Here is a 115,343-nt window from a genome sequence, read left to right on the forward strand (position 1 = left end):
GGCAGAGACTGAAATATCTGTCAGCTCATCGTAATTGTTAATACTAACGGTAGAGGTGGAGTTTAGATATCGCACGGGTACATAAGTTTGTGAGAGGTTGATTCCGCCTTCACTGTCTTGCTGTACATTGATTTTTTGTGTATAGTTTTTGCTTCGGATGACAATATAGGATGAACGAGCTTCACCGGATGTGTTGCCATCGACATATACGTAGATGGATGAGCGGCCGGGAATAATCTCTTGGGTAAGCCAAGTATCTTGTGAAGGAGAATAGATGTGCCAGTCGTTGCTTTTTTCTTTGATCGGGATTTCCAACAGTTGGGATTGTGCACCATTGTTAAAGTTCAGTGAAATATCATCCAACTGGATTTCATCAGCATTACTTAGATCACTCTCTTTTTTGCAGGACATGACTGTCAGGCCACAAAGAAAAAGGATCATTAATTTTAACATGTGTTTTTTCATGATTTATTCTTCTATTATTTTTGTGTATATATTATTTTTAATTTTCTTCTGTATCGTAGACGTCACTGTACGTATCGTATCCCAGATTTTGTTGATCGCGGATAGCCTTGTTAGCTTCCAATTCGTTCAAGGGAATCGGGTAGATGACCTGTGTGCGCGAACCGGATTTTCCGGAACCGAACGCTATCGTTCTCTTGTTGGCATTCTCCAGCAGCTCCGGTCTTTGAAAAGTTTGTCCTCTACGGAAATAATCCCAATACGTATGTCCCTCAAGCATGAGCTCGCGACGTCTTTCCGTCAGGATGAGATTTTTACAGGCTTCTATGTCTGTTGTATTGAAGCCGTTATCTTTTACACGTGCCTGACGGATATAGTTATAATATTTTTCTGCGGAACCGATATCGGCTTGGTCACTATTCAGATAGGCCTCGGCCAGATTTAAATATATTTCTGGGAGTCGGATGACAGGAAGATTGTAGACGAAATGGTAGCTCTCTCCTACATATTTTCTATACCCTTTATAGTTCTTGTTGACGATGCCCAGATCACAAACCAGGTAGCCTCTTACATCTTCCACACCGTTGACACTATTTTGCAAAAAATTGACCGTTGCAGGGAATAATCCATAAGCTGCATATCCCAGATTTTGGGATACTTGGCCGTCATTTGCAGCTCCCGGATTGTTGTGTGTCGGTTTTCTGACCAATGAATTGAGAGAATTGCTGCCTAAGTTATCGGCCAAATTGTAGACTAGTTCCCAAATGTTTTCGGAATTATTGGCTTTATAATAAGTCGTTTTATAGCTGTCATACGGAATCATACTATATGTACCCTGTCCTGCTGTCAAGGCTTCTTCGCCCATAAGTATCACATCATCCCAGCGGTTCATATACAGGTAGAGTCTACTGAGTAGCGCACATACGGCTGTGTAGTTAATGTGCCCTGCAGGGGAGCTTTTTCCGGAAAGCATAGCTTTAGCTTCTAAAAATTCATCTTCGATGTACGTATAAGTCTCTTGGGCTGTTTTTCTACGGATCTCGTACTGTAGAATATTGTTGACCATATCCATGTTTTTGACGATAGGTAGGCCAAGTGCGTATTGTTCGTTATACTCGGTACCGCCGGGTACTGAAAACCGGGGTGGATAGGCAAATAGTCGCATGAGATCAAAGTAGGCCAATGCCCGAAGCGCTCTAGCTTCGCCACTGATGGCTGCTTTTTCATCTGCGCTAAGACCTTGGGTTTTGTCTATGTTTTCCAATAGGGTCGTGGAAGTCCGTATAGCACCATATATCGTCATCCAAAGTCCCGACGCCTGACCGGAGGATGATGTGGATTCAGAATACCGATTCTCACGTTCAAAAGTATTTCCACTCGATACGCGTACAAAGAAATCTAAACCTTTGGCGCCTTCATAGCCGTACATATTGCGGCCATAATAGGTGTCTTTCGAAAAAGAATCATAGATACCATTGAGCAGAGCCTTGATTCCTTCGGGTTTGGTTAAGATATTCTCATCATAATCCGTATACGATTCCTTGTCCAGAAAATCGTTACAAGAAGAGAAGCTGAACGCGAAGCATATGGCTAAAAGTGTGCATAGTTTTTTCATATCTTGATAGCTTCTTAAGTTAAAAATTCATGTTTAGTCCAAAAGTGAATGTGGTCGCCGTAGGATATTTGGCTGCACCTATATTTCCGTCGATTTGAAGGTCAGGATCATATCCTTTTAAATCGGTCCATACCCATAGATTTTCGACCTGTCCGAATAGGGAAACACTGTTGATATGCAGTTTGCGAAATGTGCTCGGCGCAAAGGTGTAACCTAACTTGATGTTTTTGAGCTTGAGGTAATCTCCGTCATAGAGGTACCTTGTGGATGCTCCCGGGGACAATTGCCCATTGATACGGATACGACTGCTGGCATATATGTTATCCGGGGTCCATCGATCGAGCTGGCTTATGTCAAGGTCATAGTCCAAGGATTGTCCGTCTATACCGATTCGGGACGACTTTCTGCCATCCATAACCTGATGTCCCCAGCCGAAGGTGAAGAGGGTAGATAGATCCCAGCCTTGGTAGCTCCAAGAATTACTGATTCCACCCGTTGCGGTAGGTATCCCTTTGCCTACCACGCGTCTTGCAGATGGACTGTCATTGTCGGCGATAAACTTGTTTCCTGCATTTTCATACGCATAGAACAAAAGTTGGCCCGTATGTGAGTTAATACCTGCAAATTCGTTCAGAAACCAAGAGTTGACACTCTCCCCGTTTCGCATGATATGCGTACCGATGATGTCTTGTGCTAATCCATAATATTTGGAATGGAGTGTAGCTATATTGGCTTTAACGTTCCATTTGAATAACTTATCAATGATATTGGCATTCACATCTACTTCGAAGCCTTGATTGAGGATACCTGCCGTTGTATTCATCAGCATGGTATTGTAGCCGGAGACTTTCGATACAGGTACGTCCTGCAACAGATCCGAGGATTTTCGCCTATAATATTCACCTGTGATCTTGATCTTGTCTTTAAACATACCAAGGTCTACCCCCACGTTGAGGATTTTATTTTTCTCCCAACTCAGATCATAGGTGCCACGGAAAGATTGTGACAATGCATGTTCGGCATTATACCGTCCCGTACCATTGAATAGTGTACGCCAGTTGTAATAGCTGGAAGGTAACGTCCCGTTATAACCGTAGCTTCCTTTGAATTTGATGTTGTTAAATACGGGTTTGATGGATTTGACCCAATCCCAAGGTTCGTTTGTGATACGATATGCTCCTGAGACAGACCAAAAATTGCCTGTACGGTGTTCGGGAGAGAAACGGGAGGATTGATCCTGACGGAAAGACGCGCCGATAAAGTACCTATAGCGCCAGGAGTAATCCAATTTGGATACCAGTGATACCATAGTATAATCATAACCACTTCCCGACCAGCTTGATACCTCTGCTCCTGTAGATAGTACAGGCTTTTCGTCGGTCATGAAGTTGACTACAGATATAGAATTCCATTCTTGTCTGAAGTCCACTAATTCCAATGCTGCCAAAGCATTGAAGCGGTGCCTGTTGTTGATCGTGTAATTGAAGTTTAACGTATTTTTATTTGTAATCTTTACCCGTCTGGAGTTGTAGTTGGTTAATTCTCCATTAGCACCGAATCCCGAACCAAATTCCTTGTCGAAATAATCTACGCGTCGTCCGGTGATGTAGTATTGCGCGACATCACTGGTGAAGTTCAACCAGGGTTTAAAATTAACTCTTGCCCAAGCAGATGTAAACAAAGTGAATTGTGGACGTTGGCGTATGTTGTCATAAGCACTGGCGATAGGATTGTGGTTTCCGTTCAGTAGATTGTTCGGAAATCTAAAATTGTACGAGCCATCTTCCAGGTACGCTGGGACCACAGACGGTAGGAGCAGGGCAGCATAATGTGGCATATTATAGCTTGATCCTGATGTCAGCGGTCCGCTTTGCCCCGTACTGCTGATCGTACTGTTCAATCCCCAATTGATCAATTTATTCTTGTCGTCCGAATTGAGGTTGACCCGCATAGAATAGCGCTTCAGATTACTGTTTAGGATGATACCTTCCTGATCGAGATATCCCAGCGATAGGAAGTATTTGAGATTGGTACTTCCCCCGTTCATGGAAAAATCATATTGCTGAAATTTAGCCGGACGTGTGATTTCATCAAACCAATCGGTGTTGGGAAGCTTATCTGCATCGGCACCCCAAAAATCATAATTATAATAGGTGCCATCTGGTTTCTGTAGGGCATAATAGTCATTGAAATCCTGCTGCGCCAGTTTGTGCCATTGGTAATAGTTGCGTCCATCCAGGAAATAACCAAGTTTATTGTCGTACAGCTTGTCGAGGTTTTGCTTAAAATCGCCACCTTGGGCTTGAACCAATCGGTGCATCTGCCCTTCGGTCCATAATTCCTTATACTGCTCTGCCGTTACGAATTCGGGTTTGACAGCAGAAAAAATATGGGATACACCTCCCTGTGCCGAAAAATTAAAGCGCATACGGTCGGCAGCGCCCCCTTGTTTCGTGGTGATGACAATCACACCATTGGCTCCTTGTGATCCGTACAAGGAAGCTGAAGCGGCGTCTTTGAGAATCGTAATGCTGGCGATGTCTGCTGGATTGATCGTAGCCATAGGGCTGGAGACCGCTCCACTATGCCCCGTCGTGTTTTCCTGATCGAACACAATACCATCAATGACATACAGGGGTTGGCTGGATGAGTTCATCGAACCAAATCCCCGTAAGCGTACCTCGGCGATATCACCGGGTTGGCCCGAAGAGGAGATGGATAGTCCCGGCGTGAGTCCACCCAAAGCGTTTTCAAAAGAACCTACAGGCCTATTGGCGATGTCGTTGGAGCTGATAACGTTGGCCGAACCTGTGTATTCTTCCTTATTGATGTTACCATATCCGGTTACAACGACCTCATCGATCTTGTTTTCTAAGGGGACAAGTGTCACCTGTATATTCCTCCTGTCATTGACCTCGATGGTCTGAGGCTTCATACCTAAAAAGCTGAAACTTAGTTTTAGCCCTTCTTTTGGAGTTACCTGGATAGAATAGGCTCCGTCTTTGTCCGCTAATACCGAATTGTTAGTGCCCTCTTCCCGGATGATGGCTCCGTACAGGGGGACGTTGTCCGGGTTGTACACATAACCCTTTATTTCCACTTGTTGCACAGATAGGTTGAGCGTGGCGGACGAAAATGTGGCCTCGTATTCCCAAATGGGTGCTTCCAATGGCCTAACTCCAGCAAAGGAAATTACTGGAATTAATAAGATGTGGAAGAGCAGGAATTTGTCTTTCATTGATTTTGTCTTAGTTGATTAATTATTTGGTCTTTATTTTTCGAAAAGGATATAATATGCACCCATATTTGTCAAGTCTTTGTTGTTGTAGACGCGTTCGTTATTTTCGATTCTCCAGTTGCGCACTCCCGGCCTTCCATAAATCATTTGCGCACTGCTGTGTCCCGCTTCGGGGACATTTATGATGCTCCAATTGAACGCGTAATTCTTTTTTCGGGCGATGATTTGCGAAGCATTGAAAAACTTCCATGCACGATCGAATCGGTTAATACCTTGGATAAATACAGGATGGGTTTCAGCCAATTTCCTGTCAGGTACGGTGTCATTTGTTCCGATGAGAATGGTCAGTTTGCGCTTGAAAAAGGGAGTCAAGTATTCGTCTGTTGCAAAGGGTGTCTCTTTGATGGAATAAGGCCAACTGGGGGGACTGGCGAGCTCACCTGAAGCCATATACAGACCCTTTTCTTCCGGATAGGTGTAGTTGCCCGGATTGGCTGCTACAGCCTTATCCACTCGAGCTTCAGGTGTAGCCAATAGAAACCGATGTACGAACTGTCCTCCAGCAGAATGACCAAACATATCATAGGTTTGGGCTGTACTTCCGGTACATGCTTTGAAATAGTCGAAAATTGATTCTATGATCTGATAGGTCCAGATTTCCCGAGGCTTTAGAATAAAGTTTTTGGGATCTTCGGAAATACCTCCAAACTGATAATCGTTTTCCTTGTACCCATTGGCATGGGTAAACTGTGGCGCTAAGACGATAAAACCGTATTCTTCGGCTATATTGCGCCACACACCTCGTTGTATCAACCCGCTACGTTCAGCACCGTGCATTGAAAAGAGTACCTTCATTTTCTTTATATTGCCTCGTGTCGGAATATAATAGAACAGTGTAACCGGCTTGTCGCTCAACGGGCCGTATCCCGTATATTCAAATGATCCGGCACCTCTTTTGAAGGGGTTTTCTTTCTTTTGTGCAAGGAGTGTCGAACTTGCCAAAAGACTAAAGACAATGGTGAATAATAAGATTGCTTTTTTTGTCATATGATGTTTTATTTCAGTTTTTACTTAAATAGGAGGTCAAATGCACAGTTTTGCCCCGTGTTAGAAATATCCGAAGGGTTGGAGACCGGCCTTCCGTAGACCATGCGGATTGTAGAGTGCCCCGCGTCCGTCACTTCGGCTTTCTGAAAGTTATATGGCACATTCAAATCCTCGGCGATACGTTTGGTTTCCGTGTAAAAAAAACGACCTCTGGCCAATCGATGTGGACCCTGAGCATTGGAAGGAGCATCCTTGGGTAGACTGGAATCGTTTTCATCCGTATCCAGTTGCCCGAGTTGTATCCAGACTTTTTTGGAAAAGAATTGGGTGATGATGTTTTCGGTATTGAATGGACTATTCTTGACCGCATAGGGCCAGCCATATACCTTGTCATCTGTACCGACGATCCCCTCTATATACGGAAAAGTCCATGAACCTGGATTGGCAGCTACCGCTTTATTTACACGAGCAGTAGGCATGGATAAGAGGAAACGGTGTACAAACTGCCCTCCAGCCGAATGGCCGAAAATGTTATATGTGGTGGCTTTGCTGTCGGTCTCTTTTAGGAAGTAATCAAAAAGAGCTTCTATGGTCTGGTAGGTCCATTTCTCTTTTGGGTTCAATTCTGCAAATGCGTTGGAGGTGAATATGCCACCAAATTGGTAATCATTTTCAAGATAACCGTTGGTATGTGTATATTCCGGTGCGATCACAATAAATTCATTGGCTTCCGCAAAATATTTCCAGGCATTACGTTGGATTGTACCGTCTCTTTCGGCTCCATGCATGGAAAATAGCACGGGCATATCAGCTATATTGCCCTTTGTAGGGATATAATAGTAGACCGTGATGGGCTTACCTGCCAATGGGGCGTATTTAGTATAGACAAAAGAATTGTCTCCGCGCTTGGCAAATACACCGTCTTTGGGTGTTTTTCCGGGAGGGATAATATTATCGGGGATGGGATCTCCACCCGCCGAACAAGCTGCGAACAAAAAAGATGACAGCACGGCCGCGCTCCACAGTACCTTTAGCTTTTCCAATCCGATACGCGCGCTCGCCTTTATTATTTTCTTCATATTCTTATCGTTATTTTTTTAAGATTAAAAATTCATATTCAGCCCCAATGTAAAAGTCGTCGCACTTGGATACTTCGCTGGCATCACGAAGCCATCCAACTGCAAGTCCGGGTCATATCCTTTCAGTGTCGTCCAAACCCATACGTTTTCGGCCTGTCCGTAGAGTGATACATGGTTGATGTGCAACTTGCGGAATGTATTCGGTGCAAAGGTGTATCCCAGCTGTATATTTTTGAGTTTAAGATAATCACCTTTATACAGGTACCTTGTGGATGATCCTGGAGATAGCTGTCCATTTATACGGATTCGGCTGCTGGCATATATATTGTCTGGTGTCCAGCGGTCTAATTGGCTGCTATCGATATTGTAATCTACCGACTGGCCATCTAATCCTATTCGGGATTTTCTGCCATCCAGCACCTGGTGTCCCCAGCCATAAGTCAACAGCGTCATAAGGTTCCATCCACGAAAGCTAAGCGTATTGGTAAACCCGCCCGTAGCCGTCGGTATTCCTTTTCCCATCACATGACGGGATGAAGGATAGTCGTTGTTCGCTATGATTTTGTTGCCGAATTTATCATAGGTGTAAAACAGCAACTGTCCGGTGTGACTATTTATTCCTGCAAATTCGTTTAGAAACCAAGAGCTCACACTTTCCCCGTTGCGCATGATATGCGTACCGATGATGTCTTGTTCAAGACCATAATAGCGCGCACGAAGTGTAGCGACATTTGCCTGAATGTTCCATTTGAATAGTTTATCGACGACCTTAGCATCCAGATCCATTTCAAAACCTTTGTTTACAATCCCAGCCGTAGTATTCATCAGCATCGTGCTATAGCCTGAAACCTTCGATACAGGGACGTCCTGTAACAGGTCGGAGGAGCGCCTCCGATAATACTCTGCACTAACCTTGATTCTATCTTTCAGGATTCCCAAGTCAACTCCCACATTCAGGATCTTGTTCTTTTCCCAGCTCAGGTCGTATGTCGCCCGGAAAGATTGTGACAGTGCATGTTCGGCATTATACCGCCCGGTACCATTGAATAGCGTACGCCAGTTGTAATAGCTGGAAGGTAATGTTCCGTTATAACCGTAGCTTCCCTTGAATTTGATGTTGTTAAATACAGGTTTGATGGATTTGACCCAATCCCAAGATTCGTTTGTGATACGATACGCTCCTGAGACCGACCAAAAATTGCCCGTGCGGTGTTCGGGAGAAAAGCGAGATGACCGATCCTGTCGGAATGATGCACCCAGGAAATATTTGTAACGCCAGGAGTAATCAATCTTTGATACGAGTGAGACCATAGCATAATCATAACCACTTCCCGACCAGTTTGACATTTCTGCTCCTGTAGATAGTACAGGCTTTTCGTCGGTCATAAAATTGACGGCATCTATGGAGTTCCATTCTTGGTTAAAATCCGCTAATTCCAATGCTGCCAAAGCGTTGAAGCGATGCTTGTTATCGAGTGTATAATTAAAATTTAAGGTGTTTCGGTTGGTAATCTTGACTCTTCTGGAGTGGTAATTAGTCAACACCCCATTGGTACCAAACCCCGAACCAAAATCCTTATCAAAGTACTCCATGCGTCGACCTGTGACGTAATATTGCATCAAATCACTTGTAAAATTCAACCAAGGTTTGAACTTGATTCTCGCCCAACCGGAGGTCAGCAAACTGAACTGTGGACGTTGGCGTATGTTGTCGTAAGCGCTGGCAATGGGGTTATGGTTTTCGTTCAACAGATTGTTCGGAAACCTGAAATTGTAGGAGCCATCTTCCAGATAGGCGGGTATGACAGGGGGTAGGAGGAGGGCTGCATAATGTGGCATATTATAGCTCAAACCCGAGGTCAGCGGCCCGCTTTGCGATGTACTGCTGATTGTACTGTTTAACCCCCACGTGATCCATTTCTTTTTGTCGTCCGAATTGAGGTTGACGCGCATAGCATAGCGCTTCAGATTACTGTTTAGGATGATACCTTCCTGGTCGAGGTATCCCAGCGATAAGAAGTATGTGAAGTTGGTGCTGCCACCGTTTATCGATAAGTTATACTGCCGAAACCCTGCTGTCCTTGTAATCTCGTCATACCAATCCGTGTTGGGCAATTTGTCGGCATCGTCACCCCAGAAATCATAATTATAATAAGTTCCATCCGGCTTTTGTAGCGCATAATAATTGTTGAACTCCTGTTGTGCCAGTTTGTGCCATTGGTAGTAGTTGAGACCGTTCAGAAAATATCCAAGTTTATCGCTATACAGGTCGTCAAGGTTCTCCTTGAAGTTGCCGGCCTGTTCCGCTATCAATCGATGCAGCTGTCCTTCAGTCCATAGCTCCTTGTACTGTTCGGCAGTCACAAATTCAGGTTTTACGGCGGAGAAGATATTGGACACACCACTTTGCGCCGATAGCCCAAACCGCATACGGTTAGACGGTATCCCTTGCTTGGTTGTGATCACGATAACCCCATTGGCGCCTTGGGATCCATAAAGCGAAGCAGAAGCGGCATCTTTCAGCACGGTGATATTGGCTATATCTGCCGGGTTGATCATGGCCATGGGGCTGGATGCAGCGTTGCTATGCCCCGAGGTATTGTCCTGGTCAAAGATGATCCCATCAATGACATACAGTGGCTGATTTGAAGAACTCATCGATCCAAAACCGCGTAAGCGTACTTGTGCAATATCTCCCGGTTGCCCGGAGCTGGAAACGATAAGTCCCGGTACTCGCCCAGCGAGTACATGCTCAAAAGAGCTGATCGGTCGGTTGGCCATATCTTCAGAAGTCAATACCTTGACCGAACCGGAATATTCTTCTGTACGCAAATCCCCATATCCCGTTACCACGACCTCTCCAAGGGCCAGTACGCTACTGTTCAATATGACCTCGTCCATACGATCTATGCCCAAAGTCCGCCTATAAGTCACATAACCTATATGCTGGAATGATATGGTATCTCCATATCTTCCTGCCACCGTAAAATATCCGTTAGTGTCTGTCATGGTAGACAACTTATGGTTCACATTCTTTACCGTAACTCCAACCATGGGTATACTCCCCGGATCTGAGATGACCTTCCCACGCACAGTCCATACTTTTTCCTGATTTGAAACATCGCTGATCGCAGGCGATTCTTTGTTAAATATGGTGATGGTACCGGCTATGATGCGATAGTCCAGTCCGTAATGTTGACATAGCTTGTCTAATACTTGAGTGAGTCGCACGTTTTTGACTTGAAAAGACGAAACTTTGATATTCTTTATGAGGTTGTCTTTATATAAAAACAGGGAGTTCGTCTGCTTGGATATTTCGTCCAGCACATGCTCTAATGTGGCTCCACGTACGGATAGGGAAACTCGCTGCCCGAAAGCAGAAGTGTGTATCAGTAGGAAAATTGAAATAAGCACTAAAAAAGATACTTTCATACGTTAAGAGCCCTCGTTTGGGCCTATTTCCGTTCCACAAAGAGTTTGTTTCCCTTGATTTCCATCTTGACGTCCATCACATAGTTCAACATCTCTACGACCTCCTGTAGGGTAGCCGTACGTTTTATACGACCGGTATAACCCGTTTGCATGGATATGCCGGTATCAAATGCAACGGTTATATCATACCACCTTTCGAGCTGACGGGTAATGTATGTGATATTGTCCTCTTTAAAATAAAATTCATCATTTTTCCAGGCGATTTCCCGAGAAATATCGGCTATGCCTGTTTTTAGTTTAGAATCGCTGTTTTCCCCGAATTGTCCTGGCTTGAGCACGATGCTTTCCAGTTGGTTAGAAAAAGATACGCTACCCTCGAGAAGAGTGGTCCGGGTTTGGTTTTCGTAAGCCCTTACATTGAAGTGTGTACCCAATACCCTGACTTGCGCATCTTTTGTGTCCACATAGAATGGCTTGCTTTTGTTTTTTGCGACCTCGAAATAAGCTTCACCTTGTAAGGCAACACGTCTTTCGGACTGTTGGTCAAAATCAGAAAAAGACAGCTTGGAGTGGGCGTTCATCCACACCTTGGTGCCATCGGGGAGTACAAATTGGAATTCACCACCTTTGGGAACAACGAGTTCATATTTGTTGTCCGATTCGTCCGATGAAGAAAAAGATTGGTTCGTAGCAAGTGCGCTGTACAGTTCCTGAATTTTCTTTTCATCCAGTGCACTCACATCTACACGTTTTCCATCCGGTAAGATCAGTTCGGCCTTTGTGCCCCCGGGAGGGATAATGTTTGTTATACCTATATTTTGGATTACGTCCTGCGTATTATCCCCTTGGAAAAAAGGATATCCTATGAGTAACAATAACGCTGCAACAGCACATGCCACGCCTATCCAACGATAGACCGGACGAATAGCACGGATTGGTTTTTTCGAAGCGATATTTTGCGCTTGGAGACGACGAAGAACTTGTTCTCCCTTATTTCGAACCGTTGCTTCTTCCGCTTCACTTAGGGGAATTTGGAGCTTGTCATACCATTGTTCAAGAATATGCTTCTCTTCGTCCGTGGCTAACCCCGCATTATATTTTCGTATGAGGTTGTATAGATCTTCTTTTTTCAAAACTGTAGTCTTGTTCTATTAATCCGACTACGGAGGAAAAAGTACTATAAGAAAAATGAAAAAAAGTTGAAAAGATAAGATTTACCATTAAACAGTACTTTTTTAAGTCTGTTATATGCGGAATGCAGTTGATTTTTTATGGTTTGAGGAGAGAGCGAAAGTTGATCTGATATTTCCTGTATAGAATAGTCTTCTTCTTTTTTTAAAAGATATATCTTACGCATCTGTTCAGGCATACGGTCTATTGTCTGTTGAATAATGTGTTTGGTTTCCTTTTCCACCAGCAGTTCATGCGCAGAAGCAAGAACCTGCTCATGCTGATGGTTGGTCTCAAATATATAACTAAAATAAGGCTTATTCTTTTCGAAGTATTGCAGGATCTTATTTCTTAAAATTCCAAAAAGAAAGGCTTTGCATGACTGCATGTCTCGAATATCTTCCAATTTTTCCCAGAGAATGGTAAAGGTTTCCTGAGAAATATCCGCCGCAATGTCTTCGTCCCCTGTTTTTGCATAAGCCTGTCTGAATATTACATCCCAATATTCCTCGTAAAGCCATGTAAAAGCAGCTTCTCTGTTTTTTTTGATCCTTGTAACGATATCCATATCCATACGCACCCATGTGCTACATCGCGTTAAAGGACGCCCGTAGATTTCAGTCCTAAATTAGAAATTTTTTCACGTTTATTAAAGTTCTTTACGAATCAGGAGTCCGTTAAATCTCTTAATAATAGTACCTTTGTCTGGTATAACTTAACTTCATCTATGTCTACGATACTTATAAAAAATGCCCAGGTTGTCAACGAAGGTACGACACAAGCTTTAGATATTTATATTAAAGACGGCCGCATTGAGAAAATTGCCTCTACTATCGATACAACAGCCGACAGGGAGATCGATGCAGAGGGATTACATCTTTTACCAGGTCTAATCGACGATCAGGTGCATTTCCGCGAACCGGGTCTCACCTATAAAGCAGACATCTATACGGAAAGCCGTGCGGCTGTAGCGGGGGGGACGACGTCCTTTATGGAAATGCCGAATACCGTGCCGAATACACTGACACAAAAGCTGCTGCAAGACAAATATGATATCGCGCAAGATACCTCATTGGCCAACTATTCTTTTTTTATGGGCGCAGCCAATGATAACTTGGATGAGGTATTGAAGACCAACCCACGGGATGTATGCGGCATCAAGGTGTTTATGGGTTCTTCCACCGGCAATATGTTAGTGGATAATGAGACTGCTTTGGAAAATATTTTCCGGAATGCACCTACCTTGATTGCTACCCATTGTGAAGATGAAGCCACCATTAAAGCCAACTTAGCCCGATACCAGGAGCAGTATGGCGAGCATATCACGATCGATATGCATCCCTTGATCCGTTCTGCCGAAGCCTGCTATTTATCGTCCTCTAAAGCCGTGGCTCTGGCAAAGAAAAATAATTCGAGATTACATATCCTGCACATTTCCACCGGTCGGGAAACGGCTTTATTTGACAACACCACACCGTTGGATCAGAAACGTATTACGGCAGAAGCCTGTATACATCACCTGTGGTTTTCCGATGCGGATTACAAGCGGAAAGGAAACTTCATCAAGTGGAACCCTGCCGTAAAGACAGCACAGGATCGGAGCCAGATACTCCAGGCGGTGTTGGACGGTCATATTGATGTGATCGCCACCGACCATGCACCGCATACCCTGGAAGAAAAAGAACGCCCTTACCTTCAAGCCCCTTCGGGTGGTCCTTTGGTGCAGCATGCTTTACAAGCTTTGTTGGATATGGTGCAGGCGGGTAAACTGACATTGGAACAAGTGGTGCAGAAAACAGCACATCATACCGCAATATGTTTTCAGATTGAACAGCGCGGCTTTGTCCGTGAAGGATACTGGGCTGACCTGGTGCTGGTGGATTTGAATAAACCGTATCCCGTTACCCGTGAAAATATCCTTTCGAAATGCGGTTGGTCGCCGTTTGAAGGACATACGTTCTCGTCTACAATCGTTCATACCATCGTATCGGGAAATTTGGCTTATTCGGGGGGTAAAGTGATCGAGGTCGGATCGGGACATCGCTTGTTGTTTAATCGGTAATTTTTATTCTGGCCTGAAAGTTGGAGCTATCCGTGTATATGAAACCATTGTTTATCATCACCGCGGCTCTCGCTATGGCTTGTCAGGGAACCTCTCTCAACAATCAACATACGCAAGACGTGCTTAAGAACAGAAGCGTGGATACGAGCATTTTTAATGCGATGTATCCCTTATTTCAAGAAAAAGCCTTATACCATCGCCGTTTTAAACACGCCGATATCGATTCGTTGGTTGGGCTACATCGGGATAGGTCGATATTGGACATACGTCAGATCGGAGCATCTGTACAGGGGCGTGCTATCTATGAGCTGGAATATGGGCAAGGTGATAAAAAGGTGATGCTATGGTCTCAAATGCATGGTGATGAGCCCACGGCTACCATGGCGTTGTTTGATCTGTTTAACTTTCTGGAAGGGAAGGATGACGATTATCAATCCATCCGTGACCTCTTGCACAAGAAGCTGACCTTGCATTTTATACCGATGCTCAACCCCGACGGTGCCGAGCGCTACACACGTAGAAATGCTCAGGAGATTGATCTTAACCGGGATGCGCGGGCAACCCAAACCGTGGAAGGTGCGTTGTTGCGGAAGAGAGGTACGGAGGTTAAGCCGAATTACGGTTTTAACCTTCATGATCAAAATATTTATTATAATGTTCCCGGTACCAAAAATCCGGTCACTATATCCTTATTAGCACCCGCTTATAATCATGCCCGGGAGATCAATGCTGTTCGGGGCAGTGCTATGCAGATTATCGTCGGCATGAACCGGCTCCTGCAGCAGTACATCCCCAATGCGGTAGCCAAATACGACGATACCCATTCGCCACGTGGCTTTGGTGACAACTTCCAGTCGTGGGATGCCAGTACCGTGCTGATCGAATCGGGCGGACTAAAAGGTGATCTGGAAAAACAGGAGATTCGTCGACTGAATTTCATTATTATACTCAACGCCCTGATCGAAATTGCACAAGACAGCTATGCAGCATACCCCGTCGAAGATTACGAAAACATCCCTTTCAATGCATCGCAGCTGCATGATGTTGTCATCCGGAATTTGGAGCTGACAAGAGACGATGTGACTTATAAAACGGATATTGCCATACGTCGGGGAGAAATTACTGTCGGACGGGATTATCACGTCAGGGGTAGAATCGAAGACATCGGTGATCTCCAGGAGTCGTATGGCTATGAAGAGGTTGATGCAGAAGGGTTGACACTTATCCCTGCAAAGATAGCGGATAAACCGATAACTGATATCCAATCGTTAACGAAGGAATATGTCGTCAAACAATTAAAATCGGGTGTTCTTGCCGTGCCTATCCGAACCGATGGCGTGCATCAGCCGGCCCTATATGCTGCGCCGATTATTCTTTTTACAGGAAATTTTTATCCGACGACTACTATTGACCTGGGTGGTTCCGCCAATTTCTTTATCGGAGACAAACAAGGACATTTAAAGTATGCTGTAGTTAATGGCTATATCGTAGACCTTTCCAAAGGGGAGTGGTCTACGATAAAAAATAAAGTGTATTAAAATAAGCCCATTTGTCCGTCGTTATCGATCTGGACATCTTCCGGATTCGTGATCTCGAATGAAACCGGTGCACTTTCTGCTTCCATTTTCACAACCGGAGCTTCCTCCTGTGTTGTTTCAATTTTTGCCAGATCGATTTCCTCGGTCATCAGCGTGACCTGCTGTACATTATGGAAAGATAACCGGTTACCCTGTGCCTTTATTTTCTTCACGTCGATCAGCTCATTCAGCGGTTGCTCTATGGTCTCCGGAGTCTGTGATTTTCCTTTCAACTGATCTATCTTTACGATCGGAGCAGGATTGTTTGTCAAAGCGACCAATTTTGATCCCGGTTCTTCGTTAATGAGAGAAACACGTCTTCCTAACGGAATATCATCAAAGGTGAAACGCTTCACATAATAGGTTCCTGTTTTTCCATCCTGATGCACGGCAGCATATACATGCTCGGGGCGGTATTTTTCGATACGGATCATCTTTTCATCAAAATGATTGTTCAGATCAAACGTGGAGAGCTCGTAAGAGCCATCCTGTAGCACCGTAAGAATCTTGTCATCGCCGTCAAATTCCCCCAGATATTGTCCTCTTTCATCGGCATTCAACCTTTTCAGCACGTCGTCATACCATATCTTACGGCCAGCTAACGTAGAGACACCGGCACTTTTAAACGTAATCTTTTTTACCGGATATTTGGACACAATATTCCCTAAAGAACCTTTCCCTTTAATGGCAATTTCCGCAAAATCCAGGTCGAACGCCACCTTCCGCAATTTGGTGTGCGGTTTAAGTTGTACGTGCACCGTTTCGGCCTCGCCATTTGGGTTGGCCGTAAAATAAAGCACCTTAGAACCTTTGGTCCCTTTAGATATATCGTATTCTTTGTCGCGGGTCACCGCGGTGACGGCAAAACGTTTGACATATGTGGTACCGCTGCTTCCATCCCGATAAATGGCGTTGTATATTGTACGTTCATCACCTTTCTTAAAAACGGCGACGTATATAATGTCTTTGCCGACAAAAACTTTGTCCTGTACTTTGGTGACACTGTATGCGCCATTTTCACGGAAAACAATGATATCGTCGATGTCCGAACACTCGGTGACGAACTCATCTTTCTTCATGCCCGTACCGATAAACCCTTCGGCACGATTCACATACAGTTTCGCATTTGCTAATGCTACGTGTGCAGCTTCCACCTTATCGAAGACACGAAGTTCTGTTTTTCGTTCCCGACCCTTCGCATATTTCGTCCGCAGGCGCTCAAACCATTCGATCGCATACTCCGTAAGATGCCTCAGGTTTTTCTTCACTTCTTTGATCTCATCTTCCAGCGCTTTCATCTGTTCGTCCGCCTTTTTAACATCAAAGCGCGTGATACTGCTCATGGGCTTGTCGATGAGCTTTTTGTAATCTTCCGCTACGATTTCCCGATAAAACAAGTCGAAGAAAGGTGTGAAGAGTGTATTTAAAACCTCTACAACTGTATCAAAATCACCGGCGTTCTCGTAGTCGGTGTGCTTATACATTCCCTCTTGGATAAATATTTTCAAAAGTGTGCTAAAGAATATTTTTTCCTGCAGCTCCCGGAGGCGTATTTCCAGCTCCTGCTTTAACAGCGCTTTCGTCTGCTTCGTATTTTCGATCAGAATATCATTCACCGATAGAAAATGCGGTTTATCGTTTCTGATGACACAAGTATTCGGTGATATAGACGACTCGCAGGAGGTGAATGCATACAACGCATCAATGGTTACATCGGGTGATATACCCGGAGCCAGATGGATGATAATCTCGACATGTTCGGCCGTATTATCTTCAATTTTTTTAATCTTGATTTTACCTTTATCATTGGCCGAGACGATACTGTCGATCAACGCTCCTGTGGTCGTGCCAAAAGGAATTTCAGTAATGGCTAACGTTTTTTTGTCCCGCTCTTCAATTTTCGCACGCACACGAATCTTACCTCCACGTTGTCCTTCATTGTAATTGGACACATCGGCAAGACCACCTGTCGGGAAGTCGGGATAGATATCCGGCCGTTCACCCCGAAGTACCTGAATAGAGCCATCAATCAATTCCACAAAATTGTGCGGCATAATCTTGGTCGCCAGTCCTACGGCAATACCTTCGGCTCCTTGTGCTAATAGCAATGGGAATTTCACCGGTAAGGTGACAGGCTCCTTATTACGTCCGTCATAACTCTGCTGCCATTCCGTCGTATCCGGATTAAAGACGACCTCATTCGCAAACTTCGATAAGCGTCCTTCGATATAACGTGGGGCCGCCGCCGAATCGCCCGTCACCGGATCGCCCCAGTTTCCCTGGCAGTCGATCAACAGATCTTTTTGTCCCAGCTGCACCATGGCATCGCCGATCGAGGCATCACCATGCGGATGGTATTTCATGGTGTTTCCGATCACATTCGCGGCCTTATTATACCGGCCATCGTCCATTTCTTTCAGCGAGTGCAGGATACGACGCTGTACCGGTTTAAAGCCATCATTGATATGCGGAACAGCACGATCTAATATAACATAAGAAGCATAATCCAAAAACCAGTTTTCATACAGCCCGGACAACGGAATGGTATTGCTCGCCTGTTCGGTGTCCGGTGTTTGATCTACATTATTTTCTTCCGAATTATTTGTTTCGTCAATCATCTAATCGATTTGTTGAAGGGTTTGTGATAAAAGCTAATTTTTCATAGCTTCGGTAAAAATACAAAATCTTTACAATTGTTGTTTTATTTAATAAAAGCATACGATGAAAAAGTGAGATCAACTCAAACTTAGATAAGGTCAAAACGTGTACAATAAGTTTTGTGATTTAACCAACAGCGTAAAAAAGTCAGGATTTGGACAAAAAAATGACGAATGTGCTTTTTTTGTATACGATCATAATGGTACTTTTGTATGTTGAGTAATTAACTCCTTGGGGTAAATCTCCTTTGAAAAGAAAAGAATTATGGCGAAGAAGAATTTTGTTTCCAACTCTACCGAGTCGACAAGGATGTTTAAAAATGATTTTCTGGAATCATTGACGAAAGTACATTTTACGGTGCCGCTCATTTTTTGGATTCCCGTTATCCTATACTTTATCTGGAAAGCCTATGCTGTCGGAGAGATGTCGGCCGGCTCTATTGTTTTGTATTTTTTATGCGGTTTGGTGTTTTGGACGCTTGCAGAATATATATTGCACCGCTGGGTGTTCCATTTCGAGCCTAAAAGCAAGTGGGGACAACGAATCCATTTTATTTTTCACGGCGTACACCATGATTTCCCGAAAGACCGTTTGCGGTTAGTAATGCCCTTGTCCGCGAGTATACCCTTAGCCAGTATTATCTACTTCATTTTTTATATTTTCCTTCCCGAGTTTGTCCTGGCAGCATTTTTTGCTGGCTTTCTCTTAGGTTATCTGATTTACGATGAAAGCCACTATGCGATGCATCACGCCAATTTTAAATCCGGTTGGTTCAAAAAAATAAAAGATCATCATATGCTTCATCATTACTCCGATCCGGAAAAAGGTTTTGGTGTCAGTTCGGCACTCTGGGATGTGATATTCGGTTCAGGCTTTCCACCCAAAAAGAATAAAGAAGGCAGTTAACATGTCTATATCAACATCGTCCGTACAGGACACCATCGTGGCTTTAGCCACCTCCCCAGGGGCAAATGGGGCTATTGCGGTGATACGTTTGTCCGGGCCGCAGGCCATCACGATAACCAATGCGGTATTTCGGGGAAAAGACCTCACCAAACAAGATTCTCATACCTTACATTTCGGCACGATACGGGATGGTGAGCAAATTATTGACGAAGTGCTCATCTCTTTGTTTGTTGCCCCACATTCGTACACCAAAGAAGATGTCGTCGAAATTTCGACCCACAATTCCATGTATATTATTGAGCGTTTGTTAGGTTTGCTGATCAAGAAGGGGGCTCGGGCGGCACGCGCAGGTGAGTTTACCCTGCGGGCTTTCCTCAATGGAGGCCTAGATCTGGCGCAAGCCGAAGCTGTAGCCGATTTGATTGCTTCGGAGAATAAAGCTTCACACGAGGTAGCGATGAATCAAATGCGTGGGGGCATCAGTAATAAGCTGCAGGACATGCGTGAGCAGCTGATTAATTTTGTGTCGCTGCTGGAGCTGGAGCTAGATTTTGGCGAGGAAGATGTCGAATTTGCAGACCGTTCGCAGTTTGAAACGTTGGTTCGGGATCTGAAAACCCATGTTGGCAAGTTGATCCAATCTTTTGCTTATGGCAATGCCATTAAGCAGGGCGTGCCAGTAGCGATTATAGGTAAACCCAATGCGGGCAAGTCAACCTTGCTCAATACCTTGCTCGACGAAGAGCGTGCCATTGTGAGCGATATTGCCGGTACCACCCGGGATACCATAGAAGAAGCGATCAACCTGGACGGGATTACCTTCCGTTTTATCGATACCGCAGGGCTTCGGGATACCGAAGATACGATTGAAGCCATCGGGGTAAATAAGGCGAAAGAGAAGGTAAAACAAGCCAAGGTGCTGCTCTACCTGTATGATGACAGAGACAGCACAGCGGAGGAGGTTGTCACCCAGATAAAAGGTCTGTATTATCCTGGTCTTGTTGTGATTTTAGTACGTAATAAAATTGATCTGGAAGGCGGTTACCATCCGAATGCTATGGACGAGCAGATTAAGGAAGCCCTTTTTAGCGATTATACCAATAGCATCGTGGCTATTTCGGCCAAAGATGGCGAAAGTGTGGAAGGTTTGAAAAAGGTGCTTTTGGATAAAATCCGGGATATGGCTGTAGAAGATCAGCAGATCATTACCAATACCCGGCATGTGGAAGCCTTGCAGCTTTCCCTGGATGCCTTAAATGAGGTGGAGCAAGGTTTGGGCATGCTATTGCCCGGCGATTTATTGGCCCATCATGTGCGCGAAGCCTTACGGCATATTTCAAGCATCACCGGAGATATCGATGTGGATAGAGATATCCTCGGAACGATTTTTGGGAAGTTTTGCATCGGGAAGTAGTTTTTGATAACTTATAAGTCAGATTCAATTTTATCTCACAATTTGAAATGATAGCGGATTTTTCTTATATTGTGAGACAGTTAACTAGCTGAATAACGAACCGGATTACGCCATATTGCAGGAAAAAATCGTCGCGCAAACCAGATTGGTAGCAACAGGTTAAAGGCTATAACATGGTCAACGCCTATGTGCAGAATTGGCAACTGCCAGTGATTGTAAGTGCTGTTTGAGATTGCGAATATTTTGGAGGTGAATACGAAACGGAACAAATTGACTCAGAGTAAGGTGCCTTTCGGCCGTATATTGAAAAATGAAATAAAAAGAAAAAAATGCCCGAAACGAACCGCATAGAATTTAAACGAGAGCTTAATATCAATGTGGATATTGAAAAGGAGGTCATTGCCTTTTTGAATTACCAAGAGGGTGGTGTGATTTATATTGGCATCGACAAAACCGGTCAAGTTGTGGGCGTATCGAATGCGGACAGTGATACCCTCAAAATTAAGGACCGTATAAAAAGCAATATTTCGCCATCGGCTATGGGTTTGTTTGATGTGGTGGTGGATGAGCGCGAGGGCAAGGAGATTGTCAAAATTACCGTGGCCAGTGGCAGTGAAAAGCCATACTTCAAGAAGAAATATGGGATGACCGAGAAAGGTTGCTTCATCCGTATCGGTACAGCAGCGGAGCCAATGCCGCAGGGTATGATTGATAAACTGTTTTCCACCCGCACCCGTAATTCCATTGGGAAAATCCGGTCGAACCGTCAGGATTTGACTTTCGAGCAACTGCGTATTTATTACGAGGAGAAGCGCAAGCCACTCAATAGCCAATTTAGGAAAAGTTTGGAGTTGCTCACCGAAGACGGTGCGCTCAATTATGCGGCTTATCTATTGGCCGATGAAAACGGTGTTTCCATCAAAGTGGCGAAATATCGCAGCACGAATCGGGTAGACCTGATTGAAAACAACGAATACGGTTACTGTTCGATCATAAAAGCAACGAAAAGTGTATTGGATAAAATTGAATTGGAAAATCGAACGACAACGCAAATTACCTCAAAGGAACGGATAGATCGGAGGCTTTGGAATCCGGTGGCCATCCGCGAAGCCGTGATAAATGCCATTGTGCATAATGACTTTACTCGTGAGGTGCCACCCAAGTTCGAAATTTTTGTAGACCGTATCGAAATTACTTCGGCAGGCACGTTGCCGGAGGGCCTCAATGAGGATGATTTTTTTGATGGGGTTTCTATTCCAAGGAATCGTGAGTTGATGCGCGTGTATCGGGATTTGGAGTTGGTGGAGCAGCTTGGTTCGGGTGTGCCACGGATTTTGGAAAGCTATGGAAAAGAATGCTTTCGGTTTATGGGGAATTTTATTCGCATGACATTTCCGGTATCGGAAGAAATTATTCGACAAGGTGGGTTGGTAGATGGGTTGGTAGATGGGTTGGTAGATGGGTTGGTAGAAAGTCAACGGAAAATAGTAGAACTGATTAAGGCTAACCCTAAAATATCCAAAAAGAATATGGCCGAGAATATTGGGATCAGTACGACCGCTATAGACAAACACATACGGAGTTTAAGAGAAAATAACATCATAAAACGTGTAGGAAGTGACAGAACAGGGTATTGGGAACTGCTTAAGTAATTGTACAACCCATGTACAACTTTAAGTGTATAACTTGCTGTATATCAAAGAAAATAAAATCCTGTATCGGCAAGTAGAATTTAAATATTTTTGATTGCATCAAGCGAGTTAGCTTCATGCTATCTTTTCCGCTTATAATGTAATTGTGTTAGACCTGTGTCAAATGCCTTTGCACTTATCAGATCAAGCAGTTGTTCCGGTCTATTGTCTTTGAATAATTTTGTCCCGCTACCCACTAAAATCGGTACAACCGAAATAATTAATTCATCTACCAAGTCGTGTTTTAGAAGCTCATTTATAATTTCTGCTCCACCATCACAATAGATGTCCTTTCCGCTTTCAGATTTTAGCTGTTGGACCAAATCTGCTATGTTACCGGCATAAAAAGTTGTTCTGCTAGCTTTTGGACGTTTGGTTTTTGTTATTACGTAAACGTCGCGTTGTCCATTGTCGTAATGAGAAGAGCCAATTTCTCTAAGCACATAATCATAGGTTTTTCTTCCGACAATTATGGTGTCAATGGTTGCAATAAACGCTGTATAGCCGTAGTCTTCTCCTTCCTTTTCAACGACTTTTAGAAAATTCAGGTCGTCGTTGGGTTTCGCAATGTATCCATCCAAACTTGTCGCTATGAAGAGTGATAATTTTCGCATATCGGTTTGTTCATTAATTTTCTGATTCAAAATTACAATAGATACCATAATAGACTATAACACGGTCTATATGCTCCGACGTAGTGTAACAGTTCAATTTTTGACGTAGCCGTAAGGTTTTTATCATACGCTTCATTTACACTGTATGTTACTCGGACTACCATCATCTTTTCTGAATTTTACGTGTGGATAGATTGTTTTTATATGAAGGATTATAGTATGCGAATATAGACTTATTTCTTTTAAATTAGGTTACGATATTTCAATTGAGCCGAATAACCTTTGTATTCGGCTCATATTTTATTTAAATTTGAGCTGAATAAGATAGTTAATCGGATCAAGATGTATAATTGGCAACATAAAAACTGGCCTTACTTCTCTTATAAACTGGATGATATTCATAGTATTGCAATTTCTTTTGCAGAAGAATTAGGTATCATGAATGGCTTGGTTACAGCTTTAAATGATGATTTAAAGCAGGAAACCTTGATTGAGATTCTTATTTCAGAAGCTATAAAAACTTCCGAAATTGAAGGAGAGTATATGAGTCGTGTCGATGTGATGTCGTCGATCAAACGCAACCTCGGTCTAAGAGACGATACGATCGTTCGCGACAAGCGTGTAGCCGGTATTGCTGAATTAATGACGAATGTACGAGCTTCCTATGATAGAGACTTATCTATACCGATGATCCTCGACTGGCATAATGCCTTAATGCGTTCTTTTTCGAATATCAACGCAGGACAGTGGCGATCGGGACATGAACCGATGCAGATTGTTTCTGGTGCTTATGGAAGGGAAACCGTGCATTATGAAGCGCCTCCCTCTTCGGAAGTACCAATAGAAATGAAACGTTTTGTTGACTGGTATAATGATACGGAGTTGCCCACTAAAGATAAAATCAGTACAGCGTTGGTCAAATCGGCTATCACCCATTTGTATTTTGAGAGTATACACCCGTTTGAAGATGGAAACGGGCGTATCGGAAGGGCATTAGCTGAATATGCTTTGTCCAATACATTGCAGAGCCCTGTATTGCTATCGATATCTAGGGTGATCGAGAAGAATAAGACACAATATTACGATGCCCTTAAGTCAGCACAGCGCGGTCTGGAAATTACCGAATGGATCACCTACTTCACTAACATCATCCTCGAGGCACAGATTGAAGCGAAACAATTGATTGAGTTTACCGTAAAGAAGGTGAAGTATTTTGATCGTTTTAAAGAGCAATTGAATGACAGACAAATGAAGGCTATAAATAGGATGTTCGAGGCTGGTGTTGATGGCTTTAAAGGTGGCATGACCGCTAAAAAGTATACGGCTATCACCAAAGCCTCCAAAGCTACGGCTACACGGGACTTGCAATATTTGCTGGAGATAGGCGCTTTGTCCTTACACGCAGGTGGGCGGTCGACAAGGTATGAGTTGGTTTTGTAGGGGATTTATTTTATTCGCTGTAACAGATATTTACTAAATTTGTTACAATGCAGTGAGGTAATCACACCTGAATAAGATTATAGTCGAGAACTTGTCTAAAATTGAACTGCCAAAATAATGAGTAAAGATTTAATCCTATCGCAACAACATATAGAAAATCGAATTTTTACTATTCGGGAAAAACAAGTCATGTTCGATAGAGATCTGGCAGAAATTGTATCAAGTAGAAGTAAAGAGATTAAATGAGCAAATAAAACGTAACATTGATCGGTTTCCCGAAACATTTCGTTTTCAATTGAATAACCAAGAAAAAGATGAACTGGTCGCAAATTGCGACCGGTTTGAGTCGTTAAAACATTCCTCGGTAAACCCGTATGCTTTTACGGAGCAGGGCGTAGCTATGTTGTCTGCCGTCTTACGAAGTGATGTTGCTGTAAAAGTCAGCATCCAAATTATGAATGATTTTGTAGAATTAAGAAGACTCGTTGGTCAAGAAACAATTCAGCATTTACGTCTTTCAAGTATTGAAAATAAATTGATAGAGCATGATCAAAAATTTAACAAGCTCTTTTTCGCTATTTGCCCGATATTATCAGTTATCTCCAAGATGAGACCGATCTGACCCGGCGTACTATTGTGAAAATCCTGAAAGGAATTGAACCACGGGTACTGCGCTATTTTACCATTAATCCACAGGCTTTTATCGAAAGTTGTATGGATGTGATCAATCTGCAAAAGCGTTTATTCATTGTAGTGGGTGTTGAATATGAGCGGGTAGATGATTATTACGACCAAAAGCGGATTGAAGATGAGGATTTGATTGGTTACTTAAGCAAGAGATTGGTCGAGGCCAGCAAATCGGCTTATAGTTATACGGTATGCGATTCGGATGTGGAGGTCAATCTGGCAAGAGAGTTTGAACAAAGTGAAAATATCTCCTTATACACGAAATTGCCAAGCTGGTTTACTATTCCGACACCATTGGGTACCTACAATCCCGACTGGGCAATCATGTATAAAAAAGGCGACGGTGAGCATTTATATTTTGTTACCGAATCGAAAGGAACAGTTTTCGACGAAGCCTTGCGCCCTATTGAAAGCGGAAAAATAAAATGTGGCAAAGCACATTTTCGGTCGATTGATAGCCGGATGATCGTGGCACTTACGATGGATGATGTATATGAGCAGGTATAGTTTTCCCCTCACCGATAAAACCACCGTAAGAATACCACCAAACCACATACCACCAAAGTGACGCCCAGCCACCAGAACGAGAAGACCCTGACAGGCTTTCGCTCGCTTTCCAATCCGGCTGCCTTGACATCGATTTGCGTGGCTGAAGCCCCGGATTTCATAGACGACTGTGTCGCCTGTTGGTCGATGGTTTGGTCGGAGGTTGTTGCCGTATGCGCCTTCTTTGACCGATAGGAGAGGATAGCCGTAGCTTCGCCCTTAAATCCCTGGGAAGGGTGGTAAGATATAACTCCTTTAGGGAGGATGACGACGGCGGTCGATCCGGCGGACCACTGTAGCTGCTGTTCGTGGAAGGATTGTGTCACCGCTTTTTCGAGATGGGTGACTGCCGTTGAGCTATGTATGGAACTGCTATCCCGTCGGGAGGTATGCCGCATACGATGGGTCTGGCAGGCACACAGGAGGCAAACTAGAAACAAGAGTAAACGGTTCATTTTGTTTTTGATTAATCAACCCTGCCGGTGGCATAAGGCTACCGACAGGGCTTCATGAGCGAAGTTTAAATTTTATTATAATAAATGAATTAATGCCTGTCCGGATCCGATATCCAATCGGCTACGGCATACAGGCTTCCGATGTGTCGCCTTTTCCGAAGCACGCGGTTGTCGGTATTCCCTTCTACCGTAACCAACCACTTGCCGTCCAGCTGGTCTATAAACCCAACATGTGCAATACGCTTCACAGTGGGGTAGTATATGCCGAACACATCGCCCTGTCGGATGGGGTCGGTATTACCACCTTTTGTCCAGACCGTACGACTGGCGGGGAAAAGTGCAGGACTCCAGGGATTCCGTGGTTGGGCATACCCCGCTTTGCCGAAACACCAGCTGACGTAGGCGGCGCACCAGGCATGACCTGCACCGAGGTTACAGTAGCGGAGGTATTCCTCCACACGTGAGCCGTTGTTTCGTCCCGTGGCTTCTTGCACGCCAAGCTCGGCTATATAGACGCTCCGTAGTCGCTGACGTGCGTCGTCATGCTGGGGCGGATCTACAGCAGGGCGATAAGCACCAGCATGAAACCGCAGAAAAACAAGCAGAACAAGCCCAGAAACAAATACAGGTGTTGCCATGGTCTCATCAAATTTAAAGGTTCAACCATAACAGCTTTGGCGTATTGAGCCAATGCTGCTGTTAATAGGCGGGCCAGCAGACTCGCAGCCAAAACCGCCGCTGCGGCAAAAGCTAAGGCACTCAGCAAGCCCGCATCAAAAGGGGCAGCTGTAGCATCTAGCTGGCGAAGTATCGGTCCGCAGAAGATGTAGGCTAGAAGCGTCAATAGCAAAACTGCGGCATCCAGCGTCATACGCCCACCGCTCCAAGAAATAGTGCCGGGTGGGGCGGGTAATGAAATTGATTTTAACATAATTGTAATTTTTAAAAAGTAAACTGTTTTTTAACAACCCTGCCGGCAGTACAAAGACAGCCGACAAGGTTGGGAATTATAGGGACATTGTTACCTTATCCAGAACTACCGGGCAATCTGTGATACAGGTTCACTCCAGTCACTGATACCCTGCGGATTGCGTGCACGTACGCGAGCGTAATAGGTTACTGCGCGGGTCAGATTAGGGATGATGTTGTTGCGTATAGAGCGACCGTGTCGGAAAGAGTCGATATCGCCCCAGGCAATTTCACCGTCTACCATTGTGCCCAGCTGGTATTCGTATTCCGAGGCTTTGTTTACCGAGTCGAAGAGTAGTGCCAACTCTCCACTACGCTCGCCGTCGACGAGACGGACACGGGTAGGTGTGGTCGGTGCGGTCAACTCTCCGGGAAGTCCCTTGAGCCGAAAGCCGGAGCTGAGTAGTTTATGTACCACTCCGTCACAGGTCGTGTTGACATAAAAGGCCAATCGGCGCAGCACATCCACTAATGCCCGTTTGCTGGCGTTCTTGGACTCGGAGTCGTAGGGACTGCCTTTGCGGTTGGTAAACTGCATTTTCTCGTTGTAATCCGCTATGGCGGCTTCGAGCTCTGCCAGTGGCGGATTGGGTTCCGCGAAAAATTCTACGTTCTCACCAATAGCTTGGTACACGGTGCTGGCGAGGTATCCCAGCTCAGCATCGCGGTAGTTTCCATAATTAATTTTAACTTGTCTTTTCATGACTAAAAAATTGAATGTTATTAATTTTAAAAAAATAATTTCCTACTCTTATTCGCAGGTTTTCGGATTTTCCCTGGTCGTTGCAACAGACAGGGACAAACATAGAATAGAAGCTGTGCCGTATCAATTTTTTAGACGAGGATGAACGTACTTGAACTTACTTGTACTTACTTGCACTTCGGAAGCCGTTGCTTCCGAAGTGGAACCAATTGCTTCCGGCACGGAAGCAATCACTTGCGGAGCGGAAGTGATCGTTTGCGAAGCTTAGGCAATTGCTTGTAAATCTTAAGCTGTTGCTTCCGATACGGAAGCCGTTGTTTCCGGTGTGGAACCAATTACTTCCGGCACGGAAGCAATCACTTGCGGAGCGGAAGTGATCGTTTGCGAAGCTTAGGCAATTGCTTGTAAATCTTAAGCTGTCGTTTCCGACACGGAAGCTGTCGTTTGTGAGGCGGAACCAATTGCTTCCGGCAGGGAAGCAATCACTTGTGGTGCGGAAGTGATCGTCTGCGAAGCTTAGGCAATTGCTTGCAAATCTTAAGTTGTCGTTTCCGATACGGAAATCATCGTTTACGGAGTGTAACCGATTGCTTCCCGTTCGCAAGCAATCACTTATCGTCCTCATTTTGGTTATTTTTATTCTTCCGTTCGCTATTTAGTTTACGGAAAATGAGGTGTTTCTCTTTACGTTCCGTCATTAACTTGATTACATCCGACTTCAGGTAGTACGGCCTACGGCCGATATACAGGGCGGCTTTCAGTAACTTGTCATCCACTTCATTGTAGAAGGTTCCCTTGGAGATGCCAAAGTAATCTGTGATCCAGGTGATATCGACATGTTCGGGAACCTCGTTGGGCGGCTGGGTGGCAGACGATAGCTGTCCCTGCTCCAGTGTATCCGTAGCAAGAAAATTTCGGATTTTTTTGATTTCATCGAGTATGAGTGCCAGTACAGCAGGTGTTTCCATAATAAATAATATTGTCAAGTATTCGAAAACAAATATCATCCATTATGGCTTTTTTGGTTAGTCTATTACGGACATTCGGTATGGTTTATTCTGGACATGGTAGCTCGATTTGAGGTAGATCTTCTGCCGAGAAACGATGCGCTTCCGAAGGTAGGTGACCGCATGTTTGGCGGTACGCTTTTGTAAAGGCTGAGGTTTCTCCATAGCCCAACAGATGGGCTACGTCGCCTACTGTCATGCCTCCATTTTCATCGGTAAGGAGCCGGTGTGCGGCGGTCATCCGTATCTGCCGCAGCAGTTGGCCAGCGGTTATTTTTCCGTTTGAAAGCGAGTGGAATGCCCGGTTCAAGGTTTTTAAGGAAACACCAATAGTGGCTGCCACAGCCTTGACACTACGCTGACTGTTGGTGGGAAACAGTCGGTTGCAGTGTGCAATGAATCGAAGGACGATTTCCCGGTACTGCATTTTAGGTTCGGTAGCATGTCGGGCTTTGACCATGAGATTGTCATAGAAGGCCATGATGTGGTCCAGATGATGTGAATACTCCAGTTCAACACCATCCTCGTCATACGCCGATTGGAAGCTGAGGGAAATTATGCGTTCCATTAAGGCGTTGGAAAGACTGTAGCGTGGGAAAATCAGCGCCTCTTGATAAGGTGTTATGCTGGCCGAAACCGTATGGATAAAAGGTAGCGTTCGTTGTAAGCGCGTCATCCATGCTGTACACAAGGCATAAGAGACCAGACGGTGCTTACCCGACTTAAAAGTGACTGAATAGTTGCCCTGGGTGATATAAAATGCCTGGCAATGGTTGTCGGACGGTGCGAAAGGTATACCTGACGCTTCTGCGCGTTCCACGATGAGATTGCCGGTAACTAATAAAAAAAGATATAGGCCGGTTTCGGGGATATGAACGGTGGCACGGGTTGCTACGGGTGTGTTCAGCGTGATCACGGTTTGCGTATACTGTATAACATCTGTTGTCTTGATGGTTACATCAATATCGTTAGCGTCAGTCGTTACAGAACCTTGGTGTGCGGGGTCGGACAAAGCAGGAAAGCGGATTTCTACGGTCGGTTTCATGGTAAATCTTTTAAATAAAATGCCTCCTACACCTTGTATAAAACAGATATAGGAGACACTATAATGGAATGATGTAACACCAGTTACCCCATAGAAGGCCGTGGTGCCCATCTATCATAAGGCGTCATGTCAAAATTCTTGACTTCTTCCATGGTTAATCCGAGAGCTCGTGCTACACCTTCTCCGTATTCCGGATCGGCTTTGTAGCAGTTTCTGATGTGACGGATCTGGATGAACTTCTCGGCGCCGCCGACTTGTGCTGCTGTGTTTTTAAAGAGTACTTCGGCTTTGCCGTCTGCTTTGATAATGCGGAACAAATCGCCCGGTTGGGTGAAATAGTCCTCATCATCATCTCTGAAATTATGGGCATAAGCTGTTCCCTCCAGTTCTAATGGTGGTTCCTTGGCCTCGGGCTGTTCTTGCCATTCGCCGTAGCTGTTTGGGTTATAGTGTTTAGCGTCACCATAATTGCCGTCGACCCGCATCGCACCGTCACGGTGAAACGCGTGATAAGGGCACCGCGGTTTATTGACCGGAATTTGGTAATGGTTGACGCCTAACCGATAACGCTGGGCATCGCCGTAGGAGAACAACCTGCCCTGAAGCATTTTGTCGGGTGAGAAACCGATACCCGGAACGATATTCGTCGGGTTGAATGCCGCTTGCTCTACGTCCTGGAAGTAGTTGTCCGGATTTTTGTTCAGTTCGAACTCGCCGACAGGAATGAGCGGAAAATCTTTCTTCGACCATACTTTTGTCAGGTCAAACGGATGGAAGCGGTAGGTTTTGGCTTCCTCTTCCGTCATAATCTGCACGAACATTTTCCATTTTGGAAAATCATTTCTTTCGATCGCGTCGAAAAGGTCTCTTTGTGCCGATTCCCGATCCATACCGATGATTTTGGCAGCCTCCTCGTCCGATAGATTATTTATCCCTTGTTGGGTGACGAAATGGAATTTTACCCAATGACGGACATTGTCCTTATTGATAAAACTATACGTATGACTTCCGAAACCGTGCATATGTCTATAACCGTTCGGTATCCCCCGATCACTCATGACAATAGTCACCTGATGCAGGGATTCGGGGAGCAATGTCCAGAAGTCCCAGTTGTTATTTGCACTGCGTAAATTCGTCTTCGGATCGCGTTTCACGGCGTGGTTGAGATCTGGAAACTTCATGGGATCACGGAAAAAGAAGACGGGTGTATTGTTGCCGACCAGATCCCAGATGCCTTCGTCGGTATAGAATTTTAAGGCAAAGCCCCGGATGTCTCTTTCCGCATCTGCAGCACCTCTTTCACCAGCAACGGTAGAAAACCGGGCAAACATTTCCGTTTTCTTGCCGATTTCACTGAAGATGCTGGCTTTCGAATACTGTGTAATATCGTGTGTCACCGTGAAGGTGCCGAACGCGCCCGAACCTTTTGCATGCATGCGCCGCTCGGGGATAACTTCCCGATCGAAGTTCGCCATTTTTTCGAGAAACCAGAAGTCCTGCATCAGGAGCGGTCCTCGTGGTCCGGCGGTCTGGGAATTTTGGTTGTCAGGAACCGGAGCACCGGTTTGTCTTGTGAGTTTTGGCTTGTTTTCTTCCATTGCTGTTAAGATTAGAATTAATACATTACCGAGGGTACTACACCGTTTATTTTGGTTACTACTAACATACGAAAAAAAAGTAAAAGAGTAGCTCGTTAAAACATTATATCTTTTTTAATTCTTTGTATAGTAAACATTATTGTATAAAGACACGGTTTATCATGGCAAAATTCTATCAGCTCGCTAACGACGACCTTTTTCAGCAATTGAAGACAACATCTTCTGGTTTACCCAGCGATAACATAACAGCTTTGCAAAACGAATACGGCGCCAATAAACTGCCGGATGCGCAACAGAAAAGCCGATGGTCCATCCTCTTGGCGCAGTTTATGGATGTCATGATTATTCTCCTAATTATTGCGGCGATCATTTCCTTTGCCGTAGGGGAACATACAGATGCCTTTGTTATTTTGGCCATCATTATCGGTAACGCCTGGATGGGTTATTCGCAGGAATATAATGCCGAAAAATCGATCAAAATGTTGCAGGAAATGTCTGCACAGCATGCGGTAGTTCTCCGTGGCGATAAACCCGTCAAAGTTGATGCAAAAGAGCTGGTGCCGGGCGATGTTATTTTACTGGAAGCGGGAGATATTGTTCCGGCAGATGCTCGGTTGTTTCAGGTCAGTTCTTTCCGGACAGAGGAAGCATCGCTTACGGGCGAAAGCCATACGGTCGAAAAGAAAACAGAAGCCATACCGGATGAAAATTTAGTCCCTGGCGATCAACATAACATGGTGTTCAAGGGTACAATGGTGAGTAACGGATCGGCAAAGGCAGTGGTTACGGCAATCGGTATCAAAACCGAGATCGGCAAGATTGCAGAAATGATGGAAGTGGAAGCGCAAAAGACACCCCTTCAACAACGATTAGCTGTTTTCAGCAAGCAGTTGGCCGTCGTCGTCATCGTACTTTGTGTAATAATCTATGGCTTCGGCCTGTGGAGGGGGGAAGAGCCTTTCGACATGTTTTTAATTGCACTTTCTCTGGCGGTCGCGGCATTGCCCGAGGCACTCCCCGCTGTAGTTACCATCGCATTGGCACAGGGCGCAAGGCGGATGGTTAAACAGAAGGCCCTGGTCCGGAAGCTGCCAGCTGTGGAGACACTGGGGTCGGTGACCTATATCTGCAGCGATAAGACGGGTACACTCACCCAAAATGTGATGACGGTCGAAAAGATCCAAGCGGCCCCGGATCAGGATGAGCTCTTGAAGTATGCCATGATGCTGAACAATGAGGTCCGGTTCTCCGAATCCGATGAGTTACTCGGCGATTCCACAGAAACGGCTTTAGTAAATTATGCACTTCAGCATGGTATAACCAAAATAGACGCAGATAAGCGCTTTCCGCTTGTTGCTAAACTGCCTTTTGATTCGGTGCGGATGCGTATGAGCTCCTTGCATCAATACGGGGATAAATGGATCTTGTTTGTCAAAGGTGCACCCGGAAAAATGATGGAGGCTGTTTCGGAAACAAATGAAAAAAAGGAAGAATGGCTCGATATGAACCGAGCCTGGGCGAAAGAGGGGCTACGGGTGTTATTTTTTGGTTTTAAAGTCTTTGACAAAAATCCCGGAGAGATCACGGCGGAAGATGAAAGTGACCTTGAACTGCTGGGTATGACAGCCTTGATAGATCCACCAAGGGAAGAGGTAATCGATGCGATTGACGAATGTAAAACGGCAGGTATTAAAACAGTGATGATTACGGGGGATCAGCCCCTAACGGCAACTGCTATCGCGGAGCGCTTAGGAATGGTCGAATCGGGAACACATGATGTACATGCTGGCGCTGACCTGGACGAGCTTACAGCGGAGGAATTTGATCGAGAGACCCGACACACCGCCGTCTATGCGCGCGTGTCGCCGGAGCAAAAACTTCGTATTGTCAAATCGTTGCAAGCACAGGGCGAGTTTGTGGCGATGACAGGAGATGGCGTGAATGATGCGCCGTCATTAAAGCAGGCTGATATTGGTATTGCGATGGGTATAACGGGAACGGACGTCTCGAAGGAGGCGGCCGACATGATTCTGTTGGATGATAATTTTTCTACCATTGTAAAAGCGGTACGGGAGGGGAGAAGGATCTATGAAAATATAAAGAAATTTATTGTGTATGTTCTTTCCTGCAACCTGGCAGAAATCCTGGTTATTGTCGCAGCACCAATACTGGGATTTGTCACGCCTTTGCTTCCTATTCACATTCTCTGGATTAATCTGGTAACGGACGGTTTGCCAGGACTGGCGCTTGTGGCGGAGCCGGCGGAGAAGGACATCATGAACCGACCGCCCCGTCCACCGAAAGAGAATTTGTTTGCAGGCGGGCTCATTCCGAGAATAGTTGTCACGGGAGTCTTCTTGGCAATCTCTGCACTGTTTATCCAGTGGTGGACGGCACGGGCGGGATATGATACTGTGACGCAGCAGACTGCGGTATTTACTACCCTATGTTTTGTACAGCTGGGGAATGCCCTCGCGGTACGTTCGGCATATCACTCGCTGTTTTCGAGCGATATCTTTGCCAACCGGGGGATGTGGCTCGCGATTATAGGTACTGTTGCACTGCAACTGCTGATCGTATATGTACCATTTTTAGATCATATTTTTAAAACGACACCTTTGGACCGAAATATTATCGGCATGATCGTAATGGTTACTATAGTGTGTATCCTGTTTATTGAAGGGATAAAACGCTTTTACCGTATCCCTACCCACCATTCCGTATTGGAAGGCAGGCGATCGAGAAAAACAATCTGACCAATTCGTGGTGTAATCAAGTCAACTTGCTTTTCTTTAGCGGCTTTGGTGACCCGGATTAACGGTTCGTCCCAGGGGTGATTGGCCAGTGGGAACTTTGCCGAATGTACAGGGATAACGTACCGTGCACGCAAATCTTGTGTTGCCGTGATGACCTCTTCGGGCATCATGTGTATATATTTCCACATCAGATTATACTGTCCGTTTTCCAGAATGGCAAAATCAAAAGGCCCATATTGGTTACCGATTTCTTTAAAATGCTTGCCATAGCCACTGTCACCGCCGATGTATATGTTCTTTGACCCTGTTAGTATGAAAGAAGACCAGAGGGTGGTGTTACGTTTAAATGTCCGGCCGGAGAAATGTCTTGCCGTTGCTGAAGTGATCTGGAAGCCTGCCCGATCGGTCGTTTCTCCCCAATAAAGATCGGTAATCTGATCGGCAGGGTAACCCCATTTTTCGAGATGGGCCCCTACACCGAGGCCAGTGATGATATGCTTCACCTTATGCTTCAATTGCATGACGGTGTTGTAATCCAGATGATCCCAATGGTCGTGCGTAATCAGCATGATGTCGACTTCCGGCATATCATCAGCGGTATATGCATAGGTACTCTTAAACGCCCGCACGCTGATCCGTACCGGTGTAGCGTATGTACTGAACACCGGGTCGACCAAAATTTTCTTACCATCTAACTGGAGAAGATAGGAGGAATGGCCAAACCAGACATACAGATTGCTATCAGGAGGCAAGTCGTGCAGGTTGTTTTTGTCGACCGGAATGGGATCCTGCGGAACATTGCGTTCTTTTTTACTGAAGAAGAAGCTCCTTAACATATCGCCCCAAGTTGTGCCTTCGGCTAATGCAGGGGTAAATTCGAGGTTATCAAATGCACCGTTTTTGTAGTTCGGCAGGCGTTCCATCTTTGCCAGTCGCTCGCCGCTCGCATTTTCGCCAAACCTGGCATGTTTCAGGTAGAGGAAGGTGCCTATGACCACAAGGAGGATGAGAATAAGGAGAACTTGCATACTTCGAACTAAAAAACGTTTCATAACTTACTGGTATCCCAATAATTTCATGACCTGTTTGGAATTTTGCTCTTCACCGAACACCTCATAGTTGAATGTCTCGTCTCGGTTGCGACGTATCAACACATGTTTGGGAGACGGCAACAGGCAATGATGTATACCGCCATACCCGCTCAATACGTCCTGATAGGCTCCGGTGTGGAAAAACCCGAGGTACTGCACTTTACGGGTCTTTGGCATAAACACCGAGTTCATATGTGCTTCTTGGTTGTAATAATCCTGTCCGTCGCAGGTGATGCCACCTATGTTTACCTTTTCATACTCCGAATCCCAGTTGTTGATAGGCAGCAGAATATATTTTTGGTTCAACGCCCACACGTCAGGCAGGTTGGTGATGAACGAACCGTCGATCATGAACCATTTTTCTCGGTCGTTCTGTTGTTTACGACCCAACACCTTATATAAAATACCCGAAGCTTCTGCTACGGTATACTTGCCGAATTCGGTAATAATATCCGGTTCCATAACTTCATGATAGGCACAGATCTGCTTGATACGATTGACAATCTCGTTGACCATATATTCATAGTCAAAGTCATGTACCAGGGAATCTTTAAACGGCATACCGCCACCGATATCCAAGGTGTCCAGATCCGGGTTGACTTTCTTGAATTTACAGTATAAGGTGACGTATTTCTCGAGTTCGTTCCAATAATAAGGAGTATCCGAGATGCCCGAATTAATAAAGAAATGTAAGAGTTTAACTTTAAAGTTGGGATTGCTGACGATCTTACTATTGTAGAAGTCAATGACATCTTCCGAACGGACCCCCAAGCGAGAGGTGTAAAACTGCGAGTCGGGCTGCTCTTCTGCTGCGATACGGATCCCCAGCGAGCAAGGCTCATCCAATTCGATTTCGTCGTCGTATAGGTTGAACTCCTCTTTATTGTCCAAGACAGGTATGATGTTCGTATACCCATCGTGAATCATATCGATGATATACTGCTTGTACTGATAGGTTTTGAAGCCATTACAGATTACCGTAATATCTTTGGAGACCGTACCGGCACGTTCCAACGAATCGATCATCGGCATATCGAAGGCTGACGAGGTTTCGAGGTGAATGTCATTCTTTAATGCTTCCTCAACAATATGCTTAAAATGAGAAGATTTTGTACAATAACAATATTTATATGACCCTCTATAATTATGTTTGAGTATAGCCGTTTGGAAGAGAATCTTTGCCTGTTGTATCTTTTTACTGACCATAGGCAAATATGTAAAACGTAGGGGAGTACCGTACGTTTCTATCATCTCCATCAAATTCAAATCGTGGAAGTACAATTCGTCGTCGATAATTTCGAATCCGTCTTGTGGAAAGCCAACACTTAAGTCAAGAAATTCCTGATAGCTCTGCATTTTTTATTATTTTTGGCAAAGATATGCTTTCGTAATGAATACCTAAATACCTGTATGGATAATTTTCGTGTTCATTATCAGAAAGATATAGATTATTACGTAATATTTACATGGCAATTTCCATTCAACAAACACTTATCGAACAAACGGTTGCAGCGGTTCGTTCACTTTATAATGCCGAATTAGCAAAAGAACAGGTTACTTTGCAGGAGACCCGCAAGGAATTTGAGGGTCAGATTACGGTAGTAACTTTTCCGGTTACACGTTTTTCGAGAAAATCGCCGGAAGAGACCGGAGCAGAAATCGGCACTTATCTTCAGCAGCATGTCGAGGTGGTGTCAGCTTTCAATGTCATCAAAGGGTTTTTGAATATCAGCCTCGCCGATAGCTATTGGGTAGGGCTGTTGAACGGGACCGTACTACAGGACGATTTTGGACAGTTTCCCGTAGGCGGAAAGGCCGTCATGGTTGAATACGCGTCTCCCAATACCAACAAACCTTTGCATTTGGGACATGTACGTAACGTGCTTCTAGGTTATTCGGTGGCCGAAATTTTAAAGGCTTCGGGTAAAAAAGTATATAAGACGCAGATTATCAATGATCGTGGTATCCATATCTGTAAGTCCATGTTGGCATGGCAGAAATTTGGGAACGGACAAACACCTGCATCGACCGGGTTGAAAGGGGATAAGCTGGTCGGGAATTTTTATGTGGAATTTGATAAGGCTTATAAAAAGGAAGTCGACGAACTGAAAGAACAGGGGTTTTCCGAAGAAGAAGCAAAAAAGCAAGCTCCTTTGATGCTCGAAGCGCAGGATATGCTCCGTAAATGGGAAGCTGGCGATGAAGAGGTGGTTAATCTTTGGAAAATGATGAACGGTTGGGTTTACGACGGTTTTGACGTGACCTACAAGAATATTGGTGTTGATTTTGATTTCAATTATTACGAGAGCCAAACGTATTTGTTGGGAAAAGACGAGGTCGAAAAGGGGCTGGAAAAGGGTGTGTTCTATAAAAAAGAAGACGGCTCAGTCTGGATTGATCTGACGGATGAAGGCTTGGACGAAAAGCTGGTGTTGCGTTCGGACGGCACTTCGGTCTATATGACACAGGATATCGGCACGGCTATTCAGCGGGTAAAGGATTTTCCAGATGTAGGTGGAATGGTTTATACCGTTGGGAATGAGCAGGATTACCATTTTAAGGTACTGTTTTTGATCCTGAAGAAATTAGGCTTCGATTGGGCGGAAGGTCTTTTCCACTTGTCTTACGGGATGGTGGATCTGCCATCGGGCAAAATGAAATCCCGGGAGGGGACAGTAGTAGATGCGGATGACTTGATGGCGGAGATGGTGGAGACTGCTCGGGCGAGAACGGAAGAGCTGGGGAAGACGGATGATTTCACGGACGAACAAAAAGCGGAGCTATATACGACCATCGGGATGGGGGCTTTAAAATATTTCCTGTTGAAGGTGGATCCGAAGAAGCGCTTACTCTTTGATCCGAATGAATCGGTGGATTTTCAAGGCCATACCGGACCTTTTATCCAATATACTTATGCCCGTATCCGCTCGGTGCTGCGTAAGGCGGATTTTAGTGGCACGGAGGATAAGATTGTGCTGGAAAATGTGTCTCCGTACGAACGTGACCTTATTCAGGTGTTGGGTAACTTTCCGGCGATCGTCGAAGCTTCGGCGCAGGAATTTAGTCCGGCACAGCTCGCGAATTATGCTTATGAAGTCGCTAAGCTCTACAACAAGTTTTATCACGAGGAAAGTATCCTAAAGGCAGAGCAGGAAGATGTGAAGACTTTCCGTCTGCATTTATCAGCGGCAGCAGCGAAGATAATAGCGGAGAGTATGCGGCTTTTGGGAATTGGGGTTCCGGAGCGGATGTAGGGTTTAGGGTATTGCGATGTGCGTAGAGTGTATTGCGAACGGAAACGGCTTATTCGGGATGATTTGAAGATGAGGTGATTTGTTTACATTGTGAGATCTCCTTAATATGCGAAGGGTTTTGTATATTTCCTCTATAAAATAAGCTTTCAAAGGCAGAGGAGAGAACGATAAGTTGCTTTGGATATGCAACGCAGTTAAAATTGCATATCAAAGCAATTTTATCTAAGTTTGTACTAATGGCAGAAAGGAGTAAACTATGAGTACAGTAGATTTGAATAGGACAAAAGTGGATTTGGTGCGTCATATTCTTAATGAAACAGATGCAAATGTCATTGAGCAACTGATGCTTTTGGTATACAAAAAAAAATAAAAACTGGAAAACCCAGAAGTCTTACCGCCCATTTAGGTAAATTGAAAAGAGGGGTAGATGGGTTAGCTTATCAAAAATCAGTTCGTAATGAATGGGATTGATTTTTTAGCTGATACGAATATCTTGCTGTATATATTAGAAGACTTACCACAGGTCGAAGAGATAAGTAAGTATGTTTTTGCTATCTCCGTAATTTCAGAAATCGAATTGTTAGGTAGAAAGGATATTACCAAACAAGAAATTAGAATTATAAAGAATTTGCTTCACGATTGTATGCCGTTGGTTCTTACAGACCAAGTGAAGGTAAAAACGATCGAACTCAAGCAAAAATATGCGTTTTATTGTAACGGAAGAGATACATGGAAACAATTAATATCATTGCCCATACAAAAGACGCTTCGCAGATAGAAGCTATCAAGGCCTTTATGAAAGCATTGAAAATAAAATTTGAGGTTTCTAAAGAAAAGGGGCTTTATGGAAAAGTGACAGCGAAACCCAACAAAGAAACGTTAAAAGCGATAACGAATATAGAAGCGGGAAAAGGACTGACAAGAACAAAGTCCCATGCAGATTTAATGGAAAAACTGAATTCGTAATCCATGTACGAAATAGTCTTTGAAAGTAAATTCAAAAAAGATTATAAGCTTGCGAAGAAAAGAGGATTAGATATTTCTCTTTTGGAAGAGATTTTGTTATTGTTGCGAGAGAAAGGAAAGCTTCCGGCTAAATATAAACCACATGTTCTAAAAGGAAATTTCAAGGGATATTGGGAATGTCACATACAGCCAGATTGGCTTTTGATCTGGAAAGCAGGATGATGACATAAAATTGGTTTCGTTAGCGAGAACTGGTACTCATTCTGATTTGTTTTAAAGATTTTCGGATTGAAATAATCAGTAAGAAACCAAAGAAAAGTGGGGCGAGATCATAAGGCCTAATCTGTTAATCGCATTTGTAATTTTAGTTTCTAACCAAGAGCCTGTGTTGCTGTTGATACCTGGAACGGCTTGGATAACTGAAAGTTTAGAAAACAAAATCTTTTCTAACAGAGATTACATAGACAAGAAAAGTAAACCCGAATGGGGGGGAACTTTACATCTAAAAGTTTGGAATATCTCACAAAAAAATATGAGATAAGCAGTGTACTCAAAAACTTATAGTAATAAACCTATCAAAAATCAAAGGAGAACGGATACTCATTCTGGTTTGTTGCTTCACTATATTTCATGAAAAAATCCTTATCTTTGATAAAATGATTCAGTTATGGATGCATTACTTTTAAAGGAAAAACTAAACCTTATCCAACGGCTTGCGGAGACAGATGATGAATCTATTTTGATGCAGGTAAAAGCATTGTTGTTTGCAGAAAAAGAGGCCGTATCAGAGAGTGCTATACCAGATTGGTTTATGCCAGAACTTCTCGAACGACAACAAGTTTATGAAAGGGGAGAAGCCCAGACCCTTTCATGGGAAGAGTGTAAAACAGCTTTGTTACAGAGGATGAAAAAATGAATTATCGCTTGGTTATCCTATTGCAGGCTCAAAAAGAAATGGCAGATGCGGTAGATTGGTATGAAGAGCAACAGATAGGGTTGGGGGAGAGATTTATTGTGTTTGTTGAAGGCTTCCTGAGGAGGATTGTCCAAAATCCTTTGCATTTCCCTGAGAAAAAGACGCCTTTCAGAGAGGCTTATGTCAAGGATTTTCCTTACTTGATTATCTATCGTGTCTATAATGACGAAGTCGTAGTGTATTCAGTCTTTCACACCAAGCAAAGTCCAAAGAAGAAATATTTGTAGATTTACTCTTCAGTTTTATTAGCGTTTCATCGTGTGCTTAATATAATGAATAGTAAGGAACGCATTAGAATAATAGAAATTAAGAGTTATGAAAAAAGTATCAGATTTTTTCAGAACAGAGGAGCGGATAAGTAAGCATCATGATGATGCATACAAAGAGGTCGATATGACCATTCTTGATCTGTATCGTCTTATAAATCGGATTGAGGAAGAATTATTTGATGAAGAGGTCAAATATGAATATCATGAAGATGATAAGCAATCAGAAATGGTCGAAGTAATCCGTTATAATCAAAAACAGGCTATAAAGGCATTAAGAGAGCGGGTGATGAATGAATTTTGGGAGTATTTCTACAATAAGGAACTGAAAGGCTAATTGTCAATTGTAATTCTGAGGTCGTAAATTATTAAAAGAATTGGATAAAAAGTACAAAATAGGCCTTATCGGTTTTTCCATAGGAGGGCATGTGTTTCATGCGCCATTCATCGCAGAAAACGATCGTCTGGAATTGTATAAAGTGACGGCTCGAAAGCCGGAACAACAACAGATGTTAGCTGAGCGCTATCCTGATGCAATAGGCGTGCTGTCCGCTGATGATATTATCAACGATCCTGAGGTGGATATCGTTGTTGTGGCAACCTCAAACGATGTACACTACAGCTTGGCCAAAGCTGCTTTGGAAGCGGGAAAGCACGTTGTTGTCGAGAAGCCATTTACCAATACCACGGCCGAGGGGGATGAGTTGATTGCCTTAGCAAAAGAAAAGAATCTCCTGCTGTCGGTACATCACAACGCACGTTTTCATTCGGATTTCAAGACAGTAAGAAAGGTTATCGATTCGGGTAGGCTGGGGCAAGTCGTCAACTACGAAGCCCGGTTTGATCGCTTCCGCAATTTCCTGAGACCGGGTGCCTGGCGGGAAGAGAACTTACCCGGGTCGGGTATACATTATGACCTGGGGGCACACCTGATCGATCAGGCCTTGCAGCTATTTGGTCTTCCTGATTCGGTATTTGCCGATCTACGTGTACAGCGCGATGGGGCAAAGACTGTGGACGATTTTGAAATTATACTTTCCTATCCACGGCTGAAAGTGTCGCTGAAAGGGCAGATGTTGGCCAAAGAGCCTACACCACGTTTTGCCATCTATGGAATGAATGGCTGCTTTGTCAAACATGGGGTAGACCCGCAGGAAAACCTGCTGCGTGGCGGTGTGTGGCCGAACGACTGTACCGATTGGGGCGTGGAATATGAGGATAACTATGGCATCTTGTCGATTATGGAAAATGGACAAGATATCTCGGTACGTGTCCCCAGCGAAATAGGTTCCGGGCAAGATTTTTATCAAAATATAGTTGCCGCATTAGATGGTAATGAGCCGCTGATCGTGCAGCCGGAGCAAGCTCGGGATGTGATCCGTATTTTGGAGCTGGCAGAGCAGTCGTGGAAAGAGCAACGCGTTGTAAAATTTGAAAATGACTGATTATTGATGATTTTTTAACTTTTAATTTTGACTTTTTAATTTGAACAGTTACGACGCTATTATTATAGGAGGGGGCGCATGCGGATTGATGTGCGCTGTGCAGGCAGGTCTGTTGGGTAAGAAGACGCTTGTCTTAGAACGGAATGATAAACCCGGTGCGAAAATCCTGATATCTGGTGGCGGACGTTGTAATTTTACGAATCTGTATACTTCTCCAGAAAATTTTGTATCGGAAAATCCTAAATTCCTGAATACCGTCTTTGCGCAATGGACAGTAGACGATACCCTGGCTTTTTTTGAAAATTTTGGAGGAATAAAGGGGAAAGAGAAGACCCTTGGTCAACTGTTCCCCTTGACCAATAAGGCCAAAGATATTGTGGCAACATTTACGCGATTGCTCTATGAAACTGGTCAGGATATTTGGCTCAATGCTCGGGTGCAGTCGGTCGATGCGGTGGATGCTGGGTATACCGTCACCTTTGAACGGGAAGGAAAGGAACGAACCTTGCAGTCGGCCAAAGTTGTCTTCGCCTCTGGAGGTCTGCCTGTAGCTAAGCTCGGGGCTTCCGACCTGGCTTTAAAGACAGCACGTAAATTCGGATTGGAGGTTATACCCACAGCTCCGGCACTCGTTCCATTGACGATTACGGGCAAGGAGGCGGGTTGGTATGCTTCATTGGCTGGAAATTCCGTTTTTGCACGGGTGTACAACGAGAAGATAGCTTTCGAGGAGAACATTTTGTTTACGCATTGGGGGTTAAGTGGTCCGGCGATATTGCAGATTTCGTCTTATTGGCGGACGAGCGAGACATTTACCATTGATCTTTTGCCCAAGTTTAAGATGGATGATTTGATCCGACAGGAACGGCATGCAGGTGGCAAACGTACCGTTGGGCAGTTATTGAACGACCATTTTACCAAAAAGATGGTGGATGCCTGGGCTAAGTTCCTACCGATAACGACTAAGATTGCTTCGTTGAGCAAAGCGGATGCAGCGCTTATCGCAGAAACGATACATCGCTTTCAGGTCAAGCCTGCTGGGGATAAAGGTTATGATAAAGCGGAAGTGATGCGTGGTGGTGTGTCAACAGCCGAACTTCATCCAAAGACTTTGGAAGCCAAGAAGTACCGGGGACTGTATTTTGGTGGCGAGGCTGTGGATATTACTGGTTGGCTTGGGGGGTACAATTTCCAATGGGCCTGGGCTGCGGGATATGCTATTGCCCAGGATTTGTGATAGGGCAATCGGGTCTTCATCATTTTTTTTCCATCGCTCATCCTCTCCGTCGCTGCCGCGACATGGCCCTACTTTTTTTCCGCAAAAAAGATAGGCAAAAAACTCGCCGCTGTACCCAGATGCTACAATGGTAGTGCTTCCTCCTACAACCCGCATCTGGCTAAGGCGGCATTTTAGCCAAACGGAGAGCTTGTGCGACCTGCATAACGCAAGACCGGATTGCCCCCGGGATTTGTTATTGTTCTTTTCTGTTTCCCGATATTTTCTATATCTTGCGGTAATTATTGATAAACCGTTCTGTGCACCTTATTGATTTGCGTATTCGTTAAGTCATATTATAGGCGTCAACAATTAAAAAAAACAACAGTTATTCTAATGAAAAAGAAGAAGTTAGCACTGCATTGGAAAATTATATTAGGCATTTTATTCGGGATTATAGCTGGTATATTTTTTATACAGTTTGCATGGGGAAAAGAGTTTGTCGTCAACTGGATCAAGCCCTTTGGAACGATCTTTATTAACTTGTTGAAACTGATTGCTATCCCATTGATCATAGCTTCCTTGATTAAGGGTATTTCGGACTTAAAAGATATAAGCCAGTTGTCGAAAATGGGTATGCGGACTTTGGGAATTTATATCTTTACAACGGTAATGGCGATTGGTGTGGGACTTATTTTAGTCAATGTCATTCAGCCCGGTAACTTTATTTCAGATGAAACGCGGACGGACATGTTGGGTACTTTTGGAGGGACCGTCGGTGAAAAGATGCTGGAGGTCGAAACGGTCAAACAACAAGGGCCCTTGCAACCTTTGGTGGATATTGTACCGGAGAATATCTTTGAGTCGGCAAGCTCCAATGGCAATATGCTTCAAGTCATCTTTTTTACCATTCTTTGTGGTGTCGGGTTGGTTCTTTTGCCGGAAGATAAGAGTTCGCCTGTCAAGAAAATTTTTGATTCGGCCAACGAGCTTGTACTCAAATTGGTAGATATCATTATGCTGTCGGCGCCGTTTGGTGTGTTTGCCTTGATGGCCAGCTTGGTTGCTGAGTCGCCCTCTGCGGATATTTTTGTAGCCTTAGGTATGTATGGACTGACGGTCTTGTTGGGATTGGTTATCTTGGTCTTTGGGGTGTATGGTGCCTTACTCAAATTTTTGGGAAAGGCAAATGTTATGGAGTTTTACCGCAAGTTTGCGCCAGCCCAGCTGGTTGCATTTTCGACAAGCTCCAGTGCTGCCACCCTTCCTGTCACGATGGAACGTGTCGAGGAGCATATCGGTGTCCATAAGGAAGTGAGTAGTTTTGTGCTTCCTATTGGGGCTACGGTGAATATGGACGGTACGAGCCTTTACCAAGGTGTTGCCGCCGTGTTTATTGCACAGGTTTTTGGTTATGACCTGACGCTGATGCAACAGCTTTCCATTTTAATGACGGCTACGTTGGCATCGATCGGAGCGGCGGCTGTGCCGGGTGCAGGTATCTTGATGTTGGTGATTGTGCTGGAATCCATAGGTATCAATCCTGCGGGAATTGCTTTGATTTTTGCGGTGGATCGTCCTTTGGACATGTGTCGTACCGCAGTAAATGTAACTGGCGATGCGATCGTATCCGTAATCATCAACAGATCTACCGGACGTGAATTAACGCCCACGGCCGAGGATATGGATTAACGAGAGTACGCCTTAAGTAATGGTTCATATTCCTCAAACCGATGTTCGCGAATTGGGCGGACATAAGGTTCTGTTTTGAAATACAGAACCAATGCTGGACTAATGTTATTATACCTTTCGACAAACTCGTATCGAATGAGTTCTCCGTTCTTGATACGTTGTTTTATTTTATTGTGATACGGATACATTCTCCTCAATCCATTTTCGGGCGTTGACAAAGGCTTCCAGCCATGGTGATACTTCATCTTGGCGACCCTCTGGATAGTGCGCCCAATGCCATTGGAAAACCGAACGTTCAATATGCGGCATGGTCACTAAGTGTCGACCAGTGCGGTCACATAGCATCGCTGTACTGAAGGCAGAACCGTTTGGATGGTGTGGGTATTCTTTATACCCATATTTAGCAACAATATTATAGTGGTCTTCGGTATAAGGCAAATCAAACTTTCCTTCGCCATGTGAAATCCAAACCCCCAAAGTTGTGCCGGCTAAGGTCTCTAACATGACCGAATTGTTTTCCTGTATTTTTACGGAGACAAAATTACACTCGTGCTTTTGTGAGGTGTTGTGAAGCATTTTCCCGTGTTTTTCGTGATCCGGATTAATCAGTTCCAGTTCCATGAACAACTGACATCCGTTACAGATACCTACCGAAAGAGTATCCGGGCGGGCGAAGAAATTGTCAAGTGCTTTCTTTGCTTTTTCATTGTATAAGAAAGCACCTGCCCAGCCTTTGGCAGAGCCCAAGACATCGGAGTTGGAAAAACCACCGACGGTGCCGATGAACTGAACATCTTCTAATGTTTCCCGACCCGATATCAGGTCCGTCATATGCACATCTTTTACATCAAATCCCGCCAAGTACATGGCATTCGCCATTTCCCGCTCGGAGTTGGATCCTTTTTCCCGGATAATAGCCGCCTTTGGGCGAGGTTTTGCCCCGTCGATAACTGGCTTTTTCCCGGTAAAATGTGTCGGGAAGGTATAACGAAGCGGTTGGTTTTTGTAGTTGTTGTACCGCTCTTGTGCCATCCCGTTTTTAGATTGTTTTTGATCGAGCAGGAACGATGTTTTGTACCAGGTATCCCGTGTTTCAGCAATATCGAAGGTAAACACATCGGCATTATTCTTAAACTGTACGGTGGTTCCTTCTATAGCTTGGCCAATCTTCACCGCTGCTACACCAGCTTGTGCAAAAGAAGCTTCGAATGCAGCATCGTCTTTCGCTTGCAGCACAAGGGCTATGTTCTCATTAAAGAGTACTTTGGCGGTATCTGCCTCGCCAAGGTCGGACAGATCATACTCGGCAGCCAGATTGACATCTGCGAAGGTCATTTCCAACAAGGTGGTAATCAATCCGCCAGATCCTATATCGTGTCCTGCCGCTACCTGATCCGCTAAGATCAATTGTTGGACGGTATTAAAAGCTGTTTTGAAATAGACCGCGTCTTGAATGGTTGGTGCTTCTTTCCCTATTTTATTTAAAATCTGGGCAAAAGAGGATCCGCCTAATTTGAAACTGTCTTTGGATAAATTGATGTAGTAAATAGAACCCGCTTCTTTTTTCAATACCGGTTCAACCACCTTCGTAATATCCGTACAATTTCCCGCGGCGGAGATGATAACCGTTCCTGGAGCGATGACATCCTGTCCATTCGGATATTTTTGCTTCATGGACAAGGAGTCCTTGCCTGTCGGAATATTAATACCCAATTCGATCGCAAAATCCGAACAAGCCTGGACCGCCTTATATAGACGTGCATCTTCCCCCTCATTGTTACAGGCCCACATCCAGTTGGCGGATAGGGAAATACCTGACAAACCATTTTTGATCGGTGCAAAAACAATGTTTGACAGCGACTCGGCGATAGCCGTGCGGCTTGCCGCTGCCGGATCGATAATCCCTGCAACCGGCGTATGACCTACGGTTGTTGCAATACCTTCTTTACCTTTATAATCCAATGCCATGACACCCACATTATTTAGTGGTAGTTGCAAAGGGCCTACACATTGTTGTTTGGCGACACGGCCTCCGACACAACGGTCCACCTTGTTGGTCAACCAATCTTTGGCCGCAACGGCTTCTAACTGTAGTACTTGATTGAGGTAAGCTGGGATATTATCGGTGGTATATTTCAAATCAGCGTAGTTCCTTTCGACGGTTTGGTCACGCATGTATGTTTTTGGTGAAGAACCAAAAAAGTCTTCCAATGCATAGTCCATTGGCTTTTCGCCCGTAGTTTGGGACTGGAAAGTAAAGCGGTGATCTCCGGTGACATCGCCAACGGTATACATCGGCGCACGCTCGCGCTCGGCTACCCGTTTTAAGGTCTCGATGTCTTTCTCGGCGATGACCAGCCCCATACGTTCCTGTGATTCGTTGCCAATGATTTCTTTTGCGGAAAGTGTAGGGTCGCCTACAGGCAGTGCATCCAGATCAATCAGGCCCCCGGTATCTTCCACCAATTCAGAAAGACAGTTTAAATGCCCGCCTGCGCCATGGTCGTGAATGGATACAATCGGGTTGTGATCCGACTCGACCAAGCCACGGACGGCGTTGGCAGCACGCTTTTGCATCTCTGGGTTCGACCGTTGGATAGCGTTCAATTCAATACCTGAACCAAAAGCTCCGGTATCTGCAGAAGAAACTGCTGCGCCACCCATACCTATGCGGTAGTTTTCACCGCCCAGAATGACGATTTTATCACCGGTTTGTGGCGTATGTTTTTTGGCTTGGTCTAACTTGCCATAACCGACACCGCCAGCTTGCATAATAACCTTGTCGTAGCCCAGTTTACGGCCATTCTCTTCGTGTTCGAAAGTCAGCACCGACCCTGTGATCAAGGGCTGGCCAAATTTATTGCCAAAGTCAGAAGCACCATTGGATGCTTTGATCAGGATATCCATGGGTGTCTGGTAAAGCCATTGACGCTCGTCCATTGCTGTCTCCCAGTTTCTCGGATTTACTTTTTCATTCGGAAGCTCTGTAATTGTTCCCTGTTCTACACGTAAAGGGGTTTGCTCCAATCTTGAATAAGCCGTCATATAGATGGCTGTACCCGCTAAAGGAATCGCGCCTTGTCCACCAGCCAAGCGGTCGCGTATCTCCCCGCCGGATCCTGTCGCGGCACCGGAAAACGGTTCGACGGTCGTGGGGAAGTTGTGTGTTTCGGCTTTCACCGATAAGACCGATTCAAATTCCTTTTCTTCGTAAAAGTCCGGTTTATCTGCCGATTTTGGGGCAAACTGGGTGACTTTGGGGCCTTTGATAAAAGCCACATTATCTTTATAAGCGGAAACAATATCATTGGGATTTGTCGCCGACGTTTTCTTGATTAACTTAAACAAAGAAGAAGGCTGTTCTTCACCATCAATAATGAATGTTCCGTTGAATATCTTGTGACGGCAGTGCTCTGAATTGGCTTGCGAAAAAGCAAATACTTCGGAGTCGGTTAGCTTACGACCCAATTTGCTGGATAAATTATCCAGGTAAGCCACTTCTTCGGGGTTTAATGCCAATCCCTCCGATTTATTGTAGGCATCGATATCGTCGATTTCCAAAATCGGTTCGGGTTCGATATCGATGGTATACATCTCCTGCGTCAAGGCGTTGTATTTCTGAGAGATCATCGGATCGAAATCATTGAAATCAGCAGGTACCGGTTGAAATTCCTCCATGCGGACAATGCCTTGGATCCCCATGTTTTGGGTGATCTCTACCGCATTGGTGCTCCAAGGTGTAACCATGGCTGTCCGGGGACCCACATACCAATGTTCAAGGGTCTCTTGATCTAATTTTTTAGCGTTTCCGAAAAGCCAGTTGAGTTTGTTAATGTCTTCTTGTGATAAAGAGTGTACACTTTGAACACCGTATACCGTGTTCGATGGGTTCTCAAAGAAATGGATCATTATGGATATGTGTATTGAACGTTCTTCAAATTAAAAGACAAAGTTACGGAATATTTTCTATACAAAACCCTATATTTCCTCTATAAAAATAAACCTTCAAAGGCAGAGGAGAGATCGACAAATTCATTTTATATGTAACGTAATCATATTGCATATAAAAATGAATTTGTCTAAGTTTGTTTGCTCAAAAACAATAAAAATGAATATTTCTTATAATTGGCTTAAGGATTACCTGAATATAGACAAAACGCCGGAAGAGCTGTCGCTGATATTGACCGATATCGGTCTGGAAGTGGAAGCGGTAGAGAAGATCCAGCGTATTCCGGGAGGACTTGAGGGATTGGTGGTAGGCGAGGTGCTTACGGCAGAGCAACATCCCAATGCCGATAAGCTACGTGTGACGACGGTGGACGTCGGAGGTGAAGAACCGCTTCATGTCGTGTGTGGTGCACCGAATTGCCGCGTCGGATTGAAAGTTATTGTGGCAACAGTGGGCACAACCTGTTATCCGGTATCGGGGGAGCCTTTCAAGATTAATAAGTCAAAAATTCGTGGTGAGGTATCGGAAGGTATGTTGTGTGGTGAAGATGAAATTGGGTTGGGGACTTCTCATGCTGGTATTGTTGAGCTGTCGGCGGACGCTCAAGTCGGTACGCTGATAAAAGACCTGTATCAAATGAATGATGATTATCGTTTTGAGATCGGTCTGACACCCAATCGTGCGGATGCAGCTTCACATTTAGGTGTCGCTCGTGATCTGGCGGCGTATTTCCGCAGTGCTTACACGTTGCCGAATATTGATGCTTTCACAACAACTGAATCAGCAGAATCAACGAAAGTGATTGTGGAAAACACTACGGCTTGCCCACGCTATTCAGGTTTGAATATCTCCGGTATAAAGGTTGGTGAATCGCCGGATTGGCTAAAAGAAAAGTTGCAGGCTATCGGTATCCGATCGATCAATAATATCGTGGATGTGACCAATTATGTCTTACACGATCTGGGACAACCTTTACATGCTTTTGATGCAGCGAAGATTGCCGGAAATACGGTTATGGTTCGAACGGCCCAAGAGGGCGAAGACTTTGTGACGCTTGATGGGGTGGCACGGAAACTGTCTGCTGAAGATCTGGTCATCGCTGATGCGGAAAAACCGATGTGTATTGCCGGCGTATTCGGTGGCGAGCATTCGGGTGTGACGGATAGCACTACGGATATTTTTCTGGAATCGGCCTACTTCAATTCAGTCGCTGTGCGGAAGACATCCAAACGTCACACGTTGAAAACCGATTCGTCGTTTCGTTTCGAAAGGGGTACAGATCCAAATATAACGGTATTTGCACTCCAGCGGGCAGCTCTGCTGATACAAGAGGTGGCAGGGGGAACTGTTTCCTCGGCGATTACGGATATTTATCCAAGCCCGGTATCTCCGTTTGTCTTTGAGGTGAATTATAAAAATGTGCAACGGCTGATCGGCCAAGAAATTCCAATCGAAGAAATTAAGGCGATCATATTGGCTTTGGGCATTGTTATTACGGCCGAAGAAGGAGATACTATTCAGGTTGAGGTACCGGCCTATAAAGTAGATGTGACCCGGGAAGTGGATGTTACCGAAGAGGTGTTGCGTATTTATGGGTATAATAATATCGCGTTGAAATCACAGATTCTGGCATCGCTCAATACGCAGGAAAAACCGGATAGAGAAGCGGTATTGAATCAGGTGGCGGACCTGTTGATTGCGAATGGCTATCGGGAGATTTTGTCGAATTCTTTGACCAAGCTGGCTTATGCTGATGACGAAGCTACGGCTGTACGGTTATTGAACCCGCTGAGTTCGGATTTGGATACTATGCGTCAAAATCTGTTGTATTCCGTGTTGACAGCTATCGAATACAATCAAAAGCGCAAGTCTGGAGATTTAAAAGTGTTCGAATACGGGAAAACATACCATATTGCGGGCGAGGGGTACAAGGAGAACCAACGTTTGGCGTTAGGTGTTGTTGGAAAACAGTTTGCTGAGCAACCCTGGAGTCAAGAGGCGCAAGATGTTAATTTTTATCAGCTGAAAGCTGCTGTAGACACGATCATAAAGCGTCTGAAGCTCGATAATTTACAAATTGTTGAAACAGGGAGCAAACATTTGGATTACGGTTTAGACTATGTGAAGGGCCAGAAAGTATTGGTGTCTCTGGGAGCCGTTTCTGCGGCTGCTATGCAGCAGGCAGATGTAGCCGGACAGGTCTATTATGCTGATTTTGACTGGGACCTTGTAGTAAAAGCTATACGTAAAAATACCATTAAATATAAGGAAGTCTCAAAATATCCGGCTGTTCGTCGGGATTTATCTTTGTTGGTCGATGAGGCGGTTACTTTTGAGCAGTTGAACCATATCGCGCGTAAGAGCGAGCGCAAACTGCTCAAAGAGGTTCATATTTTCGACGTGTACAAAGGCGATAAGCTTCCCGAAGGTAAAAAGTCTTATACGCTGAACTTTACGTTACAGGACGAGGAGAAAACACTAAATGATAAACAAATCGATAGTATTATTCAAAAATTAATTGTTAACTTTGAGAGAGAGACAGGTGCTGTAGTGCGCTAAGGGCTCAACTGACAAAACTTAATTGCGAGAATAGTATGGCATCATTATCAGCACAAGTGGATGTTATCGTTGGGAAAACGAAAAATTTGATTCAGTTGTGCGAAACGTTACAAGAAGAAAATGATTTGTTGCGGTTGGAGTTGCAGGCCATTCAGGTCGCTTTTCAGACAAGTAACGATAAAGTGGGGCAGTTGGAGGAGAAGCTAAAAGCACTTACCGTAGCCAAATCTTTTGAGGAGGCAACAGTAGATAAGGAAGTCATAAATGAAAAAATACTTGACACAAAACAAAAAATTAACGATTTTGTGCGAGAAATAGATAGATGTATAAACTTGTTAAAATAAGTTTATAACGTTATTAAGCTCAGAAAAATGGGAGAAATTTCCATAAAAATAAATATCGCTGACCGGGTTTACCCCTTACGGATAGAGGCGCAGGAAGAGGAGGTAATACGACATGCAGCGAAATTGATAAATGAAAAAATGAAGGAATTGCAGGAAAATTATGCAGTTCGTGATAAGCAGGATCTCCTGTCCATGTGTGTGTTACAGTATGCGACAGGTATGATTAAAGCAGAGAAGAATGTTCAAAACAAGGATGTTGGTTTAGAGCAATCTCTTCATGAACTGGATGGAATTCTTACCAATTTCTTTCATAAATAATCGTTCTTTATTGAGCTATATAACAACGAATTTACCGCAATTAAATTCGGGTTGTCACTATTTTAAACTTAACGCTTCAATATCACGAGCATCAACAAGATGAAGGCCATTTTGCGTAAGCCATCTGGGTCATGATCACGAGCTCAATCCTGTGAAATCGAAGTTTATAATACATGGTACCTGAAATTTAGTTGCGGTTTTTTTTTGAAATAAATGTAAATAATAACTATATAGTAATAATAAATATGAGTATATCGATAACCATTTCAATTATAATATCCCTACTGATAGGCGTTGTGATTGGACGTTTTTTGCTGCAGATGCTGCTCAAGAAACAAGAGAAAGAGGCAAGTGAAAAAGCTAAAGGGATAATTAAAGAAGCAGAAAATCAAGCAGAGCATGTTAAAAAGCAACGGCAGCTTGAAGCCAAGGAAAAATTTCTACAGCTAAAGGCTGAACATGAAAAAGAAGTCAGCCAGCGGAATAATACGATTGTCCAGAAAGAAAATAGTATCCGTCAAAAGGAGCAGTCGTTGAATCAGAAACTGGAGAATATCAACCGTGAAAAACAGGAGTTAGACGCAAAAAACAAACGTTTGGATCAAATGATCGAGTTCAACCAGAAAAAGCAGGAGGAAGTAGATCAACTGAAAAATCAACACATTAAGCAATTGGAGACCATTGCAGGACTGTCAGCCAATGAAGCGAAGGAACAGCTAATTACCTCGTTGAAGGAAGAAGCGCGGTCGCAGGCTGTGATGCAGATTAAAGATATTGTGGATGAGGCAAAGTTGACGGCATCGAAGGAAGCTAAGAAAGTTGTTATACAGACGATACAGCGTACGGCTACCGAGTCTGCGATTGAAAATACTGTTTCTATCTTCAATATTGAGAATGATGAGATAAAAGGACGTATTATTGGTCGTGAGGGTCGTAATATCCGGGCACTGGAAGCTGCTACCGGTGTTGAAATCATTGTCGATGATACACCCGAAGCTATTATCTTATCCGGTTTTGACCCTGTCCGCCGTGAGATCGCCCGTCTGTCTTTACACCGATTGGTGACAGATGGCCGTATCCACCCTGCCCGTATTGAGGAGGTGGTAGCTAAGACACGTACGCAAATCGAGGACGAGATTGTCGAGATCGGTGAACGCACCGTTATTGATCTGGGTATCCACGGTCTGCACCCGGAGTTGATCCGTATGGTGGGGCGTATGCGTTATCGTTCGTCTTACGGACAAAATCTGTTACAGCACTCCCGTGAGGTCGCCAACTTTTCAGCAACAATGGCTGCCGAACTCGGATTGAATGTAAAACATGCGAAAAGAGCCGGCTTACTGCACGATATCGGTAAAGTACCGGATGATAATCCCGAATTGCCACACGCGATTTTAGGTATGCAGTTGGCGGAAAAATATAAAGAGCATCCAGATGTCTGCAATGCTATTGGAGCTCACCATGATGAAATCGAGATGACATCGATGATATCGCCGGTCGTTCAGGCCTGTGATGCCATATCAGGTGCGCGTCCAGGGGCACGTCGGGAGGTTGTCGAAAGTTATATTAAACGTCTGAAGGAATTAGAAGAATTAGCTTTATCTTATCCGGGCGTAGAAAAAACCTTCGCGATTCAAGCGGGACGTGAGTTGCGTGTGGTTGTTGAAAGTGAGCGGGTATCCGATGCACAGGCGGAGATACTGGCTGCAGATATCTCGACCCGTATACAGACCGAAATGACCTACCCAGGTCAGGTTAAGGTAACAGTTATCCGGGAAACCCGTTCCGTTTCATACGCGAAGTAATTTTTTGATTTTCATTTTAGGAGAGGCCTTGAAACGAAAGTTTTGAGGCCTTTTTTTTAGCGCAGAGGGATTCAGTTTTTCGATTGAAATTTGTTTTTTCGTATAGGATATTCTATCTTTAGCCTCCGAGATCTTAAAGCCGTATTATAAACTTTCGTTTATCCCTATAGATTTCTGTTTTTGTAACCTAAGACTTTTAAAGTGAGTTTCAGAAACAACTCGGGTACGTAAACAAAAAGGCTTAAGACAGGATGGAGATATATTATCTTTGTTATGGGCAATAAGATAGATAAGGAATACGATTTGTTGGTGCGAGTTAGCCAAGGGGATGAAACAGCCTTCCTGCGGTTATACGATACGCATTGGGAATACCTATTCATTTATGTTTCTAATCTGTTGAAAGACAAAGACGAGGCCGAAGACGTTCTGCAAGAACTCTTTATCACGATATGGCAATCCAGAGATAAGTTGCTTCATATTCACGATTTAAAATCCTATATGTGGAAGTCGGCAAGAAACATGGCTTTGCGGAAGTTAATGCTGGACAAGCGACGCGATCAATCCATAGACTCCTTCATTGATTTTGTTACTGCTACCCATTCGTCACCGGCACAAGAGTATGAAGCAAAAGAACTCTCTGCTTATATCCACCAACAAATAGATAACCTGCCTTCCAAGATGAAAGAAGTCTTCGTCTTGAGCCGGGAGATCGGATTATCCAATAAAGAGATCGCCCATCAACTTGATCTTTCCGAGCATACAGTAAAAAAACAAATTAATAATTCCATTAAGCGCATCAAGGAAAATATGAAGTATTTACTTCCTTTTTTACTATTTATGGTATTTTAATGCGCTGATATATAGTGATTTGAAGTTTTTTTAAAAATTTATCTAATACCTCCTTCTCCTTTTCTACTCTTCTATATAAAGTAGTACCAATTTTGAACATTCATCCGTGAGAAGGAACGACGCAAAATATATATTACAAAAGTACCTGAATGGGCAGTGTACCCCTTCCGAAGCCAAGCTGGTCGAATCCTGGTTAGATCAGGAAGCAAGTTTGGGTCAAGAAGGAGAGCTTACCGAGGAACGGTTACATTCCGGAGATCGTGTCAGACAACAGCTCATTCAGGCCATCCACACGAAAAGATCCGCTGTCCGAAAGATATGGACGCGTCTATCCGTAGCAGCATGCCTCCTTGCTTTCGCTGTTGTGGGAGCCCTGTTGTTGCGCAATGAGAAAGAAAAAGGTGAACATCTGCTTGTCAATAAAGCTGTCGAAGAGGCGGTTACACCGGGAAGTCAATCGGCCATACTTACCTTGGCGGACGGTTCCACCATTCGATTGAACGAGAGAGGTGAGGGTATTCTTGACCAACAGGATGGCGTTAAAATAAGCCACGATGCCCATGGGCAATTGACTTATGAAGCCGATAATAATTCGTCGGCACAAACGATCCATATGAACCGAATTGCTATACCTTTTGGTGGTTTTTATAAAGTCATTTTACAAGATGGTACCAAAGTCTCTTTAAATTCCGGTTCAACACTCATATACCCCACACGATTTACCGGAGACACGCGGTCAGTCGAGTTACAGGGGGAAGCTTACTTTGAAGTCGTTTCAAATAAAGAGCGTCCTTTTATTGTGAAAGCCCGGGATACCGATATTCAGGTTACCGGTACCCGTTTCAATGTAGAAGCCTATCTGGAAGAGACTGCGACTGTTACCACACTGTTGGAAGGCGAGGTTTACGTCAGTAAAGAACAAACGAAAATTCATCTACAGCCCGGTGAGCAATCGACGAGCATATATGGTGTGTCTCAGATTACAAAGAAAACTGTCGATGCAGAAGCAAGTGTTGCCTGGACGACGGGGTATTTTATTTTTGAAGATCAGGAGATTGAATCGATTCTCCGGGAAGTTGCCCGCTGGTACGACGTTGACGTCTATATTCAGAAGGGAAGATCTGTCGGAAAGAAAATCGGAGGCACCTTTGCCCGGACAAAAAGTATAGAGGAACTGCTGCATTATTTTAAGAAATTACATGTTTTGGAGTTCAAAAAAGAAGGGAGGAGGGTTACGGTTATGACGTTATAGATAAATAATAACTGCCAGCCTAAAACAAAAAAACCAGAAGTGGTGCGAACACTTCCGGTTGGATGACTTAGGACTGCATCAGGCGATTTTGTAGGTATCACGAATTCTAATACAACCTAAATTAAACAAATGTACAAAAATATGATCGTAAACGTATGCGGTTATCCCAATCGCATACCTCTAAAGTTTCTCTTACTTATGAAGCTCCTTATTAGCATTATGCTGCTTTCGGCGTTGAGTGCCCAGGCAAGTATTGTATTTGGTCAGCGGGTTAACTTAAAGGTACAGAACGTTCAACTGAGATCGGTTTTCCGGGAAATTCAGAAACAGACCAATTATGATTTCCTATACGTATCTGCGGACCTGAAGGGCTCAACGCCCGTCTCTGTCAACTTCGTAGACAAACCGTTGAAAGAAGCACTGGAAAGTATTCTAAAAGATCAGCCTATATCTTTTGAGATCGACAAAAATACGGTGCTGATTAAAAGAAAATCTCCGGAAGCAATGGACAGAAAAAAGGTGCAGGAATCTATTCCAATCACCGGTCGAGTCACTGATAGCTTAGGAAATGCATTGGAAGCGGTAAGCATACGCGTGAAAAATAAGAATATAACAGCCGTATCCAATCCGGATGGGTATTACCATATTAATGTTCCCGAAGTCGGGGATGTGTTAGAGTTTAAAATAATAGGACATACCAGCGCGGAATACACCGTGAACAGAAATACGAAGGTCTTGAATGTGACCATGAAGCTATTGCGCATGGACATTGAGGATGTGGTAGTCATTGGGTATGGGGAAGTTAATCGTAAAGATTTAACGGGTTCAGTAGGGTCGGTGAATATGTCAGAAATTGAAAAAGCTCCGGTCATGTCGTTTGATCAAGCATTGGCCGGAAGGGTAGCCGGGGTACAGGTGTCGTCAGCAGACGGACAACCCGGATCCGAGGGAATCAGTATCATCATACGAGGAGCCGGATCATTAACACAAAGCCCAGCTCCCTTGTATGTGGTGGACGATTTTCCAATGGAAAACTTTGATGCCTCCAGTTTGAATATGAATGATATTGAATCTATCGATATTTTAAAAGATGCTTCTGCAACTGCAATCTATGGCGCAAGAGGTGCTAACGGGGTAATTGTGATCCAAACAAAAAAGGGAACTGTAGCACAGCCAGATGTATCCTATAGTGGATCATACGGATTTCAGCAAACAATCCGTCAGATAGAACTTATGAACCCATACGAGTTCGTAAAGTATCAGCGAGAGCTTAACAATAATAGTGAAGCAACGTATAATATGTATACGCCGAAAGATTTACCTGAAAGCAGTCCCTTTTATAAACCCGATGGGAAAACGCTGGAAGACTATCGCAATATACCTGGGATCAACTGGCAAGACATGGCTTTTCGCAACGGCAATACCAGTATACATCAATTGTCGGTACGGGGTGGTACAGCGCAAACCCGGTATTCGCTATCCGGTTCTATTTTTAATCAGCAAGGTGTGATTCTCAATAGCGGTACCGGGCGCGTCACCGGACGGGTAGCGATAGATCAGACGATCAATAAAAAACTAAAAACAGGTGTTATCGTCAATTATTCAAACAACCCGTCGTTTGGCAGAGTAATATCTGGAGAGGAAACACATGGATACAGTTATTTGCTATACTCTGTGTGGGGATACCGTCCGGTATCGGGGAGAGAGGATGAATCCGGTATCGACGAGGCGCTGCTGAACGGTGAGTTAGATCCCGATAGCGAGGGGAGTACTTTTTTGATTAACCCTATTATGAACTTGGAAAATGAGGATAACAAGCAAAGGAAAATCAACCTCTCGGGAAATGGGTATCTGGATTACCGATTTAACAACAACCTGACTCTACGGACTAATGCTGCGTACATGTCATTTGAATATGAGACTACCGGTTTTTATAATTCGATGACAAATAGAGGAACACCTCGAAACCCGAATAACCGGGGTACACAAGGAACGCTGTCCTATACGAACCTGAACACCTGGAAATCTTCTACCTTTTTGACATATAGAAAGAAGTTCAATCAAGTACATAATTTGAATGTTATGGCGGGAGTTGATTTCTACCAAATGTCCACTAAACGGTATGGTTTTTCGACCAATTATATAGAAGAAGAATCCCTTGGCCTCAGTGGCATGGATGATGGGTTACCGGCTACGACGTCGATGACATTGAGTAAGAATAGGTTGAACTCATATTTTGGGCGAGTCAACTATGATTATAAATCCAAATATTTGTTTACAGCGACGTTCAGAGCAGATGGGTCTTCGAAGTTCCCGTCGGATAATCGATGGGGATATTTTCCCTCAGCGGCTTTTTCGTGGCGGGCAAGCAATGAGAATTTCCTAAAAGATATCTGGTGGATTTCAGATGCCAAGGTTCGGGCGAGTTATGGACTTACTGGTAATAATAGGGTGACTGATTTCGCCTATATGCAAACTATTGTTGCATCGAACATTGCTGAAGCTTACTCGTTTCATAACGCTAACCCATCACTGGGGTATTACCCAGGTAGTCCGGGTAACGAGCAGTTGAAATGGGAAACCACACGTCAGGCTGATATAGGAATAGATCTTTCGCTCTTCGACAAAAAAGTAGAAATTATTGCTGACGTATACCGCAAGAATACAGATGACTTACTACTATATGCGAATACCCCTGCACATACAGGATTTACCCGGGCCTATAAGAATATAGGTTCGCTTCAGAACGACGGATTGGAGCTTACTCTTGGGGTCACAAGCATCAAAAACGCTAATTTTAGTTGGAGAAGTGATTTCAATATCAGTTTTAACCGCAACAAGATTACGGCTTTGACGGCTGATGAAAGTCAGATGTTTTCACAGATAAGTTGGGATGCTATTCATAATAATTCATACCTATATGCGGCCCAGGTGGGACAGCCAGCTGCCATGTTCATGGGGTACATGTTTGACGGCGTATATCAGGTGGAGGATTTTACCTGGCAGGGCAATAGTGATCCTTCGATCCCTCATGAATCCAGGTCTTATGTCTTGAAAACTCATTTACCGGATAATGGAGGTGATTCGCGAGACGACGTGCAACCGGGAGATATTAAATACAGAGATCTCAACGGTGACGGAACGATCAATGAATATGATGAAGCAGTAATAGGAAATCCATTACCTGTTCATATGGGAGGATTTAATAATACGTTCAATTACAAAAACTTTGAACTAAGTGTGTTTTTCCAATGGTCTTACGGAAACGAGGTCTACAACGCCAACCGGATTTATTTTGAAGGGGGGCGACCTGTTAATTCGAGAAATCAGTATGCTACTTATGTAAATCGCTGGACGTATGAAAACCCCAGCAATATATACTTCAGAGCAGGAGGACAAGGTCCATTGGGTAGATACTCCTCCCAAAATGTAGAGGATGCGTCTTACTTGAGGCTCAAAACGATATCCTTGAGCTATACGCTCCCGAAAGCATTTACAAACCGTTTTAAAGTGAAAAATCTTAGTGTCAATGCGACTGCACAGAACCTATTTACATGGACAAACTATTCGGGTATGGATCCGGAGGTTTCTGTCCGGAATACTGTACTTACTCCTGGTTTTGACTGGTCGGCATACCCAAGAGGTAGAACCTTGGTTTTTGGTATCAAAGCAAATTTATAAACTTATGAAAATGAAAAGATTAAGTATGGTTATTGCACTTGTTTGCGGAGCTTTTATCTTAGGGGCGTGCAATAAGTTTTTAGATATAAAGCCTGAGGATTTTCTTACTCCGACGCAATACTATGAAAATGAAAAACAGCTAAATAATGCATTAAATGCTGTTTATTCCATATTAGGACATTACACGACTTATGGTAGAGAGATGCCACGTATGGGATTGGATGGTGATGATGGCTTCTATAATGTAGTCAATACATTGACAGGGGTTCAGATATATGACGTTGCGGCTACAGATACGAAGGTGGGAGATTTTTGGAAAACCCTGTATTCCGGCATACACCGCGCTAACCTGTTATTGGCTAATCTTGAACGGTCAGAAGCTATCCCTGTGGAGACAAAGAATCATGTGAAAGGTGAAGCCCTTTTTCTGCGATCATATTTTTATTTTCTGTTGGTCAGCAACTTCGGCGGAGTGCCCTATCTGACCGAGACTACACAGGATGTTCATATCCCGCGTACGCCAGCCAGAGAAGTTTATGAAAATATTATTGCAGATATGGAACTGGCGGAAACGCTGGTTCTACCTATCCGCGAGATCGGCCATGGCGGACGAGTCAGCAAATCGGCTGTCCGGGGCATATTGGCACGGGTCAATCTCTTTATGGCGGGCTACCCTGTAAAAGATGAAACGCGCTATAAAGAAGCGCGTAAATGGGCAAAAATGGTGATGGATGACCAGGAAGCAAATCACCAGCTGAATCCTGATTTTAAACAGATCTTCATCAACTATGCTGCGGATAAATACGATATAGGGGAAAGTATCTGGGAGGTGGAGTTCTACGGCAATCATAGAGACGTCTATAGAGAAGGTGGACAGATTGGTGCGTATAATGGCATACGATATGTCGGATTGACCGTAGGTGGGGTACTTACCGTAGATCCGAACTACGGCTATTCGTTGGGTATGGTCAATGCTTCGGGGACATTATGGGACAAGTATGCGGATCCCAGTTCGTTGGTGTCACCTGATCTGAGAAGAGACTGGACTATTGCTCCTTTTTCTGTAGCAGGGGTACCAGCTGTGGAAACTCCACGGCCTATTGAACAAATTTACCAGCGTAACGCAGGAAAGTACAGGAGACAATATGAAGTCCTTATGCCTAAAGACAATCAATATACACCTATCAACTTCCCGCTGCTGCGGTATGCAGATGTGCTTCTGATGTTTGCTGAAGCTGATAACTATATCAATGATGCACCTATGGATGACAGGTATGATGCAATCAACCGTGTGCGAAGAAGGGGATATGGATTGCCTGTCGACTTGGCCGCGCCAGGAGTTGACCTGCAGGGGTTAAGTCCGGACGGTTTTCTTAAAGAACTCCAAAACGAACGTTCCCGGGAACTGTCGTTTGAAAATTTGAGAAAGGGAGATCTGGTACGCTGGGGGATTTTTATGGATAAGATGGGGGATGCCTTAGATCATGCACAGCAGGCTGGTCTACCGCCAAGTATGTCACATGCGATAACATATTTTGAAAATGCATCGGCAAGAGACGTGCTGTGGCCGATACCTTCTTATGAAATGGGGGTCAACTTAGAGTTAGAACAAAATATAGGTTGGTAGTATAAAAGTGAAATAATATGAAAAAGATAGGTCTTTTATATATAGTTAGCATACTTCTTTTTTCGGGTTGCCGGAAAGAAGAAGTTAATATGCCTGAGTTTGATGTCAATGTTGAATCCATGGAATATAATGTAGGAGAGGAGGTGAAATTCAAGCTTACAGGTGAGGTGGATCAAATGGCCTTTTATTCGGGTGAAATGTTCCATGAATATAAGTATAGTCATGTAAGTCGGTTATCGATGACACAATCTGTGAAAGTTTCATTCAGGACGAACGTTACATATAACGATCAACCAAATCAACTTGCTGTATTTGTTTCAAACAATTATAACGGAGGAGGCACATATGCGGATGTTAGTGCGGCCACCTGGAAAGGTAAAGACGATTTTTCCCCTTGGTTTGGAATAGCGCCTGAAAATAATCCCTGGGGACAAGCTAATAATTATTTTTCGGGAGAGATCGATCTTATTGATGCATTTGAAGCAGATAAGCCTCTATATATAGGGTTTAGATATAAACATACGCTTGGCACAGGTATTCCTCGTAATTGGTATGTCTACAATATGAATGCAAGTGCAAATACCATTTTGGGAGCAAGTACACTCTTCAACACGACAGCAGTATATTCATTAGTGTATGATGATAACTTTACGACCGATGCTCTCAAAAATAGTCAAATTACAACTTATATGATGCTACGTTTGCCCGTTGAGCTACGACCTGTTAGCGAGGCCGAAATTTGGGCAATCTCTCCACCTATCTATCTGGAAGAAATCGATCATGGTCCGGACCGCTCTGTTCCGGTAAAAGGTTTCAGAGATCCTATGCCGGGCGAGTTTAAGCATACCTATACCGAACCGGGGACCTATACCGTGACGTTTGTGGGGGCCAACACAAATGTCTATGGTACAAAAGAAAATATAAAAGAAATCAAATTAACAATAAAAGAGTAAAACCTAAAAAATCTAAAGAACATGAAAAAGAACATTTTATTATTGATTGCTGGTATTTTTTTGTTGGGGGCGTGCGGAAAAAGCGATGGACTGCCTGATTCGGAACTACCTCCTGAGGACGAAGAAGAAATTGTGCCTGATTTTGATGTAGAACTGGTCAGTGGAGCATATAAAGCAGGTGATGAAGTCACATTCAAGTTTTCAGGACAGGATGTGGATGAGATTTCCTTTTATTCCGGTGAATTTTTGCATACGTATGAATTTCATGCAACCGACCGGATTTCGAAAAGTAACTCTATTGTAGCTTCTTTTAGAACGAATATAGAGCACGGGGCAAACCCACGTCAGCCGGATCAGGTTTCGGTCTTTGTATCGACCGATTACAATGGCGGAGGAACATTTGCTGATGTGGACGCTGCAACATGGAAAGGCAAAGAGGATTTTTCCACTTGGTTTGCGTTGGCGCCTCATGATAATCTGTGGAATCAAACAGATTATCTTTCGGGCAACATTGAGCTCATAGATGCTTTTGAAGAGAATAAACCGCTATATCTTGCTTTTAGGTATCAGAATAAGAAAAATACTGGCGAAGGAGGGGTAGGGTATGCTCGGCGCTGGTTTGCTTATAGTTTTAATTTAACCAGTACTTTATTGTCCGAAACTAACCCGTTATATACTGACTATCTTGGCTTTTCCTTTGTGTACGGAGACGCTTTTGATAATGACGAACTGAAAACGAGCTTGGTTAGCACATCAGGTGCTCTAATGGAGATGAAGTTACCGGTTGCGCTCAGACAGGTCGAAACAGAACTTTGGGCCATTTCACCGGCAATAAACTTGGAAAAAGTTAACCATGGTCCGGATACTCCAAAGGCTACTGTAAAAGAAGTTGAAGCAGATATGCCAAAAAACTACACCTACACTTTCGCTGAAGCGGGTACATATAAAGTGTCATTCGTCTACAAAGAGGGAGAAGTAGAAAAGGTGAAACATATTGATTTGACTATTGCGGAATAACAATATTTCACGGTATAAAGCCAGACATGAAGGTTAAACAATTCATTTTAATTTTTTGGATCTGTGGTCTGTGTACCCAGGAAGCGTTTGCTTCCTGGGGCATGCCTTCCTTTTTCGCAGACGGGATGGTGCTGCAGCAACAGGCCGATGTAAAAATTTGGGGCAATGGAGCTCCGGATGAAAAGATTAATCTGGTTACTGAATGGGACAATAAGAAATATACCACTACCATCGGTAGAGATAGTCTCTGGTCTATTACTGTTCAAACGCCGACAGCCTCTTACAAAAGCTATCAAATAGAGATACGATCCTCGCAAAAGGAGAAAGTATTGCGTGATGTCCTTATTGGCGAGGTCTGGTTTTGCAGTGGACAATCGAATATGGATCAAAAGATGAGCGGGTATTTCAGGCAGACTGTCCTCAACTCACTTCATCACACGGCTATCTCTACCAATAGGAATATCCGTTGCTTTCGAATAGAAAGAGCAGGTTCCATCAAAGAGGAGTATGATGTAAAAGGACAATGGGAAGCTGCGTCTCCAAATACCACAAATGAGTTTCCGGCTACCGGTTATTACTTTGCACGTTTGCTTCAACAGGCATTGGATGTGCCGGTAGCTATTATCGCATGTAGCTGGGGTGGTTCAAAAATTGAAGCATGGATGTCCGGATCGGCTGTTAAGAAGTTTTCCGAACTGAAAATTCCTGTGCAAGAGCCCCAGAAGCACTTGCGCCACTGGACACCTACTATTTTATACAATGGAATGGTACACCCAATAGCGGGTTATGCTATTCGTGGGGTGATCTGGTATCAGGGAGAGTCCAATAGAAAACAGTACAGCAGCTATGCCGATTATTTCAAAACCATGCATGAAGAGTGGATAAAAGCATGGAATATAGGCAACTTCCCTATTTATTTTTGTCAACTTGCGCCATTTGAGTACAATGATCCAGCAAATGCTTCAGCATTTTTTAGAGATGCGCAGCTAAAAATAGCTAAAACGCAACCGAGCACAGCGATGGCTGTTTTACTGGACATCGGTGAGAAAGACAATATTCACCCGAGTAATAAGGAGGTGGTGGGCAATCGGCTTGGTTATATTGCTTTAGGAGAAACGTATGGATATGATCAATTGCCTTACAAAAGTCCTGAATTTAAATCTATCAATATTATCAATGATACGGTAATTGTGAGCTTCAACAATATACAGCAAGGTTTGAGCGTGCTTAACGGAGGTACAGCGGATAGCATCGGCAACTTTGAGATAGCTGGTGAAGATCAAAAATTCTATCCTGCTAATGCACACATATTACCGAGAGCACGGGTAGGTGTAAGTTCACCACGAGTGCCCAGACCGGTTGCTGTGCGGTATGCTTTTCGAGATTTTGTTATAGGGACCCTTTTTGGTGCCAATGGACAACCGGTTTCCTCCTTTAGGACAGATGATTGGGATGATATAAAATAACGATATGGAGAATATACAATAACTATTAAACAACAAACACATCATACTATTACAGAACAAAAACGAGTACATGAAAAAGAGCTTATTTATTTTATTATTTGTCGCATCCCTATCCTCGCTTTATGCAAACGATTTACTAACCGTTGAAAAAAGGGCGCAAACCGTCTCATTGAGCAATGGTGAACTGTCTCTTAATTTTGAAAGTTCGGATTCATTTAAATTTTTAGGGTTAGCTGACAGTAAAGGCAAGACGTGGACTATTGCACGACAACAGGATTTGATCTGGCAAATGCTGATGGTAGGCGAGAATGGCCAACCGATCATGGTCAACTCCCAGAATGCAAAGTACATTGGCGTGGAGGAAATCAAAGAGAGGGATAAAAAATCATTGGTGTTTTCCTGGTCATATCCATTACCTAACGGCACAGCGGGTAAAATCTTCATGACGGTGTCGGTCAATACGGGGAATACGTTGTCAGCCTGGGATATACGGAGTGAATTCCCTGCGGAATGGTCTGTCGATAATCTGACCTTTCCTATTATTACTGTAGAGAAAACCGATACACAAAAGTTGATCCTGCCCATGCAATGGGGGGTGGAATATGATTTGAACACACTTGGTAATCAGCGGTTCTCAAGTATTTACCCGAGTAGCCGCAGTGCTGCCCAATTGATGTTACTGCGTGAACAAAATGATGTCTTTTATTTTGCTACTCACGATGCGAAAGCAAACCTGAAGACATTTTCTGCCAGAGTGACAAGTCTTGATGCCGAGTTTTCGAACGTGATTACACCATCTGCTTCCTGGAATAATAAAGGTAAGTTCAGTCTGCCATGGTCCGCATCGATCGGGTTGTCCGATAAAGGTTGGGAAGATGCTGTCAGTAAATGGTATCGGCCATTTTCATTCGAAACCGAGTGGGGTAAGAAAAAGATTACGGAAAAGAAATATCCGGAGTGGTTGCTCAACTCGGATCTATGGTTAGTCGGAGGACATGTGACGGACAAGGAGCGAGACCGTGCTCATCAGGCAATAGATTATTTTGGATCACAAACTGCCTTTCACTGGTACTATTGGCATCAAGCGCCGTTTGATACCCAATATCCAGAATATCTGCCCGCTAAAGAGGGATTTGACAGGATTATACAAGAGATTCAAGGCAGAGGAAGCCATGTCGTGCCTTATATTAACGGGAGATTGTGGGATGTAGCAACCAAAAGTTATGAAAATGGCGGTGGAAAAGCGGCGACTATTATCGGTAAGGACGGAAATCCACATACGGAAACGTATGCTTCGGGTGCTACCAATGCAGTTATTTGTCCTTCTACCTCAATATGGGAGCAGAAAATGGTCGAATTGACTAAGCAGATACAGGGCGATGTGGTAAAGGCTGACGGTGTATATTACGATCAGGTAGCTGCATCACGGGCATTTCCGTGTTATGATGAAAATCACAATCACCCTCCGGGAGGCGGATCTTTTTGGGTAGACGGTTATAGAGAGATTTTCAAATCCGTCAGGGGCGTGTTGAGGCCCAACAGTATAGTATCGACCGAACAAAATACCGAGTCCTATCTGGATATGTTCGACCTGTTCTTGATGGTTAATTATCCGCAAGGTAAAGATTATCGCCCCGTGCCTTTATTTCCGATTATTTATTCAGACCGGGCACTATTTTATGGCTTTTATATCTACAACGATCCGAATATGAGTTTCCGTGTAAAGAATGCGCTGACACTTTTGTGGGGTGCGCAGCTTAACGGCGGGCGTATCGAATTTGTCCAATATCCGAGCATGGTTGAAAATGCAGCTTTCCTGAAAGGTCTTGTCGCTTTTCGTAAGCAGAACCATGATCTTTTTGTTGGTGGAAGATTGTTGCGGGAAATCGAACCCGAAGGCGATAATCCCGTATTGGCTGTGCCAAATTGGCCTGCCCGTTCCTCAACGACTGGCACGTCATCAGCTGTGAGAGCGGCTCTTTGGGAAAACCGCGACGGAGGATATGCATTAGTATTGGTAAATGTAGACGAACATCCGCATAGTGTTACCTTCCCTCATACAAAGACGGCTATCCGTCTAAAATCGGGTGAATGTGCACGGATCAATGTCGACAAATCACAACTTAGCAGTCTGGGAATATAGCTGTAATAATGAAGAAATTACTATTTATAGCCTTGGTGGTGTGCTCAAATACGTTGATATACGCCCACGCTCCGCTTCATATTATACAAAATAAGCAGCAGGTATCGCTTAGCAATGGTGAACTTTTATTAAAGTTCGAAAGTGACGACACTTTTAAATTTTTGGGATTATCGCACAATCAAGGAAAAACATGGTCTGTAGCCAGACAACAGGATTTGGTATGGCAGCTACGTATGGTAAATCCTAGCGGCTCAGCAGTCACGCTCAGCTCCCGAAATACGGAATATCAGGGTGTAGAGGTAATTGAACAACGCGATAGAAAATCCTTAGTATTTTCCTGGCTATATCCTTCGGTCGGTGGTAAAATCTTTATGGAGGTTTCTATCCATCGTGGAAATACCCTCTCCGATTGGGACATAAGAAGTGAATTCCCTACAGGGTGGATGGTCGACAATTTAACATTCCCCATCATCACCTTAGAGAAAACTGCACAGCAAAAGATGATTATGCCAGCGGGTTGGGGAGCTGAGTATGATGTGAACACCATCGCTAATCAACAGTTCTTAGGAAGATATCCAAGCAGCCGTCATACCATACAATTAATGCTGTTGCATGAAAGCAAGAATACGTTCTATTTCGCAACACATGATCCCAAAGCTAATTTAAAAGAATTTTCTGCAAGAGTGACCAGCCAGGATGTGGAGTTTTCAAACGGTATTGTTCCTTCAGCAGCATGGACGAACAATGGCAAGTTCAATTTGCCTTGGTCGACGTCTATTGGTTTATCAGCCGATGGCTGGGAAGATGCGATAATAAAATGGTACCGGCCTTTTACTTTCGAGACAGAATGGGGCGCCAAAAAGCTGACGGAAAAGCAATATCCGCAGTGGTTGATCAATTCGGATTTGTGGTTGACGGCCAGTACGCCAAGTGCGGCTGAATTGCAAAGAACGCATAATGCGATTACCTATTTTGGGACACAGACCTCGTTCCACTGGTATTATTGGCATAATGCACCTTTCGATACCGAATATCCGGAATATTTTCCTGCCAAACCGGAGTTTGCCGGTATCATTCAAGAAGTACAAAATAGGGGAAGCCATGTCGTGCCCTATATCAATGGCCGATTGTGGGATGTTGCCACGTCAAGCTATACCAACGATGGTGGAAGAGAAGCAACTGTTTTGAATAAAGACCTAACGCCTTATACAGAAACGTATGCTTCTGGTGCGACGAATGCCGTTATCTGTCCTTCTTCGCTTGTATGGAAACAAAAGCTGATAGAATTAACCAGTCGGATTCAAGGGGATGAGTTAGGCACAGATGGTGTTTATTTTGACCAGGTCGCTTCAGCAAGAGCACTTCCGTGCTGGAATCCGAACCATAATCATGCTCCCGGAGGTGGATCGTTTTGGGTGGATGCTTATCGGGATATCTTTCGTGAGGTGCGAGCGGAATTGAGTTCTGGAAATATGATATCGACCGAACAAAATGCAGAACCCTATCTGGATATGTTTGATTTATTTCTGATGGTAAATTACCCACAGGGAACCGTTTTCGAACCTGTCCCATTATTCCCGATCATATATTCGGACCGTGCATTACTCTACGGCTTTTATATTTATAATAAAGTCAACATGAGCTATCGTGTTAAAAGTGCATTGTCTCTGCTTTGGGGTTCTCAGATCCACGGCGGACAAACAGTATTTACACAATATTCCAATATGGTCGAAAATGCTGCTTTTGTCAGAGATTTGGTAGCATTCCGCAAACGTAACCACGACCTTTTTGTCGGAGGAAATCTGCTGAAAGAGATTACTCCGCAAGGGGACAATCCGGTCTTGCCGGCACCGAATTGGCCTGCCGATGCTTCGACGACAGGAACGACACCGGCGGTGAGAGGTGCCCTTTGGAAAAGTAAAAACGATCAATATGCGGTCGTGTTGGTTAATGTCGAAGAGCAACCACATAGCGTCAGTTTACCGAATGGAGATATTGTCAATATAAAAGCGGGCGAATCTCTCCGAATTGATATCAGCGAAACACAACTTAATAAATTTTAATAACAATAACTTTTGAATCATGAAAAAACTATTTTCTTTAATTTGCTTGTTTACATTATGTGCTGCTACTTATGCGCAGGAAAATCTGATCACCGATGGGAAATTTGAAGACGCTTCTTTTAGTGTGAGCGATATGAGCAGACGAATACCGGGGCCGGGTAAATGGTTTCCTTATTTGACCTCTGACAAACAGGCCGTGATGTCTGTTGTAAAAGATGCTGAAAAAGGCAAAGTCGCGTCCATACAGACGTTGTCTAGTGTAAGCTATGCCTATTCCTATATTGGACAACGCGTGGCGAAAGCACCTGCTGCCGGCGTTTACACCGTAAAATTCTGGGCAAAAGCGACGCATGATACTCCGACTTATTTTGGTGTTTATCTGAAAGCGAATGCTGGTAAAGGAGAAACATTGTTTTTCCCCCTTGCTGGTTTCCATCCGCAAGAAACCCCTGCACAATCAGGCGGCTTAAAACAAGCGAGATTGAGCAACGAGTGGAAAGAATATACTATCGATTTTGACCTTTCCCAGATTGTCAATAACGTTGCTGCTCCAAGAATAGCAAAAGCAGAAATCATTCTTAGCAAAGCAGAAAATAATCACAGACAAACTTTCGATCTAGGTATTGCTTGTATGACAAAGAATTCGGGCATGCTGTTTACAGATGTTAGTATGGTAAAAAAGAACTAAGGATACCCAATAATGAGATAGAAATTTCCGAGTCTTGTTGCAGCAGGACTTCGGAGATTTCTTTAAAATCAGATCACCCTTTATATGCGAAAAATATTCTTTCTCTCGTTAGTCATGTTCTGTTGTGGACTACATGCAGCAAAAGCATCTCTCGTATTGCCTCGTGTTTTTACGGACGGCATGGTGTTGCAGCAAAAGAGCGAGGTGAAAATATGGGGAAAAGGTAGTCCAAAGGAGAAAGTTATTCTCCAAACAAGCTGGAACGGTAAGAGCTACGGAACTTCTGTCGGTGTCGATAGTTTATGGAAAATTACAGTTTCCACACCGGAAGCTTCGTTTACGAAGTACGAAGTCACATTGGTGGGAGAAAGAGAGAAGATTGTCTTAAAAGATGTTCTTATAGGTGAGGTTTGGCTATGCAGTGGTCAGTCTAATATGCATATGCCTATGAAGGGATATTTTAACCAACCTGTCTCCGGCTCCTTGGCGGATATTGTTGCTTCAGAAAATGATTATTTAAGGTTTTTTACGGTCAAACAAAATAGTTCCCTGGTACCATTGTTTCATTGCGATGGGGTATGGGAAAATGCGAGCATGGAGACAACAGCTGATTTCTCTGCTACAGCCTACTATTTTGGGCGTTTGTTACAAAAAACACTAAACGTCCCAGTCGGTTTGATACATGCAAGTTGGGGTGGGTCAAAAATCGAAGCCTGGATGTCAAAAAAGGCTTTAGCCGATTTTCCGGAAATAAGAATCCCAACAGAAGAACCCAATAGAAGAGTAGCGCCACTACGTGCCACAGTGATGTATAACGGTATGCTACATCCTATTGCGGGGTATACTATCAAAGGAGTAATATGGTATCAGGGGGAGTCTAGTCAAAGGGACTACAAAAAATATCCTGCATTATTCAAAGCCATGCATCAGGACTGGATAGAAAAATGGAATGTGCAAACAGATTTTCCGATCTATTTTTGTCAAATTACACCTTATGACCATTATACATTCAAATTGGCGCACTTCATGCGAGAGGCACAGTTGAAAATAGCCCAAAATCAACCTAATACCGCAATGGCTGTATTAATGGATGCCGGCGAAAAGGATATCTTGCATTGTGCAGATAAAAAAACACCGGGAGAACGCTTAGCTTATATCGCGCTGGCTAATCTATACGGATTTAATACGCTATCCTATCGGAGTCCCGAATTCAAGTCACTTAATCAAATCGATGAAAAGCTTATCGTTCGCTTTAATTATGCAAAAGACGGCTTAAATACGTTCGGTCGAGAGCTGAATAATTTTAAAATTGCCGGGGAAGATCGTGTTTTCTATCCGGCAAAGGCAGAAATAGTTTTGAATTCGGTTGAACTTTCGTCACCTGAGGTGAGCCATCCGATAGCTGTGCGCTACGCCTTCGAGAATTATGCGGAGTCCACACTATTTGGTATCAACGGGCAACCGGTATCCTCATTTAGAAGCGACGATTGGGATGATATTCCGTGATAAGTTTATAATACGAACAAAAAAAATGAACAATAACTTTTCAATTAAAGGTGTCCTTTGCTACCTATGTGTATTTTGGACTCTATCATGCGGCGCGCATACACCGGTATTATCTGATCAAGATGGTATATCGGATGAAAAAAGAGAGGAGACAGTTAAAAAAGAAAGGGGTAAGCTCGTCAAAAATGAGCATACCGTAAATATTTATACAGACAAAGGGATCGAATTGACTTTTCGACATGTGGAGCGGGACTATATTCCGGGTAAGACGAGCTTTTATGATATATGGCAGCTTTGGGAGGCATTTGGAAGTAAGGAAGACGGCAGTAGAGCAGTAAGGATTGTTAATCCAGGAGAATGGGAAACAGCACTTAAGATAGGAAATGACTTTGTCGGAGGGCTTAATCACGGTTTCGAACGAAAAACTTCTGTGCAGTTTGTTGTGAATGACAAAGTTGTTTCTGAAACAGAGGACCTTGCCCTTCAGCCATTCCATAGTTTTTATGTTATACAAGAGTCTGATCTATACGCCTTTAATAGCACATCCGATAAAATTGCTCATATAATCAAGAAATGGGACTTTAAAGAAAATGGGCTTATTGAATTCCACCAATCCATAACGTGGCTCAGTGCACAGTCGTTGAGCAATTCTTATATGACGATGATGCCTGTAGCCAGGGATCAAGACGGAATAAATATTACCTCAAAAGCAAAAAGAGATGACATCGATGCAGTATTTGATGTATCGCAGGAAGGTCATAGCAATCCCTTGGGGCCCAGCGGACGTCATAAAGAATCATCTTCGATGACACTATGGGGAGATCAATATAAATTCAGTGTCACCGTTGAGCGAAAAAATATCCTACCGAATAGCAGTTTATGGGTGTCTAATTCCAAATTATATAACAAGGTGTATTTCGATTATTCGGGTAAATATGAGGTTGAGAAAGGAGAAAAGTTTGAGTTATTAACTCGTTTTGAATTCAGCAGATCGGAATAGAAAAGCCGACGAATGAAATATAGTTTATGACAATCAAATTGGAAATAAAGGTTATTCTAAAAAGTATTATAACACGATGAAAACATTTTTTTTAGGAACAGTTATGTTAATTTTTGTGGTATCCTTTTTATCCGCACAAACACAAGGATCGGGTAATATACTATATGTGAAAGCAGGCAGTAATGGAAATGGGTCGTCTTGGTCTAATGCCTTAGGAGAACTGTCTGAAGCATTATCTTGGGCGTCGAGTTGGGATCCGGCAAACGAGGGTATGCTCCGGATCTGGGTAGCCAAAGGACGATACTTGCCGACCTCAAATCCCAGTGACCGCCAAGCAACTTTTCAGCTGGTCAATGGCGTACAGGTATATGGTGGTTTTTCTGGAGAGGCCGGTACGGAAGGTGATATATCCATGCGCGATTGGGAAAAGAATATAACTATACTATCGGGAGATATCGACCGTAATGACAAAGCGGATGTTATTACTGACCCAGCCGTGGAAATTGTAGGCAAGAATAGCTATGCCGTGGTTACCGGTTCTCAAACGAGTCCAACTGCGGTACTTGACGGTTTTACGATTACAGCCGGTACCGCTGATGAGAAAAATGGGATGACATGCGGAGGTGGGGTGTATAATTCAAATGGCAAGCCTACATTAAGAAACCTGGTGATTACCGGGAATATATCTCCCGAAGGAGATGGTATCTGCAATATCAACGGCGGTTCACCGAAGTTAACAAATGTGAAAGTTATACATAATCAATAAATTATGAAATCCAACTTATTGTTGATATTTCTGTTCTCCTGCTTTTGCAGTGAAGCTGTCTTCGCCCAGACACCGTCCTCCGAAAATATCCTATTTGTAAAAAAGGGCAGTGCAGGAAACGGGTCATCTTGGACCCATGCAATGGGAGAATTGGCAGAAGCATTGACCTGGGCGGGCTCCAACTGGGACGCTGAAGCCGATGGCCCACTGCAAATTTGGGTGACATCCGGCAGATACCTACCTACCACAAATACCGCCAATCGCAACGCCACCTTCCAATTGGTAAAAGGTGTGAAAGTCTATGGAGGTTTTTCAGGGGTGGAGGCAGTACTTACAGAGCGGGATTGGGCGAAGAACGTGACTATTCTTTCCGGTGATATTGATGGCAATGACGTCGCAGCAGTGATAACAGATGTCGATCAAGAGCTCAAAGGAAACAATAGCTATACGGTAGTCAATGGTTCGGGTACGGATATTACCGCATCGTTGGATGGTTTTATCATTACTGCAGGTCATAATCCATCAAATGGGGGAGGGATATATAATGATGAAGGAAGTCCCGCGTTGGTAAACCTGACCATAACCGGTAATAAAGCGATGTATGGGGGAGGATTATATAATCAAGGTAGTAGTCCTGAACTGAGGCATATTACCATAAGCAATAATAGGGCAGAGAGTGGATATGGAGATGGGATATTCAATGATCCGGACAGTCACCCTATCTTGAAAAATACGATTATCAGTGGTAGTTGGAAGGAAGAAGTCGGGAGCTATGCCATTACATTTACAGATGACGATATCACACCGATGCTGACCATAATCGCCAAACCGGAGCAGCAAAAGGTGTACGGGGCTGAAGATCCGGTTCTGACCTACACCGCAAGTGGATTTCTTCCTGGTGATAATAATACGATCTTTTCGGGGACATTGTCGAGAGATATCGGGGAAGATGTAGGTTCTTATCCGATTAAGCAAGGTACACTTTCAGCGGATAATTATGCCCTAGCTTTTATTGGATCGGACTTTACCATTAATAAGTCTCCTCAGGAAATTACGTTGGTAGCGCCTGAGGAATTGTCGCTTGATGTAGGCATACAAGCGTTGACGGTATCGTCGAGCAGCGGACTTCCGGTCACGATCGAGGTAGACGACGCTTCGGTAGCTACTTTGTCGGGAACAGATCTTCATTTACAGGGGCCGGGTGTGGTGACGGTTACGGCTACGCAGGAGGGCAACCAAAACTATGAGGCGGCAGCTCCGGTGAGTACAGCGATCCGTGTTGTCGAATCTCCTAAAAAGAACGTTCCGATACGTGTACATAAGGCATTGTCGCCAAATGGAGACGGTGTCAATGATTTCTTATTTATTGACGGAATCGAAAATTATCCCGAAAATAAATTTATCGTTTTTGACGCCGGAGGAAATATCCTCGCAGATATAGCAGGGTATGATAATGGAAGTCATGTACTCTTTGGTGAGCAGTTGAATGACGGTACATATTTTTATTATCTGGATGTAACGGTAGATGGACGGCGGGAGCGAATAAAGGGTTTCTTCGAAGTGAAGAGAAAGTAGATAATTTGGACATTAAATATAAGATAAAACAATGAAAGAATCCCTTAACAGTCTATTCGTTGCAGCTGTGTTGTTGACCTGTCCTTTCTTAGGACAGGCGCAACACGGTTTGAGCTACAATCAGTTGGGACAATTACGCAATTCATTCAACGGCTCGTTGAGCTTAATGGATCCCGATGGTGGTGCAGCCATATTAAGTCGCTTGCAGTGGGTGGGGTTGGACGGTGCGCCGCGCTCGTACTGGGCAAGTGGCCATGTGGGAGTCAAACGCTTGGGTATAACGGTGGGTGTCGATGTTAAGCAGGCTACTATGGGCGTGATCCGGGATAATGAGCTGAGTGGTTATATTGCTAGCGCAGTCCGCCTTTCGGAGGACGAGTACCTCGGGCTTTCGGTTGGGGGAGGGCTTTTGATACACAATGGCAATTTTTCTACCTTAGATGCGGAAGATCCTTCTTTCCGGGAGGACATTCGCGGTAATCAGGGGATGCTGAGCGTAGGGACATCGTATTTTCGGGAGGGTAGATACTACGTGGGTATTTCTATTCCTCGTTTTGTGTGGAATAAGAACGATAATTTTGATTATGATTTTCAACGGGTGTACTACATCACAGGCGGAGCTTTGTTCTGCATTGGCGAGGGTTTCCATATCCGGCCATCCTTTATTGTGAGTCATATGGAGGGCATCACGCCTCGTTACGATGTAAGTGCACTGGCATTCTTTGCGCAGAAGTTCGGTATCGGTCTGGGTGTGCAGAACCAAGGTGATCTTTCAGGTATATCACAGGTCAATATGGGCAATTTTGGAATAGGGTACAGCTATCAGTTTAGCCCTGGTAGCAGCACGACAAAGCAACGTATATCCAACAATACGCATGAGATAGGGTTGCGGTACCGTGTGGGTGGCATGAAGATGCTATAATTCAAATGAGAGGGCCTCACTTCTGATATGTAAAAAAGAAAAATATTTCATAAAGTAGCATTTTTGTTGTACATTAGCAATATAATTATTGTGTTATGGCAAAGAAAACTACAAATACCAGGCCGTTTCATATACCAGAAGATATCTCCAATGTAGCTAAGGAAGGTGCTATGGCTTGGGTACCGGGCGTTGCAAACCCCTGGATCAATATGTTAGATCGTGTGCAGATCATACGTAATGGTCTTCCATTTGAAGCTATAGAGGAATTAAGCAAGAAAATTAATATCCCGGTAAAGTCTGTGCTTTCCATCATAAGAATGCCTCAGACGACATACAACAAAAAGAAAAATGAGCAATCTTTACTGGATAGCCATAATACTGAGTTGATATTGCTTATCAAAGAGCTCATAAGTTACGGCGTGGATGTATTCAACGGCGAGGAGCAAAAATTCCAACGCTGGCTCAAGAAGCCTAATATATCGCTCGGTGGGTATGCGCCCGATAGCCTCTTAGACACTGTCACAGGCATCCAAGAGGTCCGGTCATGTCTGGATAGACTGGAGTATGGAGTATTTGCCTGATGCGGGTTTACCGAATAGAGCGTGAACGATATTTGCACAGCACATTGGAAGGACTGGGAGCGGCGTTGTCTTCCGGTTTCCGCTGGAATCCTTTGCATACCCGTTTAGTGTATACTGCGGATAGTCGGGCATTATCGATGTTGGAGGTTGCTGTACATTTAGACTGGAGTGAAGATATGCCTCAAGACCGATATTATGTTGAAATCGATATCCCGGATGATATGCTGATTTTAAAAGTCAACATGGATGAGTTGCCTTTAGGTTGGGATGCCAAGCCAGCTACGAAGATTACACAGGCCATTGGGGAAACCTTTGTGCGCCAACATAAAGCAGCTGTCCTCGAAGTGCCGAGTGCTATTGTTCCGTTCGAACATAATTACCTCATCAACCCATTACACGGTGACGCAAAACGTATACGAATAGTACGATCAACCCCAATGGCTTTTGATCAACGGTTTCTTCTTTAGTGATTGATTCGCTGCTTTTTTTACATTTGTATACCTAATTAATGAGAGATGGATATTGAAAAACGTTTTGACCGGATTTTGGCTATTTATTTTCACTTGCAGGCTAAGCCTGTCGTAAAAGCGCAGGATTTGGCGGACAAGTTTCAAGTGAGTCTACGAACGATTTATAGGGATGTCAAGACTTTGGAAAATGCCGGTGTCCCCATTTATGGTGAAGCTGGAATTGGCTATTCGCTGATAAGCGATTATAAAATTCCGCCTACTCTTTTTACACCAAATGAAGCGCTGAGTTTTGCTGTCGCTGAAAAGTTGATGCAGCACTATCTGGACAAAGAGATAGGTCAACATTTCAGTAATGCGCTATTAAAAATGAAGGCTGTTCTGCGGTATTCGGATAAAGAACATCTCGCTCACGTAGAGGATAAAGTACTCATCAATAAAAAGAAAGATTTCCTCAATAAAGATGTTCCTTCGGCCTTAGCTGTTTTATTTGAAGGTATCGCGAAGAAGCGCCAGTTGACATTAGCTTATAAATCTGTCGAAAGCACGGTTGTAACGGAGCGTCGGATTGAACCTATCGGGATTTTCCAGGAAGATGATTTTTGGTATTTCATGGCATTTTGTCATCGCCGTAACGAAGTCCGACAGTTCCGGTTAGATAGGGTACATAAAATTGAACTATCTGGAACTCCCTTTGTAGGAAAATATAAGCCCTTATCTTTTTACTTAGAGAAAAAAGGAGACACGACCGAGGTGCAGACAGTCCGGATTAGTGTGTCCCGAAAGGCTGCCCGCTATTTGACATGGAAACGAAAATATTATGGTTTCATAGAGGAGATGGAGAAAGGTGAAAATGTAGAAATGCTTTTTAAAACCCGAAATGCACACGGGGAGTTTGCCCGTTGGTTTCTGATGTATGCCGATGAGGCTGTGATTTTGGAACCACTGGCTCTTAAAAAACAGGTCAGAGCACTCCTCGACGCTTACCTAAAAAAAATGGAAGCGGAATAAAATCCGCTTCCTAAACCTCTGATTTTATTGTTGCCTTTCCCAAAAATGAGGTGGTTCAATTCCTAATGCCCTTAAGTAAACATATCCTTGTCCGCGATGATGTATTTCATTATCTACAAAATACTGGATATTCTCTATAATTGGAAAAGCATATTCACCAAATAGATTGAAGTTTTCGTGAAAACGCTCGTCAGGAATCTGATTGTACAATTCAATGATTATTGGGGTGTCTTTATCCCATTGAGCGAGAAGTTCTGCTTTGGTCTGTAAGGGTAAATCATGGTTGTAACCCTCCGTACTGTTAGCAACGATCCCCCGTAGACCGGGCGCTGCTATGGCTAACAATTCCTTAACGAGTTCAGCGAACGGGCGCATTCCGCCTAATGAGAACGTGAATAGCTCTTTTTCAGGAAATGCTTCGATAACGCGACGCGTTAGGTTCCGATGACCCAACCAGTGGTTGAGAATGTCTTCTTTGGGTAGAATAGTGATTGTTTTCATGCTTAATTATGTTTTGTTTTTTTACGATAAGACAAAACTAATGCAGTGGTTTGACAACAGTATGTCAACAGTGAATCGCGCCTTGAAAAATAATTGCATATAAAAGCAAGTTTATCTAAGTTTGGGAATATGAAGAAAAAAGGGAGAAACACCAAACAACAACCACATTTTGACCGACCTGTTGATCGTTATTTTTATGAATTGGATCAGACCTATAAGCAAGGGAGCAAAGGATTATATGCTTTATTTCTGGCATTAGCGTTTTTTGGGGTCATGGGATTAATATGGATGATCCCTTTCCCACAGTTTGATTTTCTGGTTCGGGTAAATGCTCACACCTTCCTGAATTGGGGCTCTTTCTTCATCGCTATCATCATTTACTGTTATCTGAAGCTTGCACCCACCTTGTCTTATGCCGTTCTTTTTTGTATCGGAATCATGAGTTTTTTCATTGTGCAGTTGGAATACGTCGAACGGGATGGAGGGCCGACTGTCGTAGGGGTATGTAGTTTGATTGCCGGACTCTCGCTGCTTGCGCTCTGGCTTATTGCAAGGAAAGAGGAGCATATAAACGGCAGGAATTTTGTGAGATTGTTGGCTATTGGACCTATTTGGTTATGGTCCAAGGTTTTTCAACAACTAAAATGGAAATATTAAAGTAAATAAAAACAGGAATGTGGGAGGAAGTCATTGCATATGTGCAGGAAGAGTATGTCCAAGCGATATTGCTATCGATTGGTTGTGGATCTGTTATCGGGCTCGAACGGGAGTATAAAAATAAATCTGCCGGCCTCCGTACTGTTATTTTGATTTGCTTTGGTGCTACGATATTTACGCTGATTTCCCGGATGGGGAATATCTCGGATGATCGTATCGCAGCCAATATCGTGACGGGTATCGGTTTTCTTGGTGCCGGCGTTATTTACCAAGGAAAATTTTCTGTACAGGGGTTGACAACAGCCGCCGTGATATGGACAATGGCTGCCATTGGGATGTCCATTGGCTTTGGCGAATTTAAGTTCGGCATATTTTTGACGGTTCTGATGGTAATCGTTTTGTCTTTATTTCAGAAGATGGAAGATCTGTTAGCTGATATCTATTTTGTCCGAACCATGCACATCACTTTCATTGACCATGCAATAGGTCGGATGTATGAACTGGAGCAGTTTATGCGGGACAATAACATCAAACCTCTCCGAAAAGGTGTCGAAAAAAATGAGAATCAACTTATTGTGGCTTATGAAATCATAGGCAATCGCAAACGTATCAATATATTAAGCGAGAAAATTATTGCTTTAGAGTATGTATACTCGGTCAATAGCCTATAAGATACTGTCTCAAAGGTAATTAGCCTACGTGACGTTCATAAGGCACCCGCGTCATAATGGAACGTCCTAAGGTAACTTCATCCACATACTCCAGTTCGCCGCCAAAGGCGATACCTCGGGCAATGGTACTGATCTGTATGTTGAACTCCCTCAGTTTACGGTATAAATAAAAGATCGTCGTGTCGCCTTCCATAGTTGCACTCAGCGCAAGGATTACCTCGTTGACATTGTCCTGCCGGATACGGTTAATTAAAGCTTCAATTTTCAGATCCGAAGGACCGATGCCATCCATGGGCGAAATGAGCCCTCCTAGCACATGGTAAACACCGTGGTACTGGTTCGTATTTTCAATGGCCATGACATCCCTTGTGTCCTCTACGACACAGATTGTCGATTTGTCTCTTTTGACGGCATTACAAATTTCACATACAGTAGCGTCCGAAATATTAAAACAGACCGCACAATGTTGAATATGTTCTTTTAGATGGTCCAAGGCCTCTGTAAATCGCTTGACATCTGCATCGGGTTGCTTTAGTAAGTGGAGCACCAGGCGTAGGGCTGTTTTATTCCCGATCCCGGGCAGTCTACCAAATTCATCTACGGCACGCTGCAATAATTTCGATGAGAAATTCATAGTGCAAACTTAGATAAAATGTTGTACATTTTTGCTAAATTTAAAACATGAGACCTAAAATTGAAATAGAATATTGCCCGAAATGTGGATGGATGCTACGTGCAGCATATATGGCCCAGGAGCTACTGACTACCTTTACGGAGGATGTCTATGGCATCACTTTGGTACCTAGCGAGGTCAATGGACGGTATCAGGTCCGTGTTGAGCAGTCCATCATTTTTGACCGCAAGAGGGAGGGACGTTTTCCCGAGATTAAAGAACTGAAGCAATTGGTGAGGGATGTGGTCAGCCCCGATAAGTCGTTGGGACATTCGGATAAGAAATAAATTGAAATGCGTCGTGGAACAGAATAAATATGCTTTGGTTACGGGAAGTGCAGACCGGATTGGCAAAAGTATCGCTATACAGCTGGCCGCTATGGGGTATCATGTCGTGGTGCATTATAAGAATTCCCGGAAGAAAGCCGAAGGCTTAAAGAAGGAAATTGAAGGAATGGGGAGGAAAGTCCATGTCATGCAATTTGATTTCCTGCAGACTAATGATTTCGACCGTTTGTTTGCCGATCTTAAAGCGCAACAAATCATATTAGAGGTCTTGGTAAACAGTGCTTCCGATTTTGTGCCATCAGGTTTTGACGACCTTGGCGATACCATGCTGTCTAAACAGATCAAAAGTAATTTTGATGGTGCCTACCTGTTGACCAAGTCCTTTGCCCGGATATTTGGAGAAGGCTCAATTATTAATATCTTAGATACCAAGGTGACAAAAGACCGTACGGGACACCTGGACTATATATTGAGCAAAAAGCTGCTTGGCGAGTTTACACGGATTTCGGCTGTGCACCTGGCACCCACTATACGGGTAAATGCGATCTGTCCGGGACTTATCCTTCCTCCGGAAGGTAAGGATGAACAGTATCTGCTAGACTTGGCTTCGGGTATTCCACTCCAACGGATCGGTAGTGTCGAGGATATCCAACGGACTGTTCAGTTTTTGGTGGAAAGTTCCTTTGTCACCGGCCAGTTTTTATATATCGATGGTGGTGAGCATCTGGCATTGTGACGCTGCAATAACAAGAATTTGATAGCATAAAATAATACATGCAACTATGGATAATAACTCTTCATCTTCGTTAAAATTGCTGACAATACGTGTAGATAGTTTGCGTTTGCGTGCCTACATCGGATATTTGGACTGGGAGAAAGAAAAACTGCAAGATGTGGTTGTTTCCTTTTCCTTCAAATATAATGCTGCGATGGCAACACAAAGTGATGATGTACAGCATGCCGTAAACTATAAGAGCCTGACCAAGCTGATTATTAAAAAAGTAGACAACCAGTCCTTTCACTTGATCGAAACCTTGGCTGAAACCCTATATCAAACTATTGCTGCATTCAGCCCATCGATAGTGGATATTTGTGTGCAGGTCGAGAAACCCCATGCTTTGCGTTTCGCGGACAACGTTATGGTTAGCTTATCGAGTAAGGATCTATTCCATACGGTGCTGGTTGCCTTAGGTTCCAACATTCAGCCCGAGGCGAATATGTTGAAAGCGCTGGAATTCCTCACGCGATTGGGAACCGTCGTAGAACGTACCGCATTTATCCGGACCAAGCCCTTGAAGTTTGAGGAGCAGGATGAATTTTTGAATGGGGCAGTGTTGCTCCGTACGAACTTGTCCTGGTTTGAATTGGAAGGCGAACTGAAGCAAATTGAAGCTTTGATGGGTAGAATTCGTACGGAAAATAAAAATGCACCACGTGTCATCGATTTAGATATCGTTGTCTTTAATGGTAGCTTGATGGATGAAAAAGAAATAGTCGAATTACCTTTTCTAAAAACCTTTATAGCGCAGCTGCAACCAGAGGTATTGAGTAAGTGCGGTTAATTGATTATCTTAGAATGTTTCAAAGCAGCTATAACGAATAATATATATGACAGGAGAAAACAGGATCAGAAATTCATTTGCAAATAAGACGTGGCAAGAGATTAAGGTTAAAGATTCATGGCAGATTTTTAAAATCATGGCCGAATTTGTAGATGGTTTTGAGAAGTTGGCGAAGATAGGTCCATGTGTATCCATTTTTGGGTCTGCCCGGGCGGCGGAGGGACATGATTATTACCAGATGACCATGGAAATCGCCCGCCTGCTGGCGGAGAAGGGGTATGGTGTCATTTCGGGAGGTGGCCCGGGAATTATGGAAGCAGCCAACCGGGGTGCGCATAGCGCAGGTGGAAAATCTGTCGGATTGAATATTGAGTTACCTCACGAGCAGTTTCACAATAAATATATCGACCGGGATAAATTATTAGAATTTAACTATTTCTTTGTGCGCAAGGTGATGTTCATGAAATATTCACAGGGTTATATTGTTATGCCTGGTGGATTTGGTACAATGGATGAGCTCTTCGAGGCCATAACCTTGATTCAAACAGGGAAAATAGCCCGGTTTCCTATCGTACTGGTCGGCTCAGCTTATTGGGAAGGGCTTTTGGACTGGGTAAACAAGACGATGTTAAGTAGCACCTATATCTCGGCAGAAGACCTCAAGTTGTATCGTGTCGTTGATACCGCTGAAGAAGCTGTAGAGCACATCTTCCGTTTTTATGACAAGTATTTGTTGAAGCCGAATTTTTAGTATCGGGTAGCTGTTTTCAATGTTATACTCTTAACGAACCTCTAAATCCGCGGACTCCATAATATGATTCGGCGCCATTGTGGTAGATAAATACCCGTCCAAAGCGTCGGTCTCCAAATATAGCGCCGCCAAGCTCGCGTACCTCTGTAGGCGCTTTTATCCAGCTGGAGGTTTTGGTGTCAAACTTGCCAAGCCGTTGCAATTCCTGGTATTCAGCTTCCGACAGGATGTTGATACCCATCTCTGCAGCCATGCCGATAGCGCTGTTATAAGGTTTGTGTTGTTTTCTGGACTCCAGCGCTTCCGGATCGTAGCATACACTCCTCCTTCCTTTCGGACTTTCGGGCGAACAATCACAAAAGATAAACTCATTCGTCTTCTTGTCGTAGCCGATTACATCCGGTTCGCCTTCGGTATCCTCCATGTCACGGAGGGAAGCTAATTTTTCGGGCTGTGTTTGTAGCTTCGACTGTACGTCTTCCCATCGGATGCCCTTATGGCGGTCCATGTTGGCCTTAAAGCGGTTTTCCAACAATTGAAGTAATTCCTCGTATCGTGCTGCGTGCTGTGTATTACTTTTTGTCATGACGAGTGAGAGATAAAGAAAGGATTAAAAATATTTTTGAAGAATTTGTTCTAAATCACTTTGCGTATCGATCGAATCATTGGCGTGGGTAGAGAGGGCTGTTTGAATTTTATAACCGTTGTCTATCCAACGGAGTTGTTCCAATGATTCCATACGTTCCAGATCCGACACGGGTAAGTCGCTCAATTGCTTGAGTACGTCAATTCTATAGCCATAAATACCGATATGATTGTAGAAAGGCCGTTTGCTTAGCCAATGTTCAATCGGCTCACCTCTTAGGAAAGGAATCGCTTGTCTGGAGAAGTAGATGGCTTCTCCTTTTTTGTTCAACACCACTTTGGGTTTATTTTCATTGGTCAGTTCATCAAGCGCTTCGACTTTCCGGACCAACGTCGCTATCTCTGTTCCGGGATTTTCAAAACAAGATACAAGCAGATCGATCTGTTGTGGATCAATAAAAGGTTCGTCACCCTGGATGTTGATAGCGATATCAAAACCTTCGACATGCCGGGCAACTTCAGCGCAGCGGTCTGTACCGGATTGATGGGTGTCTTTTGTCATCATCACATTTCCGGCAAAGCTTTTTACATGGTCGTAAATGCGTTGATCGTCGGTGGCTACGATAACCTCGTTTAAGGAAGGCGCATGCTTGGCCTGTTGGTACACCCGTTGTATCATGGTCTGTCCTCCGATATCCACTAAGGGTTTACCCGGGAAGCGCGAGGATTCGTATCGCGCTGGTATTATTCCGATCACATTCATGTTCGAAAATAGAAATTATATTGTACATATTTAAAAAGCTGTTTCAAAAATAATCAAAGATTACTTTCGAAACAGCTTCTTTTATGATGTTTCTGCTACCGCTGTTATTAATGGATAAATAACAATTCCCGTAATTTTGGAAGGGGCCATTTAGCATCATCAACGATTTTTTCCAACTTGTTGACATGGTAGCGGATTTCATCGAAATAGGGTTTCACAATCTCATCGTAGGCAATTGCTCTTTCGCGTACATCCTCGATGTTATTAGCCTTTTTGCGAGCTTGGCGCATTTCTTCTGCCTTTTCCAAGATGGTATTGGCATGCGTAGAGATACGCTCCACATGGTTGAGCTGTGAAGAATAAGTTTCCTGTGTTAACCCCAAATCCTGTAAACCTTTAACATTCGTAATCAATTCATTCTGATAACGGAAACAAGCCGGTGCGATCTGACTGTTGACCATATCGCCGATGACACGCGCTTCAATCTGCAGCTTTTTGTAGAAGTTTTCCAACAAAATTTCGTGGCGGGCTTCCGATTCACGTTTGGAATAGATACCTAATTTTTCGAATAATGCTAAAGATTCTTCCGTGACGTAGACATCCAGTGCCTTAGGCGTTGACTTGATGTTAGATAAACCTCGTGCTTCTGCTTCTTTTGCCCACTCCTCGCTGTATCCATTCCCTTCGAAGCGGATAGCTTTCGAATCTTTAATGTATTTGCGTACAACATTCAGAAGAGCCAGATCTTTTTTGGTGCCTTTTTTGATCTGTTTATCTACTTCTGCCTTAAATTCAATCAATTGTGCAGCGACGATGGCATTTAATATCGTCATAGGCAATGCAGAGTTTGCCGAAGAACCTACAGCACGGAATTCAAATTTGTTGCCGGTAAAAGCAAAAGGAGATGTTCTGTTACGGTCTGTGTTGTCCAATTTTAATTCCGGTATTTTGGGAATACCATGCCACAAGTTGGCTTCCGATTTCACTTTTTTGGCTACACGTGCTGATTCCACTTCTTCCAGCAATTCGTCTAGCTTGGAGCCTAAGAATATGGATATGATGGCCGGAGGTGCTTCATTGGCACCCAATCGGTGATCGTTACTATGACTTGCAATAGAGGCCCGCAACAGATCGGCGTGTTCATATACCGCTTTGATGGTGTTGACGAAAAATGTCAAAAACATCAGGTTGTTTTTCGGCGTTTTCCCCGGAGAAAGCAAGTTGACCCCCGTATTGGTAATCAAGGACCAGTTGTTGTGCTTACCGGAACCATTTACACCACTATAAGGTTTTTCATGCAACAATACTTTGAAGTTGTGACGGATAGCTACTTGTTCCATCAGATTCATCAACAGTTGGTTATGGTCGATAGCCAAGTTGATTTCTTCAAACATCGGCGCACACTCGAATTGCGATGGTGCTACTTCGTTATGACGCGTTTTCAACGGGATACCTAATTTTAAGGCTTCATTTTCCAGGTCCACCATAAAAGCCAATACACGCTCTGGAATAGCGCCGAAATAGTGATCTTCCAGCTGTTGACCTTTTGCAGACATGTGTCCAAATAACGTCCGTCCGGTAAATTGAAGGTCCGGTCGACCATGATATAAAGCCAAGTCCACCAAGAAATATTCCTGCTCGATTCCTAATGAAGGATTGACTTTAGTTACCGATTTATCAAAATATTGTGCAACTTCTGTAGCGGCATTGTCGATGGCATTTATCGCCTTTAATAAAGGTGCCTTGTAGTCCAATGACTCACCCGTATAAGAAACAAAAACAGTAGGGATACACAATGTCTTACCTGCCGATGTTTCATAAATGAAAGCAGGGGATGACGGATCCCACGCCGTATAACCTCGTGCCTCAAACGTATTACGGATACCGCCATTTGGAAATGACGATGCGTCAGGTTCTTGCTGAACCAGTGCATCCGCCGTGAATTTTTCAATCGCTTCCCCATTTTCATCTGGTTCAAAGAAAGCATCATGCTTTTCTGCGGTCGAACCGGTCAGCGGCTGAAACCAATGCGTATAGTGGGATACACCGTTACCTATGGCCCAAGCTTTCATGGCTTGAGAAATAAACTCCGCAATTTCGCGTGTAATAGGTTCGCCTTCTTCGATAGTTCTCGTTAGCTCCTTATACGTCGTTTTCGGAAGATAGTCTTTCATTTTGGCAATACTGAATACATTTTTGCCATAAATGTCTAATGCACGTTTGGTTTCTACTTTTTCTTCCGGAGAAGCGTGTCTTGCAGAGGCTGCATTTACTGATTCGAATCTAAAGTTTGACATTTGAGGTATTTTTTTTGTCGATGTTTATGTTTTCTTGTTAATATCTGTTCAAAAATAAAGTATGTTTTTGGTTTTTTTATAATTTTTTTCAAAAAAGATGTAAAATATTATATTTTTTTATCCTTTTTGATGAAAAGTTGGGATTTAAAAACTAGTTGAAGCGTTATTTTTATTATAGATGGGTGTTTTTGGTGTTATTTGAGCTAACTCGTTATGTTTTGCTGCTATGCCGGCAACTTAAGATCTTTGTGTTATCATTTAACATTCCGTTCGTAAATGCCGTACTTTTTCTCTAAGTTTGCCTCAATTTTTAATACGATTACTTTTATGGCATTACAATGTGGTATCGTAGGTTTGCCAAACGTTGGTAAATCTACTTTGTTCAACTGTCTTTCGAACGCAAAAGCGCAAGCGGCAAATTTTCCGTTTTGTACGATTGAACCGAATGTGGGTGTTATCACCGTTCCCGATGAACGGCTGAATAAGCTTGCGGAGTTGGTAAATCCCCAGCGTATTGTGCCCAATACCATAGAAATTGTCGATATAGCGGGCCTTGTAAAAGGAGCGTCAAAAGGAGAGGGGCTGGGCAACCAGTTCTTGGGAAATATTCGCACGACGAATGCGATTATTCATGTGCTCCGTTGTTTCGATGACGGAAATGTCGTGCATGTGGACGGTTCGGTGGATCCCATCCGGGATAAAGAAATTATCGATACGGAGCTTCAGTTGAAGGATTTGGATACCGTTATAAAACGTATCCAGAAAGTGGAGAAAATGGCGAAGACCGGTGGAGATAAAGAGGCAAAAAAAACCTATGAAATCCTGTCTGTTGTTAAAGAACACCTTGAATCGGGTAAGTCAGCACGTACTACACCTATTTCTGAAGATGATTTTGAATTTATTGCGGATCTGTCACTGTTGACGGTAAAGCCTGTACTCTATGTATGCAATGTTGATGAAGCTTCGGTCAATACCGGCAATGACTACGTCGCGCGGGTGAAAGAAGCCGTAAAGGAAGAAAATGCTGAAGTATTGATTATATCCGCACAGATTGAATCCGAAATTGCACAGTTGGATAGTTATGAAGAACGTCAGCTCTTTTTGGACGATCTGGGATTGGAGGAATCGGGTGTCAATAAATTAATCCGTGCAGCGTATTCTTTGCTCGATTTAGCGACCTATTTTACTGCCGGTGTACAGGAAGTACGGGCCTGGACCATCGAAAAGGGTTTCACTGCTCCGCAGGCGGCAGGCGTGATACATACCGATTTTGAGAAAGGTTTTATCCGCGCCGAAGTGATTAAATACAACGATTTTGTGCAATATGGCTCAGAAAATGCCGTTAAAGAAGTCGGTAAACTTGCCGTAGAAGGTAAATCCTATATTGTGGAAGACGGTGATATCATGCACTTCCGGTTTAATGTTTAATGGCTGTAAGCTATAAGCAGTAAGCTTTAGGCTATAAGCTATAAGCCTACGGCGCCTAAAGCCTACGGCCTACAGCATAAATCCTACAGCCTGTAACTCGCACGTACGGTGATATTCGCGGTTTTATAGCGCGATGTCGTATTGAATGCACCGCCATAGGAGTACTCTTCGTTGTCATTCTGGCCTGTAATCTGAAATACACCCAAATCAGCTTTAAGGAGTGCGCCCAGGCTGCTACCCGACTCTTTCGCGATGTTTTCCGCCCGGGATCTCGCATTTTGCGAGGCCTCACCAATCAACGCTAATTTAAGATCTTCCAACTTGGAGTAATAATAGTTGGGCGCATTTGAACTTAATTCTACGCCCTGCGATATTAAAGCGGAGATTTCACGGGATACATTATCGACCTTATCCAGATCTTCTTTGGATTCGATACTGACCGATTGCGTTAAACTATAGCCGGTAAAAGTATTGGAACTGTTTCCCTGCCCGTCGGTATGGTAGGAAAACTCCCTGTTGATATTCACCGCATTGAAAAGTATCTCATTCTCCTTTATCCCTTTCTGAAGCAAGAAGGTCTTCACCAGTTCCCTATCCTGTTTCAACTGTTCGGAAGCCGCACTGAGATCCATCGATTTACGGTTATATGTTGCTGTCCATTTGACAATATCCGATTCAAAATTCTGTTTGGCATTACCTGTCACATTAATACTGTTGCTGACTTTAAATTTATACTTATATGCATTTCCTAACACAAAAGCTACCAGGATTAGCCCTAACATAGCTATGATACTGATGATGATTCCTACTGATTTCATATGTATAAAATTTGATTATCTATTTTGATTGAAGTATTTTATCAGTAAGATAACATAATTAGCATGCCAATGTTTGTTTTTTCTGAAAAGAAGATGATATATTAACTACCTTTGCAACACGAATAATGTGTTACAATGTATCTCAAGCTATTTAGGCCGAAAGGGCTGCTGCTTTTTTTTTCTGCTATTTTTTTCCTGTATTCCTGTCAGTATAGTTCGAGTTCGACGCTTCATATTGAAAAGTTGGATTCGACAACTACTTTATCTATGGATACGATACCTGTTGTAGCGAAAAATGCTTCTGGATTATCACAGCGTTGGGATTCCTTGCAACGTAATTTACTCGTTTTTCCTACTGACTCACTTCATCCGGTAGCAATAAACATACAAAAACGCATACTGAAAGATTCGTTGCGTCAAGCATTTGATACCTATCCCAAGCATGTTTTCTTAACGTTTGACGATGGTCCATTGGTGGGAAGTGCCGCTATTGACTCCATTGCCCGTGCGAAAAGTGTCAAAATCAGTGCATTTTTGGTTGGCCGTCATGCGCAGATGAGCAAAAGCCGGAAAAAGGATATAGAACGTTATAAGACAAATCCGTATGTCGCTTGCTATAACCACAGTTTTACACATGCAGGCAATAAATTCAATACCTTTTACAACAATCCTGCGGCCGCATTTGCCGATTTCGAGAAAAATGAAACTGAACTTGAGCTGCGCCAGAAGGTAGTTCGCCTTCCAGGCCGTAATATTTGGGTATACGATGATGTGCGGCGAATCGATTTACAAAATAGTTCCGGAACAGCCGATCTGCTGCATACACATGGCTATAGAATATTCGGATGGGATGTAGAATGGCGCATACAACGTACGACAGGAGTGCCGGTGCAACCGTTGAATGAGGTGTTTAACCGCATTCGGAACTATATGAACAACAAATCATCGATGAAGCCCAATAATGTGGTGTTGCTTATGCACGATGACATGTTTCAGACGCAAAAAGGAAAGCAGCTATTGGTTCAGCTCATCGATAGTTTGCAAAAGCAGAACTATACGTTCGAATTTATGGAAGATTACCCTATCCGATATTAAGTTCAACACCGGCGCTTTAGCGCTTTACCCTTTCCGCAGATACTTGGTCAGGATGACGATCGTTTGTCCCGCTATTTTCCCTTCTATTTGTTCAACGTTGTCTTGTACCAACTTGATGTTTTTGACTACTGTCCCTAGTTTGGCGCTCAATGATGAACCTTTGACATCTAATGTTTTTATCAATACGACTGTGTCTCCGTCGTGCAGGCGAACGCCGTTGGAATCCTGATGAAACGATACTGCCCCGTCTTGCTCATGATCGCCTGTCTTTTTGGCCCACTCGAGGTGATGGTCATCCAAGTAAAGAATTTCCAAAAGATCTGAAGCCCAGCTTTCATGGCGGAGACGGCTAAGCATACGCCAGGCCACAACTTGTACGGCGGGATACTCGGACCACATGCTGTCAGATAATACCCGCCAATGATCTGGATTTAGCTGTTCTTTTTTCTCGAGCTGAGACTTACAGACTTCGCAAACTAAAATACAGGTGTCGGTATCGGGAATATCAACAGGCGGTACTTCATATACAGACAATGCTACCGTGCTGTGACATAACTCACAGGCGTGATTGGCACGTTCCTTTATTAGTTGTTCGGTATTCATGGTCGCGAAGATACTAAAAAAAGTCCCTATATAAATGGCAAAGAATTTGTATACTTGAGTGATAAAAATAGTCAAACTTAAATCATGTAGCCTATGAAATGGCAAGGAGGCCGCCGCGGCGGCAATATCGAAGATAGAAGAGGCATGTCTACCGGAGGCAAAGTCGCCTTAGGCGGAATAGGTGGTATAATTGTATTGGTGATCAGTCTGTTTATGGGTGGCGATCCCACACAATTGCTGGAACAGATGCAGCAGGCAGGTGGGACGGGTACGGTACAGGAGTATCAATCTACGCCAGAAGAAGATAGACTGCTTGATTTTGCGGATGTGGTCTTAGTCAGTACAGATGATGTCTGGACAGCACTATTTAAGCAGTCCGGTCAGACCTATCCCAAGCCGTCGTTGGTCGTATATACACAGGGTACGGAGACAGGGGGCTGTGGTTACGGGCAATCTGCTTTTGGTCCTTTTTATTGCCCGGTTGATCAAAAGGTGTATTTAGATCTTGGCTTTAACCGGGAGTTGTCTCAGCGTTTTGGTGCTAAGGGAGAATTTGCCTTGGCTTATGTCATCGCACATGAAGTAGGGCATCATATTCAACAGGTATTGGGCGTGTTACAAAAAACCAATGCGATGCGGTCGGAATTGAGCGAAAGAGAATATAACAAGATATCGGTGATGACCGAGCTGCAAGCCGATTTTTACGCAGGTGTGTGGGCACATTATGTCAACAAAATGACGGATATTGAGCTGACCTATGACGATATTATGGACGGTATGCGCGCCGCAGCGGCCGTAGGAGACGATCATATACAAGAGCAGGCCCAAGGCCATGCTAATCCCGAATCGTTTACACACGGCACGTCCGAGCAGCGGGCATATTGGTTTAAAAAGGGTTATGAAACCGGTGATATCGGTGCCGGCGATACATTTAACAGTCAGGATCTACAATAATATCGCTCAGTTTTACGACAGAACAGCGAGGTATAGTACCAAAACATCCACGTGTTTCCTTCCGCTACATATATGTTTTGCTCCATCCTATAGGTTTTCTGTCTTTTTACATAGATGTTCGGACAATAGACCTATATATCCAGGTCAAACACCTATATATTCTCCCCCACAACATAAGTGAGCTGTCTTTTCACCTATATATCCGGATAGCTTATATAGGTATTACATCAAATTGTCTATGTGTCCTGACGGAATGCATAGAGGAAATGACAGGATACATATACATTTTAATAGGATACTTACATGTTCTAACAGAACACTTATATCTCTGATAAAACACCTATGTATTTTTACAAAACACATAGGTGTTTTGTAAAAACATGTATACATTACTTTTTGAAAAAATCAGCGCATGTTCAGTTAAAAAACTGCCTTAAGGATGTCTCAAGCCGTGCTTTTTAACGTGAAAAATCTCATTTTTTCGCTGAAAAAGGTTCGTTTTTGTGCCAAAAAGTTTTTTGGGGTCCCCGAAATCTGGCCCAAAAACGAACCTTTTCGTATTTTTTGATCCCGCTTTGAGGTGTTCATCGTGCCGCTTATTTGTGAGGTTCATGATATATTCAAATCCCAAGCGGAAAAGCGGATTGCAATAATGTTTCCATATCTAAGATTTCTTTCTTAAAATTGTGGCGAGAGATTTGTGTAATGATAGTGGACCGGTTAGAAAAGCCTTTAAGCTCGAAAGTTGATTTATCGGATGAACGAATGTTTAAAAAGCTGTTTGTCGGATATTTTGCCCCCTTATGTGTTTTTGCTCAAAAATACGTAGGCAACTTCAATGATGAAGATATTGTCTCGTCGGTTTTTTCAAACATGTATCAGAAAAAGCTGACCTTTAACAGTCATGATGAGTTTGTCTTCTACCTGTATAAAAGCGTGAAAAATAAATGTCTGGATACACTCAAGGCAGATAGTCGTATGACAAGCCGGAACCAGTTCTATTCCGAAGAACTGGAGCAAGATAATCTTTTTAATCAGATCGTGGAAAACGAAACCTTGGCAGAAACTTACCGCGAAATCCAGTCGCTACCTACCTATAGTAAACGAATCATTGAGCTGAGTTATTTCGAAGGGTTTAGTAACCAAGAAATAGCAGATGAGCTGCAGCTGTCCCTGCAAACCATTAAAAACTACAAGCGAAATGCCGTTGCAAGTCTAAAAACCGCACTCCTCAAAAAAATATTAAGTTTTTTATTTTTTTAAAGTACTTTTCTAAATCGGTGTCGTTTTACCATTAGGATTAATCGAAATAAACCTTTTGACGTAAAACTCCTGAATGAAGAAAAATATACCGCAGTCGCCCACTATATATCAGCTCGTATTTTTAATACGGAAGGCTAAAAAGGAGGGGTTGACAGACGCTGAACAGACGCTATTAAATGAATGGCTGAGTCAGGATGCGAAGAACTTGGAATTGTACAATAAACTATTGTCTGAGGACTATCCCCGCAAGATGAAAGAGATGCTGACGAAGGATGCAGGGGCCCACTATCGAAAAATAACCAAAGCCACACGGATAAGAAAGATCGTGCGGAGATTGTCGTATGGAAGTGTGGTCGCCGCCGCTTCTATTGCTTTATATTTCATATTCGCCCCTTTGGTTTCAGAGCAAACGGATGATAGTATAACGCCGGCCGAGGGCGAGTCGGATCTGATCACGCTCCGCACGGGAGCTGTTCGTGAAGACTTAACAGTACACGCCGATAGCGTTTATGAAGTCACTTCCCTTATGAAGGAAGGTACCATGCAGGCCTTAGTTGCCCGTGTAAAGGATGAACCCATTACAATCCGGACGCCTATCGGTAAGACTATAGCGTTTAAGTTGCAAGATGGTAGTACGGTTTATCTGAATTCAAGTTCACAGATTTCGTTTCAGCGGAATTTTGAACATGAGGATGAACGGCGTGTCAGCTTAAACGGTGAAGCCTTTTTTATTGTTTCTAAAGACAAGACCAAGCCCTTTATCGTGGAGAACAATGGAAACGAGGTTAAAGTATTAGGTACTTCGTTCAATGTCAATGGTTACGATTCCCGTTCCAAATTCAGCTTGGGGCTGGCGACCGGTAAGGTCGAGGTCAAGATTAAGGAACTTGGTTATGCAAAAACCTTGACACCAGGATACGAAGTGACATATAACAAATCGGACGGTTCGGTGGTGCAACGTACTAGAGATATCGCGCGTATCGGTCTTTGGCGAACAGGTGTCTATACCTTTGAAGCCATGCCAATTGTAGAACTAACTAAAGATTTAGAGCAGATGTACCCCATTCATTTCGTCTTTGATGGCCCGATGCCCGAAGAGTTGTTTAACGGGGAAATTGTACGGGATGACGATTGGAAAAAAGTACTGAATAAGCTCGAAATGACCAATAGAGTGCGATTTGAGGTTGCTGGAGATAAAGTTGTCGTACGGCGCCACGAGGAAGAAAATGAGAAGAATAACTGATTTATTGTTTAAATATCCATTAATAACTATTTACTGATTTATGAATAAATTCATCATTTTGTTTGTGCTTGTCCATATGGCGATGACGTCGTCTATACCAGCTCAGATCATCACGATCAAACAGAAGCAGGTGACCCTCAAAACCTTTATGGATCTGATTACACAGAAGAGTAGGTACCGGTTTATTTACACCAACGATGACTTGAGATCGGCCAAGAAGACGGATCTGTCTCTCGATAAAGTCGGATTGGAAACGGCGTTAGGTGCTTATTTTAAGGATCAGCCGTTGGATTATAAGATTGTTGATCGCAATATTGTTATCAGTCCACGTCCGGAAAAAGCCAAACCCGCCAAACCAGTGGCTGCCCGACCCGCTCGCACCGTGCAAGCAACTGTAAATGGGAAAGTTTTGCTGCAGTTGAATGGAAAAACGGTAGCTGGAGAAGGAGTAACAGTGACCTTAAAGGGAACTAGCCAGCGGGTGTTCACAAAAAATGACGGTACTTTTTCGGTACCTGCTAAGGTAGGGGATATCTTGGTGTTTAGCTCTGTAGGTTACAAGTCTCACGAAGTCATGATAGCCTCCATGTCTGCTGCCATAAATGTGACATTGCACGAGGATATTGTCGATTTGGACGATGTCGTGGTGACAGGCTATCAGGAGCAGGAAAAAAGAACAATTACCGGTTCGATGTCTTCCTTGAAAGCGGAGGATTTTGAAAATATGCCTATACAATCCTTTGATCAAGCCATGCAAGGCCGGATGGCAGGGGTATTGGTACAGGGCGTTTCCGGCGTGCCGGGAGGTCCCGTTCATATTGAAATCCGCGGTCAGGGTTCGATCAGTGCCGGTACGCAGCCTCTATATATTGTAGACGGCGTAGAGATCAACGCTGAAGACGCAGCCAGTAATATTACCGCGAGTAATCCGTTGGCCTTTCTCAACCCCGAAGATATCAAATCCATCGAAGTACTGAAAGATGCTGCAGCAGCTTCTATTTATGGGGCGCAGGCAGCCAATGGCGTTGTGTTGATCACCACCAAGAGCGGAGAAGCAGGCAGTACTAAATTTACGGCAAAAGTCAGTTCAGGAATGGTCACACCGATACAGTTATTGGAAGTCATGAATACACAGCAGTATCTGCGGGTTCGGTCAGAAGCCTTGGCTAACTGGAACCCGACGTGGTCTCCCGAAAAAGTACGTACCGAGTTGTTGAAAGAAAATCAGCTGCCCATTACCATGACCGATGCGGAGATTGCCGCACTGCCGTCTTACGATTGGCAATCCGAAGCATTTCGGACAGGGCAGACCCATATTGCCCAAGCGGCCATGTCGGGAGGAACCAATAAGACCACTTTCCGTATATCGGGGTCTTACAATAAAACCGAAGGGAATGTATACGGTAATAATTTTGACCGTGGTTCATTGTATATGCGGATTAATCACGGGATAGGAAATAAAGTTAATATTATGGGAAGTGTCAATCTGAGCAATATCATCCAGGACGGAAGTTACCGTTCATGGGGCTCCTATTCTTATTTTTCCTCACCACAATACACGAGTCCTTTTATGTTGCCGTTCCTTCCCATTTACAATGAGGACGGATCTTTTAATGCACCTTTAAGCCGGTTTCCGGGGGCTTTTCCATATAATGCCCTGCAGACAACCGATGTCAACAAGCAGCAGGCTCGGACAGCCAATATGCTTGGTAATATGCAGGTGACCTGGGATATTTCCAAGGCTTTCAAATTCCAATCTCGTTTTGGATTAAACTATAGAATATACCGTACAGAGTTTTATATAGACCCACGTACACAGGAGGCCAATGCTCGACAAGGATATAAATCTTTCCGCGTACAGCCGTCTACAACGTTTACCACGTCACATACATTGATCTATAATAAATCTTTGGAAAACAAACATAATATCAATGCATTGTTGGGTGCAGAATTTCGGGATTATAACCAGTATCGGGTGTCGGCTACTTCCGAAGGCTTCCCATCGTATCAATTCCGGATGCTGAGTGCCGCATCGACTATTTTGGGTGCGGATGAGCTTTTGACGGGAGATCGGAGATTAGGTTTCTTTACGCAAGCAAATTACAACTTTAAGAAGCGGTATATGGTTGGTGCAGTATTGCGTTATGACGGATCATCGAAGTTTGGTGCAGACAATTTATTTGGTTTGTTCCCGGCGTTTTCGGCGGGCTGGGATATGGCTCGGGAACCGTTTGTACGACGGGCCTTGTGGTTGCAGCAGTTGAAACTGCGGGCCAGCTACGGCGAGACCGGTAATAGCCAGATCCGTAATTTTGCATCCCTGTCCTTGTGGGATGGTACGGGTTCGTATGGCGGACGTCCAGGTACAAAGACCAAGCAAATCGGTAATGCCGATCTGCGCTGGGAACGGAATATCACGAGCAACTTGGGATTGGATTTTTCGATGTTCCGCAGACGACTTTACGGTACGGTAGAGGTGTTTCACCGCCGTAGTGCCGATTTATTGCTCAATACCCCGCTGCCTTACACAACCGGGTTTGCCAGTGTGTACCGGAATACCGGTGAGGTCATCAACAAAGGCTTGGAGATTGAGCTGAACTCGGATATCATTAAGAATAAAGATTTCAGATGGACGTCCAGCTTTAATATTACGTTCATAAAAAATAAAGTGACTAAACTGTACCGGGGTATCACCGAGGATGGCTCGACAGACGAGGATAACGTAGAGGTCGAAGAGACCGATGTTGAGATATTACCGGGCAATGCGGGAATACGTGTGGGATGGCCGATGTATACCTATTGGACCAACCAGTATGCGGGGGTCAATGCCGCAACGGGCAAACCGATGTGGTGGTATGGTGAAGACCGGCTGACCTATGCTCCGTTAGCACAGGGGGTGAATTCGTATGCGCCTCACGGTAGAGGAAACCGTTTGTCGGATTATTACGGTGGGTTTTCCAATAAGTTTACGTACAAGAACTTCGTGCTCGATATCTTTTTCCAATACGATATGGGACGGGTGCTGTACAACTCCACCAATCGGCTCATGGTCAGAAATGGTGGTGTCGCGGCGAACTCCGCCCTTCGGGCCTACGATCTGCGTTGGCAGTATCCGGGGCAGATCACGGCGCAGCCGAGACCGATCAATGGTAATACAGAGGATAGGGCAGCAAGCGATCTATTAGCCTCCAACCGGTTTTTGGAAGATGCATCTTATATCCGCCTAAAGCAGATTGCCCTGAATTATAAAGTTCCGGCAAAAGTATTGGGCAAGTCCAAATTGCGATCATTGGAAATGTATGTGCATGCCTTGAATTTGATGACCTGGACCAAGTGGAGAGGGTACGATCCGGAGTTTTATATCGATGAATCCAACTTTACGTCCAACATTGGACAGATTCCACAATCCAAAACATTTACGGTAGGTATTACAGCAGGGTTTTAATAAAATATAGACAACATGAGAACAAGAATATATAAATATATCGCCGTGGCAGTGACACTGTCGTTTTTTTCCTGTGCGGACATCCTGAATGTTAAACCCACAGATTCGATAGATTCAGAGCAAAGCTTAGTGAAGGCCGAAGATTTTGAAGCGGCTACGGTAGGTGCGTATTCCTACCTGCAGAATTATAGATTATATGGGCGGCAGTTGATCAGCTATCCCGAATTTTTGGGCAATAATGTGCTGCAGCCCAGTCGCACAATTTCCTTGCAAACTTTGTCTAGCAATGCGCGTGGTGCACATATGATCCCTTGGTTGACCAGCTACCAAGCTATTGCGCAGATCAATATTATTATGGATCAGTTGGGTAATTTTCAAGGGGATTCTGACCGGCGGGATAGGGTAAAAGGTGAATTGCTCTTTTTGCGGAGCCTATATTACCACAATCTGGCTCGCGTATACGGCTATGAGCCGAAGGTGAAAAGATCGACCGATAGAGGAACAGCACCTTTGCGGTTGAAAGCAGTCTATAACTTCCAAAATAATGAAAACCTACCTCGGGCTACGCCGGAAGAGATGTATGCCCATCTGTATAAGGAACTGGGAGAAGCGTATGAGCTCTTGAAGGATCAGCCGACTAATCAGGCGCCGTTTTTTGCGACGTCGGCTGCCGTAGCCGCATTGTTTTCTCGGGTAGCCTTGTATAATGCAGATTATGAAAATGTGATCAAATGGTCTACCATTGCACTGCAGTCCGGTGTAGGACGGTTTTCGACGAAGGACAGCTACGTGGCCGACTGGCGTGCTGCCACACATCCCGAGTCCATCTTTGAAGTGGAGTTTAAGGTCGACCAAAACTTAGGCGTCGATTTGGCGATACGATCCGATTTTACCAATCGGGTAAATGCAGAGGCTACGGAAGCTAATGGAAGTGCGCCCGGACAGGTATCGCCAGCACTATATGCAATGTTTGAAGATGCAGATGTGCGCAAAGAGTTGATATGGAAAGGCTTGGGAGCGGCTTCCGATGAAAACCAAACAACCAAGTTTTTCAGTCGTGGCGGAGCACCCAATCTGGATAATGTACCCGTGATCCGGGTATCGGAGATGTACCTCAATCGGGCTGAGGCTTATGCGCATATCGATGGGCAGGAAGGAGCCGCATTAGCGGACCTGAACCGTATCCGTAACCGGGCAGGCTTGCCGACTGTTTCCTTGGGAGGGGATGTATTGCTGGACGAAATTCTGAAGCAGCGGCGGTTGGAGCTCTGTTTTGAGGGACACAATTTCTTTGATTACAAGCGATTGGGTATGGATATACCCAAAGCCAACGGCACCGTATTCAAATATTCGGACTATAGGGTGTTAGGCCAAGTCCCTTGGCGGGATATCAATTCATTCAACAAGATGAGACAGAATTACGGATATTAAACAGGAATAACCATGAGAAAATTATTTTATTTAGCATACAGTGTCTTATTCCTTTTGACAGGTTGTTTTAAGGATTTTGAGGAGCGTTATCTTTTTGAAGAAAACCGTTTAGAATTTAACGATGCTGTCCTCAATGGCAATGCATCGGGTCGGACGTATCCCATCTTGGGGCCGGTGCCGGCCGCAGACGGCAACTTGATTTTTCAGGTCAATATGACCGGTAAGCAGGTCGACCACGATAGGAAGTTTAAGTTTCGTGTAGTGGCTGATGAAACTACCGCCGTCGAAGGACGGGATTATCGATTGCTACATGGCGATGAGTATACTATTCCGGCGAATAGCAGTTTTGGACAGATTGAGATTGAGATATTGCCGGATGGTAGCGGAAGCCCGACCATCGTGCTGGAGCTGTTGCCGACGGACGATGTCAAGGTAATGGACCGGTATCACAAGATCGGCTCCCGGTTTGTGTACCTTTTGACCATACCTGATCCTTCGCAGCTGGAGACTGTCAACGATATTACCGTATTCAAAGACTTTGTTATCGGATCCTACAGTAACCAGAATATCGGATACTTTGCGGACCTAAGTAATTACTATGTGTATACGGCAGACGGTGCTGAAGCAGGCCCCGAGAATATCGACATTGTGCATTTGCATGGTGCAAGTACAGGGGCGAATCTGCTGCTACCTTCTTATACAAGGTTTGATCTTTGGAACGTCCGTGACCCGAGAACCTGGACCCACCGTAATGACGGGGTATTGATGCGTTTGCCAAATCCTAATCCCGATGAGTTGGCTTTGTTTGAAAACGCGACGTCTGTTTCGGACCTATTAACGGCGTACGGTTATTATGCGGCTACGCTTAGCAGCCGGCCGGGATATAGCAGTACAAAAGACGGTCCTTCTGCTCGTATTCAGGGGATTGGTGCAGGAGATCTCATTGTGTACTATTCCACAGAACGGAGCATTGTGACGCTCTTTAAAGTCAAGGCTGTGGATTCTGGTTCGGCCGGTTCGTTGACGATGGAGGCTAAGACTGGACAGTTTGATCCCACAGAGATAGTCAATTCGGGAGCCTTGACAATAGGAGGATGGTATACGGGGACATGTTTGGTTGATTTGGCTTCCATTGCGAGATATAAGGAGACTGATCTTACGCCAGATATGAGAAATAATATCGATTTCATCAGTCTTTGGTCAGGTTCTGGACAATATCTCCGGTTTCTATCGTTGCACAATACCGCTATTGACGTGGGAGGGGTTGGGACAACGAATAGGATTAGGGATAATTGGAGTACCGCAGAGCGAAACCAGGGAGAATTAATCCATTACCAGAATGCGTCAGAGGCCGAGATTCAAGCTGTTATGAACCTAACAACTCGAGATCAATTGATAGCAGCCTATGAAAGCGCGAAAGTAGACGTAATGAATCGGACAGGGTATAATGTCGATGACCATGGTCCGGGGGCTGCTGTTCGAAGAACGGATGCAGGGAGTATTGTTTTCTTCAAGTCCAACCAACCCGGGCGTGATCTCTATGCTGTCATTCTCGTGAATAATATAACGTTAGGATCGAGTAATGGCCGAGAAACAGTGGATTTATTTATCAAAAGCAATTTGAAATAATTATGAAAGCATTCATCAATAGGATATTAACAGGATTGCTGCTGTTGATAGTGTTTAGCTGTCAGGATAAACTCTTCGTGGAAGATTTAGCAGGGTTTGATCCGAATTCCAACCTGCCCCTTTATGAGATTACTCTGACCAACCCCGGGCAGAACGCGGCCATGACCTACCTGGATCTGGGGTCTGGTGAGATCTACAATTATACCGATGCAACCAAACATCCAGAGAAGATTGACTTTATCTACCTTTGGGGTACCTCATCGGGAGCCAATCTGGTCTCTCCCGATAATATAGCCAGACTAAACGAATGGGGCTCCGGACAGAACGTCAATGCGAATTGGTTTATCAAGAATAAGACGACCTTTATTCGTCTGGCCAAGGAGGCTGTACCGACGGATTTCTACAGCAATGTACATTCTATGGCAGATGTCAAAAACGCTTATGCGTCGCTTAAGGTTTTGGTCGAGGCACAGCCGGACTATAATCCGACGCTGCATGGCGAGGGTAATCAGCTTCGAAATATACAGGTGGGTGATCTCTTGGGGATTAAGACCAGCAAGCAAGTCTATGCCATTGCTAAAGTACAGTCTTTGGCAACGGGAAATGCGGGAAGTATCTCGCTGGCAATTAAAGCTGACAAGAGCGCAGAAGTTCAGGTGGAACCCATCGCTCCCTCCGAGGTCTATTCATCGTTTGATATAGATATGGATATGCTGGAGGATCTGACCGGAAAAAGCTTACTTGACCTTTCGGATGGTACGGGGTACACAGTGACGGAAGGGTATTACAACCAGTCGGTCATCGATGCGGTCTTCTACCACGATGGACAGGATATGACGGTGTCAGCTCCGAGCCAAGATATTCCGATGTTGAATGAAGACGTCATAGAGATACAGGGAGACTGGACACGTCGGATCGAAACGAAGTTTATACGCTTGAAAGCTTCTACAGAAACAGATACGAAATGGAACCGGACCTACAAGAATTCGCAGATCAAGGAGCTGTTCAATACATCCAAGGCAGTGGTAGAAGGGTATGATGACTACGCCGTGGATTTATATGGACCGGCGAACAGTGTCAAGGGTATACAGACCGGAGATGTGATTCTATACTTCTCGGAAGATCGGAATATCTACGGTATGATACGGGTGACAGATAGTGGTCCGGATTTTCTGAAAGCACAGGCCAAGGTGAATATATACGATAAGGGTGAACTTGTTCCTCCGGTATTGCATGAGTTTACATCTACTGGAGCCGGCTCCAGTACTGCTGCTTATGTAGATTTTAAAACCGGAAATGTATATACAACGGAAGCAGAAGGTGAAGCAAATGTGGCGGATATTGATATTATATCCGTCAGAGGAAGTTCATCTGGTAACAATTTATTCCCTACAACCAGTGATGCTACAGCGGGAGCATGGTATGCTTCTTGGGGCACTCGAATGGCGACCTGGCCGAATCGTAACGCTGCTGAAATATATGGATACCTTGGTGATACGACACCTGCCCATTGGTGGGAGCTTTATCATGACCTTAAGGAGGATCAGACAATGTGGGATGATTTCCAAACAGCAACCGCTGGAGTGACTCCTGTACAGCGCTTGCGAGAGACCAGTGTGTCTACAGGTCCTAAGTTTAACAAAACTGTGATTTTTATCCATTGTTTAGATAGAAAATTGTTGGTAGCGTTAAAAGTTAAGGAAAGGCTTGCGGAGTCGATTACCTACCGGTATAAAATCATAGAACTGGAATAAGGAAATTCGCATAATAAAAAGGATTTAAAATAGAAACTAAATAATATATATCATGATGAACAGATTTTTTTGTATTGCATTATTAGCCGTTTTTTCAGTAAGCGCGGTTTCCGCACAGAATAATAACAAAGTTAAGAGATTCCTACTTGCTATAGGGGGGCATCATCAAGGGGCGGAGTATGGTTCTATTGTCGATCTGAAAGCACAGAAGACATATAAAGTAGCCGAGGCTGCTGAACACCAAGGTGATATCGATTTACTATATGCCTACGGAACGACTACCAAGGCAAACTTGTTGACGCCCAATAGTAGTACAGTTAGACTATTTGGCCCGAATTATAAAACCAAGATCTCTGAAGCTTGGGACGTTAAAAATAGGGGAATGATGGTTGCGCTAAAAGCCGATAAACGCAACAAGAAAATCTTTAAGAAGCTGAAAAAGAATGCCGATATCGAAAAACTATATGTTGAAACGGTAAAATCGGTACGGGATCTTCCTGATTACAAACTGCTGAGAAATGGCCCTGCACGTCGTCTGGTAGATTTACAGATCGGTGATCTGGTTATATTCAGAAGCCAGGATCGGAAATTTTACGCTGCGGGATTGGTCGTGAACCTTAAAACGGGAACAAAGGGAATGATCGATATCGATTTCAAGATCACACAGGAGTAATATCTCTTTTTATATGAAGATGAAAAAAATAGCACTATCGTTTTACCTGTTCTTTTTCTTTCTGACAGGGAGTATCGCGACAGCTCAGGTCGTCGGGATCCAAGAGATAGGGAAGTACCAATCCGGGGATGTTCTGGAGGACAACGAGCATTGGGTGGAGGTTATCAAAGGGGATATGCCTCTGGTGCTGAGTGTACCTCACGGAGGTCGGTTTAAGGATGAGCAGATTCCGGATAGGGATTGTCCAGAACTGGGGCGTGTGGTCAAAGGTATCGACATGAATACCAAAGAGCTCGCTCTGGCGATGCAGGAATATTTCTATGCGCACTATAAAAAACGACCTTATGTCGTGATAGCCAATCTTTCGCGGAGTAAGGTGGATCAAAATAGAGCGATCGAACTGGCGACTTGTAATGACCCTATCGGTACGAAGGCTTGGAACAGCTATCATAGTGCGGTCACGGCTGTGATAGCTGATGCCAAGCAGTATGGAAAGATTTTCTTTGTTGATGTGCATGGTCATGGACACAAGGTGCAGCGATTGGAGCTTGGCTATGGATTGACGACCAAACAGTTGACCTTGGCCTACAACCGGAAGAATACAGTGAAGATGCCTCCGACCTCTTCGCTGGAAAATTACCTGACGCAAGGCGGCAAACGGGATTTTTACGACATGCTGTTCGGTGAGTACGCGTTCGGGACGTTGTTGGAAAAGAATGGCGTGCGCGCGACACCATCTTTGCAAGATCCATATCCTCAAGAAGGAGAGGCTTTTTTTGCGGGAGGGCATATCACACGGAAGTTTACGGCAGCTGATTTCCCGGATGTCTTCGGTATGCAGATTGAGTTTAACTTCAAGGGTATGCGGGATACGGATGCCAATAGACAGAAATTTGCAGCAGTTTTTGCAAAGACGTATTGGGAGTTTATACAGCATATATGATGGATACGAAGTTAATCGGCTTGCTTTTTCTCCTGCTCTTTGGAACAGCCTGTTCTAAAGATCCGGTAGTACAGCAAGGGGATAAGGACAAAAATGATTTTTACGGCTGGACAGCGGGCAAAGTCATTAAGGACGCCGAAGGCTGGACGGAGGTTGTAATCGGTGATTACCCGTTGGTGCTGAGTGTACCCCATGGAGGGGGTATCAAACCGGAGCATATACCGGACCGTACCTGTACCGGAAGTACTACGGTATTGGATACTTGGACGATCGAAATGGCGAGAGCTATACAGCAGGAGTTTAAACAAAAACTGAACAAAACGCCGTTTGTGGTCATCAGCCATTTGTCCCGTAAGAAGATCGATCAAAATCGGACCTTGGATAAAGCACTTTGTACGGATAAAACATTGGAACCAACTTGGTATTTCTATCATAATTACCTCGATTCGCTGTTGCGTTATTCGTCGGAGAAGTATGGTAAGACGCTTTTTATTGACTTGCATGCGCATGGTCATACGAAACAGCGGTTGGAACTGGGGTACAATTTGAGTACGACACAATTGGATTATCTTTCCAAGGGGTGGGATTTATCAAAAATAGGTGCAGCGTCATCCTATGCCAATTTGTTGCAGATGAATCCGGCTGTGGATATCCAAGGAGCATTGATCGGAGATCATGCTTTTGGTACATTGATGCAAGAGAAGGGATTCCCCTCGGTGCCGAGTAGACAGGACCCAGTACCGGCAGCAGGGGATGCTTATTTTACAGGAGGCGACAATACTCAGTTGGCGGCATCAGACAAATATCCAAAAGTATATGGGTTTCAGATTGAATCGAACAGTGGTTCCAGGAATACAGAGGAACGGAGAGCGGAGTTTGCAAAGCGGTTGGTGGAGTCTGTAGAAGTGATGGTAGTGAAATTTTGAGATATTAGATTTGGGGAAGGGATAGTAAAGAATAAATAATGAGAAAAATTTTAGGTGTGCTGTGTTTGACAATCTTTTCGGTTGTAATATTGAAGGCACAACGTATAGGTAAACTGGATGTTCTCATCAAAAATGCCTGGGTATTTGATGGTACCGGTGCCGATTCGGTGCAGGTGGATGTGGGCATCCGCAAGGATCGTATCTTATTTGTGGGTAAAAGAAAAGGCCTCAAAGCTAAGCGTACTATCGATGGTACAGGCTTATATCTGGCTCCGGGTTTTATTGATCCGCATACCCACCACAATGGGAGACTGATGAGTGAAGATGCAGAAAAACGCGCAGTGTTGCGGGAACTTAAACAAGGCGTGACCACCATATTTATGGGAAACGACGGTTCTGGACCGCTGCCGATCGGAGAGACGCTGGATCAGTGGCAGCGAGACGGCATAGGTGTGAATGCGGCTCTTTTCGTACCACACGGTACGGTACGTACCAAAGTAGTTGGGTATCGTAACATCGGAGTGTCGGATGAGCAGATCGAACAAATGAAGGGACTGGTAGAACAGGGGATGAAGGAGGGAGCCTTTGGCCTCTCGACGGGTCTGTTTTATACGCCTGGTTTTTTCTCGTCGACGGACGAAGTCGTCGAACTGTCAAAAGTCGCGGCAGCCTATGGCGGTATCTACGATACACATCAACGGGATGAAGGGTCGCAGAGTGTGGGGGTGATCAATTCTGTTAAGGAGGTGCTGGAGATCGGAGAGAAAGCCAATATACCGGTACATATTTCCCATATCAAAGTGTCTGGTACCCCTTCTTGGGGCAAAAGCGTGGAGATTATCCGCATGATGGAAGAAGCCCAACGAAAAGGAATAAAGGCTTCGGCCAATCAGTACCCTTATGTGGCATCTCGGACGGGGCTTAGCGCGGCCATCGTACCACCTTGGGTACGGGACGGTGGCACATCGGCTATGCGGAAGCGTTTTCAAGATGAGACCCTCCGGGATAGTATCCTTCAGGGGATCGGTGAACTGATTAAAGGCCGTACGGGAACGGCAGATAAACTGTTTTTGTCAATCCCTTCCGATCCGTTTTTGGATAATAAATCGGTAGATGAAGTCGCTAAGGCTTGGAATATGTCGCCAGAAGTGGCCGTCGTTGAAATTCTTAAGACTAAATTGCCGTCTGTACATTCGTTTAGTATGACGGAAGAAGATCTCGTAAATTTTATGCGCCAGCCATGGGTGATGGTTGGTTCTGATGGTGGTGGTGGCCATCCTCGGGCATTTGGGACGTTTCCTAGATTAATTCGCCGCTATGCTATTGATAAAAATATACTTTCGTTAGCGCAGGCTATCCATAAATCGTCTGGCCTTACCGCTCAGACATTGCATATCAAGGATCGGGGGGTGATCCGGGAAGGGTACTATGCCGATATCGTCTTGTTTGATCCTAAAACTATTGAAGATAAAGCCGTTTTTGGCCATGCCGAGCAGTTGGCCGAAGGTATGGTATATGTATGGGTCAATGGTAAGCTTACTATAGACAAAGGAGAATATACCCGAGAACTCGCAGGTAGGGCTTTACGGTTGAATTAGGAGATTTGCGATATTAGATTTAAGACAATAGATATTAGATGATAATAAAAGCTTTTAGTGTACTATGTTTAATTCAGGTGTTGTTTGCGGCGCACTCCTCTGGTTTCGCCTGCTCGCCGCCATACTCGCCCATAATCGAAAGCACCGCTTTAGCCAACCAAAATGGTGTAGTCGAATACAAAGGCAAATGGTATCAAGCCGGGGATACGATATATGGATACAAAAACTATGTCAAGTTGGTGGTCGGAGATGCGAAGGTGCCTTTATTGCTTGGTATTCCACATGATGGTGTAGGGAAAGGTACGCCCGAAATTCCTGTTACGGGTACTACGGGGAGGGATATCAATACCAAGCCATTGGCATTGGCGATAGCCAAGCTGTTTAAGAAGGATACGGGCTTACAGCCTTGGATCGTTCTGAATGAAATCAGTCGGAAAAGGGTGGAGCCCAATACGTATATCGAGGATGTGGATGCACGCTATGGTACAGATTCCGAAGCTCGGAAAACATACGACAGCTATCACGAGTTGATGCTGTTGGCGCGTACGACAATGGCTGCCCACCTGGCCAATACACAGGGTGGGCTTTTTATTGATGTACACGGGCATGCCCACAGGTATGCCTATGAGCAGGAGGAAGAATATACATCCATCGTGACGGGTAAAAAGATATCATCGAGGTATGTGGACCAATCGGATCTGGGCTACGGATTGGCTGCAGCCGCATTGCGAGAACCAGACGCTACGTTGGATACCTATGCAGATCAGTCTACTATCGCGGGGTTAGCACAGGCTCATGCTGCTGTGCCGTTTTCGGCATTGCTCCGTGGCCCATACAGCTTGGGTGCATTGTTACAAGCAGAGGGGGTAGTATCGGTACCGGGGAATGTGTTGCCTGCTCCGGAGCTTGATTCTTGGAAGTTCGGTGTCAATACCGCGGGCAACCCGAAGAGTAGACCTTATTTCAATGGGGGATTTTTGACGAGACGGTATGGGACAGCAAAAGAAGGAAAGACGATTGGTTTTGCAGACAATATATCTGCTGTGCAGATCGAAACTCCGGGGATTACGGTGCGCAATAATCCGACGATCATAGCGCGGTCCTCACATAAATTTAAGCGGGCTATTATCCAATACCTGAATCATTGGTATGGGTGTAATTTTCCGAACAGTGACTATCCGTATGCATACTAAATAACTTTATCATTATATTAAAACAGATACATGAACTTACAGAACAAGATGAAGCGAATTACCTTATTTTTTATCATCAGCGGTTTTTTGATATGGGGCTGCGGTCCGCAGCAACCCGTGACTATCGATGCCTACAATTATCAGATTGTCAAGCACGATACCTTCCAGCAGGCAGCGGTCTCATCGGCGCATCCGTTGGCCAGTGAGGTGGGAAGACTGATATTGGAACAGGGGGGGACAGCAATGGATGCGGCTATCGCGGTGCAATATGCGCTGGCTGTTGTCTATCCGAATGCTGGAAATATCGGTGGTGGTGGCTTTATGGTTGTCCATACGAAAGAGGGACAGTCTTATACAATAGATTACAGAGAAAAGGCGCCGGGTTTGGCCCATCGGGATATGTATCTGGATTCATTGGGAAATGCAGATCTGACCCAGAGCCAGAATGGGCATTTGGCGGCGGGTGTACCGGGATCGGTAGCCGGCATGGAGCTGGCCTATAACAAATTTGGTACGATGGATTTCAAGAAACTGATTCAACCGGCTATTGATTTGGCAGAAAAAGGGTTTGCAATTACCGAAGGTGAGGCCAATGGGCTGAATAGAACTAAAGATGACTTTGTAAGATACAATACGCAGATACCTGCGTTTGTCAAAGATCAGCCGTGGAAAGCGAACGATACCTTAATACAGACAGATTTGGCGAATACCTTAAAGCGCATACAACAAAACGGCGCCAAAGGGTTTTATGAGGGAGAAACAGCGCGTCTTATCGTCGAAGAAATGAAAAGAGGCGGCGGTATTATTTCTGAACAGGATCTGAAAGGATATGTCGCACAGGAGCGTGCTCCAATTGTATTCGATTATAAAGGTTACGAGATTATCACGATGGGCTTACCATCGAGTGGGGGACTGGTTCTTCAGCAGATGATGGAAATGATTAAACCTTATCCCATTGCACAATATGGTTTTCAAAGTAAAGAGGCTATTAATCTCATGGTAGAGGTTGAGCGTAGAGCCTATGCAGACCGGACAGAATATATGGGTGATCCCGATTTTGTGGATGTACCTGTAGCCGAATTGATAGATACTAACTATATACGGTCAAGGATGCTTGACTTTGTACCGTTGCAACCTTCGAAGAGCGAAGATATAAAAGCGGGTTTAGTCAAAGAGAAAGAAGAGACTACGCATTTTTCGATCATCGACAAGGATGGGAATATGGTATCACTGACAACGACAATCAATGGTGCGTATGGTAGCCGGGTAGTTGTAGGCGGGGCTGGCTTTATCTTGAATAACGAGATGGACGACTTCAGTGCTAAACCGGGAGTACCCAATAAGTTTGGCTTGTTAGGCACGGAAGCAAATTCGATAGCACCGGGAAAACGTATGTTGAGTGCGATGTCGCCTACGATTGTGAAAAAAGACGGAAAGCCGTATGCAGTAGTCGGTACGCCGGGCGGCTCGACAATCATTACATCCGTATTTCAAACCTTGTTGAACCTTTTGGAATTCGATATGTCAGCTTTTGATGCGGTCAATAAACCTAAATTTCACCATCAGTGGAAGCCAGATGTTATTTATATAGAAAAGAATTTCGATCCACAGACAAGGAAAGATGTGGAAACATTAGGATACATCTTCGAAGAGCGACGGAATATCGGACGGACGGAGGTATTGTTGATCCGCAATGGTGTTATTGAAGCGGTGGGCGACTGGCGTGGAGATGATAGTGTAGCCGGGATGTGATAGGGAATTAGGAATTACAGATTACAAATTACGAATTGGAATGAAGAGTGTTATTTTAGGGTTGGCTTTGCTTTATTCGGGTACATTAGCCGCTCAACAAAAAGTTTTCGATTATTTCATTAAGAATGCGACTGTGTATGATGGTACCGGTGCTCCCGGTGCTAAGCTGAATATAGGGATACAGCAGGATAAGATTGCGTATGTCGGTACGGATACGTTGGTGAAGGCTACGCATATCATCGATGGTGCAGGATACGTGCTGTCTCCCGGGTTTATCGATCCGCATACCCATGCCGATCGCTGGCTGAAGGCTAAGGATACGAACTATCTTTATCCCTGGATCGCACAAGGAGTCACGACGGTGTTTGTGGGCAGTGATGGTTTCGGAACCTACCGGATTGCTGACGAGTTCGCGACGTTTGAAGAAAAAGGCATGGGCGCTAATGTAGCTGCTTTTGTGGGCTTTGGTTCAGTGAGAACCCATGTCTTGGGACGTGATGTCGTGCAACCGGGTAAGGTGGATCTTGTAGAGATGAAGCTCTTAGTGGAGCAGGGAATGCAGGAGGGGGCCTTGGGACTGTCTACGGGTTTACTTTATGTACCGCAAATATGGTCTAAGACGCCCGAGATCGTCGAGCTATCCAAGGTCGCTGCGAAATATGGAGGGATATACGATACACATATGCGATCGGAGACGGGGAATATTATCAATAGCGTCAATGAGGTTATTACAATTGGTAAGGAAGCCGGATTGCCGGTACATATATCACATATCAAAGTCAGCGGGCCCAGTAATTGGGGACGGTCTACAGAAGTGATAGCCCTGATCAATAAGGTGAGGACAGAGGGGCTGGATATCACCGCGAATCAATACCCGTTCGTAGCTTCGTTGACGGGTCTGAAAAATGGTTTAATGCCCAAATGGGCCTTGGCCGGGGGGAATACTAAGATGGTGGAGCGTCTAAATGATCCTGAGGACTTGAAGAAGATAAAGGCTTTTTTAAAAGATAGAACAGACGAACAGAATAAGCGCGTGGTGGTGTCGTCGTTGGATAAGTCGGTGCAACATCTGAATGGTAAGTCGTTGTACGATTTATGCCAAGAATGGCAGATGCCGATAGAAGATGTAGCCGTCAAGTTGTTGAAGGAACATCCAGGAGTCAGTGGGATGAGTTTTACGATGGATGAGCAGGATATCATCAATTTTTCTAAGCAACCATGGGTCATGACCGGATCGGATGGAGGAGGTTTTCACCCACGTACATATGCCACTTTTACCCAGATTGTAGAAAATTTCTGTATGGCTAAAGAGGTGTTTCCTTTAGAGTGGGCCATCCATCGGGCTACAGGGATGACGGCTAAGAAGTTTAAGCTTCCCAATCGTGGAGAGATCAAAGAAGGGTATTATGCCGATGTGATCCTGTTCAAGCCGGAAGAGGTCAAGGCCAACTCAGACTTTGTTAACATCGACAGACTTTCTGAAGGTATGCGTTACGTATTTGTCAACGGTAAACCCGTAATTGAAGAGAAGAGTTTTACAAAAGAATTACCAGGAAAAACGATAAAAAAAGGACAATGAGAAAGTTAAATTTTGCTTTTTTGGCGTTGTTGTCAGGCAGTATGGTCTCTTGTTTCCAACAGAAAGAAGAGAAGAAAGAAACTGCACTGTTGCCAATAGAAGAAGCTATCTTAAGGGATAGCTCCAGTTTTTATTTCATAGACTTTGGGCAATACCCGACGTCGCTCAAAGAATTGCCGATAGGTGTATTTGATTCAGGTACAGGAGGGCTGACTGTATTGGATGCTATTGTACGGTTTGATGAATACAATAATGCCGACAAACATGCGGGAGCCGATGGTGTTGTCGATTTCCGGCAAGAGGATTTTATCTATCTGGCCGATCAAGCGAATATGCCTTATGGCAATTACGATGCGACGAATAAAACAGATTTGCTACAAGAGCATATTATCAAGGATTTTCAGTTTTTATTTGGTGATAAATATTACACTTCGGCCGATGCAGAGACATGGACCACTAAAAAACCGGTGAAAGCTATCGTAGTGGCCTGTAATACAGCGACCGCCTATGGATATAAGGAGGCTGTGGAATTTGTAAAGAAGGCTGGAGTGGATGTGCCGATTATCGGCGTAATCAATGCTGCTGTGCGGGGTACGTTGAGCCAGTTTGATAAAAAAGACAACGGGTCAATCGGCGTTTTTGCTACGGTAGGGACGATAGCGTCAGAGGGTTACGAGCGTACCATTCGGGAGGCCATGAAAGAACAGGGGTATACAGGCAATCTTCAGATCGTCAATCAAGGGGGACACGGTCTAGCTGAGGCAGTCGATGGCGAAGCGGATTATATCAATAGAAAAATAGACGAGCCTCGTGATTCGTACCGAGGACCTGCATTGGATAACGACAAATATAAGATTGAGAAAGAATTTTTATCGGCATACAACTTTAATTTTGAGGGCAATCAGATGTTGTGTGATACGAAGAATGCGGATGATTGCAACATCCTACAGATTAATTCCCCTGAGAACTATGTGCGGTATCATTTGGTATCTATGATGAACAATCTGCGGAGCATGGACAACCCGCAACCCTTGAAAGCCCTTATTTTAGGTTGTACGCACTATCCGTATATGATTAAGGAGATTAATCTGGTCCTGCATGAGCTTCGCGATTTTCAGGATAAGAATAAAGCGTATCCATACCGGGATCTGATTAGCGATGAGGTGCATATAATTGATCCTTCGATCTATGTAGCACGTGAGTTGTTTGACGTCCTGAAAGAACGTCAATTGTTCAATAATAATGGCGATATGCTGGCCAATAGTGAGTTTTTTATCTCTGTACCGAATACCTCGAATAAAAATGTACAGTTGGATAGTATGGGTCGTTTTACCTACGATTATAAATATGGACGGAATGCAGGAGAAATACAGGAGTATGTAAAATCGGTGCCTTTTGACAATCAGAATATACCGAAGGAAACGTTGGATAGGTTTAGACAGGTAATTCCAGAAACGTTTACGCTGATACGTAATTTTAGTCAGCATCAGGCGAATAGTATAAAATAGTTCATCACTTTGAAGAATAAAATGAATCAACTTAAAAAAGTGTATTTCATCGCCCTTTGTTTCTGCATATTGTACAGTATACCTACCGTTGCACAGACCGATAAGGATAAGTTGGAACAGGACTTGAAATTTATATTAAATAGTTATGAAGCGGTCGGAATGTCTATCGTGGTCGTTAAGGATAACCAACTGATTTATCAACAATCGCTCGGCTATAGTGATCTTGAAAATGAAGTACCCCTTAAAACCGATAATCTATTTCGTATTGCTTCCATTTCAAAGTCTTTTACTGCGACCGCTTTATTGCAGCTCGTGGAGCAAGGGAGAATCAGCCTTCAGGATAATGTCAGTGATCTCATTGGTTTTCCTGTGGTCAACCCAAAATATCCCGATAAGGTCATCACATTAGAGATGTTGCTTTCACACAGGACGAGTATCAATGATTCACAGAAATATAATACATTGGACATCATCAATCCGGCAAAAAATCCAAAGTATGCCAAGAGTTATGGTGACTATGCTCCGGGTACCAAGTATAGATATACGAATATGGGGTACAATCTTGCAGGTGCTATTTTAGAGAAATTGCACGGTAAGAGATTTGATGTTGTCATCCACGAGCAGATATTGAAACCATTGGGTATGAAGGCTGGTTTTAATGTGGACTCTTTGGATAAATCGAAGTTTGCTTCCATTTATATTTACAAAAAAGGATCCCAAAGCTTTATCAAATCTCAGGCGTCATACCGTAGTACCAATCTGAAGGATTATAGGATTGGCTACGATGCGGCCCGCTTTTCTCCGACGGGAGGGTTGAAGGTTTCGGCTCTGGATCTGGCAAAGTATATGCAGATGCACATGAACTATGGTGTATACGATGGACATCGGGTATTATCCGACTCATTGGCGCATCTCATGCAGCAGCCTTTTTCGAAAATGAGCGGTATTGCAGATTACGGTCTAGGTTTGTTAAGTACAAAGGGTATTATCACCGAAGAGAAAATGGTGGGGCATACGGGGGCTGTGCCTGGGCTGCGTAGTGCTATGTATTTCGAACCGCAGAAGAAATTTGGCTTTATAGTCGTGACTAATGGTACCAATCCAGCTTTCGAGTTAGATGGCTATCCGTCGCTGTTGAACGAAACGATCCGTTTATTGTATTCGCATTTTATAAAACAATAGACTTAAGCGGTTCATGCATCGCATTATTTTATAGACAATTTAAAGATAAACACTATGAATAAATTTAAAATGTGCATCACGCTACTATGCGCTTTACCTTGGTTATATCATATGCCTGTGTCGGCACAATCAAATCAAGAGGAATTAGAAGATGAATTGAAAATGATCATGGCGGAGAATAACGGAATCGGTATGGCAGTAGTCGTGGTCAAAGACAATAAATTAGTGTACAACAAATCGTTGGGATATAGCGATCTCGAAAAAAAGACACCGCTGAAAGATGATAATATTTTTCGTATTGCGTCGATTTCCAAATCTTTTACAACTTCTTGCTTGCTTAAACTGGTAGAAAAAGGCGAGATTAGCCTGCAGGATAACGTCAGTGACCTTATTGGTTTTCCGGTCGTAAATCCTAATTTTCCCGATAAGGTCATTACCTTAGAAATGTTGCTTTCACATACGTCCAGTATGAACGATTCGCAAAGATATAGCAGCTTGGATATCATCAATCCAGCCAAAAATCCAACTTATGCAAAGAGTTACAGCGACTATCCTCCAGGTGCGAAGCATGTGTATTGTAACATGGGATACAATCTGGCGGGTGCTATTTTGGAGAAGCTACACGGAAAAAGATTCGATGTGGTGATCCGGGAGCAGATTTTGACCCCCTTGGGTATTCAAAATGCTGGGTTCAACATAGATTCATTAGATCATTCGAAATTCGCTTCCTTGTATGTATTCAACTCGAAAACCCAAGATTTCACAAAATCGACTAGAGCTTATCTCAGGTTGGATACCAAAGATTATGTGATCGGTTATTCCGGCGCACGTTTTTCGCCAACAGGAGGTATGAAGATATCAGCTCTGGATCTGGCAACATATATGCAGATGCATATGAACTATGGTATATATCAGGGACATCGGATCGTACCTGAACTTGCATCGTGCTTGATGCAGAAGCCTTTTGCGAAGGTAAGCGACACTCGTGATTATGGCTTAGCGATACGTATTGCGAGGGATTTGATCGCGGGGGAAACGATGATAGGCCATACAGGGTCGGCATCGGGCTTGCGTAGTGCTATGTTTTTTGAACCGCATAAAAAGTTTGGCTTTGTTGTAATCATCACCGGGATGGATCATACCATGCAGATAGATGGTTATGTAGCCTTGCAAAAACAAGCGATAAATACGTTATATGACCATTTTATACAGAAGTAAGAGTTTGCTTTTTGTATTGCTGTTTGTCTGTATCGGGCATGTTGCAGCAGCTGGGGTAGGAGTTCTTTCTAAAAAAGATTCCATAATCACCTATGAAAAGCTTCATGACATTGCTCAATCACAAACACCCGCCATCCAGATTGCTTATCTGAATGGTGGGAAAATTGAATATTACAATTACGGCTACAAGGATATTGGAACAAAAGAACCTATCGATAGCCAAACTGTCTTCCAGGCAGCATCCTTGAGCAAGATCGTGGCTACCTATGCGTTTTTGATATTGGCAGATAAAGGTATTCTGGATTTGGATAAGCCACTTTGGGAATATTATGAATATGATCGCTTAAAAAAGGACCGTTACCGGAAAATAATAACCGCCAGACATGTATTGACGCATCAAAGTGGATTGGTGAATTGGGAGGCCTCTGCAGGCAGTAAGGCTTGGCAGGAGAGTATGCTGAAGACCCGCTTCAAGCCGGGGACAGATTATAGGTATTCGGGAGAAGCTTATTATTACCTACAGCTGGTAGCGGAGCGGCTCACAGGCAAAACGTTGGACGAAATCTGTACCGAGTATATCTTCAAACCTTTTGGTATGGAAAAATCACGGTTTACGTTCGCAGATGAGTTGGAAACGAATATCGCTATTGGCCACAAAAGTATGGTGTCGGCTAATAAAGTGCATAAGTTCAAAAAAGGTAACGCTGCTTATACGTTATATACGACGGCGGATGAATACCTT

At 44.0% G+C, this 115,343-nt stretch carries 94 protein-coding genes (2 of these 94 cut by a window edge); 66 read left to right on the forward strand and 28 right to left on the reverse strand.

From position 1 onward, the window contains the following. The 8 genes in view from G5B30_RS04755 to G5B30_RS04790 are tightly spaced (at most 44 nt apart) and all read right to left on the reverse strand, a layout consistent with a single transcriptional unit that may run on beyond the window. On the reverse strand, nt 1–465 hold the 5' portion of the coding sequence (locus G5B30_RS04755) for an FISUMP domain-containing protein (protein ID WP_165318839.1). Its footprint begins 1,287 nt before the window's first position; only the first 465 of its 1,752 coding nucleotides appear in the window; its start codon is at nt 463–465; the stop codon falls past the left edge of the window. Between the two features lie 37 nt (nt 466–502). Next, complete coding sequence (locus G5B30_RS04760) at nt 503–2,077, reverse strand: RagB/SusD family nutrient uptake outer membrane protein (protein ID WP_165318840.1); 1,575 nt, start codon at nt 2,075–2,077, stop codon at nt 503–505. A 19-nt stretch (nt 2,078–2,096) separates the two neighbouring features. Continuing rightward, complete coding sequence (locus G5B30_RS04765) at nt 2,097–5,315, reverse strand: SusC/RagA family TonB-linked outer membrane protein (RefSeq protein WP_165318841.1); 3,219 nt, start codon at nt 5,313–5,315, stop codon at nt 2,097–2,099. A 33-nt stretch (nt 5,316–5,348) separates the two neighbouring features. After that, nucleotides 5,349–6,362 (reverse strand): hypothetical protein, encoded by a 1,014-nt coding sequence (locus tag G5B30_RS04770; protein WP_165318842.1) that lies wholly within the window; start codon nt 6,360–6,362, stop codon nt 5,349–5,351. A 20-nt stretch (nt 6,363–6,382) separates the two neighbouring features. Next, the gene (locus G5B30_RS04775) at nt 6,383–7,441 is read right to left on the reverse strand and encodes a hypothetical protein (RefSeq protein WP_165318843.1); all 1,059 of its coding nucleotides are present in this window, start codon (nt 7,439–7,441) and stop codon (nt 6,383–6,385) included. 24 nt (nt 7,442–7,465) lie between these two features. Next, nucleotides 7,466–10,873 carry a SusC/RagA family TonB-linked outer membrane protein gene (locus G5B30_RS04780; protein WP_165318844.1) on the reverse strand — a complete coding sequence of 1,136 codons (3,408 nt, stop codon included), beginning with the start codon at nt 10,871–10,873 and terminating at the stop codon, nt 7,466–7,468. Nucleotides 10,874–10,896: 23 nt separating this feature from the next. Next, nucleotides 10,897–12,006: a FecR family protein gene (locus G5B30_RS04785; protein WP_165318845.1), complete on the reverse strand. Its 1,110-nt coding sequence runs from the start codon at nt 12,004–12,006 to the stop codon at nt 10,897–10,899. A gap of 44 nt (nt 12,007–12,050) precedes the next feature. Beyond that, nucleotides 12,051–12,611, reverse strand: coding sequence for an RNA polymerase sigma factor (locus tag G5B30_RS04790; protein WP_165318846.1), 561 nt, complete (start codon nt 12,609–12,611; stop codon nt 12,051–12,053). A 159-nt stretch (nt 12,612–12,770) separates the two neighbouring features. On the opposite strand from G5B30_RS04790, the gene G5B30_RS04795 reads away from it, so the two are divergent. Both G5B30_RS04795 and G5B30_RS04800 read left to right on the forward strand, forming a co-directional pair. Continuing rightward, the gene (locus tag G5B30_RS04795; RefSeq protein WP_165318847.1) at nt 12,771–14,105 is read left to right on the forward strand and encodes a dihydroorotase; all 1,335 of its coding nucleotides are present in this window, start codon (nt 12,771–12,773) and stop codon (nt 14,103–14,105) included. Nucleotides 14,106–14,143: 38 nt separating this feature from the next. Then, complete coding sequence (locus G5B30_RS04800) at nt 14,144–15,643, forward strand: M14 family zinc carboxypeptidase (protein ID WP_165318848.1); 1,500 nt, start codon at nt 14,144–14,146, stop codon at nt 15,641–15,643. On the opposite strand, the gene G5B30_RS04805 is transcribed toward G5B30_RS04800, so the two are convergent. Then, the gene (locus tag G5B30_RS04805) at nt 15,640–18,300 is read right to left on the reverse strand and encodes a DNA gyrase/topoisomerase IV subunit A (protein ID WP_165318849.1); all 2,661 of its coding nucleotides are present in this window, start codon (nt 18,298–18,300) and stop codon (nt 15,640–15,642) included. The genes G5B30_RS04800 and G5B30_RS04805 overlap by 4 nt on opposite strands. A gap of 304 nt (nt 18,301–18,604) precedes the next feature. Here G5B30_RS04805 and G5B30_RS04810 point away from each other — a divergent pair, with 304 nt between their 5' ends. From G5B30_RS04810 to G5B30_RS04820, 3 genes are all read left to right on the forward strand, one after another. After that, entirely contained in the window at nt 18,605–19,246 is a 642-nt protein-coding gene (locus tag G5B30_RS04810) for a sterol desaturase family protein (protein WP_240903101.1), read from the forward strand. Between the two features lies 1 nt (nt 19,247). Then, nucleotides 19,248–20,660, forward strand: a complete 1,413-nt coding sequence (mnmE, locus tag G5B30_RS04815; RefSeq protein WP_165318850.1) for a tRNA uridine-5-carboxymethylaminomethyl(34) synthesis GTPase MnmE — start codon at nt 19,248–19,250, stop codon at nt 20,658–20,660. A 329-nt stretch (nt 20,661–20,989) separates the two neighbouring features. Further along, entirely contained in the window at nt 20,990–22,312 is a 1,323-nt protein-coding gene (locus tag G5B30_RS04820) for an RNA-binding domain-containing protein (RefSeq protein ID WP_165318851.1), read from the forward strand. A gap of 119 nt (nt 22,313–22,431) precedes the next feature. Here G5B30_RS04820 and G5B30_RS04825 read toward each other — a convergent pair whose 3' ends face one another. Next, nucleotides 22,432–22,965 (reverse strand): dihydrofolate reductase family protein, encoded by a 534-nt coding sequence (locus G5B30_RS04825; RefSeq protein ID WP_165318852.1) that lies wholly within the window; start codon nt 22,963–22,965, stop codon nt 22,432–22,434. Between the two features lie 342 nt (nt 22,966–23,307). Here G5B30_RS04825 and G5B30_RS04830 point away from each other — a divergent pair, with 342 nt between their 5' ends. The 3 genes from G5B30_RS04830 (at nt 23,308) to G5B30_RS04840 (ending at nt 25,599) form a co-directional block, all read left to right on the forward strand. Then, a complete protein-coding gene (locus G5B30_RS04830) occupies nt 23,308–24,405 on the forward strand; it encodes a Fic family protein (RefSeq protein WP_165318853.1) in 1,098 nt (365 codons plus the stop codon). Nucleotides 24,406–24,619: 214 nt separating this feature from the next. Beyond that, entirely contained in the window at nt 24,620–25,027 is a 408-nt protein-coding gene (locus tag G5B30_RS04835) for an ORF6N domain-containing protein (RefSeq protein ID WP_206367018.1), read from the forward strand. Further along, on the forward strand, nt 24,985–25,599 hold the full coding sequence (locus tag G5B30_RS04840) for a hypothetical protein (protein ID WP_206367019.1): 615 nt from the start codon (nt 24,985–24,987) through the stop codon (nt 25,597–25,599). Before G5B30_RS04835 ends, G5B30_RS04840 begins: the two co-directional genes overlap by 43 nt. Nucleotides 25,600–25,607: 8 nt before the next feature. On the opposite strand, the gene G5B30_RS04845 is transcribed toward G5B30_RS04840, so the two are convergent. From G5B30_RS04845 to G5B30_RS04880, 8 genes are all read right to left on the reverse strand, one after another. Further along, complete coding sequence (locus tag G5B30_RS04845; RefSeq protein ID WP_165318854.1) at nt 25,608–26,093, reverse strand: hypothetical protein; 486 nt, start codon at nt 26,091–26,093, stop codon at nt 25,608–25,610. An 89-nt stretch (nt 26,094–26,182) separates the two neighbouring features. Beyond that, entirely contained in the window at nt 26,183–26,731 is a 549-nt protein-coding gene (locus G5B30_RS04850; protein WP_165318855.1) for a CHAP domain-containing protein, read from the reverse strand. Next, entirely contained in the window at nt 26,650–27,024 is a 375-nt protein-coding gene (locus tag G5B30_RS04855) for a hypothetical protein (RefSeq protein WP_165318856.1), read from the reverse strand. Before G5B30_RS04855 ends, G5B30_RS04850 begins: the two co-directional genes overlap by 82 nt. A 105-nt stretch (nt 27,025–27,129) precedes the next feature. Then, nucleotides 27,130–27,765, reverse strand: a complete 636-nt coding sequence (locus G5B30_RS04860; RefSeq protein WP_165318857.1) for a fibronectin type III domain-containing protein — start codon at nt 27,763–27,765, stop codon at nt 27,130–27,132. 157 nt (nt 27,766–27,922) lie between these two features. Then, nucleotides 27,923–28,390 carry a hypothetical protein gene (locus tag G5B30_RS04865; protein WP_165318858.1) on the reverse strand — a complete coding sequence of 156 codons (468 nt, stop codon included), beginning with the start codon at nt 28,388–28,390 and terminating at the stop codon, nt 27,923–27,925. After that, nucleotides 28,374–28,733 (reverse strand): helix-turn-helix domain-containing protein, encoded by a 360-nt coding sequence (locus G5B30_RS04870; protein ID WP_165318859.1) that lies wholly within the window; start codon nt 28,731–28,733, stop codon nt 28,374–28,376. Before G5B30_RS04870 ends, G5B30_RS04865 begins: the two co-directional genes overlap by 17 nt. 85 nt (nt 28,734–28,818) lie before the next feature. Further along, nucleotides 28,819–29,817, reverse strand: a complete 999-nt coding sequence (locus G5B30_RS04875) for a helix-turn-helix transcriptional regulator (RefSeq protein WP_165318860.1) — start codon at nt 29,815–29,817, stop codon at nt 28,819–28,821. Nucleotides 29,818–29,900: 83 nt separating this feature from the next. Further along, on the reverse strand, nt 29,901–31,415 hold the full coding sequence (locus G5B30_RS04880) for a catalase (protein ID WP_165318861.1): 1,515 nt from the start codon (nt 31,413–31,415) through the stop codon (nt 29,901–29,903). 161 nt (nt 31,416–31,576) lie between these two features. Between G5B30_RS04880 and G5B30_RS04885 the strand changes: the two genes are divergently transcribed. Continuing rightward, nucleotides 31,577–34,171 (forward strand): cation-translocating P-type ATPase, encoded by a 2,595-nt coding sequence (locus G5B30_RS04885; RefSeq protein ID WP_165318862.1) that lies wholly within the window; start codon nt 31,577–31,579, stop codon nt 34,169–34,171. Here G5B30_RS04885 and G5B30_RS04890 read toward each other — a convergent pair. Further along, a complete protein-coding gene (locus tag G5B30_RS04890; protein ID WP_240903102.1) occupies nt 34,111–35,223 on the reverse strand; it encodes an MBL fold metallo-hydrolase in 1,113 nt (370 codons plus the stop codon). The genes G5B30_RS04885 and G5B30_RS04890 overlap by 61 nt on opposite strands. 3 nt (nt 35,224–35,226) lie before the next feature. Continuing rightward, the gene (locus G5B30_RS04895; RefSeq protein WP_165318863.1) at nt 35,227–36,618 is read right to left on the reverse strand and encodes an arginine decarboxylase; all 1,392 of its coding nucleotides are present in this window, start codon (nt 36,616–36,618) and stop codon (nt 35,227–35,229) included. Nucleotides 36,619–36,728: 110 nt separating this feature from the next. On the opposite strand from G5B30_RS04895, the gene argS reads away from it, so the two are divergent. The 9 genes from argS (at nt 36,729) to G5B30_RS04940 (ending at nt 45,077) form a co-directional block, all read left to right on the forward strand. Next, the gene (gene argS, locus G5B30_RS04900) at nt 36,729–38,516 is read left to right on the forward strand and encodes an arginine--tRNA ligase (RefSeq protein ID WP_165318864.1); all 1,788 of its coding nucleotides are present in this window, start codon (nt 36,729–36,731) and stop codon (nt 38,514–38,516) included. A gap of 729 nt (nt 38,517–39,245) precedes the next feature. Next, nucleotides 39,246–39,482: a DUF2683 family protein gene (locus tag G5B30_RS04905; protein ID WP_165318807.1), complete on the forward strand. Its 237-nt coding sequence runs from the start codon at nt 39,246–39,248 to the stop codon at nt 39,480–39,482. A 3-nt stretch (nt 39,483–39,485) separates the two neighbouring features. Continuing rightward, nucleotides 39,486–39,704 carry a type II toxin-antitoxin system YafQ family toxin gene (locus G5B30_RS04910; protein WP_317164321.1) on the forward strand — a complete coding sequence of 73 codons (219 nt, stop codon included), beginning with the start codon at nt 39,486–39,488 and terminating at the stop codon, nt 39,702–39,704. A 445-nt stretch (nt 39,705–40,149) separates the two neighbouring features. After that, nucleotides 40,150–40,398 (forward strand): hypothetical protein, encoded by a 249-nt coding sequence (locus tag G5B30_RS04915; protein ID WP_165318865.1) that lies wholly within the window; start codon nt 40,150–40,152, stop codon nt 40,396–40,398. Continuing rightward, nucleotides 40,395–40,685, forward strand: coding sequence for a type II toxin-antitoxin system RelE/ParE family toxin (locus G5B30_RS04920; protein WP_165318866.1), 291 nt, complete (start codon nt 40,395–40,397; stop codon nt 40,683–40,685). The genes G5B30_RS04915 and G5B30_RS04920 overlap by 4 nt, the downstream gene beginning before the upstream one ends. A gap of 88 nt (nt 40,686–40,773) precedes the next feature. After that, nucleotides 40,774–41,061 (forward strand): hypothetical protein, encoded by a 288-nt coding sequence (locus tag G5B30_RS04925; RefSeq protein ID WP_165318867.1) that lies wholly within the window; start codon nt 40,774–40,776, stop codon nt 41,059–41,061. Nucleotides 41,062–41,101: 40 nt separating this feature from the next. Beyond that, entirely contained in the window at nt 41,102–42,169 is a 1,068-nt protein-coding gene (locus G5B30_RS04930; protein ID WP_165318868.1) for a Gfo/Idh/MocA family oxidoreductase, read from the forward strand. A 40-nt stretch (nt 42,170–42,209) separates the two neighbouring features. Next, nucleotides 42,210–43,406 carry an NAD(P)/FAD-dependent oxidoreductase gene (locus tag G5B30_RS04935; RefSeq protein WP_165318869.1) on the forward strand — a complete coding sequence of 399 codons (1,197 nt, stop codon included), beginning with the start codon at nt 42,210–42,212 and terminating at the stop codon, nt 43,404–43,406. A gap of 375 nt (nt 43,407–43,781) precedes the next feature. Next, nucleotides 43,782–45,077, forward strand: a complete 1,296-nt coding sequence (locus tag G5B30_RS04940; protein WP_165318870.1) for a dicarboxylate/amino acid:cation symporter — start codon at nt 43,782–43,784, stop codon at nt 45,075–45,077. A gap of 168 nt (nt 45,078–45,245) precedes the next feature. On the opposite strand, the gene purL is transcribed toward G5B30_RS04940, so the two are convergent. After that, nucleotides 45,246–48,986 carry a phosphoribosylformylglycinamidine synthase gene (gene purL / locus G5B30_RS04945; protein WP_165318871.1) on the reverse strand — a complete coding sequence of 1,247 codons (3,741 nt, stop codon included), beginning with the start codon at nt 48,984–48,986 and terminating at the stop codon, nt 45,246–45,248. 199 nt (nt 48,987–49,185) lie between these two features. On the opposite strand from purL, the gene pheT reads away from it, so the two are divergent. The 22 genes from pheT to G5B30_RS05055 all read left to right on the forward strand — a co-directional run bounded on the left by pheT (nt 49,186) and on the right by G5B30_RS05055 (nt 77,619). After that, entirely contained in the window at nt 49,186–51,585 is a 2,400-nt protein-coding gene (pheT, locus tag G5B30_RS04950) for a phenylalanine--tRNA ligase subunit beta (protein WP_165318872.1), read from the forward strand. 35 nt (nt 51,586–51,620) lie between these two features. Further along, on the forward strand, nt 51,621–51,929 hold the full coding sequence (locus tag G5B30_RS04955; RefSeq protein ID WP_165318873.1) for a hypothetical protein: 309 nt from the start codon (nt 51,621–51,623) through the stop codon (nt 51,927–51,929). A gap of 27 nt (nt 51,930–51,956) precedes the next feature. Continuing rightward, nucleotides 51,957–52,247 (forward strand): cell division protein ZapA, encoded by a 291-nt coding sequence (locus tag G5B30_RS04960; protein ID WP_165318874.1) that lies wholly within the window; start codon nt 51,957–51,959, stop codon nt 52,245–52,247. A gap of 245 nt (nt 52,248–52,492) precedes the next feature. After that, nucleotides 52,493–54,052: a ribonuclease Y gene (gene rny / locus G5B30_RS04965; RefSeq protein WP_165318875.1), complete on the forward strand. Its 1,560-nt coding sequence runs from the start codon at nt 52,493–52,495 to the stop codon at nt 54,050–54,052. A gap of 273 nt (nt 54,053–54,325) precedes the next feature. Beyond that, nucleotides 54,326–54,901 (forward strand): RNA polymerase sigma factor, encoded by a 576-nt coding sequence (locus tag G5B30_RS04970; protein WP_165318876.1) that lies wholly within the window; start codon nt 54,326–54,328, stop codon nt 54,899–54,901. A 106-nt stretch (nt 54,902–55,007) separates the two neighbouring features. Beyond that, a complete protein-coding gene (locus G5B30_RS17540; RefSeq protein ID WP_165318877.1) occupies nt 55,008–56,153 on the forward strand; it encodes a FecR family protein in 1,146 nt (381 codons plus the stop codon). A 198-nt stretch (nt 56,154–56,351) separates the two neighbouring features. Further along, entirely contained in the window at nt 56,352–59,834 is a 3,483-nt protein-coding gene (locus tag G5B30_RS04980; RefSeq protein ID WP_165318878.1) for a TonB-dependent receptor, read from the forward strand. Between the two features lie 10 nt (nt 59,835–59,844). Then, nucleotides 59,845–61,461 carry a RagB/SusD family nutrient uptake outer membrane protein gene (locus G5B30_RS04985; protein ID WP_165318879.1) on the forward strand — a complete coding sequence of 539 codons (1,617 nt, stop codon included), beginning with the start codon at nt 59,845–59,847 and terminating at the stop codon, nt 61,459–61,461. A 17-nt stretch (nt 61,462–61,478) separates the two neighbouring features. Continuing rightward, nucleotides 61,479–62,414 (forward strand): DUF5017 domain-containing protein, encoded by a 936-nt coding sequence (locus tag G5B30_RS04990; RefSeq protein WP_165318880.1) that lies wholly within the window; start codon nt 61,479–61,481, stop codon nt 62,412–62,414. Between the two features lie 21 nt (nt 62,415–62,435). Further along, nucleotides 62,436–63,431 (forward strand): DUF5017 domain-containing protein, encoded by a 996-nt coding sequence (locus tag G5B30_RS04995; RefSeq protein ID WP_165318881.1) that lies wholly within the window; start codon nt 62,436–62,438, stop codon nt 63,429–63,431. 26 nt (nt 63,432–63,457) lie between these two features. Continuing rightward, complete coding sequence (locus G5B30_RS05000) at nt 63,458–64,897, forward strand: sialate O-acetylesterase (RefSeq protein WP_165318882.1); 1,440 nt, start codon at nt 63,458–63,460, stop codon at nt 64,895–64,897. A 70-nt stretch (nt 64,898–64,967) separates the two neighbouring features. After that, entirely contained in the window at nt 64,968–67,040 is a 2,073-nt protein-coding gene (locus tag G5B30_RS05005; RefSeq protein ID WP_165318883.1) for a DUF6259 domain-containing protein, read from the forward strand. 8 nt (nt 67,041–67,048) lie between these two features. Beyond that, on the forward strand, nt 67,049–69,103 hold the full coding sequence (locus G5B30_RS05010; RefSeq protein WP_165318884.1) for a DUF6259 domain-containing protein: 2,055 nt from the start codon (nt 67,049–67,051) through the stop codon (nt 69,101–69,103). Nucleotides 69,104–69,122: 19 nt separating this feature from the next. After that, complete coding sequence (locus G5B30_RS05015) at nt 69,123–69,791, forward strand: DUF4627 domain-containing protein (RefSeq protein ID WP_165318885.1); 669 nt, start codon at nt 69,123–69,125, stop codon at nt 69,789–69,791. 84 nt (nt 69,792–69,875) lie between these two features. Next, nucleotides 69,876–71,297, forward strand: a complete 1,422-nt coding sequence (locus G5B30_RS05020; RefSeq protein WP_165318886.1) for a sialate O-acetylesterase — start codon at nt 69,876–69,878, stop codon at nt 71,295–71,297. A 25-nt stretch (nt 71,298–71,322) separates the two neighbouring features. Then, complete coding sequence (locus G5B30_RS05025) at nt 71,323–72,297, forward strand: hypothetical protein (protein ID WP_165318887.1); 975 nt, start codon at nt 71,323–71,325, stop codon at nt 72,295–72,297. A 76-nt stretch (nt 72,298–72,373) separates the two neighbouring features. Continuing rightward, entirely contained in the window at nt 72,374–73,063 is a 690-nt protein-coding gene (locus G5B30_RS17265; protein ID WP_206367020.1) for a hypothetical protein, read from the forward strand. Nucleotides 73,064–73,066: 3 nt separating this feature from the next. Continuing rightward, nucleotides 73,067–74,638, forward strand: coding sequence for an MBG domain-containing protein (locus tag G5B30_RS05035; RefSeq protein ID WP_165318888.1), 1,572 nt, complete (start codon nt 73,067–73,069; stop codon nt 74,636–74,638). Between the two features lie 31 nt (nt 74,639–74,669). Beyond that, nucleotides 74,670–75,560, forward strand: coding sequence for a PorP/SprF family type IX secretion system membrane protein (locus G5B30_RS05040; protein WP_165318889.1), 891 nt, complete (start codon nt 74,670–74,672; stop codon nt 75,558–75,560). Between the two features lie 95 nt (nt 75,561–75,655). After that, complete coding sequence (locus tag G5B30_RS05045; protein ID WP_165318890.1) at nt 75,656–76,141, forward strand: antitoxin Xre/MbcA/ParS toxin-binding domain-containing protein; 486 nt, start codon at nt 75,656–75,658, stop codon at nt 76,139–76,141. After that, nucleotides 76,141–76,608: an RES family NAD+ phosphorylase gene (locus G5B30_RS05050; RefSeq protein WP_165318891.1), complete on the forward strand. Its 468-nt coding sequence runs from the start codon at nt 76,141–76,143 to the stop codon at nt 76,606–76,608. The genes G5B30_RS05045 and G5B30_RS05050 overlap by 1 nt, the downstream gene beginning before the upstream one ends. 48 nt (nt 76,609–76,656) lie before the next feature. Beyond that, nucleotides 76,657–77,619, forward strand: a complete 963-nt coding sequence (locus G5B30_RS05055) for a helix-turn-helix transcriptional regulator (protein ID WP_165318892.1) — start codon at nt 76,657–76,659, stop codon at nt 77,617–77,619. Between the two features lie 24 nt (nt 77,620–77,643). Here the strand turns inward: G5B30_RS05055 and G5B30_RS05060 are convergent, their stop codons facing one another. Then, nucleotides 77,644–78,120: a DinB family protein gene (locus G5B30_RS05060; RefSeq protein WP_165318893.1), complete on the reverse strand. Its 477-nt coding sequence runs from the start codon at nt 78,118–78,120 to the stop codon at nt 77,644–77,646. Nucleotides 78,121–78,249: 129 nt separating this feature from the next. On the opposite strand from G5B30_RS05060, the gene G5B30_RS05065 reads away from it, so the two are divergent. After that, on the forward strand, nt 78,250–78,777 hold the full coding sequence (locus G5B30_RS05065) for a hypothetical protein (RefSeq protein WP_165318894.1): 528 nt from the start codon (nt 78,250–78,252) through the stop codon (nt 78,775–78,777). 17 nt (nt 78,778–78,794) lie between these two features. Further along, the gene (locus G5B30_RS05070; RefSeq protein ID WP_165318895.1) at nt 78,795–79,448 is read left to right on the forward strand and encodes an MgtC/SapB family protein; all 654 of its coding nucleotides are present in this window, start codon (nt 78,795–78,797) and stop codon (nt 79,446–79,448) included. 19 nt (nt 79,449–79,467) lie between these two features. Here G5B30_RS05070 and recR read toward each other — a convergent pair whose 3' ends face one another. Continuing rightward, on the reverse strand, nt 79,468–80,082 hold the full coding sequence (gene recR, locus G5B30_RS05075) for a recombination mediator RecR (protein ID WP_163873669.1): 615 nt from the start codon (nt 80,080–80,082) through the stop codon (nt 79,468–79,470). 47 nt (nt 80,083–80,129) lie between these two features. On the opposite strand from recR, the gene G5B30_RS05080 reads away from it, so the two are divergent. From G5B30_RS05080 to G5B30_RS05095, 4 genes are read left to right on the forward strand one after another with little or no spacing between them, the layout of a single operon-like run. Next, on the forward strand, nt 80,130–80,408 hold the full coding sequence (locus G5B30_RS05080) for a SelT/SelW/SelH family protein (protein ID WP_163873672.1): 279 nt from the start codon (nt 80,130–80,132) through the stop codon (nt 80,406–80,408). A gap of 13 nt (nt 80,409–80,421) precedes the next feature. Continuing rightward, on the forward strand, nt 80,422–81,144 hold the full coding sequence (locus G5B30_RS05085) for an SDR family oxidoreductase (RefSeq protein WP_163873675.1): 723 nt from the start codon (nt 80,422–80,424) through the stop codon (nt 81,142–81,144). A gap of 46 nt (nt 81,145–81,190) precedes the next feature. Then, complete coding sequence (gene folK, locus G5B30_RS05090; RefSeq protein WP_163873678.1) at nt 81,191–81,970, forward strand: 2-amino-4-hydroxy-6-hydroxymethyldihydropteridine diphosphokinase; 780 nt, start codon at nt 81,191–81,193, stop codon at nt 81,968–81,970. A gap of 46 nt (nt 81,971–82,016) precedes the next feature. Beyond that, nucleotides 82,017–82,721 (forward strand): TIGR00730 family Rossman fold protein, encoded by a 705-nt coding sequence (locus G5B30_RS05095; protein WP_163873681.1) that lies wholly within the window; start codon nt 82,017–82,019, stop codon nt 82,719–82,721. Nucleotides 82,722–82,743: 22 nt separating this feature from the next. Here the strand turns inward: G5B30_RS05095 and G5B30_RS05100 are convergent, their stop codons facing one another. The 3 genes from G5B30_RS05100 to G5B30_RS05110 form a co-directional block, all read right to left on the reverse strand. Continuing rightward, the gene (locus G5B30_RS05100) at nt 82,744–83,307 is read right to left on the reverse strand and encodes a DUF4256 domain-containing protein (RefSeq protein WP_165318896.1); all 564 of its coding nucleotides are present in this window, start codon (nt 83,305–83,307) and stop codon (nt 82,744–82,746) included. A 24-nt stretch (nt 83,308–83,331) separates the two neighbouring features. Beyond that, on the reverse strand, nt 83,332–84,069 hold the full coding sequence (gene kdsB, locus G5B30_RS05105) for a 3-deoxy-manno-octulosonate cytidylyltransferase (RefSeq protein WP_165318897.1): 738 nt from the start codon (nt 84,067–84,069) through the stop codon (nt 83,332–83,334). 107 nt (nt 84,070–84,176) lie between these two features. Then, a complete protein-coding gene (locus G5B30_RS05110; RefSeq protein WP_165318898.1) occupies nt 84,177–86,366 on the reverse strand; it encodes a glutamine synthetase III in 2,190 nt (729 codons plus the stop codon). Nucleotides 86,367–86,693: 327 nt separating this feature from the next. On the opposite strand from G5B30_RS05110, the gene ychF reads away from it, so the two are divergent. Then, complete coding sequence (ychF, locus tag G5B30_RS05115; RefSeq protein ID WP_165318899.1) at nt 86,694–87,794, forward strand: redox-regulated ATPase YchF; 1,101 nt, start codon at nt 86,694–86,696, stop codon at nt 87,792–87,794. A gap of 83 nt (nt 87,795–87,877) precedes the next feature. On the opposite strand, the gene G5B30_RS05120 is transcribed toward ychF, so the two are convergent. After that, entirely contained in the window at nt 87,878–88,612 is a 735-nt protein-coding gene (locus tag G5B30_RS05120; RefSeq protein ID WP_165318900.1) for an SIMPL domain-containing protein, read from the reverse strand. Between the two features lie 135 nt (nt 88,613–88,747). On the opposite strand from G5B30_RS05120, the gene G5B30_RS05125 reads away from it, so the two are divergent. Next, nucleotides 88,748–89,707 carry a polysaccharide deacetylase family protein gene (locus G5B30_RS05125; RefSeq protein WP_240903103.1) on the forward strand — a complete coding sequence of 320 codons (960 nt, stop codon included), beginning with the start codon at nt 88,748–88,750 and terminating at the stop codon, nt 89,705–89,707. A 24-nt stretch (nt 89,708–89,731) separates the two neighbouring features. On the opposite strand, the gene G5B30_RS05130 is transcribed toward G5B30_RS05125, so the two are convergent. After that, complete coding sequence (locus G5B30_RS05130) at nt 89,732–90,310, reverse strand: PhnA domain-containing protein (protein ID WP_165318901.1); 579 nt, start codon at nt 90,308–90,310, stop codon at nt 89,732–89,734. Nucleotides 90,311–90,403: 93 nt separating this feature from the next. Here G5B30_RS05130 and G5B30_RS05135 point away from each other — a divergent pair, with 93 nt between their 5' ends. From G5B30_RS05135 to G5B30_RS05220, 18 genes are all read left to right on the forward strand, one after another. Then, nucleotides 90,404–91,264, forward strand: coding sequence for a neutral zinc metallopeptidase (locus G5B30_RS05135; RefSeq protein ID WP_165318902.1), 861 nt, complete (start codon nt 90,404–90,406; stop codon nt 91,262–91,264). A 705-nt stretch (nt 91,265–91,969) separates the two neighbouring features. After that, a complete protein-coding gene (locus tag G5B30_RS05140; protein WP_165318903.1) occupies nt 91,970–92,527 on the forward strand; it encodes an RNA polymerase sigma factor in 558 nt (185 codons plus the stop codon). A 73-nt stretch (nt 92,528–92,600) separates the two neighbouring features. After that, entirely contained in the window at nt 92,601–93,770 is a 1,170-nt protein-coding gene (locus tag G5B30_RS05145) for a FecR family protein (RefSeq protein WP_165318904.1), read from the forward strand. Nucleotides 93,771–93,810: 40 nt separating this feature from the next. Further along, nucleotides 93,811–97,215 (forward strand): SusC/RagA family TonB-linked outer membrane protein, encoded by a 3,405-nt coding sequence (locus G5B30_RS05150; protein WP_165318905.1) that lies wholly within the window; start codon nt 93,811–93,813, stop codon nt 97,213–97,215. Between the two features lie 15 nt (nt 97,216–97,230). After that, the gene (locus tag G5B30_RS05155) at nt 97,231–98,646 is read left to right on the forward strand and encodes a RagB/SusD family nutrient uptake outer membrane protein (RefSeq protein WP_165318906.1); all 1,416 of its coding nucleotides are present in this window, start codon (nt 97,231–97,233) and stop codon (nt 98,644–98,646) included. A gap of 12 nt (nt 98,647–98,658) precedes the next feature. Then, complete coding sequence (locus tag G5B30_RS05160; RefSeq protein ID WP_165318907.1) at nt 98,659–100,275, forward strand: DUF4843 domain-containing protein; 1,617 nt, start codon at nt 98,659–98,661, stop codon at nt 100,273–100,275. A gap of 2 nt (nt 100,276–100,277) precedes the next feature. After that, the gene (locus G5B30_RS05165; RefSeq protein WP_165318908.1) at nt 100,278–102,029 is read left to right on the forward strand and encodes a hypothetical protein; all 1,752 of its coding nucleotides are present in this window, start codon (nt 100,278–100,280) and stop codon (nt 102,027–102,029) included. 52 nt (nt 102,030–102,081) lie between these two features. Next, a complete protein-coding gene (locus tag G5B30_RS05170; protein WP_165318909.1) occupies nt 102,082–102,702 on the forward strand; it encodes a hypothetical protein in 621 nt (206 codons plus the stop codon). 19 nt (nt 102,703–102,721) lie between these two features. After that, the gene (locus tag G5B30_RS05175) at nt 102,722–103,645 is read left to right on the forward strand and encodes an N-formylglutamate amidohydrolase (RefSeq protein WP_206367021.1); all 924 of its coding nucleotides are present in this window, start codon (nt 102,722–102,724) and stop codon (nt 103,643–103,645) included. Next, the gene (locus G5B30_RS05180; RefSeq protein WP_165318911.1) at nt 103,642–104,571 is read left to right on the forward strand and encodes a hypothetical protein; all 930 of its coding nucleotides are present in this window, start codon (nt 103,642–103,644) and stop codon (nt 104,569–104,571) included. Before G5B30_RS05175 ends, G5B30_RS05180 begins: the two co-directional genes overlap by 4 nt. Nucleotides 104,572–104,609: 38 nt before the next feature. Then, on the forward strand, nt 104,610–106,169 hold the full coding sequence (locus G5B30_RS05185) for an N-acyl-D-amino-acid deacylase family protein (protein ID WP_165318912.1): 1,560 nt from the start codon (nt 104,610–104,612) through the stop codon (nt 106,167–106,169). A 38-nt stretch (nt 106,170–106,207) separates the two neighbouring features. After that, the gene (locus G5B30_RS05190) at nt 106,208–107,362 is read left to right on the forward strand and encodes a hypothetical protein (protein ID WP_165318913.1); all 1,155 of its coding nucleotides are present in this window, start codon (nt 106,208–106,210) and stop codon (nt 107,360–107,362) included. A gap of 30 nt (nt 107,363–107,392) precedes the next feature. Continuing rightward, nucleotides 107,393–109,114 carry a gamma-glutamyltransferase gene (gene ggt / locus G5B30_RS05195; RefSeq protein ID WP_240903104.1) on the forward strand — a complete coding sequence of 574 codons (1,722 nt, stop codon included), beginning with the start codon at nt 107,393–107,395 and terminating at the stop codon, nt 109,112–109,114. A 40-nt stretch (nt 109,115–109,154) separates the two neighbouring features. Beyond that, the gene (locus G5B30_RS05200; RefSeq protein WP_165318914.1) at nt 109,155–110,693 is read left to right on the forward strand and encodes an N-acyl-D-amino-acid deacylase family protein; all 1,539 of its coding nucleotides are present in this window, start codon (nt 109,155–109,157) and stop codon (nt 110,691–110,693) included. Further along, nucleotides 110,690–112,201 (forward strand): glutamate racemase, encoded by a 1,512-nt coding sequence (locus tag G5B30_RS05205; protein ID WP_165318915.1) that lies wholly within the window; start codon nt 110,690–110,692, stop codon nt 112,199–112,201. Before G5B30_RS05200 ends, G5B30_RS05205 begins: the two co-directional genes overlap by 4 nt. A 21-nt stretch (nt 112,202–112,222) precedes the next feature. Then, nucleotides 112,223–113,383, forward strand: a complete 1,161-nt coding sequence (locus G5B30_RS05210; protein ID WP_165318916.1) for a serine hydrolase domain-containing protein — start codon at nt 112,223–112,225, stop codon at nt 113,381–113,383. Nucleotides 113,384–113,437: 54 nt separating this feature from the next. Then, entirely contained in the window at nt 113,438–114,601 is a 1,164-nt protein-coding gene (locus G5B30_RS05215; RefSeq protein ID WP_240903105.1) for a serine hydrolase domain-containing protein, read from the forward strand. After that, nucleotides 114,579–115,343 carry the 5' portion of a serine hydrolase domain-containing protein gene (locus tag G5B30_RS05220; protein WP_165318917.1) on the forward strand. It continues 345 nt past the right edge of the window, so the window shows 765 of its 1,110 coding nt (coding positions 1–765); its start codon is at nt 114,579–114,581; its stop codon lies off the right edge, out of view. The genes G5B30_RS05215 and G5B30_RS05220 overlap by 23 nt, the downstream gene beginning before the upstream one ends.

Origin of the sequence: Sphingobacterium sp. SGG-5, from assembly GCF_011043525.1 — a bacterium.
In the GTDB taxonomy this organism is placed as follows: Bacteria; Bacteroidota; Bacteroidia; order Sphingobacteriales; family Sphingobacteriaceae; genus Sphingobacterium.

Bases quoted from the DNA above. Each gene is read 5' to 3' on its own strand.
- G5B30_RS04760 (WP_165318840.1), bottom strand. From the start codon at position 2,077: ATGAAAAAACTATGCACACTTTTAGCCATATGCTTCGCGTTCAGCTTC.
- G5B30_RS04765 (WP_165318841.1), bottom strand. From the start codon at position 5,315: ATGAAAGACAAATTCCTGCTCTTCCACATCTTATTAATTCCAGTAATT.
- G5B30_RS04770 (WP_165318842.1), bottom strand. From the start codon at position 6,362: ATGACAAAAAAAGCAATCTTATTATTCACCATTGTCTTTAGTCTTTTG.
- G5B30_RS04775 (WP_165318843.1), bottom strand. From the start codon at position 7,441: ATGAAGAAAATAATAAAGGCGAGCGCGCGTATCGGATTGGAAAAGCTA.
- G5B30_RS04780 (WP_165318844.1), bottom strand. From the start codon at position 10,873: ATGAAAGTATCTTTTTTAGTGCTTATTTCAATTTTCCTACTGATACAC.
- G5B30_RS04790 (WP_165318846.1), bottom strand. From the start codon at position 12,611: ATGGATATCGTTACAAGGATCAAAAAAAACAGAGAAGCTGCTTTTACA.
- G5B30_RS04795 (WP_165318847.1), top strand. From the start codon at position 12,771: ATGTCTACGATACTTATAAAAAATGCCCAGGTTGTCAACGAAGGTACG.
- G5B30_RS04800 (WP_165318848.1), top strand. From the start codon at position 14,144: ATGAAACCATTGTTTATCATCACCGCGGCTCTCGCTATGGCTTGTCAG.
- G5B30_RS04805 (WP_165318849.1), bottom strand. From the start codon at position 18,300: ATGATTGACGAAACAAATAATTCGGAAGAAAATAATGTAGATCAAACA.
- G5B30_RS04810 (WP_240903101.1), top strand. From the start codon at position 18,605: ATGGCGAAGAAGAATTTTGTTTCCAACTCTACCGAGTCGACAAGGATG.
- mnmE (WP_165318850.1), top strand. From the start codon at position 19,248: ATGTCTATATCAACATCGTCCGTACAGGACACCATCGTGGCTTTAGCC.
- G5B30_RS04820 (WP_165318851.1), top strand. From the start codon at position 20,990: ATGCCCGAAACGAACCGCATAGAATTTAAACGAGAGCTTAATATCAAT.
- G5B30_RS04825 (WP_165318852.1), bottom strand. From the start codon at position 22,965: ATGCGAAAATTATCACTCTTCATAGCGACAAGTTTGGATGGATACATT.
- G5B30_RS04830 (WP_165318853.1), top strand. From the start codon at position 23,308: ATGTATAATTGGCAACATAAAAACTGGCCTTACTTCTCTTATAAACTG.
- G5B30_RS04845 (WP_165318854.1), bottom strand. From the start codon at position 26,093: ATGAACCGTTTACTCTTGTTTCTAGTTTGCCTCCTGTGTGCCTGCCAG.
- G5B30_RS04850 (WP_165318855.1), bottom strand. From the start codon at position 26,731: ATGGCAACACCTGTATTTGTTTCTGGGCTTGTTCTGCTTGTTTTTCTG.
- G5B30_RS04855 (WP_165318856.1), bottom strand. From the start codon at position 27,024: ATGTTAAAATCAATTTCATTACCCGCCCCACCCGGCACTATTTCTTGG.
- G5B30_RS04860 (WP_165318857.1), bottom strand. From the start codon at position 27,765: ATGAAAAGACAAGTTAAAATTAATTATGGAAACTACCGCGATGCTGAG.
- G5B30_RS04865 (WP_165318858.1), bottom strand. From the start codon at position 28,390: ATGAGGACGATAAGTGATTGCTTGCGAACGGGAAGCAATCGGTTACAC.
- G5B30_RS04870 (WP_165318859.1), bottom strand. From the start codon at position 28,733: ATGGAAACACCTGCTGTACTGGCACTCATACTCGATGAAATCAAAAAA.
- G5B30_RS04875 (WP_165318860.1), bottom strand. From the start codon at position 29,817: ATGAAACCGACCGTAGAAATCCGCTTTCCTGCTTTGTCCGACCCCGCA.
- G5B30_RS04880 (WP_165318861.1), bottom strand. From the start codon at position 31,415: ATGGAAGAAAACAAGCCAAAACTCACAAGACAAACCGGTGCTCCGGTT.
- G5B30_RS04885 (WP_165318862.1), top strand. From the start codon at position 31,577: ATGGCAAAATTCTATCAGCTCGCTAACGACGACCTTTTTCAGCAATTG.
- G5B30_RS04890 (WP_240903102.1), bottom strand. From the start codon at position 35,223: ATGAAACGTTTTTTAGTTCGAAGTATGCAAGTTCTCCTTATTCTCATC.
- G5B30_RS04895 (WP_165318863.1), bottom strand. From the start codon at position 36,618: ATGCAGAGCTATCAGGAATTTCTTGACTTAAGTGTTGGCTTTCCACAA.
- argS (WP_165318864.1), top strand. From the start codon at position 36,729: ATGGCAATTTCCATTCAACAAACACTTATCGAACAAACGGTTGCAGCG.
- G5B30_RS04905 (WP_165318807.1), top strand. From the start codon at position 39,246: ATGGAAACAATTAATATCATTGCCCATACAAAAGACGCTTCGCAGATA.
- G5B30_RS04910 (WP_317164321.1), top strand. From the start codon at position 39,486: ATGTACGAAATAGTCTTTGAAAGTAAATTCAAAAAAGATTATAAGCTT.
- G5B30_RS04915 (WP_165318865.1), top strand. From the start codon at position 40,150: ATGGATGCATTACTTTTAAAGGAAAAACTAAACCTTATCCAACGGCTT.
- G5B30_RS04920 (WP_165318866.1), top strand. From the start codon at position 40,395: ATGAATTATCGCTTGGTTATCCTATTGCAGGCTCAAAAAGAAATGGCA.
- G5B30_RS04925 (WP_165318867.1), top strand. From the start codon at position 40,774: ATGAAAAAAGTATCAGATTTTTTCAGAACAGAGGAGCGGATAAGTAAG.
- G5B30_RS04940 (WP_165318870.1), top strand. From the start codon at position 43,782: ATGAAAAAGAAGAAGTTAGCACTGCATTGGAAAATTATATTAGGCATT.
- purL (WP_165318871.1), bottom strand. From the start codon at position 48,986: ATGATCCATTTCTTTGAGAACCCATCGAACACGGTATACGGTGTTCAA.
- pheT (WP_165318872.1), top strand. From the start codon at position 49,186: ATGAATATTTCTTATAATTGGCTTAAGGATTACCTGAATATAGACAAA.
- G5B30_RS04955 (WP_165318873.1), top strand. From the start codon at position 51,621: ATGGCATCATTATCAGCACAAGTGGATGTTATCGTTGGGAAAACGAAA.
- G5B30_RS04960 (WP_165318874.1), top strand. From the start codon at position 51,957: ATGGGAGAAATTTCCATAAAAATAAATATCGCTGACCGGGTTTACCCC.
- rny (WP_165318875.1), top strand. From the start codon at position 52,493: ATGAGTATATCGATAACCATTTCAATTATAATATCCCTACTGATAGGC.
- G5B30_RS04970 (WP_165318876.1), top strand. From the start codon at position 54,326: ATGGGCAATAAGATAGATAAGGAATACGATTTGTTGGTGCGAGTTAGC.
- G5B30_RS04980 (WP_165318878.1), top strand. From the start codon at position 56,352: ATGAAGCTCCTTATTAGCATTATGCTGCTTTCGGCGTTGAGTGCCCAG.
- G5B30_RS04985 (WP_165318879.1), top strand. From the start codon at position 59,845: ATGAAAAGATTAAGTATGGTTATTGCACTTGTTTGCGGAGCTTTTATC.
- G5B30_RS04990 (WP_165318880.1), top strand. From the start codon at position 61,479: ATGAAAAAGATAGGTCTTTTATATATAGTTAGCATACTTCTTTTTTCG.
- G5B30_RS04995 (WP_165318881.1), top strand. From the start codon at position 62,436: ATGAAAAAGAACATTTTATTATTGATTGCTGGTATTTTTTTGTTGGGG.
- G5B30_RS05000 (WP_165318882.1), top strand. From the start codon at position 63,458: ATGAAGGTTAAACAATTCATTTTAATTTTTTGGATCTGTGGTCTGTGT.
- G5B30_RS05005 (WP_165318883.1), top strand. From the start codon at position 64,968: ATGAAAAAGAGCTTATTTATTTTATTATTTGTCGCATCCCTATCCTCG.
- G5B30_RS05010 (WP_165318884.1), top strand. From the start codon at position 67,049: ATGAAGAAATTACTATTTATAGCCTTGGTGGTGTGCTCAAATACGTTG.
- G5B30_RS05015 (WP_165318885.1), top strand. From the start codon at position 69,123: ATGAAAAAACTATTTTCTTTAATTTGCTTGTTTACATTATGTGCTGCT.
- G5B30_RS05020 (WP_165318886.1), top strand. From the start codon at position 69,876: ATGCGAAAAATATTCTTTCTCTCGTTAGTCATGTTCTGTTGTGGACTA.
- G5B30_RS05025 (WP_165318887.1), top strand. From the start codon at position 71,323: ATGAACAATAACTTTTCAATTAAAGGTGTCCTTTGCTACCTATGTGTA.
- G5B30_RS17265 (WP_206367020.1), top strand. From the start codon at position 72,374: ATGAAAACATTTTTTTTAGGAACAGTTATGTTAATTTTTGTGGTATCC.
- G5B30_RS05035 (WP_165318888.1), top strand. From the start codon at position 73,067: ATGAAATCCAACTTATTGTTGATATTTCTGTTCTCCTGCTTTTGCAGT.
- G5B30_RS05040 (WP_165318889.1), top strand. From the start codon at position 74,670: ATGAAAGAATCCCTTAACAGTCTATTCGTTGCAGCTGTGTTGTTGACC.
- G5B30_RS05045 (WP_165318890.1), top strand. From the start codon at position 75,656: ATGGCAAAGAAAACTACAAATACCAGGCCGTTTCATATACCAGAAGAT.
- G5B30_RS05050 (WP_165318891.1), top strand. From the start codon at position 76,141: ATGCGGGTTTACCGAATAGAGCGTGAACGATATTTGCACAGCACATTG.
- G5B30_RS05055 (WP_165318892.1), top strand. From the start codon at position 76,657: ATGGATATTGAAAAACGTTTTGACCGGATTTTGGCTATTTATTTTCAC.
- G5B30_RS05060 (WP_165318893.1), bottom strand. From the start codon at position 78,120: ATGAAAACAATCACTATTCTACCCAAAGAAGACATTCTCAACCACTGG.
- G5B30_RS05065 (WP_165318894.1), top strand. From the start codon at position 78,250: ATGAAGAAAAAAGGGAGAAACACCAAACAACAACCACATTTTGACCGA.
- G5B30_RS05070 (WP_165318895.1), top strand. From the start codon at position 78,795: ATGTGGGAGGAAGTCATTGCATATGTGCAGGAAGAGTATGTCCAAGCG.
- recR (WP_163873669.1), bottom strand. From the start codon at position 80,082: ATGAATTTCTCATCGAAATTATTGCAGCGTGCCGTAGATGAATTTGGT.
- G5B30_RS05080 (WP_163873672.1), top strand. From the start codon at position 80,130: ATGAGACCTAAAATTGAAATAGAATATTGCCCGAAATGTGGATGGATG.
- folK (WP_163873678.1), top strand. From the start codon at position 81,191: ATGGATAATAACTCTTCATCTTCGTTAAAATTGCTGACAATACGTGTA.
- G5B30_RS05095 (WP_163873681.1), top strand. From the start codon at position 82,017: ATGACAGGAGAAAACAGGATCAGAAATTCATTTGCAAATAAGACGTGG.
- G5B30_RS05100 (WP_165318896.1), bottom strand. From the start codon at position 83,307: ATGACAAAAAGTAATACACAGCACGCAGCACGATACGAGGAATTACTT.
- kdsB (WP_165318897.1), bottom strand. From the start codon at position 84,069: ATGAATGTGATCGGAATAATACCAGCGCGATACGAATCCTCGCGCTTC.
- G5B30_RS05110 (WP_165318898.1), bottom strand. From the start codon at position 86,366: ATGTCAAACTTTAGATTCGAATCAGTAAATGCAGCCTCTGCAAGACAC.
- ychF (WP_165318899.1), top strand. From the start codon at position 86,694: ATGGCATTACAATGTGGTATCGTAGGTTTGCCAAACGTTGGTAAATCT.
- G5B30_RS05120 (WP_165318900.1), bottom strand. From the start codon at position 88,612: ATGAAATCAGTAGGAATCATCATCAGTATCATAGCTATGTTAGGGCTA.
- G5B30_RS05125 (WP_240903103.1), top strand. From the start codon at position 88,748: ATGTATCTCAAGCTATTTAGGCCGAAAGGGCTGCTGCTTTTTTTTTCT.
- G5B30_RS05130 (WP_165318901.1), bottom strand. From the start codon at position 90,310: ATGAATACCGAACAACTAATAAAGGAACGTGCCAATCACGCCTGTGAG.
- G5B30_RS05135 (WP_165318902.1), top strand. From the start codon at position 90,404: ATGAAATGGCAAGGAGGCCGCCGCGGCGGCAATATCGAAGATAGAAGA.
- G5B30_RS05140 (WP_165318903.1), top strand. From the start codon at position 91,970: ATGATAGTGGACCGGTTAGAAAAGCCTTTAAGCTCGAAAGTTGATTTA.
- G5B30_RS05145 (WP_165318904.1), top strand. From the start codon at position 92,601: ATGAAGAAAAATATACCGCAGTCGCCCACTATATATCAGCTCGTATTT.
- G5B30_RS05150 (WP_165318905.1), top strand. From the start codon at position 93,811: ATGAATAAATTCATCATTTTGTTTGTGCTTGTCCATATGGCGATGACG.
- G5B30_RS05155 (WP_165318906.1), top strand. From the start codon at position 97,231: ATGAGAACAAGAATATATAAATATATCGCCGTGGCAGTGACACTGTCG.
- G5B30_RS05160 (WP_165318907.1), top strand. From the start codon at position 98,659: ATGAGAAAATTATTTTATTTAGCATACAGTGTCTTATTCCTTTTGACA.
- G5B30_RS05165 (WP_165318908.1), top strand. From the start codon at position 100,278: ATGAAAGCATTCATCAATAGGATATTAACAGGATTGCTGCTGTTGATA.
- G5B30_RS05170 (WP_165318909.1), top strand. From the start codon at position 102,082: ATGATGAACAGATTTTTTTGTATTGCATTATTAGCCGTTTTTTCAGTA.
- G5B30_RS05175 (WP_206367021.1), top strand. From the start codon at position 102,722: ATGAAAAAAATAGCACTATCGTTTTACCTGTTCTTTTTCTTTCTGACA.
- G5B30_RS05180 (WP_165318911.1), top strand. From the start codon at position 103,642: ATGATGGATACGAAGTTAATCGGCTTGCTTTTTCTCCTGCTCTTTGGA.
- G5B30_RS05185 (WP_165318912.1), top strand. From the start codon at position 104,610: ATGAGAAAAATTTTAGGTGTGCTGTGTTTGACAATCTTTTCGGTTGTA.
- G5B30_RS05190 (WP_165318913.1), top strand. From the start codon at position 106,208: ATGATAATAAAAGCTTTTAGTGTACTATGTTTAATTCAGGTGTTGTTT.
- ggt (WP_240903104.1), top strand. From the start codon at position 107,393: ATGAACTTACAGAACAAGATGAAGCGAATTACCTTATTTTTTATCATC.
- G5B30_RS05200 (WP_165318914.1), top strand. From the start codon at position 109,155: ATGAAGAGTGTTATTTTAGGGTTGGCTTTGCTTTATTCGGGTACATTA.
- G5B30_RS05205 (WP_165318915.1), top strand. From the start codon at position 110,690: ATGAGAAAGTTAAATTTTGCTTTTTTGGCGTTGTTGTCAGGCAGTATG.
- G5B30_RS05210 (WP_165318916.1), top strand. From the start codon at position 112,223: ATGAATCAACTTAAAAAAGTGTATTTCATCGCCCTTTGTTTCTGCATA.
- G5B30_RS05215 (WP_240903105.1), top strand. From the start codon at position 113,438: ATGAATAAATTTAAAATGTGCATCACGCTACTATGCGCTTTACCTTGG.